Source organism: Clostridium cellulovorans 743B, assembly GCF_000145275.1.
In the GTDB taxonomy this organism is placed as follows: domain Bacteria; phylum Bacillota; class Clostridia; order Clostridiales; family Clostridiaceae; genus Clostridium_K; species Clostridium_K cellulovorans.
In genome coordinates, this window is record NC_014393.1 from 2479874 (window position 1) to 2595216 (window position 115343).

107 protein-coding genes, 2 riboswitches and 2 other annotated features (2 of these 111 running past the window's edge) are annotated in these 115343 nt (G+C 30.0%); of the genes, 24 read left to right on the forward strand and 83 right to left on the reverse strand.

Going from position 1 to position 115343, the window contains the following annotated elements; all coding sequences use genetic code 11:
• The 9 genes from secD to ruvA form a co-directional block, all read right to left on the reverse strand.
• Window positions 1–471, reverse strand: partial view of a protein translocase subunit SecD gene (gene secD, locus CLOCEL_RS10420; RefSeq protein ID WP_010076963.1) — the 5' end (the start) only. Its footprint begins 810 nt before the window's first position; only the first 471 of its 1281 coding nucleotides appear in the window; the start codon lies at window positions 469–471; its stop codon lies beyond the left edge, outside the window.
• A 114-nt stretch (window positions 472–585) separates the two neighbouring features.
• The gene (gene scfB, locus CLOCEL_RS10425; RefSeq protein WP_010076962.1) at window positions 586–1950 is read right to left on the reverse strand and encodes a thioether cross-link-forming SCIFF peptide maturase; all 1365 of its coding nucleotides are present in this window, start codon (window positions 1948–1950) and stop codon (window positions 586–588) included.
• A 236-nt stretch (window positions 1951–2186) separates the two neighbouring features.
• Window positions 2187–2324: a six-cysteine ranthipeptide SCIFF gene (gene scfA / locus CLOCEL_RS10430; protein ID WP_010076961.1), complete on the reverse strand. Its 138-nt coding sequence runs from the start codon at window positions 2322–2324 to the stop codon at window positions 2187–2189.
• Between the two features lie 66 nt (window positions 2325–2390).
• On the reverse strand, window positions 2391–2759 hold the full coding sequence (locus CLOCEL_RS10435; protein WP_010076960.1) for a TIGR04086 family membrane protein: 369 nt from the start codon (window positions 2757–2759) through the stop codon (window positions 2391–2393).
• Between the two features lie 86 nt (window positions 2760–2845).
• Window positions 2846–3145: a preprotein translocase subunit YajC gene (gene yajC / locus CLOCEL_RS10440; protein ID WP_010076959.1), complete on the reverse strand. Its 300-nt coding sequence runs from the start codon at window positions 3143–3145 to the stop codon at window positions 2846–2848.
• A gap of 141 nt (window positions 3146–3286) precedes the next feature.
• Entirely contained in the window at window positions 3287–4423 is a 1137-nt protein-coding gene (tgt, locus tag CLOCEL_RS10445) for a tRNA guanosine(34) transglycosylase Tgt (protein WP_010076958.1), read from the reverse strand.
• 19 nt (window positions 4424–4442) lie between these two features.
• Complete coding sequence (gene queA / locus CLOCEL_RS10450) at window positions 4443–5468, reverse strand: tRNA preQ1(34) S-adenosylmethionine ribosyltransferase-isomerase QueA (RefSeq protein ID WP_010076957.1); 1026 nt, start codon at window positions 5466–5468, stop codon at window positions 4443–4445.
• 15 nt (window positions 5469–5483) lie between these two features.
• Complete coding sequence (ruvB, locus tag CLOCEL_RS10455; protein WP_010076956.1) at window positions 5484–6512, reverse strand: Holliday junction branch migration DNA helicase RuvB; 1029 nt, start codon at window positions 6510–6512, stop codon at window positions 5484–5486.
• Window positions 6513–6548: 36 nt separating this feature from the next.
• Window positions 6549–7133 (reverse strand): Holliday junction branch migration protein RuvA, encoded by a 585-nt coding sequence (gene ruvA, locus CLOCEL_RS10460; protein ID WP_010076955.1) that lies wholly within the window; start codon window positions 7131–7133, stop codon window positions 6549–6551.
• A 215-nt stretch (window positions 7134–7348) separates the two neighbouring features.
• Here ruvA and CLOCEL_RS10465 point away from each other — a divergent pair, with 215 nt between their 5' ends.
• Entirely contained in the window at window positions 7349–9208 is a 1860-nt protein-coding gene (locus tag CLOCEL_RS10465; protein WP_010076954.1) for a S8 family peptidase, read from the forward strand.
• 265 nt (window positions 9209–9473) lie between these two features.
• Here the strand turns inward: CLOCEL_RS10465 and CLOCEL_RS10470 are convergent, their stop codons facing one another.
• Complete coding sequence (locus CLOCEL_RS10470) at window positions 9474–10154, reverse strand: phosphatase PAP2 family protein (protein WP_010076953.1); 681 nt, start codon at window positions 10152–10154, stop codon at window positions 9474–9476.
• A gap of 278 nt (window positions 10155–10432) precedes the next feature.
• Between CLOCEL_RS10470 and CLOCEL_RS10475 the strand changes: the two genes are divergently transcribed.
• Window positions 10433–11014 (forward strand): tetratricopeptide repeat protein, encoded by a 582-nt coding sequence (locus CLOCEL_RS10475; protein WP_010076952.1) that lies wholly within the window; start codon window positions 10433–10435, stop codon window positions 11012–11014.
• A gap of 79 nt (window positions 11015–11093) precedes the next feature.
• Here the strand turns inward: CLOCEL_RS10475 and CLOCEL_RS10480 are convergent, their stop codons facing one another.
• The 3 genes from CLOCEL_RS10480 to CLOCEL_RS10490 form a co-directional block, all read right to left on the reverse strand.
• The gene (locus tag CLOCEL_RS10480) at window positions 11094–12452 is read right to left on the reverse strand and encodes a PFL family protein (RefSeq protein ID WP_010076951.1); all 1359 of its coding nucleotides are present in this window, start codon (window positions 12450–12452) and stop codon (window positions 11094–11096) included.
• 21 nt (window positions 12453–12473) lie between these two features.
• A complete protein-coding gene (locus CLOCEL_RS10485) occupies window positions 12474–12743 on the reverse strand; it encodes an ACT domain-containing protein (RefSeq protein ID WP_010076950.1) in 270 nt (89 codons plus the stop codon).
• A gap of 220 nt (window positions 12744–12963) precedes the next feature.
• Window positions 12964–13059, reverse strand: a riboswitch (glycine riboswitch).
• Between the two features lie 245 nt (window positions 13060–13304).
• The gene (locus CLOCEL_RS10490) at window positions 13305–14438 is read right to left on the reverse strand and encodes a YibE/F family protein (RefSeq protein ID WP_010076949.1); all 1134 of its coding nucleotides are present in this window, start codon (window positions 14436–14438) and stop codon (window positions 13305–13307) included.
• Window positions 14439–14613: 175 nt separating this feature from the next.
• On the opposite strand from CLOCEL_RS10490, the gene CLOCEL_RS10495 reads away from it, so the two are divergent.
• Window positions 14614–15591 carry an alpha/beta hydrolase gene (locus tag CLOCEL_RS10495; RefSeq protein WP_010076948.1) on the forward strand — a complete coding sequence of 326 codons (978 nt, stop codon included), beginning with the start codon at window positions 14614–14616 and terminating at the stop codon, window positions 15589–15591.
• Window positions 15592–16213: 622 nt separating this feature from the next.
• The gene (locus CLOCEL_RS10500) at window positions 16214–17470 is read left to right on the forward strand and encodes an ammonium transporter family protein (protein ID WP_010076947.1); all 1257 of its coding nucleotides are present in this window, start codon (window positions 16214–16216) and stop codon (window positions 17468–17470) included.
• 128 nt (window positions 17471–17598) lie between these two features.
• Here the strand turns inward: CLOCEL_RS10500 and eutH are convergent, their stop codons facing one another.
• The 7 genes from eutH to CLOCEL_RS10535 all read right to left on the reverse strand — a co-directional run bounded on the left by eutH (window position 17599) and on the right by CLOCEL_RS10535 (window position 26473).
• On the reverse strand, window positions 17599–18690 hold the full coding sequence (eutH, locus tag CLOCEL_RS10505) for an ethanolamine utilization protein EutH (RefSeq protein ID WP_010076946.1): 1092 nt from the start codon (window positions 18688–18690) through the stop codon (window positions 17599–17601).
• 227 nt (window positions 18691–18917) lie between these two features.
• The gene (locus CLOCEL_RS10510; RefSeq protein WP_010076945.1) at window positions 18918–20108 is read right to left on the reverse strand and encodes a M50 family metallopeptidase; all 1191 of its coding nucleotides are present in this window, start codon (window positions 20106–20108) and stop codon (window positions 18918–18920) included.
• Window positions 20109–20114: 6 nt separating this feature from the next.
• The gene (locus CLOCEL_RS10515; protein ID WP_013291719.1) at window positions 20115–21431 is read right to left on the reverse strand and encodes a radical SAM/SPASM domain-containing protein; all 1317 of its coding nucleotides are present in this window, start codon (window positions 21429–21431) and stop codon (window positions 20115–20117) included.
• Between the two features lie 70 nt (window positions 21432–21501).
• Window positions 21502–22443: an IS982 family transposase gene (locus CLOCEL_RS10520; RefSeq protein WP_010077629.1), complete on the reverse strand. Its 942-nt coding sequence runs from the start codon at window positions 22441–22443 to the stop codon at window positions 21502–21504.
• A 387-nt stretch (window positions 22444–22830) separates the two neighbouring features.
• The gene (locus CLOCEL_RS10525; RefSeq protein WP_010076943.1) at window positions 22831–23067 is read right to left on the reverse strand and encodes a hypothetical protein; all 237 of its coding nucleotides are present in this window, start codon (window positions 23065–23067) and stop codon (window positions 22831–22833) included.
• Between the two features lie 434 nt (window positions 23068–23501).
• Window positions 23502–23744, reverse strand: coding sequence for a hypothetical protein (locus CLOCEL_RS10530; protein WP_010076942.1), 243 nt, complete (start codon window positions 23742–23744; stop codon window positions 23502–23504).
• 353 nt (window positions 23745–24097) lie between these two features.
• Window positions 24098–26473 (reverse strand): transglycosylase domain-containing protein, encoded by a 2376-nt coding sequence (locus tag CLOCEL_RS10535; protein ID WP_010076941.1) that lies wholly within the window; start codon window positions 26471–26473, stop codon window positions 24098–24100.
• A 142-nt stretch (window positions 26474–26615) separates the two neighbouring features.
• Between CLOCEL_RS10535 and yunB the strand changes: the two genes are divergently transcribed.
• Window positions 26616–27320: a sporulation protein YunB gene (yunB, locus tag CLOCEL_RS10540; protein ID WP_010076940.1), complete on the forward strand. Its 705-nt coding sequence runs from the start codon at window positions 26616–26618 to the stop codon at window positions 27318–27320.
• A gap of 172 nt (window positions 27321–27492) precedes the next feature.
• On the opposite strand, the gene hpt is transcribed toward yunB, so the two are convergent.
• Window positions 27493–28020: a hypoxanthine phosphoribosyltransferase gene (gene hpt, locus CLOCEL_RS10545; RefSeq protein WP_010076939.1), complete on the reverse strand. Its 528-nt coding sequence runs from the start codon at window positions 28018–28020 to the stop codon at window positions 27493–27495.
• 92 nt (window positions 28021–28112) lie between these two features.
• On the opposite strand from hpt, the gene hflX reads away from it, so the two are divergent.
• Complete coding sequence (hflX, locus tag CLOCEL_RS10550; RefSeq protein ID WP_010076938.1) at window positions 28113–29912, forward strand: GTPase HflX; 1800 nt, start codon at window positions 28113–28115, stop codon at window positions 29910–29912.
• Between the two features lie 15 nt (window positions 29913–29927).
• Here hflX and CLOCEL_RS10555 read toward each other — a convergent pair whose 3' ends face one another.
• From CLOCEL_RS10555 to spoIIAA, 7 genes are all read right to left on the reverse strand, one after another.
• Window positions 29928–30494, reverse strand: coding sequence for a stage V sporulation protein AE (locus tag CLOCEL_RS10555; RefSeq protein ID WP_010076937.1), 567 nt, complete (start codon window positions 30492–30494; stop codon window positions 29928–29930).
• 4 nt (window positions 30495–30498) lie between these two features.
• Window positions 30499–30855, reverse strand: coding sequence for a stage V sporulation protein AE (gene spoVAE, locus CLOCEL_RS10560; RefSeq protein WP_029169278.1), 357 nt, complete (start codon window positions 30853–30855; stop codon window positions 30499–30501).
• Window positions 30856–30857: 2 nt separating this feature from the next.
• Entirely contained in the window at window positions 30858–31883 is a 1026-nt protein-coding gene (spoVAD, locus tag CLOCEL_RS10565; RefSeq protein ID WP_010076935.1) for a stage V sporulation protein AD, read from the reverse strand.
• 11 nt (window positions 31884–31894) lie between these two features.
• Window positions 31895–32344 carry a stage V sporulation protein AC gene (gene spoVAC, locus CLOCEL_RS10570; protein ID WP_010076934.1) on the reverse strand — a complete coding sequence of 150 codons (450 nt, stop codon included), beginning with the start codon at window positions 32342–32344 and terminating at the stop codon, window positions 31895–31897.
• Window positions 32345–32432: 88 nt separating this feature from the next.
• A complete protein-coding gene (gene sigF, locus CLOCEL_RS10575) occupies window positions 32433–33230 on the reverse strand; it encodes an RNA polymerase sporulation sigma factor SigF (RefSeq protein WP_010076933.1) in 798 nt (265 codons plus the stop codon).
• A gap of 13 nt (window positions 33231–33243) precedes the next feature.
• Entirely contained in the window at window positions 33244–33675 is a 432-nt protein-coding gene (gene spoIIAB / locus CLOCEL_RS10580) for an anti-sigma F factor (RefSeq protein ID WP_010076932.1), read from the reverse strand.
• A gap of 16 nt (window positions 33676–33691) precedes the next feature.
• Window positions 33692–34075, reverse strand: coding sequence for an anti-sigma F factor antagonist (gene spoIIAA, locus CLOCEL_RS10585; RefSeq protein ID WP_010076931.1), 384 nt, complete (start codon window positions 34073–34075; stop codon window positions 33692–33694).
• 216 nt (window positions 34076–34291) lie between these two features.
• Here spoIIAA and speE point away from each other — a divergent pair, with 216 nt between their 5' ends.
• Window positions 34292–35122: a polyamine aminopropyltransferase gene (gene speE, locus CLOCEL_RS10590; RefSeq protein ID WP_010076930.1), complete on the forward strand. Its 831-nt coding sequence runs from the start codon at window positions 34292–34294 to the stop codon at window positions 35120–35122.
• 166 nt (window positions 35123–35288) lie between these two features.
• Here the strand turns inward: speE and CLOCEL_RS10595 are convergent, their stop codons facing one another.
• Window positions 35289–37022 carry an Eco57I restriction-modification methylase domain-containing protein gene (locus tag CLOCEL_RS10595; RefSeq protein ID WP_010076929.1) on the reverse strand — a complete coding sequence of 578 codons (1734 nt, stop codon included), beginning with the start codon at window positions 37020–37022 and terminating at the stop codon, window positions 35289–35291.
• 74 nt (window positions 37023–37096) lie between these two features.
• Between CLOCEL_RS10595 and pdaA the strand changes: the two genes are divergently transcribed.
• A complete protein-coding gene (pdaA, locus tag CLOCEL_RS10600) occupies window positions 37097–38086 on the forward strand; it encodes a delta-lactam-biosynthetic de-N-acetylase (protein WP_010076928.1) in 990 nt (329 codons plus the stop codon).
• A 128-nt stretch (window positions 38087–38214) separates the two neighbouring features.
• Here the strand turns inward: pdaA and CLOCEL_RS10605 are convergent, their stop codons facing one another.
• The 9 genes from CLOCEL_RS10605 to CLOCEL_RS10645 form a co-directional block, all read right to left on the reverse strand.
• A complete protein-coding gene (locus CLOCEL_RS10605; protein ID WP_013291720.1) occupies window positions 38215–38859 on the reverse strand; it encodes a cyclodeaminase/cyclohydrolase family protein in 645 nt (214 codons plus the stop codon).
• A gap of 84 nt (window positions 38860–38943) precedes the next feature.
• Window positions 38944–39504, reverse strand: a complete 561-nt coding sequence (locus CLOCEL_RS10610; protein ID WP_010076925.1) for a nitroreductase family protein — start codon at window positions 39502–39504, stop codon at window positions 38944–38946.
• A 54-nt stretch (window positions 39505–39558) separates the two neighbouring features.
• On the reverse strand, window positions 39559–41118 hold the full coding sequence (gene murJ, locus CLOCEL_RS10615; RefSeq protein ID WP_010076924.1) for a murein biosynthesis integral membrane protein MurJ: 1560 nt from the start codon (window positions 41116–41118) through the stop codon (window positions 39559–39561).
• A gap of 19 nt (window positions 41119–41137) precedes the next feature.
• Entirely contained in the window at window positions 41138–41974 is an 837-nt protein-coding gene (rfbD, locus tag CLOCEL_RS10620) for a dTDP-4-dehydrorhamnose reductase (RefSeq protein WP_010076923.1), read from the reverse strand.
• Between the two features lie 131 nt (window positions 41975–42105).
• Window positions 42106–42822 carry a WecB/TagA/CpsF family glycosyltransferase gene (locus CLOCEL_RS10625; RefSeq protein WP_010076922.1) on the reverse strand — a complete coding sequence of 239 codons (717 nt, stop codon included), beginning with the start codon at window positions 42820–42822 and terminating at the stop codon, window positions 42106–42108.
• 69 nt (window positions 42823–42891) lie between these two features.
• Window positions 42892–44106, reverse strand: a complete 1215-nt coding sequence (locus CLOCEL_RS10630) for an O-antigen ligase family protein (protein WP_010076921.1) — start codon at window positions 44104–44106, stop codon at window positions 42892–42894.
• A gap of 282 nt (window positions 44107–44388) precedes the next feature.
• On the reverse strand, window positions 44389–45282 hold the full coding sequence (gene galU, locus CLOCEL_RS10635) for a UTP--glucose-1-phosphate uridylyltransferase GalU (protein ID WP_010076920.1): 894 nt from the start codon (window positions 45280–45282) through the stop codon (window positions 44389–44391).
• Window positions 45283–45294: 12 nt separating this feature from the next.
• Window positions 45295–46368, reverse strand: coding sequence for a tetratricopeptide repeat protein (locus CLOCEL_RS10640; RefSeq protein ID WP_010076919.1), 1074 nt, complete (start codon window positions 46366–46368; stop codon window positions 45295–45297).
• Window positions 46369–46508: 140 nt separating this feature from the next.
• Window positions 46509–48239 (reverse strand): phospho-sugar mutase, encoded by a 1731-nt coding sequence (locus CLOCEL_RS10645; protein ID WP_010076918.1) that lies wholly within the window; start codon window positions 48237–48239, stop codon window positions 46509–46511.
• A gap of 242 nt (window positions 48240–48481) precedes the next feature.
• Here CLOCEL_RS10645 and CLOCEL_RS10650 point away from each other — a divergent pair, with 242 nt between their 5' ends.
• Entirely contained in the window at window positions 48482–49972 is a 1491-nt protein-coding gene (locus tag CLOCEL_RS10650; protein ID WP_029169275.1) for an aminotransferase class I/II-fold pyridoxal phosphate-dependent enzyme, read from the forward strand.
• Between the two features lie 35 nt (window positions 49973–50007).
• Here the strand turns inward: CLOCEL_RS10650 and CLOCEL_RS10655 are convergent, their stop codons facing one another.
• The 5 genes from CLOCEL_RS10655 to CLOCEL_RS10675 form a co-directional block, all read right to left on the reverse strand.
• Complete coding sequence (locus CLOCEL_RS10655) at window positions 50008–52941, reverse strand: insulinase family protein (protein WP_010076916.1); 2934 nt, start codon at window positions 52939–52941, stop codon at window positions 50008–50010.
• A 215-nt stretch (window positions 52942–53156) separates the two neighbouring features.
• On the reverse strand, window positions 53157–54050 hold the full coding sequence (locus CLOCEL_RS10660) for a tetratricopeptide repeat protein (RefSeq protein WP_010076915.1): 894 nt from the start codon (window positions 54048–54050) through the stop codon (window positions 53157–53159).
• Between the two features lie 28 nt (window positions 54051–54078).
• Window positions 54079–54522, reverse strand: a complete 444-nt coding sequence (locus CLOCEL_RS10665) for a 2-thiouracil desulfurase family protein (protein ID WP_013291721.1) — start codon at window positions 54520–54522, stop codon at window positions 54079–54081.
• Window positions 54519–56873, reverse strand: a complete 2355-nt coding sequence (locus CLOCEL_RS10670; protein WP_013291722.1) for an endonuclease MutS2 — start codon at window positions 56871–56873, stop codon at window positions 54519–54521. Before CLOCEL_RS10670 ends, CLOCEL_RS10665 begins: the two co-directional genes overlap by 4 nt.
• Window positions 56874–56875: 2 nt before the next feature.
• On the reverse strand, window positions 56876–59221 hold the full coding sequence (locus CLOCEL_RS10675) for a U32 family peptidase (protein ID WP_010076912.1): 2346 nt from the start codon (window positions 59219–59221) through the stop codon (window positions 56876–56878).
• 304 nt (window positions 59222–59525) lie between these two features.
• On the opposite strand from CLOCEL_RS10675, the gene CLOCEL_RS10680 reads away from it, so the two are divergent.
• A complete protein-coding gene (locus CLOCEL_RS10680) occupies window positions 59526–60305 on the forward strand; it encodes a polysaccharide deacetylase family protein (protein WP_242655246.1) in 780 nt (259 codons plus the stop codon).
• 203 nt (window positions 60306–60508) lie between these two features.
• On the opposite strand, the gene CLOCEL_RS10685 is transcribed toward CLOCEL_RS10680, so the two are convergent.
• From CLOCEL_RS10685 to CLOCEL_RS10705, 5 genes are all read right to left on the reverse strand, one after another.
• Window positions 60509–60796, reverse strand: a complete 288-nt coding sequence (locus tag CLOCEL_RS10685) for a DUF2325 domain-containing protein (RefSeq protein WP_010076910.1) — start codon at window positions 60794–60796, stop codon at window positions 60509–60511.
• Window positions 60797–60867: 71 nt separating this feature from the next.
• Entirely contained in the window at window positions 60868–61278 is a 411-nt protein-coding gene (locus CLOCEL_RS10690) for a flavodoxin (protein ID WP_010076909.1), read from the reverse strand.
• An 18-nt stretch (window positions 61279–61296) separates the two neighbouring features.
• On the reverse strand, window positions 61297–61872 hold the full coding sequence (locus CLOCEL_RS10695) for a DUF3793 family protein (protein ID WP_010076908.1): 576 nt from the start codon (window positions 61870–61872) through the stop codon (window positions 61297–61299).
• 205 nt (window positions 61873–62077) lie between these two features.
• Window positions 62078–62455, reverse strand: a complete 378-nt coding sequence (locus tag CLOCEL_RS10700; protein WP_013291723.1) for a metal-dependent transcriptional regulator — start codon at window positions 62453–62455, stop codon at window positions 62078–62080.
• Between the two features lie 132 nt (window positions 62456–62587).
• The gene (locus CLOCEL_RS10705) at window positions 62588–64201 is read right to left on the reverse strand and encodes a helix-turn-helix domain-containing protein (RefSeq protein ID WP_198283752.1); all 1614 of its coding nucleotides are present in this window, start codon (window positions 64199–64201) and stop codon (window positions 62588–62590) included.
• A gap of 341 nt (window positions 64202–64542) precedes the next feature.
• On the opposite strand from CLOCEL_RS10705, the gene CLOCEL_RS10710 reads away from it, so the two are divergent.
• Together CLOCEL_RS10710 and CLOCEL_RS23100 are read left to right on the forward strand one after the other, a co-directional pair.
• Entirely contained in the window at window positions 64543–65730 is a 1188-nt protein-coding gene (locus CLOCEL_RS10710; protein WP_010076905.1) for an aminotransferase-like domain-containing protein, read from the forward strand.
• Between the two features lie 51 nt (window positions 65731–65781).
• Window positions 65782–65934 carry a hypothetical protein gene (locus CLOCEL_RS23100; protein ID WP_010076904.1) on the forward strand — a complete coding sequence of 51 codons (153 nt, stop codon included), beginning with the start codon at window positions 65782–65784 and terminating at the stop codon, window positions 65932–65934.
• A 13-nt stretch (window positions 65935–65947) separates the two neighbouring features.
• Here CLOCEL_RS23100 and CLOCEL_RS10715 read toward each other — a convergent pair whose 3' ends face one another.
• The 9 genes from CLOCEL_RS10715 to CLOCEL_RS10750 all read right to left on the reverse strand — a co-directional run bounded on the left by CLOCEL_RS10715 (window position 65948) and on the right by CLOCEL_RS10750 (window position 73557).
• Window positions 65948–66820: a GNAT family N-acetyltransferase gene (locus tag CLOCEL_RS10715; RefSeq protein ID WP_010076903.1), complete on the reverse strand. Its 873-nt coding sequence runs from the start codon at window positions 66818–66820 to the stop codon at window positions 65948–65950.
• A 357-nt stretch (window positions 66821–67177) separates the two neighbouring features.
• The gene (locus tag CLOCEL_RS10720; RefSeq protein ID WP_010076902.1) at window positions 67178–68020 is read right to left on the reverse strand and encodes a ComEC/Rec2 family competence protein; all 843 of its coding nucleotides are present in this window, start codon (window positions 68018–68020) and stop codon (window positions 67178–67180) included.
• Between the two features lie 299 nt (window positions 68021–68319).
• Entirely contained in the window at window positions 68320–68694 is a 375-nt protein-coding gene (speD, locus tag CLOCEL_RS10725) for an adenosylmethionine decarboxylase (RefSeq protein ID WP_010076901.1), read from the reverse strand.
• A 95-nt stretch (window positions 68695–68789) separates the two neighbouring features.
• Entirely contained in the window at window positions 68790–69650 is an 861-nt protein-coding gene (locus tag CLOCEL_RS10730; protein ID WP_010076900.1) for a 4-hydroxy-3-methylbut-2-enyl diphosphate reductase, read from the reverse strand.
• Window positions 69651–69658: 8 nt separating this feature from the next.
• On the reverse strand, window positions 69659–70306 hold the full coding sequence (gene cmk, locus CLOCEL_RS10735) for a (d)CMP kinase (RefSeq protein ID WP_010076899.1): 648 nt from the start codon (window positions 70304–70306) through the stop codon (window positions 69659–69661).
• A gap of 10 nt (window positions 70307–70316) precedes the next feature.
• Window positions 70317–71537, reverse strand: coding sequence for a BaiN/RdsA family NAD(P)/FAD-dependent oxidoreductase (locus tag CLOCEL_RS10740; protein ID WP_010076898.1), 1221 nt, complete (start codon window positions 71535–71537; stop codon window positions 70317–70319).
• A 142-nt stretch (window positions 71538–71679) separates the two neighbouring features.
• On the reverse strand, window positions 71680–72555 hold the full coding sequence (locus tag CLOCEL_RS10745; RefSeq protein WP_010076897.1) for a MurR/RpiR family transcriptional regulator: 876 nt from the start codon (window positions 72553–72555) through the stop codon (window positions 71680–71682).
• 25 nt (window positions 72556–72580) lie between these two features.
• The gene (locus CLOCEL_RS22280) at window positions 72581–72745 is read right to left on the reverse strand and encodes a YpmA family protein (RefSeq protein ID WP_010076896.1); all 165 of its coding nucleotides are present in this window, start codon (window positions 72743–72745) and stop codon (window positions 72581–72583) included.
• Window positions 72746–72849: 104 nt separating this feature from the next.
• Window positions 72850–73557 carry a pseudouridine synthase gene (locus CLOCEL_RS10750; protein ID WP_010076895.1) on the reverse strand — a complete coding sequence of 236 codons (708 nt, stop codon included), beginning with the start codon at window positions 73555–73557 and terminating at the stop codon, window positions 72850–72852.
• Window positions 73558–73705: 148 nt separating this feature from the next.
• Between CLOCEL_RS10750 and CLOCEL_RS10755 the strand changes: the two genes are divergently transcribed.
• A complete protein-coding gene (locus CLOCEL_RS10755; RefSeq protein WP_010076894.1) occupies window positions 73706–73981 on the forward strand; it encodes a hypothetical protein in 276 nt (91 codons plus the stop codon).
• 12 nt (window positions 73982–73993) lie between these two features.
• Window positions 73994–74581: a flavin reductase family protein gene (locus tag CLOCEL_RS10760; protein WP_010076893.1), complete on the forward strand. Its 588-nt coding sequence runs from the start codon at window positions 73994–73996 to the stop codon at window positions 74579–74581.
• 106 nt (window positions 74582–74687) lie between these two features.
• Here CLOCEL_RS10760 and argF read toward each other — a convergent pair whose 3' ends face one another.
• The 7 genes from argF to CLOCEL_RS10800 form a co-directional block, all read right to left on the reverse strand.
• Window positions 74688–75620: an ornithine carbamoyltransferase gene (gene argF / locus CLOCEL_RS10765; RefSeq protein WP_010076892.1), complete on the reverse strand. Its 933-nt coding sequence runs from the start codon at window positions 75618–75620 to the stop codon at window positions 74688–74690.
• A 21-nt stretch (window positions 75621–75641) separates the two neighbouring features.
• Complete coding sequence (argB, locus tag CLOCEL_RS10770; RefSeq protein ID WP_013291725.1) at window positions 75642–76496, reverse strand: acetylglutamate kinase; 855 nt, start codon at window positions 76494–76496, stop codon at window positions 75642–75644.
• A 295-nt stretch (window positions 76497–76791) separates the two neighbouring features.
• Window positions 76792–76971 (reverse strand): DUF1540 domain-containing protein, encoded by a 180-nt coding sequence (locus CLOCEL_RS10775; RefSeq protein ID WP_010076889.1) that lies wholly within the window; start codon window positions 76969–76971, stop codon window positions 76792–76794.
• Between the two features lie 82 nt (window positions 76972–77053).
• Window positions 77054–77977, reverse strand: a complete 924-nt coding sequence (locus CLOCEL_RS10780; RefSeq protein WP_010076888.1) for a homoserine O-succinyltransferase — start codon at window positions 77975–77977, stop codon at window positions 77054–77056.
• An 84-nt stretch (window positions 77978–78061) separates the two neighbouring features.
• Window positions 78062–78165, reverse strand: a riboswitch (SAM riboswitch).
• Between the two features lie 64 nt (window positions 78166–78229).
• Window positions 78230–78670: a DUF2752 domain-containing protein gene (locus CLOCEL_RS23675; protein ID WP_341271457.1), complete on the reverse strand. Its 441-nt coding sequence runs from the start codon at window positions 78668–78670 to the stop codon at window positions 78230–78232.
• A 149-nt stretch (window positions 78671–78819) separates the two neighbouring features.
• Entirely contained in the window at window positions 78820–82035 is a 3216-nt protein-coding gene (locus CLOCEL_RS10795; RefSeq protein ID WP_341271461.1) for a ligand-binding sensor domain-containing protein, read from the reverse strand.
• A 103-nt stretch (window positions 82036–82138) separates the two neighbouring features.
• Window positions 82139–83080, reverse strand: coding sequence for an IS982-like element ISClce1 family transposase (locus CLOCEL_RS10800; RefSeq protein WP_010076700.1), 942 nt, complete (start codon window positions 83078–83080; stop codon window positions 82139–82141).
• 328 nt (window positions 83081–83408) lie between these two features.
• On the opposite strand from CLOCEL_RS10800, the gene CLOCEL_RS10805 reads away from it, so the two are divergent.
• A complete protein-coding gene (locus CLOCEL_RS10805) occupies window positions 83409–83783 on the forward strand; it encodes a Zn-finger containing protein (protein ID WP_010076884.1) in 375 nt (124 codons plus the stop codon).
• Between the two features lie 57 nt (window positions 83784–83840).
• Here the strand turns inward: CLOCEL_RS10805 and leuA are convergent, their stop codons facing one another.
• A complete protein-coding gene (leuA, locus tag CLOCEL_RS10810; RefSeq protein WP_010076883.1) occupies window positions 83841–85496 on the reverse strand; it encodes a 2-isopropylmalate synthase in 1656 nt (551 codons plus the stop codon).
• 776 nt (window positions 85497–86272) lie between these two features.
• Between leuA and CLOCEL_RS10815 the strand changes: the two genes are divergently transcribed.
• Complete coding sequence (locus CLOCEL_RS10815; RefSeq protein WP_010076882.1) at window positions 86273–87331, forward strand: ComEC/Rec2 family competence protein; 1059 nt, start codon at window positions 86273–86275, stop codon at window positions 87329–87331.
• 71 nt (window positions 87332–87402) lie between these two features.
• Here CLOCEL_RS10815 and pheT read toward each other — a convergent pair whose 3' ends face one another.
• The 8 genes from pheT to trpD form a co-directional block, all read right to left on the reverse strand.
• Window positions 87403–89781: a phenylalanine--tRNA ligase subunit beta gene (gene pheT, locus CLOCEL_RS10820; protein ID WP_010076881.1), complete on the reverse strand. Its 2379-nt coding sequence runs from the start codon at window positions 89779–89781 to the stop codon at window positions 87403–87405.
• 18 nt (window positions 89782–89799) lie between these two features.
• Window positions 89800–90822 carry a phenylalanine--tRNA ligase subunit alpha gene (pheS, locus tag CLOCEL_RS10825; protein ID WP_010076880.1) on the reverse strand — a complete coding sequence of 341 codons (1023 nt, stop codon included), beginning with the start codon at window positions 90820–90822 and terminating at the stop codon, window positions 89800–89802.
• A gap of 252 nt (window positions 90823–91074) precedes the next feature.
• Window positions 91075–91289 (reverse strand) — a binding site (T-box leader).
• A 207-nt stretch (window positions 91290–91496) separates the two neighbouring features.
• Window positions 91497–93602, reverse strand: a complete 2106-nt coding sequence (locus CLOCEL_RS10830; protein WP_010076879.1) for an anthranilate synthase component I — start codon at window positions 93600–93602, stop codon at window positions 91497–91499.
• A 2-nt stretch (window positions 93603–93604) separates the two neighbouring features.
• Window positions 93605–94375 carry a tryptophan synthase subunit alpha gene (gene trpA / locus CLOCEL_RS10835; RefSeq protein WP_010076878.1) on the reverse strand — a complete coding sequence of 257 codons (771 nt, stop codon included), beginning with the start codon at window positions 94373–94375 and terminating at the stop codon, window positions 93605–93607.
• Window positions 94368–95570 carry a tryptophan synthase subunit beta gene (gene trpB / locus CLOCEL_RS10840; protein ID WP_010076877.1) on the reverse strand — a complete coding sequence of 401 codons (1203 nt, stop codon included), beginning with the start codon at window positions 95568–95570 and terminating at the stop codon, window positions 94368–94370. Before trpB ends, trpA begins: the two co-directional genes overlap by 8 nt.
• Window positions 95560–96180, reverse strand: coding sequence for a phosphoribosylanthranilate isomerase (locus CLOCEL_RS10845; protein WP_010076876.1), 621 nt, complete (start codon window positions 96178–96180; stop codon window positions 95560–95562). Before CLOCEL_RS10845 ends, trpB begins: the two co-directional genes overlap by 11 nt.
• A complete protein-coding gene (gene trpC / locus CLOCEL_RS10850; protein WP_010076875.1) occupies window positions 96173–96949 on the reverse strand; it encodes an indole-3-glycerol phosphate synthase TrpC in 777 nt (258 codons plus the stop codon). Before trpC ends, CLOCEL_RS10845 begins: the two co-directional genes overlap by 8 nt.
• Entirely contained in the window at window positions 96942–97958 is a 1017-nt protein-coding gene (gene trpD / locus CLOCEL_RS10855) for an anthranilate phosphoribosyltransferase (protein WP_010076874.1), read from the reverse strand. The genes trpC and trpD overlap by 8 nt, the downstream gene beginning before the upstream one ends.
• A gap of 55 nt (window positions 97959–98013) precedes the next feature.
• Window positions 98014–98264 (reverse strand) — a binding site (T-box leader).
• 175 nt (window positions 98265–98439) lie between these two features.
• Here trpD and nadA point away from each other — a divergent pair.
• From nadA to CLOCEL_RS10890, 7 genes are all read left to right on the forward strand, one after another.
• Window positions 98440–99348: a quinolinate synthase NadA gene (gene nadA, locus CLOCEL_RS10860; protein ID WP_010076873.1), complete on the forward strand. Its 909-nt coding sequence runs from the start codon at window positions 98440–98442 to the stop codon at window positions 99346–99348.
• A gap of 7 nt (window positions 99349–99355) precedes the next feature.
• Window positions 99356–100663, forward strand: a complete 1308-nt coding sequence (locus CLOCEL_RS10865) for an L-aspartate oxidase (RefSeq protein ID WP_010076872.1) — start codon at window positions 99356–99358, stop codon at window positions 100661–100663.
• On the forward strand, window positions 100644–101483 hold the full coding sequence (nadC, locus tag CLOCEL_RS10870) for a carboxylating nicotinate-nucleotide diphosphorylase (RefSeq protein WP_010076871.1): 840 nt from the start codon (window positions 100644–100646) through the stop codon (window positions 101481–101483). The genes CLOCEL_RS10865 and nadC overlap by 20 nt, the downstream gene beginning before the upstream one ends.
• Before the next feature lie 131 nt (window positions 101484–101614).
• Window positions 101615–102277: a HEAT repeat domain-containing protein gene (locus CLOCEL_RS10875; protein WP_010076870.1), complete on the forward strand. Its 663-nt coding sequence runs from the start codon at window positions 101615–101617 to the stop codon at window positions 102275–102277.
• 3 nt (window positions 102278–102280) lie between these two features.
• Window positions 102281–102925 carry a YigZ family protein gene (locus CLOCEL_RS10880; RefSeq protein WP_010076869.1) on the forward strand — a complete coding sequence of 215 codons (645 nt, stop codon included), beginning with the start codon at window positions 102281–102283 and terminating at the stop codon, window positions 102923–102925.
• 107 nt (window positions 102926–103032) lie between these two features.
• Entirely contained in the window at window positions 103033–103746 is a 714-nt protein-coding gene (locus CLOCEL_RS10885) for an N-acetylmuramoyl-L-alanine amidase (protein ID WP_010076868.1), read from the forward strand.
• Window positions 103747–103863: 117 nt separating this feature from the next.
• Window positions 103864–104421 carry a nucleoside-triphosphatase gene (locus CLOCEL_RS10890; protein ID WP_010076867.1) on the forward strand — a complete coding sequence of 186 codons (558 nt, stop codon included), beginning with the start codon at window positions 103864–103866 and terminating at the stop codon, window positions 104419–104421.
• Window positions 104422–105164: 743 nt separating this feature from the next.
• Here the strand turns inward: CLOCEL_RS10890 and CLOCEL_RS10895 are convergent.
• The 3 genes from CLOCEL_RS10895 to CLOCEL_RS10905 all read right to left on the reverse strand — a co-directional run bounded on the left by CLOCEL_RS10895 (window position 105165) and on the right by CLOCEL_RS10905 (window position 108919).
• Window positions 105165–105902: a YebC/PmpR family DNA-binding transcriptional regulator gene (locus CLOCEL_RS10895; RefSeq protein ID WP_010076866.1), complete on the reverse strand. Its 738-nt coding sequence runs from the start codon at window positions 105900–105902 to the stop codon at window positions 105165–105167.
• Between the two features lie 286 nt (window positions 105903–106188).
• The gene (locus CLOCEL_RS10900; protein ID WP_010076865.1) at window positions 106189–106905 is read right to left on the reverse strand and encodes a 4'-phosphopantetheinyl transferase family protein; all 717 of its coding nucleotides are present in this window, start codon (window positions 106903–106905) and stop codon (window positions 106189–106191) included.
• A 151-nt stretch (window positions 106906–107056) separates the two neighbouring features.
• Window positions 107057–108919: a methyl-accepting chemotaxis protein gene (locus CLOCEL_RS10905; protein ID WP_010076864.1), complete on the reverse strand. Its 1863-nt coding sequence runs from the start codon at window positions 108917–108919 to the stop codon at window positions 107057–107059.
• 523 nt (window positions 108920–109442) lie between these two features.
• On the opposite strand from CLOCEL_RS10905, the gene CLOCEL_RS10910 reads away from it, so the two are divergent.
• Window positions 109443–110792, forward strand: coding sequence for a peptidoglycan-binding protein (locus CLOCEL_RS10910; RefSeq protein ID WP_010076863.1), 1350 nt, complete (start codon window positions 109443–109445; stop codon window positions 110790–110792).
• A gap of 100 nt (window positions 110793–110892) precedes the next feature.
• Here CLOCEL_RS10910 and CLOCEL_RS10915 read toward each other — a convergent pair whose 3' ends face one another.
• The 7 genes from CLOCEL_RS10915 to CLOCEL_RS10945 all read right to left on the reverse strand — a co-directional run.
• Window positions 110893–111543 (reverse strand): DedA family protein, encoded by a 651-nt coding sequence (locus CLOCEL_RS10915; RefSeq protein WP_010076862.1) that lies wholly within the window; start codon window positions 111541–111543, stop codon window positions 110893–110895.
• 70 nt (window positions 111544–111613) lie between these two features.
• Window positions 111614–112030 carry a ribosomal maturation YjgA family protein gene (locus CLOCEL_RS10920; RefSeq protein ID WP_010076861.1) on the reverse strand — a complete coding sequence of 139 codons (417 nt, stop codon included), beginning with the start codon at window positions 112028–112030 and terminating at the stop codon, window positions 111614–111616.
• A gap of 37 nt (window positions 112031–112067) precedes the next feature.
• Window positions 112068–112370: a Dabb family protein gene (locus CLOCEL_RS10925; RefSeq protein ID WP_010076860.1), complete on the reverse strand. Its 303-nt coding sequence runs from the start codon at window positions 112368–112370 to the stop codon at window positions 112068–112070.
• A gap of 274 nt (window positions 112371–112644) precedes the next feature.
• Entirely contained in the window at window positions 112645–113445 is an 801-nt protein-coding gene (locus tag CLOCEL_RS10930; RefSeq protein WP_010076859.1) for a TIGR00266 family protein, read from the reverse strand.
• 22 nt (window positions 113446–113467) lie between these two features.
• Window positions 113468–114403, reverse strand: a complete 936-nt coding sequence (locus tag CLOCEL_RS10935; RefSeq protein WP_010076858.1) for a DUF6263 family protein — start codon at window positions 114401–114403, stop codon at window positions 113468–113470.
• Window positions 114404–114544: 141 nt separating this feature from the next.
• The gene (locus CLOCEL_RS10940) at window positions 114545–115039 is read right to left on the reverse strand and encodes a GNAT family N-acetyltransferase (RefSeq protein WP_010076857.1); all 495 of its coding nucleotides are present in this window, start codon (window positions 115037–115039) and stop codon (window positions 114545–114547) included.
• 109 nt (window positions 115040–115148) lie between these two features.
• Window positions 115149–115343, reverse strand: partial view of an aminoglycoside 6-adenylyltransferase gene (locus CLOCEL_RS10945; protein WP_010076856.1) — the final stretch only. Its footprint extends 663 nt past the window's final position; only the last 195 of its 858 coding nucleotides appear in the window; its start codon lies beyond the right edge, outside the window; it ends in the stop codon at window positions 115149–115151.

Below are 115343 nucleotides of genomic sequence, written 5' to 3' on the forward strand. Positions count from 1 at the left end.
TTGATTATACTGAGGGTAAGCATCTTTTATGTCGCTTCCTGTTAAAATAACATTTCCTTCAGGATCTTTGAATGACAGATTTCCTGTTTTTGCTACAGTGTTAATTACTTCATTTGTATTGCTTTTTCCTGGGATTTCAATTCTAATTCTATTATCGCCTTCTTTAGCGATTGTAGTTTCACTTACTCCCATTTTGTTAATTCTAAGATCTAATAAACTTATAGTTCTGTTTAAGGTATCTTCATCTACATCAGAGTCTGTCTGCATAAGGATTGATACTCCACCTACAAGATCTAGACCTTTACCTATTCTATCACCAAATGATTTAATTTGGTATTCATAGGCCCCTCCTCCGAATGTTAAACCAAAGGCACCTACTAGTGCTACAATGATTGTTGCAATTGTTAGTGTGAAAAACTTTCCTGTACTTTTTTTTCTGTTTTTTTGTTTGCTTTTATTAAAGTTACTCACGGTATTCCTCCTCCGCAGGTTATTAAAAGGTTTTCATTCCTTAACTATTATATAATTTTAGATAATAAATGTCAATTCCCACCATGTTTTTAATTATTTCTACTTTTTAACAATTCAAATTTCGCTTTGTGCTTTCAAAGCTATAGCACATTCGATCCTTTTCTTTTGCATTTCACAACCAATTTCGTATGGAATGTGCATATCTCCGTTAAAATTAAAGTTATTAGCTTGACATCCGCCACTACAATAAAACCTTGCCCAACAATTTCTGCATGCAGGTTTATTATATATGTGTGCTTTTTTAAAGGTTTTTGCTAAATTTTTATCATAACTATCATCATAGATATTTCCTAATTTAAACTGCTCTTTTCCGATAAACTGATGGCATGGGTATACTTCTCCCTGAGGAGTTATTGCCACATATTCATGACCAGCGCCACAACCAGATATTCTTTTATAAACACAAGGGCCGCCTTGTAAGTTTATATTAAAATGATAGAATGTAAACTCTGAATCTTTATTTTTTTGCCTTTTTGTCATTTCATCAAAAAGTTTGTCATAGCTCTCCATTATTTTGGGTAAATCTTCTTTTGATATGGCAAGAGAATGTCCATCCTCTAAAACTACAGGTTCAATAGATATTTCTTTAAAACCTTCATTTACTAAGGCCATAATATCGTTAAAGAAATCTGGATTTTTCTTTGTAAAAGTTCCTCTAACATAGTATTGTTTACCTATTGTTCTTTTAGAAATCATATTTTTTATTTGAGGCAATATTTTTTCATAAGACCCTGTTCCATCAGCTCTTACGCGGACTTGGTCATTTATTTCTTTTCTACCATCTATCGAGAGAATAATGTTGCCCATTTCTTTATCTAAGAAATCTACTACCTCAGGTGTAAGCAAAGTTGAATTTGTTGTCATTGTAAATCTAATATTTTTTTTATGGTTTTCGCCAAGTTCCTTACCATATTGAACTACTTCTTTGATAACATCCATTGCCATTAAAGGCTCTCCACCAAATAGATCTACTTCTATATTCTTTCTAGGACCGCTTCTTTTTATTACATATTCTAAAGCTTTCTTTGCTGTATCTATTGACATTTTACCTTTATGTCCATGATATTCCCCTTCATCTGCAAAACAATACTTACATCTCAAGTTACAGTCATGTATTATATTAAGACAAAGTGCTTTTACATAATCTTCATCATCCATAGATGCATGTGCAATATCTTCATAATAATCTTTAGAATACAATTGCTCTTCTTCAATCAATTCTTTAATTTCTTCATATGCCTCACTAAGAGATTCTACATCATATTTTGAACTTAATTCTGATAGTAATTCTTCTTTAGATTTGAATGATTCATCATCTAACATATCATAAACTAGTTCATCAATGACATGGACAGCTCCACTGTTAACATCTAGAATAAAATAATTATCACCTTGTTTAAATTTATGAATTAAAGACATTTTTTCTCCTACTTTCTAAAAACTAATATAGAGTCTAATGCAAAAACTACTTTAAATGAAATTATAAGTCATTTTAATATTAAGTTTTAATTTTTGTAGACTTTTTATTAGAACTTATATAAATCATATCTTTGGTTCAAAATCAAAATAGCATATCAAGCTTATATGCTTTGATAAAATTGAAATACTTTTAATTAACAAATTAAAGCAGTAACAAATGTTACTGCTTTATCCTTTTAGTTTTCGCAAGCTAGATTTGCAACAGTACATGAAGTTTTGCAAGCAGATTGGCATGAGTTAGCACACTCTTTACAACCTGGTTTTTTTAAGCTGTTTTTAATGTTAGTTTTATTAATTGTCTTAATGTGTTTCATAATTACTTCCTCCAATCTTAAATGTTCCCATGTAATTATAACATAGCTTTTAAGCTAAATAAAGAGCTATATGTTCATACCTAACATACCTGATAAAAATCCAACTACTAAAGCCAAAAGAACTCTTAGTGCATCATTAATATTAAGTGCAAGATTTCTTCCGCCGATAGTTGCAACTATATAGAGTATTATCATATATAGTGCAGCAACTATTAATCCATGAAGCCATCCTTTTTCACCAGTTTTTTTAGCTGAATATATAGCACCGTAAACTATTGAAAGCAATGTCGTAATTAGGATAGCTGCAGAACGGATAGGAGCTCCTAATTCGGTAAATGTACTTATTATTGCTAAGAATAAAATAAGTAATAAAGTTAAAAAAAAGCTTCTAACAACTCCTTTACCACAGCTTGATAAAAGAATTCTATAATTCATAAAAACACCTCCTTGATTTACATAATCTGTATTATCTATGAAATAAAGAGATGTTTTATTACTGAAATAATTTTATAATTAATATATTATTTCTTTACTAATTCTGGTTTCTCTGAAGCTTCTTTAGAACTTATTTCTAATATAGCGCTTTTCAAGATTCTTATTCTTGTTTTTTCAGGACCAGATTGTATTATTAAGTTATCATTTTCAATAGTGATAACTTTTCCTACTATTCCACCTTTAGTGACGATTTCATCGTTAACTTTTAGATTGCCCATAAGGTCTTGAAATTGTTTTTTTCTTTTCTTTTCAGGTCTGATAAGTAAAAAGTAAAATATTGCAATCATAAATGCAAAATAAGCAATCGTTGGTATGTAACTAGCCATTTGTTATTCCTCCTTCTGTAAAAAATAATGTATATATGTTCTAATAATTAAATTGATACTGTTTAGTTTGTTATTAAAGTATCTTAATAATGATGATTATTAGAACTTATATATTTAAATTAATATATAACATGTTATATATTAACCTCTTCCGTTCCATTGTTCAAGTTTTTCTGCTTTAAAGTTATGGAAATTATCATTGTCAATTGCATTTCTTATATCTTCCATAAGTTTATTATAAAAATAAAGATTATGTAGTACGCAAAGTCTTAATGCAAGCATTTCTTTTGCTTTGAATAAATGTCTAATGTATGCTCTAGTATAGTTCTTACATGCAGGACACTGACAACCTTCATCAATTGGTTTTGAGTCTTTTTCATATTTTGCATTTAGAAGATTGATTTTCCCTTCCTTTGTAAACACATGTCCATGTCTTCCATTTCTAGCAGGGAGAACACAGTCAAAGAAGTCCACACCTCTTTCAACGGCTTCTAAGATATTGCTAGGAAGACCGACGCCCATTAAATAGATTGGTTTATCCTCTGGTAAATGAGGTACTACAGCATCAATAACCTTATACATTTCTTCATGTGATTCACCAACAGCAAGACCTCCAATAGCATAACCATCTAAATTCATTTTAGTAATAGTTTTCGCATGTTCTATTCGAATATCTTCATAAGTACCACCTTGATTAATACCAAATAAAAGTTGGTCCTTATTGATAGTTTCAGGTAAACTATTTAACCTATCCATTTCTGTTTTGCATCTTTCAAGCCATCTTGTAGTTCTGGCAACTGAATCAATTACATATTCTCTTGTGGAAGGGTTTGGAATGCATTCATCAAATGCCATAGCTATTGTAGAAGCTAAATTATTTTGAATTTGCATACTTTCTTCTGGTCCCATAAATATTTTCTTTCCATCAATATGAGAACTGAAATGAACTCCTTCTTCTTTTATTTTTCTCATGCCAGCAAGAGAAAATACTTGAAATCCACCAGAGTCTGTTAAAATTGGTCTATCCCAATTCATAAATTTATGGAGTCCACCCATATCACGAACAATATTGTCACCAGGTCTTAGATGTAAGTGATATGTATTGGAAAGTTCTACTTGACAACCAATTTCTTTAAGATCCATACTTGATACGGCACCCTTGATTGCCGCCAGTGTTCCTACATTCATAAATACAGGGGTTTGTATTGTACCGTGAACTGTTTTGAACTCTCCTCTTCGTGCATTTTTTTCTTTCTTTAATAGCTTATACTCTGCCATTTTGTCACCTCGTATAGAATTATCTAATAAACATTGCATCTCCAAATGAGAAAAATCTATATTGTTCTTTTACTGCTAACTCATATGCATTAATTATGTTTTCTCTTGAACTTAAAGCACTAACAAGCATTAACAGAGTAGATTCTGGTAAATGAAAGTTAGTAATAAGTGCGTCGACTACTTTATACTGATAGCCAGGATATATAAATATATCTGTCCATCCATCTTTAGCAATAACCTTACCATCTTTTTCAGCTACAGTCTCCAAAGTTCTTACTGAAGTTGTTCCAACGCAGATAATTCTACCACCATTAGCTTTAGTAGAATTTATTATATTAGATGTTTCTTCAGATACATTAAAATACTCTGAATGCATAAAATGCTCTTCAATTTTATCAACTTTAACTGGTCTAAATGTTCCAAGACCTACATGTAGGGTTAAATAAGCTATTTTTATCCCTTTAGCTTCTATTTTGCTTAGTAGTTCTTTTGTAAAATGAAGACCAGCAGTAGGCGCTGCTGCAGAACCATTATTCTTTGAATAAACTGTTTGATATTTTTCCTTATCATCAAGTTTTTCGGTTATATATGGTGGAAGTGGCATTTCTCCAAGGCTATCCAACACCTCTTCAAATATTCCATCGTAGAAAAATTTAATGATACGACTACCTTCATCACTGATATCAACGACTTCTGCTTTTAGTATGCCATCACCAAAAGAAAAACGTGATCCTATTTTAGCCCTTTTTCCTGGCTTTACTAAGGCTTGCCACGTATCTTTTTCAATTCTTTTTAAAAGTAAAAATTCCATCTTACCATGAGTATCTTCTTTTTCTCCTATTAAACGAGCCGGAAGTACCCTTGTATCATTCAATACCAAACAATCACCTGTATGTAATTCATCAATGATATCTTTAAATATCTTATGTTCAGTTTCGCCTGAAATTTTATCTAAAAGTAGCAACCTGCATAAATCTCTTTCCTCACTAGGATGTTGAGCTATAAGTTCTTCAGGTAAATCATAGTAGTAATCTTTTACGTCCATAGTTACACGTCCTAACTAATTAAATCTTAATTGTTCATTTTTTTCTTTTTCATTAATAGGTATGTTTAAATGCCTATAGGCTTTCTCTGTTGCGGTTCTACCTCTAGGAGTTCTTAAGATAAATCCTTTTTGAAGAAGATATGGCTCATAAACATCTTCTAATGTACCTAATTCTTCTCCTATAAAATATGATAAAGTCTCAATTCCTACCGGTCCGCCTTTAAAATTAATTATAATTGCTGATAAAATTTTATTGTCGATTGTATCAAAACCTTCAGTATCTATATCAAGAAGCTTCAGTGCTTCACGAGTAGATGAGAGATTTGCAATTCCATTTGATTTAACATCACAGTAATCTCTAACTCTTTTTAAAAGTCTGTTTGCTATTCTTGGAGTTCCACGTGAGCGTTTAGCGAGTTCCATTGCTGCTTCTTCATCTATAGGCAAATCAAGTATTGATGATGATCTTGATATAATTTCTTTTAAATCAGATTCATCATAATATTCCATTGGGCACATTACTCCAAAGCGATCCCTTAGAGGAGCTGTTAGCAGTCCAATTCTTGTGGTGGCACCAATCAAAGTGAATTTAGGTAAGTCTATTCTTATGGATTTCGCTGATGCACCTTTTCCGATAACGATATCTAAAGCATAGTCCTCCATGGCAGGGTAAAGAATTTCTTCAACAGCTCTATTCATCCTGTGGATTTCATCAATAAATAAAACATCATTATCTTTTAGTCCAGTTAATATTGCTGCTAAATCCCCTGCTCTTTCTATAGCAGGCCCAGAGGTTATTTTTAATGTTCCACCCATTTCATTAGCGATAATCGTTGCAAGGGTAGTTTTTCCAAGACCTGGAGGGCCGTATAAAAGAACATGATCTAAAGGTTCGTGACGTCTTTGGGCTGCTTCTATGAATATTGAGAGCTTTTCTTTAACTTTATATTGACCAATGTATTCTTTCAAATTTTGAGGTCTTAAACTAAGTTCGTTGTCTCCAAAACTCTCAAAATTTTCACCAGAAACAATTCTCTCATCCATTATTATCACCCCTATATTAAAAAATAGTTAAAAAGTTTACTTCATAAGAAGCTGCAGACAGGACTTTATTATTTCCTCGATGGACATATTATGGTTAACATTAGCTATAGCTTTTTCAGCTTCTTTTTCACCATAACCTAAAGCAATAAGTGCCTCTAGGGCTTCATCTACATATACATTCGTGATTATATTTTCACTAGTATGACTTAAAGGAACTTCTTTAGACAATTTATCTTTTAGTTCTAAGATTATTCTTTGAGCAGTCTTTTTACCAATTCCCGGTGCCTTTGTGATGAAATTTTCGTCACTAGTAGCGATAGCATATTTTAAATTATTAACTGTTCCTATTGATAAAAGTGACAACGCTGCTTTTGTTCCAACACCATTAATGTTTAAAAGCATAGTAAATAATTCTAATTCTTCTTGCGTAGCAAAACCATAAAGTCCAATAAAATCTTCTCTTACAATTTGTTTTAAATAAATGAAAACTTCTTTATCTATAGAAGGAAGAGCTGCGATTGTACCTCCACTGGTAAAAATCTTATAACCAATTCCATTGTTTTCTATGATTAAATAATCTTTTTTTATGCCCTTATATATTCCTTTTATATATTCATACATTGCTTTAGACACCTCTACAAATAAAATACTATAACTACTTTATCATTAAAGTAGGAATTGTTCAACATTGGAGGATAAATAATGATTTTTATCAAGTAAAAATATTTATACAGTTATTTAATTTATACATAATATTAATCAAAATGATTTTTCTATCATCAAATTATTTAATATAAAATATAAATAATATAAGGAAAGGATATGGGGAGTTTATGATGACAACTTTTCGGAAATGTAATTTATATTATGATCCAGAAGCCTTAGACTTCCTCGTTGAGTACGGAGGAGATTTTAAAGGTCAAATTGATAAAGTTAATTATGCGTGTGGAGAGATAATTACTGAAAGCATAGGAATAATTTATGTTTATTTAAAAGATGTGAATAGACTCTTGAAGGATGTACCAGCTATCAATTTTATCGAGGTACGAAGAGTTTTTGTTTTACAAGATATTTCTCCAACTTCCGTGGACAATATAAACAGCATCAAAATTAACCCCTATCTCGACTTAAGTGGTAACGGAGTAGTGATTGGAATTGTAGACACAGGAATTGACTATTTAAATCAGGAATTTGTAAGAGAAGATGGAACATCAAGAATAATTAACATTTGGGATCAAAGTATTGTAAGAGACAATACTAATGCTAGTAATGTATATATAGGTTCAGTTTATTCAAATGAACAGATAAATGCTGCTATTGTAGCAGCTAATAATAAACAAGATCCTTATAGTATTGTACCCTCAAAGGATGAAATCGGACATGGAACAAGAATGGCTGGTATTATAGGAGCTCGGGGATACACTGGTGAGTTTCAAGGAATTGCTCATGATAGTGAGTTTGTAGTTGTTAAATTAAGAGAATCTCCAAATTATCGGAGAAGGCTTGAAAAAAATGGAGTAAATATAGTTCCAACATATAATGGTTCAGAAGTTATTGCAGCATTAGAATATTTAAGAACGATGTACTCCAATCTTAAAAGGCCTATGGTTATATATTTGGGAGTTGGAAGTACAGAAGGTAGCCATGATGGAACAAATTTCTTCTCTAGGTATGTATCTTCTTTAGGCAGTATAAGAGGATTGTGTGCTGTAGTAGGAACTGGGAATGAAGGAGCATCACAAGGTCATGTATCCGGATTTCTCAAAGGTGTTGGAGATATGAAAGCAGTAGAGTTAAGCATTCCAGTTGAAATAAAGACATTTACAATGTATATTTGGGTACAAAAACCTAATAGAGCATCTCTAAATGTTATTTCACCAACTGGCGAAGAATCAAAGGTTATTCAATCAAAATCTGACAAAGAATATTTAGTTAAATTCATCTTCGTTAATACAAATATGAGTGTAAGATACTATACTCCGGAATATTATACTGGACATGAGCTTATTCGTATTGAGTTTACAGATATCAAACCTGGGATATGGACACTTCAGCTTATAGGTGTTTATGTGACAAATGGAAGATTTGACATATGGTTGCCTCCTAGTGAAACCTTGCCTCCGAATACAGTGTTTTTAAACCCAGATCCATATAATACCTTGACGATGCCTTCAGATGCTATTAATGTTGTAACGCCAGCTTTCTCAGGATTAGATAATAGTGTTATAGCTACTTCAGGTAAAGGATTTAACACTAATGGGTTAATAAATCCTGATATTATTACTGTTGGTGTTGACGTTTTAACTACTAATGTTGGAGGTGGCAAAACTACTGTTTCTGGAAGTTCTGTAGCCACAGCGATAGTTGTAGGCGCATGTGCACTTTTGTTAGAATGGGGTATCGTAGATGGAAATGATACAACTATGTATACAAAAAAAGTTAGAAGCTACTTAATGTATGGAGCAGCTAGAAATGAAGTTCAAACATATCCTAATAGAGAAAGTGGTTATGGTGAGTTAGATCTACTAGGGACCTTCAATATTATTAGTAAGTCATCTAGATATATAGTTGATACTTTGGATAAGGATGTATTAATATCAGAATGTAAGACACGAAAAGTAAAATATTATAAATTTATTGAGTTTTCAGCAAACACTATTTTTTTTAGGATCCCTAAACACTTCTATAAGAAATAAAGTATGTTTTTAAAGAAATAAAGTTTTAGCACATTTGAAGTTTAAAAATATATTCCTAGAGTATATTATTTCTGATATGAAAATAGGAATTTAAAATATGCAATAAAGAAGGAGGTGCATTTAGTGCGTATCTATGCACCTTTAAACACCTCCTTGTAGAGCAAACTAAATAATTTGTATTATTAACTAAAAATATGATCACTCTAAAAGTTAAAGAAGATCTTCTTGGTAAGAAAAAAGGAAACTGATAGTAGTCCCCTTTTCTCTATGAATTAACCTTATTTTCCTTTTCATGTTTTTGATTAACAAAGTTTATTATAGTTTCCGTTATTGTGGTTCTATAAATTATAAAATAAATTATTATTCCTATCAATGCTCCAAAAAAAACATCTATTATTGAATGTTGTTTTATAAATACAGTAGATATAGATATTGCTACCATTAAAATAAAAGAAATAGAATTGAAAAAACGATTGTTTTTAAGTGGTTCACTATTAGCTAGAGAACAATATATGCCTATAGATATTATTACATGAAGGCTAGGATTAACATTTGTTGGAGTATCTATATAATATAAATAATGAATTAGTTTTGAAAATAGATCACTACCTAATAAAGTTGTTGCTCTTAAGTTTTGGCAGTTGGGAAATACTACATATATAAACATAGCTATTAGCATTCCACTTACTAAAAAGGTTATAAGCTTATAAAAATCTTCCTTTGATTTAATACCTAAATATATAATAGCAAATGCTATATATAAGTACCAAGTTATATAAGGTATTACCATTTCTTTTACAAAGGGAATATAAGAATCTATACTCGAATACATCTCATATTGTGGTGAAATATATTTTTCGCATAAGCTAAATAAAAATCCTACAATTGCATAAGCAATTATTGCAAGAAAGTGTTTATATTTGTGAAAAAATTCCTTGTCCAACATGTGAATAATCCTCCAGTAATGAATATAAAAATATCTCTAATTTGCTTTTCATAACATTATATCATATTTATTCAATTTGGGAATTATTACATAAAAGTTTTATATTTACTAAAGGATAATTACTTTATTGTTCTTTGCTCATATGTTGAAATAATTTTGAACTTTATATAAGTCATTAAAAATAATAAATATAAATTTTTATATTATTCTAGTAGGCTTAATAAGTGCTTCAATATATAATAATATATGACATAATTTTTGAAAGGATGAAAATACATATGAAAATTCAATCTCATTTTGATAACTTATTTGATAAATATAATCAAGGAAAAATTGATAAGGTCTTAGAAATCTTGATACAAATTGATTTAGATAATAACCCTAAATCACCAGCAAGAACTTGGGCGTATAAAACTTTAGGTGAAATCTATTTTTTAAAAAACCAAGTAGACCTGGCACGAATAAATTTAGAGAAGGCTTATGAGAGCTATGAAGATAGCATTAGTTATATGGAATATATCTTTTTCCCAGAACTAGTAACCTTATTTTTATATTGCTTAAGAGTGGAAAATAATATTGAAAAGGAAGAAGAAATTATCAAAGAAACAGAGATTGATTTTTTAGCTTCTGAAGAACTGGGGGATTTTTATAAAAAGTACTATAAGATTTTGCTTGCAACTTCTATTGAGGAAAAACAAGAATTATTAAGAGATGCTTTAAACTTATTTAGGATTGATTCATCATATAAGTTGATTATCGAAGAATTCCTTGATGCTTATCATGAAAATATAAATGAAGGATATTTATATATACAAAGACTTCCTTACTATTACAATATGATTTCAGATGACGATTTTTAACAATGTTGGAGTTTAATTTTGTACAAAAATGGACCATGCGTTAAGTGATTAATGCATGGTCCATTTATAATGAAATAAATTAGTTTTTAAAGCTATGAACTGGGGCTGGAATTCTTCCACCACGTTTTATGAATAATTCACTAGACTTTTTATTTACTGGCATTATAGGAGCTGTACCTAAAAGACCACCAAATTCTACTTCTTCCCCTACCCCTTTACCGTAAACAGGGATTATTCTAACACCTGTAGTTTTATTGTTTATTACACCAATTGCTGCTTCATCAGCAATGATACCAGATATTGTTGCAGCTGGTGTATCACCAGGTATAGCAACCATATCAAGTCCTACAGAGCATACACAAGTCATCGCTTCTAACTTATCTAAAGATAAAGAGCCGTTTCTTACTGCTTCAATCATACCCTCATCTTCACTAACAGGTACAAATGCGCCACTTAAGCCACCAACGTGCTCTGCAGCCATAATTCCACCTTTTTTTACGGCATCATTAAGCATCGCAAGGGCTGCTGTAGTTCCATGACATCCGCAACTTTCAAGCCCCATCTCTTCGAAAATTCTTGCAACACTATCTCCAACTGCTGGAGTTGGTGCTAATGATAAATCTATTATATTAAAAGGAACTCCAAGTTTTTTTGAAGCTTCGTTAGCAATAAGTTGACCTACTCTAGTTATTTTAAATGCTGTCTTTTTAATAGTTTCAGCCATTACATCAAAAGATTCTTCTCTAACACTTTCAAGAGCACACTTTACAACACCAGGACCACTTATTCCTACACTTATTGAACAATCTGCTTCTCCAACTCCATAATATGAACCAGCCATAAATGGGTTATCTTCTACTGCATTAGCAAACACTACAAATTTAGCACAACCGATACTTACATTATCTCTTGTTAGATAAGCAGTTTTCTTTATTATTTCTCCTAAATCACGTACTGCATCCATATTTATACCTGATTTTGTACAACCAACATTAACTGAAGAGCAAACAAAATCTGTAGAAGCTAATGCTTCAGGTATTGAATCGATAAGTATTTTATCAGACTTAGAATATCCTTTTTGAACTAATGCAGAAAAACCACCTATAAAGTTTACTCCAACCGCTTTAGCAGCAGCATCTAATGTTTTGGCAAATTCCACATAGTTTGTATCATTGCTTGCACCTGCAACTAAAGATATTGGTGTAACAGATATACGTTTATTTATTATTGGAATACCGTATTTTGTTTCTAATTCTTCTCCAACCTTAACTAGGTCTTTTGCATAGGTTGTTATTTTTTTATATATTTTTTCTCTAGCTTTAGCTCCGTCACTATCAGCACAATCTAATAAATTTATGCCCATAGTTATAGTTCTAATATCAAGTTTTTCTTTTTCAATCATAGTGATTGTTTCCATTATATTTTGAGGTTTTATCATATTAATTACATCTCCTAGCTATTATAGTGTATGCATTGAATTAAATATATCTTCGTGTTGAAGTTTTATCTTAACTCCTAGAGTGTCACTTAACTGATCTAAATTTTCTTTTAATTTTGCAAAATCAATAGTCATATTTGCTAAGTCCACGAACATTATCATAGTAAAATAGTTTTGTAGTAGTGTTTGGTTTATATCTAAAATATTAACGTTGAATTGCTTTAAAATACCTGTAACTCCGTGAATTATTCCTACTTTATCTTCTCCGATTACTGTAACAAATGCTTTCATAATATCTCTCCTTAATAAAATTATAGTTTTAAGACTACCTAACTTATAGAGTTAATTTAGTGTAATTAATTCTTAATTGAAGTAAGGGTTGCTGTTATATATAGATTTTTAAACAAAAAAGGCTAGATAAGAAACCTAGCCTCTGATAACATGGATATAATTGGTTGCAGCAATATAAGCTGAGGCCTCAAATACGAACATTATAAGACACACAACACAATAGTTATCCCCTGTCCTTTTTACCTGAGAGTTTCACTGGACACAATGCCAGCTTTCCCCTTCGGTGCTCACAACGAGTCTCTCCAGAGGTTCGTCCAATAACGGTCTTAACAATAATCCCGCTATCTTCAACCGATGATTCTTCAATTGAATTATATTATACCACAAAAATATTAAATTATACAAATGATAATTTAATATTTTATTCTAATGTTCAGTTTTTTTGTTTTTTAGTGGAAAAATAAGGTTTGTTGTAAAAAATATATAGCTAAAGGCTTATAGCTGAAAGTAAAATATACAACTTAGTTATAATAAAATAATATAATATAGAGTATAAGTTTTTTATTTGGCTTTATCCATTAGAAATGTTGTAAGTATTGCTGTTATTGGCACTGTTAGGATAACCCCTATACAGCCAGCTAATCCTTGTACAATTTCAATACTCAAAACATCTAAGTTGAATAATTGACTTGAAGGCATACCAAATGAATATAGAAGGATTAGAAGATTAATAGAACCACCAGTAAAAGCTAATATCAGCGTATTAGACATAGTTCCGATAATATCTTTACCAATATTCATACCAGACATAAATAGACTTTTATGTGTCAACTTTGGATTAATTGTATGCAATTCATTAATAGCAGAGGATATAGAAATACCGATATCCATAACAGCTCCTAAGGATGCGATTATTATTCCCGCAAATAGAATACCTTTAACGTTCATAGAAGTATCTGATGATATGAGTATAAGTGTTTCAATTTCATCAGTATTCAAGGTGGAAAGGTTTGCTAAATTTCCAGCTAAATAAGCTATTATTCCAGCAAAAGTAACACCAAAAATTGTGCCAAGAATTGCACTTAAAGTCTTGATAGTATATCCATTTGATAAGACAAAAGTCATAAAAGTAGTAAGAATTACAACTAAAATGGCAGAAAGTATTGGTGAATAACCTTTTATTATCATAGGTAGAAACAGAAAGATAATACAAATTAGAGTGAAACATAGCCCAAGAATTGCCTTAACACCTTTTCTGCCACCAATTAACGTTAATAAAGCAAAAAATATAAAAACTAGTGCAATTGATACTGGTGCACGATAATAGCTATAAATTGATACTGGTGATGTTTGAGTCCCTGTTTTATCAACAGATACTATAACCTTCATACCAGGTTTAACTTTAACATTATATAGCCTACTTAAATTATTTGTTACTTCAAAAATTCCACCCTTGCCAGTACCCTCAAGAAGCTCAACAGAGATTTTTTGCTGACCAATGTATAAGTTAGATATTGTAGTATCTTCTGTTAAGGTTTCTTCTGTAACAGATAAAACCTTAGCTTTTACGTATTCAAGATTTGAATTATTCTTATAAGTATAATGATCTTTTACATTAAAAAAGTATAGAATAATAAAAAATATTAATAGTAAAATCACAGAGAGGATCATTTGAAATTTTTTATTTTTAATCATAGAAACACGCTCCTTAATTCCTACAGTTTATCATAAAAAATTACAATATTCTAGATAATATTCGTTAAGATTTTGTTGTTTTTAAAATAGAATTAAAATTATTATAAGTTGATATGTTGATAAATAGACAGTATAATAATATTTATTAATTGCTAATATGAGAGGAGCTCAATAGTTGAGAAAATTCATAGTTATTTTATGCATTTTATTTATAGTTGTAGCGGTTGTGCTTGCATTTTCAGCAAACTATTTTTTAAAATTTGCACTACTTAGTAAAAATTACTCTGATAGTAATAGAGAAAATAAAATAGAAAATGAGCTTAATTCAGAAGTCACTGAAGAGTCAGTGTTTAATACTAGTGGGACTAAAGTAGAAAGCCAAAACTGGTTTGATGTCCAAAACTCTAAGGAACTTACCATAGAATCTCATGATGGGTTAAAATTAGTTGGATATTTTGTACCATCAAAGGTAGAAACTAATAAATTAGTTGTACTAGCTCATGGATATACAAGTAAAGCAAAGGAAATGAGTGCCTTTGCAGAGTATTATTATTCACAAGGATTTAATGTTTTTGCTCCTGATGACAGAGGACATGGAAAAAGTGAAGGTAAATATATTGGAATGGGTATTGCGGATGCCCCTGATTATATTGCTTGGATGAGACTTCTTATTAATCAGTTAGGTGAAGATACTGAGATAGTATTACATGGTGTTTCAATGGGCGGGGCTACTGTCATGACTCTAAGTGGAAACAGCGATTTACCGAAGAATGTAAAGGCTATTATAGAGGATTGTGGTTATACTTCTGTTAAAGAAGAGTTTAAGTACCAACTAAAACAAATGTTTAACCTACCATCTTTTCCAATAATAAATGTTACAAGTGTTTATAGTAAAATTAGAATTGGATATAACTTTAATGAAGACAGTGCAATAAAGCAAGTTAAAAAATCAACTACTCCAATTTTCTTTATACATGGAGATAAGGATGATTTTGTTCCTTTTAATATGGTTCAAAAATTATTTGATGCTGCTGAATGTGAGAAAGAGTTATGGACGGTGCCTGAAGCTGGACATGCTACTTCATATTATTTAAACAAGGAAGAATATGAAAAAAGAATATATAATTTTTATAGTAAATATTTAAGTAAATAGAAATTAAGGGACTGAGGTCTATCCAATGTCATTAAGTTAACAACTCAAAATAAGATAAGCCCAAAAGAGTAAGGTGTAAAAAGGTGCCTTGCTCTTTTTTTATATAAAACATTTGATAAATACATAGAGATTTGCGGTGTAGCCATTTAAAAAATAAACAATTTAGGAGATTAATGAAATAGCAAATTGCTAAAAAATATATAAAACAAACTTACATCTATAAAGTGCTTTTAGAGTATTTTCAATATGGTTGTAATCTTGATTACAAAATATATCTAATATATTTTCCCACTATAAGGGATACAAGCTTTAGACTAAACTACATGTTTCATTAGTGAAGAACAAAAGTTAAGTTGTAGAAACAACATAAAGACATTAACTTTATAATGAATTTACAATGGCAATTATTTATATGTCAATTATTTATAGTATTTATGATTAAAATAATACTTAAAACAAAATTAATTGTGAAAATATCACTATGTAAACGTTTTTAAATGACAAAAATCAAAAAAAGGACTTCCATTGTTGATCAAAAAGTGTTAATATCATTTTTGTTGGGTTTTTGTAAAATTATTGTATATACCTTACAAAAATAAAAAATGATGGGGTGATTTTAATTATGTCAGAGTTATCTACAAAAAAAGGAGTAAAACTTACTCCTAAAAGCAATGTAAACAAAGGATTACTAATGTTCTTATTGGTACTCTTTATAGGGGGCGCACTTGTTTTAATTCCAAGTATTAATCATAATGTTGCAGCAGGAATTTCAGCTATTAATTTAGATGGGGAAAGTGTACAAGCGAATGGAGCTCAATTTAGTACAATTTTCGATACTCTAAAGTATGAAAGATCTATTCATATCCTAGCTATGTTATTGGTTGGATTTGGTTTTTTAATGGTTTTCATTAGAAAACATGGATATAGTTCTATTACTGCAACGTTTCTTGTAGTAAGCATTGCTATACCAATGTATGTAATAATAAAAAGTTTTGGTGGAGAAAGCTTTAGTAAAGAAACTATAAATATTGATACACTCCTTTTCGCTGAATTTGCAGCCGCAAGCTTACTAATAGCTATTGGAGCTCCTCTTGGACGTTTAAAAATGGATCAATACATTATAATGGGATTACTATTTGTTCCAACCTACATATTTAATGAATGGTTACTTCTTGAAAGTGGTATGTTTAAAGGATTCTTAGATACTGGAGGTTCTATTGTTATCCATGCATTCGGAGCATATTTTGGATTAGGAGTAGTAACAAACACTCTTTCAAAATTTAAAGATGATGATGTTTGTGAAGCTAATTCTAACTCAAATCAATTTTGTCTTCTTGGAAGTATGATATTATGGCTTTTCTGGCCATCTTTTACCAGTGCAATTGTTGCTCCAGACAGGGTTGTATTAACGGCAATAAATACAATTTTTGCTCTTTGTGGCGCAACTTTAGCAACATACATATTTACAAAAATGATTAGAGGAAAAATACAAATAGAAGATATTGCAAATGCTGCACTTGCTGGTGGAGTTGCTATAGGTTCTACTTGTGATGTGACTACTCCAGGTTATGCTATGCTTATTGGAATTGCTGCTGGTGCATTAAGTGTAATTGGCTATAGCATTATTGCACCAAAACTTCAAAACCTTATAAAAGGAACAGATACTTGTGGAATTAATAATTTACACGGTATGCCTGGAATCCTCGGAGGAATAGTAGCAATATTCATTACTGGAGAAGCTAGTATTCAATTATTAGGTATTGCTGTTACCTTATGTGTAGCCTTTGTTGGCGGAAAAATTACAGGTATAGTTATAAATTTATTTGGCAAAAAAGAAATTCCATATAGTGATGAGGATGAATTTTTTGTAGAACAATAGTAAAAATATTTGAAAATTTAGAAACAGGATGAAATAGTTTGTACAAGAAAAGTTAAAGAAAGCAACTCTTTACTTAATATATTAGTGAAGAGTTGCTTTTTATAATATCAAAATTATTAGTATAAAAATTAGAGTTCTAAAGAAATCTTACCTTGTTCATGCTCATATAACCAATTAGCTAGAACAATACTGGTTATACCCGCTACAAGCTTAGATAAAATGAATGCTCCTATCATTTTGGGAGCTATCCCTGATACGAATCCAAATTGGCCACCAAACACAAAAGCACCACTGACACTGAAAGCTGTACAAATTATCTTTCCTTTAGGATTCATTTCCTTGTATGTTCCAAATATCAACAAATTACTAGCTAAATTACCTAAAAGTCCTGATATAGATGCTGAGTTGATTCCAAACCTATCCCCTATTCTTTTAAAACTATCTTTAAAAATATGATTTATTAGTGCTAGCATAGGATAAGCCCCTGCTAAAACAAATGATATTTTACTAACGATTGTTATAGATTCAGAGAGTGGTGCCATATTATAAATGACTTTTACTCCAAATATAGAATCAATTCCTTGAAATAACAATCCAATGATACTAAAACTCATTATAAGCTTTCCAAAGATATTAAAGCATTTCATCAAGAAACCTGGTGTTTTTATCAAACCTATTACGAGTAGAATGATAAAAATATATATAGGTAAAAGATTCCAAAATAATGTAATTAATTGTATTTTAAGCCACATACCTGCTATAAAGCAGCCTATTGGTATAGTTATTATTCCAACTATAACACCCTTGGAAAAATAAGATTCATCCTCCTTAGAGAGCATTCCTAAAGCAACAGGTATGGAAAAACTAATAGTTGAACCTAATGTTGATGCTATAATAATACCAGAAAAGGTTCCCATCTCTTCCGTTAAGGCTAGTTTAGTTGCCATTTGATATCCTCCCATATCTACTGCTAAAAAAGTTGCAGGAAATATTGATGGATCTAAGTTAAGTTCTTTACAAATAGGAACAATCATTGTTATTAGAAAATTCGAAACCAATGGAGCTAAAGAATATATACCTACCATACCAATGCCCAATGGTCCCATAGTTTTTATTCCTTCCTCAAATTTCAAACCAAGTTTTAAAGGACTTCCTAAAATATAATCGATTCCTCCTATAATGAAAAAAGAACCTACTATATATAATATAAGTTTATCCATAGATTTTCTCCTTTGTATAAGTAAATTACAAGTGATTATACACCAATTGATATTTTATACTATTTCCTTCAATGTTAAAAGAAAAAATTAATTTCTTTATTTAATGATATAGGCTATCCCCCATAACCCTTTTGAAGATACTTTCAAAGGTTTTCGGAGGTTGTACAAAAAATAAAATCCTCTTAAGTTTAATTTTCAATTAAACTTAAGAGGATTTTATAACTGCTCTATGCAGTTTTTTTTGAACCATTTCTCTTTACAAATATTTTTTGAAGCATAATCCTTGTTAATATCATTAATATTAGGATATACACATATTTAGGTTTAGATAATGCTTCGAGAATATCGTGATTTCTACGGTAACTTTCAATTACCATTGAGAACATCCAATAAAGTTGGGATATTAGAAATCCACCAATGAATAATGTTGTAGCAACAAAATATATTGCAAATATTCCTGAAAATTTATTCTTTTTTCTTGTTATCCATTTTTTAAATTGAACAAAAGATTCTTTTCTTAAATTTGGAGTCTTTAATAACGTACTCATGATGAAATAACCATCTAACGGCAGTAAAGGCGAAAGATTTGAAGTTACTAAGCCAATGTTTAATACTGCAGTTATTGTTAAAACGTTCTTTAAGTCTCCTTGAAAAAATAATCCTAATATAGAGCAAAACGAAGCAATAACCATATTCATGTAAATGCCAGCGCTCCATACAATTATTCTTTTTTTCTCACTAATAGTATATAGCCCTGGTATTTTAAGATAAACCATAGGTGTAAAACCAAGATATAATGCCCCTATAAGCTCCTTAGGCTTTAAATTAAATTTGCTCGCAATAATAGCGTGTGAAAGTTCATGAAAAAGTATAGAAGCTGCGTAGATGAGAAATGATAGTATAAAACTTATAAAATATGAATTAGATATAGAATAGGTTTCTGCATTAATTAATGCTTTATAGTTAAATATAAGTAATAATATACCTGCAAAGATAATAAATGTAGTAATAAAAGCAATTGTAATAAAAAAGTTTTTTTTCAACTTTGAAATGAAAGTATTTATTCCGGATAAAGGTATTTTGAACAATGTAAAAGATAATTTTTCAAGTTCTTGTTTTGTTACTATTGATGAATCTTTATTATTAACTACTAAGTCAGCTTTACATAAAATTAAATAAAACTTTGCTACATCCATTTTGATGTATTTGTCATTTTTCAAAACTTCTTGAATTTCTTGTATTGAATGAGTACCGTCGAAATATTCAATACAACTCATTATTTCATTAATCATTTTCCCAGGAACCTGAATAAATTTATCTCTTTCAATGCTTCCAACACAATACATATCCTGTTTTTTACTTTGAAACAGCTTCCATGATGAAATATCTGACATTACCTTTGGATATATATCATTCATATAAGTTTACCTACCTTGAGCTAATTTTTCTCTATCTTTTTGCTTTTCTTGAAGTTTTATTATGTGTAAGATAACTTTTTCAATCATTCTCTTTTGTAAATCACAAATAGATTTACTCAGCACATCTATTGAGCCAGTTTCTTTATAGTATTGACCTACACAACCTGAGCATACTTTTCTAGCAAAACATTTATTGCATGGGTCTACAATATTTTTATTTCTATTTGCGAATTGATTTTTTATCTTAATAAAATTTTCTGAAGAAAAAAGGTTTTCATCCATTACATTACCCATTAGCATTTCTTCATTATCAGTGAAAGTAAAACATGGGTATACGGAACCATCGATTGATACTGCATAGTATCCTAATCCAGCAGGACACATATGGTCTATTCCCTTTATTCTCATTTTTAATGTATCAATAATTTTCTTTACTAAAGGATAATCATAATAATTTTCTTCTTCAAAACTTGCAAAAATCTCATCAACAGACTTAAGAAATTCATCATAATTATCTAGTAAAAAATCTTCATCTTTTCCGGCAGCTGGAACTACATGAGCCATTGTACCAAAGTTATCAATTATATATCTTACTACATCCATTACAGAAATACTTTGATTGATATGATTTATATTATAAGTTGCCTGTATAGATGCAGGTTCATTGAGCTCTTCTTTCAATAATCTTATATTTTTTTCTACAACTTCTGATGCACCAGTTCCATCTTTAAACATTCTCATGGAATTATTAACATCACTATTTCCGTCCAAACTTACCGTGAGACTTACATTGTGCTTTTTCATTAAACTGATGAATTCATCATCTATTAATACTCCATTAGTAACAGCACCGATGGCAGGTTTTTTTGAAATTTCACCTTTCTCAAATTTTTCATCCACATATTCGCATATGAATTTAACTACTTCCATATTTAATAGTGGTTCTCCACCAAAAAGCTGAATTCCTTTAACATTATCATAGAAATTTAAAAATCTATCTAAAGATATTTTTGCAATTTCTTTTGTCATATAACCTTTTTCAGATTCATAACAACCACCATTGGCATAACAATATTTACATGCAAGATTACAATCATTACTAATATTTAATACAAGCTTCTCTATATATTTTTCACCACTAGAAATCTTTATATTTTCTTCAGAATCTTTAGATTTCTTTTCAATGCTTTTAATAAGTGCATTAACTTTATCTATATCCATATTGTATTTTTGAGAAAGTTCTTTAACACTTAGACCATTGATTGAATCTAATAAAATAGATTTAGTTAAGTTAACCTGTTGTGCTAGCAGATAAGTTTTCATTAAAAGGATATTTATACCATGATTTTAGGCAGTCCTATCCTATTGTCTCATATACTGTTTTTGGAAATTATTATCCGAATACTAATTCTTTAATCTTTGATATTTCTATACCTATATTAAAAAATTTATTTATAAAATAGCAAAGATTATGAGCTAATATTTTATTTGATATTCTTGTGGCAAATCCCCAAGTTGATTTTGTAAGAACCCTCTGCATATTTAATTGCTCGGAGAGCTGAGAAAAAGTAGTTTCTACTCTACGACGAGCCTTGAATATCAACTGCCTAAAAGGTTTTAAAAGTTTAGTTTTACTATTGTTACGATTTATTGTTAAAAGACGAATGTACCTTGTTTCTTTTAATTGCGAAGCAACTTTTTGACCTATATATCCTTTATCACCTATTAGTATATCAATCTCTGAATTAGCTGTGAGTTCCCAGACGACATCTCTGTCATCAATATTTGCTGCTGTTACAGTAAAATCTGTGATATAGCCATCGAGGGCTACTAAAGCATGTAATTTGAATCCATAATATGTTTCTTTTTTCGAAGCGCATCGCCCGTAGGCAGCCTCCGGCTTAAAAGCTTTATGGAAATGAGCTCTCCCAAACTTACACACAGGAATTGGCATACTATCTGCAATTCTCATTCGGTCATATTGATAGTTAAGAAATTTCGTTAACTCTTTACGAATTTCATCAATGACTCGAAATAATGACTTTCTAACTCTATGAAACCTCGGCCTACTACAAAAGTTGGGAAATAAGTCTCGTAGGTTTTTAGAGCAAAATCCAAACCATGCTTTTTCAGAGTCAATGGTTAAGAGTTCACCTACTAAAGAAATCGTAATTATTTCGCTATCAGTCATTACTGATTTAGCGATGTTACGACGATTTTTAATAAATGTTGGAGTTACTTTTTGGTAAAAGTCATCAATTATAACATAAGTGACAACAATAAAATCTTTTAAGTCATTTATTGTTATGGTAGAATCTTTATTAAACTCTGGCATATAGGTTAGCCTCCTATCATTAGATTAGTGGTGTTTTTTAATGATAGGTTAGCAAATATGCTGGAGTTTTTCTATTTGTAAGTATTGCCAGCGTATTTAACTAGCACAACGGGTTAAGTTATTAATTTTAAAAAACTTCATTGTTTCTGGAAGAAAAGCAACTACATGTGTATTATCTTCAATAAAATGTATATCCATAGTTCATCTCCTAAAAAAGATAGTGAGTAGTGAAACTACTCACTATAATAATCAAACAAAACGTTATGTATTGTGAAAAAATTAAAGATTAAAAGTAAATGTTTACTTTTAAAAAACCTTTACAATATGTACAAAATGGTAACGTCTTGCAGCCAAAAGTTAAATTATTAAAATAGCAATTATTCAGTATTATTTCGCTAATAGATCTGTTGCTATTGGAGTAGTTGCCACTAAACCAGATGTTGGAACAGGTTCCATTGCCACTAAACCAGATGTTGGAACAGGATCCATTGCTACTAATCCTGATAATCTAGGAACTTTAGTTATTGATAAAATAGATGGTGTAACAGTTTCTTCTAGAAGCATTATTTCTTCTACGTCTACCTCATCAAAGATAATTTCTTCTTGGATTTTTTGATTCTTCATTTTTTAGCCCTCCTAAATATTTTTTATAATACTATAAGATAATACATATGGCTTGTACGTAATCAATATATACTGTTTTATATTGAAGATATATTTATATTTAATGTTTTTTACATATTAATACAAATGTAAAGCCTACAAATTTAAGTATAAGAGTTATGTATAAACCAGTTGTATAAAATAGTATTATCAATATAAATAATACCACTTAATACATTAAAATGTAATACAAATAACATATAATTTACAAATTATATAGTTTTTTTACATATTATCAGAAAACTATTAATAGCTTTGCAATTACCTCAATAAGGTGGTTGTGCAATAATTCTAAAGAAATAAACCAAGGTGTAAATCTTATACACCTTGGTTTATTATATTAAAAATTACAGATAGTCATTTTAAATGATTTATAAGTATTTAAGAATCAGTTGTTAATTTAAAACAGAAATTGAGTTCTGAATAGATTCTATTACATCTAATAAAGTTTTACTTTGTTTTACCTCACTAATTGCTGAATCTAAAGATACTCCCAGTTTTTCTTCAACGTCGATAATTAGATTGACTAAACCATATGTATCAATTTTAATTTTTTCATCAATGCTAGGTTCTTTAGTAAGTCCCTGAGCTTTTAATAGGTTACTGTAACTTTCGAAAATTGCATCATTGACTCTCATAATGATCACTCCTAATCCTTTAGTACTTCAGTATTTAAAAATTGAAAGATATATTAATTATACAGTAACCATATTGTGGAAAAAAGTGTTTCGTGTAAATGATTTCAAGAAATTAATATACAATATTAGTATTAATCAGATACTTAATTACTTAATTCGCCAAATCTAATAAGTGAAAAGCGATAGATGTAAAAAATACCTGCTTATTTTTGTAGTAATTTACCGAATAGTCTTATTAAAACTTATAATATTAAATGTTAAGAGTTATAACAAGAGAAAAAACAGGTTTTAAAATAAAAATCTTAAAGCCTGTTTTTTCTTATATATAATTAAAATAAGGTTAAGCATCAGTACTACTGAGTTGTATTAGGTTTTGTAGAGGGAGTGTTATTTCCATTAGTGTTTCCAACAGGAGTATTACCACCAGTGTTATTACTTGGTGTCTGTGTTGGTGTTTGTGTTTGTGCCTGCGCTGGTGTTTGTGTCTGCGCTGGTGTTTGTGTTGGTTTAGTATTTTTAGTTGGAGTATTATCTTTTTTTGGTTCAACTTTTGCATGAGCATTAGTATATGCGGTTGGTTGAGTTCCAGGAATAAAATATTCAGTATATGAATCCCCTGCTGCTTTACATAAATCGTTAGCTAGAAGTCCTGTCTTTTTGCATATTTCTGATTGAACCAGTCCTGAAGGTGGGGTTAAATCTTTAATTTCTTTATCTTTAACAAGATACTCCATTATTAATCGCCATGCGTTTCCTACAGCATTACTGCTGCTGAAACCTGGTATTTCTGTCATAGTGTCATTTCCAACCCAAACGGCTCCAGAATAATAAGGTGTTAATCCTGCAAACCAAAGATTCATGTAATTTTCCGTAGAACCTGTTTTACCAGCAGTAGGCATACCATTAGTTAATCTTGCAAAAGAACCTGTTGCGAAAATTGGATTATTAACTGGTTCCTTAAGCAATAAATATGTTAAATATGCTGTCTCTGGTGAAAATACCCTTTCAGTAATTTTCTGAGCTTCTAAGATAGTAACACCATTACTATCTGTAACTTTGCTATAGTATAGTGGTCTTGTATAATTTCCATTGTTTGCAAATACATTATAAGCAGCTGCCATATTAAGGGTATTAGTACCTTCTGTTAACCCACCTAAAGCTAATGTAGAGTAAGCTTTATCTGCGTCAACAACTCCTAGATGCAATTTCGTAGCGTAGTCAAAGGAAGTGTCAACACCGATTAGATCTAAAGTTCTAAGTGCGACTATATTACTAGAGGCAGCTACTGCAGTTCTTATGGAGATTGAACCCAAATAATTGCCAGCGGCATTTTTAGGAATTACATTACCATAATCCATTTTTTTTAGTGTTGCTTCGTCAATTGGTGTATCCTCTCCTATTGATGCCAATGTTATTTTCTTTTGCTCTATTGCTGGAGCATAAACTGTTAGAGGTTTAATTGAAGAACCTACTTGCTTTTTAAAGGTTTCAAAGTCAGCTGCTCTATTATATGTTTGGCTAGCTGCAACTTTTCTTCCTCCGATCATTATTTTTACTTGATTTGTTTCATTATCAATAAATACAGCTGAAGATTGTGGCTGAGTAAGACCATTGGCATCAACCCCTGATTCTAAACTACGGAATGAGCTATCTTCATTAATTATTCCTTGTGCTGTATCTTGAGCTGCCTTATTCATAGTAGAATATATAGTAAGTCCACCGCCATTTACAAGATCTTCCACATCTTTATCACTATAACTATATTTGGCTTTCAAATCTTCTTTAACTTGTTTAAGCATTGGAATTGTGAAGAATCCATAGTCAAGGTTTGAAGCGTAGGCAATAGTACCTCGATTAAATGGAATATTTTCACCATGTGTTGCAATTTCAGCTATTGCAGTATCATAATCTCCTTGAGATATCTTCTTATTCTTTAACATTTGTTTTAATACTAGTTTTGTTCTAGAGACATATACTGATGGATTTGCAATATTTTCATCATAAAAAGGATAATAAATGCTAGGTGCTTGAACAGTTCCTGCAATGAATGCGCTTTCAAGTAAGGTTAATTGATTTATATTATCCTTGTTAAAGTATAACTTTGCTGCTGCGCCAACACCGTTAGCAGGTCCACCACAAGAAACAGCATTCATATACGCTTCTAAAATTTCATCCTTTGAAAGATTTTTTTCTAAATCCCAAGCTAAATACATTTCTTGGAATTTTCTTTCAAAATTTAATCTATCAGTTAAAGATGATTCTAAAAACATTCTTTGTTTTATTAGTTGTTGAGTTAAGGTAGAACCACCTTGCATTACTCCCTGACCAGTAAGTTTACTTTTTACACTTGCTAAGGAAGCACCAATAAGTCTTTTGAAATCTAAACCATGATGATTATAAAATCTCTCGTCTTCAATGGAAGTAAAGGCATCTTTAAGATATTGAGGAGCATCACTTATAGAAATTATTTTTCTATTGGAGCTACCAGCGTAATCAATAACTTGACCAGTATCATCTAATATTTTAGACGGTTCATTTAACTGTGTTATGTAGCCTATATCTAACTTTGGTGCAGTTTTAACAGCAGCTACGGCAAAGCCAATTCCAATTAATATCACGATAAATCCTGCTGCGATTAATAAAAGAAAAAAGCTTTTAATTACTTTGAAGATCGTTATTTTCCTACGCTTCTTTTTGTTTTTTCCATTATTCATGCTTCTTTGTGTCATTTGATATCCTCCTCGATATAAACAAAGTAGGCGTAATTTTTTTCAATAAACTATTTCTATTATAACACAGAATTATCCTTTATTTTAATTCATATATATAATTATTATTATTTACAGATAAAACCTATGTTTTAAGAAAGGAGTGTTTGAGATAAATTACAAGTTAAGAAATTTTATAAGAAAAATAACTATAAATGGACCAAGGAGAAAGAAAAATTATAAGAACTTTTTCCTAATAATAATTATAGTCATAGTTGTTGTATTTTTATACCAGATGTTTTCAATTTTTGATAACATAGTCGTACCTAATATGCTCTCAGTAGCGGAATATGAAATGAAGACAAAAACTGTTGATGTTATTAATGAAGTTATATTAGAAGAGTGTTCAGAAAGTTTTAAATATGATGAGGTTATTAATATTGATAAGGATAAAAATGATAATATAGTTATGTTAAAGGCTGATACTATAAAGCTTAATAAAATAGCAGTATCTGTTTCTTTAAAGGCGCAAGACAAGATAAAAGAACTTGGAGCTATTGGAGTATCTGTTCCGCTTGGATATGTAACTCAAAATAGTTTTGTATCAAATTATGGACCTAATATTAAAATTAAAATGAAACCAATTGGTAGTGTTGAAACAAAATATATATCTGAATTCGAATCAGCAGGAATCAATCAAACAAGGCATAAAATTTATGTAGAAACAGTATCAAATATTCAAGTTATATTGCTTTCTTCTCATAAAGAAATTGAAGTTAAACATATCATTCCTATATCAGAGACAATAATAGTTGGGAAAATACCAGATACATCTATAGATTTAAACTTAAATAAAGACATAAATTAGATTTTATTAAGATTTATTAAAATTAACTTTAAGATATTTCGTTGTCAGATCTATCTGAAGAATTTATATGGTTATCAAAGAGTCCATAATTATATAGGAATTTACTTAGAAATCATATAAAAGAATGCCTCGATTAGTAAATATATTTATACAATCGAGGCATTTTCATTTTCTATTTTTCTTCCCAATTAAAAACATAAGGAACGTTTCTATAGTAATCCCCATAGTTTAATCCATAACCAACAACGAATACATCTGGGATTTCAAAACATATATAATCTGCAGTTAAGCTTACCTTTCTTCTTTCTGGTTTATCTAAAAGAACGCAAGTTTTAACTGATAAGGCTCCTTTATCTTTTACATATTTGGTTACAAAATCCATAGTATAACCAGTATCTATAATATCATCTACTATCAGTACATCACAGCCTTCTATGTTATCAGGAATATCGTTTACTACTTTAACGCTACCAGAACTAGTTTCGCTATGTCCATAGCTTGAGGTTGTCATAAAACCGATTTTTGCATTAGTGTCAATGGCCCTTACCAAATCTGCTGCAAAAATAAAGCTTCCTCTAAGTAATGATAATACATAAAGATTTTTATCTTTATAATCTTTTTCAATAATTTTTCCTACTTCTTTTATCCTTTTTTCTATTTGTTCTTCTGAAATTAATATATTTCTTTTCTTATTATCCATGTTAACCTCCAGCCATTGATATTTACAACGATAGAATCATAGTATAAAATTATATCTAAATTGTCAAGTAGCTTGAATTGGAGGTTATATGTATGATTAATGGCAACATAGAGGGAGTTAAGAATAGCTTTCTCGCAGAACTTGAGGATTTGTATAAGTTAAAGGCTTACAAAGATCAAATTGCAACAGTGGAAATGGTGAATACAATTGTTAATGTTACAAAAGCAATAAATAGAGAAGTAAGTATTGCTATTGATAGAAAAGGTAATGTAATTGATGTTTCTATTGGTGATAGCGCCACAGTAAACCTGCCTATGATAGATTTAAAGGAGAAACGACTTTGTGGTGTTAAGGTTTTACATACACACCCAAGTGGAAATTCTAACTTATCTGTAGTAGACACATCGGCTCTTTTAAAGCTTAAACTTGATGCAATGATAGCTGTTGGGGTTACTGAAGACGGTATTACCGATGTAACTTTAGGTTTTTGTGCATTAAAGAATGAGATATTAGTTTATGATAAAGTTGGTCCTATGTCCTTGGAAGATTCTCTTAACTTTAACTACTTAGAGAAAGTAAATTATGTTGAAAGTTTTTTAAAAAATTCTTCTGTAACAGAAAATGAAGAAGAAGAAGAAATTGCTATTGTTGTAGGTGTAGATAATGAGGAGAGTTTAGATGAGCTAGAAGAACTAGCAAATGCTTGTAATGTAAAAGTTGTATATAAAGTTCTACAAAAGAAAAATAAAATAGATAACTTATATTACATAGGAAGTGGAAAAGCCGAGGAATTAGCACTTATTAAACAAGTAAAAGGTGCAAATCTTATAATTTTTGATGATGAATTAAGCGGAATTCAAGTAAAAAATCTAGAAGAAGTCACTGGTACAAAGGTTATTGATAGGACTATATTGATATTAGAGATATTCGCTAGACGTGCTAAAAGTAGAGAAGCTAAAATTCAAGTTGAGTTGGCGCAACTTAAATATAGATCTGCCAGACTAATTGCTCATGGTATTACAATGTCTAGAACTGGAGGTGGAATTGGAACTAGAGGCCCTGGTGAAAAAAAGCTTGAAATCGATAGAAGAAGGATAAAAGATGATATTCATGATTTAAGAATGGAATTAGAAAAGATAAGAAAGAATAGAGCTGTTCAAAGGGAAAAAAGGTCTAAATCTAATGTTCCTAAAATATCTTTAGTTGGATATACTAATGCAGGAAAATCTACATTAAGGAATGCTTTAGCTGAGTATGCGTTAGTAGAACAAGGAAAGCAAAAGGATAAAGTTTTTGAAGCAGATATGCTTTTTGCAACATTAGATGTTACAACAAGAGCCATACTGCTTAGAGATAAGCGTGTAGCTGCTTTAACAGATACCGTTGGATTCATAAGAAAGTTATCTCACGATTTAGTAGAAGCGTTTAAATCTACTCTTGAGGAAGTAATTTTTGCTGATTTACTACTTCACGTTGTAGATAGTTCAAGTGATATAATTTTTGAACAAATTGAAGCTACTCATGCAGTTTTAAAAGAACTGAATGCTTTTGATAAGCCTATAATTTTAGTGTTGAATAAGGTTGATAAAGAAAATGCCCATACCGTTGCTGAGATAAAGGAAAAATACAAAGAATTTCAGGTAATCCCTATCAGTGCTAAGAATGGAACTAATTTTGATGGTTTAATGGAAATGATAGTTGAATTTCTTCCAAATCCTATGAAGAAGGTTGAGTTTTTGATACCATATAGTGATGGTGATGTAGGTGCTTATCTACATAGAAATGCAATAATTGAGGAAGAAGATTATTTAGATAATGGAACCAAAGTAATAGCCACTGTTGATATAGAAACATATAATAAGTTCAATAAATTTATAGTAAATGAATTCTAGAAATAAGGCACCTGCTTAATAAGCTGGTGTCTTACTCAAATTATTTATGATATTATTTATTGCTATAGTGAGAACTGCACTATTATTATTTTCAAATTTCCCTTTCATTTTACCAACATCACCAATTCCTATTATGTACGGTTTTTCTTTTAGCATATATAGAAAGTTATGAGTATCTCCATATAGAATCTTTGAGTTTTGAACAACGCCCTCCTTATTAACAGCATATGGGACAATATCCCCATTTCTATCTACTGAGCAATCTACTTCTGTTCCAGAGCAATTATCACAATTTGAAGCTACAGCAATTATACCAATAATTTCTATATATTCATTTAGTAGTAATTCCATCATGGTTTTTTCACCTAATCCATATCCTCTTTTTCCTTTATCATCTACCATAACAAGAACTGGATTTCCTAAAGCACTTTTTATCATCTCAATAAGCAGTTCTGGATTTAAAATACTTGGAGTTCCTGCTGACAAAGATATACAACGTCCATGTATAGCTTTTGCAGCTTTTTCAACCTCTATTTTTGCATGGGAATCTCCATCAGTTATAATTATCACTTGTTTTTTCACATAATCACTCCTTAGTTTTAGGATTAAAAAGTATAGCCATTAAGTATCCAAAAACTATTGCAGCAGTGATTCCTCCTGCTGTACCTTTAATGCCGCCTGTAAATGCACCAAGAAGTCCTATCTCATCAACCTCTTTTATAGCAGCTTTTGATAATGCATAACCAAAGCCAGGAAGTGGAACTGTTGCTCCTGCTTTGCCAACCTCTACTGCATAATCGTAAAGATTAAAGGCACCTAAAATAGCACCAATAACGACAAAGGAAACTAGAATTCTAGCTGGTGTGAGTTTTGTTTTATCCATAAGTATTTGTGCGATTACACACCATATTCCACCAAATATAAATGCACTAACATAATTCATAATCATTTTGACTCACCACCTTCTATTGCTACAGCATGTGCAATTCCAGGAATAGTTTCTCCTTGTAGTGTTGATGTTGGACTGAGGAGTGCACCAGTTGATACCAAAAGAACTCTTTTTAATTGTTTGCTTAAAAGTCTTTTGAAAATATAGCCACTAAATACTACTGCAGAGCAACCACATCCACTACCACCAGCTAAAGTATCTTGTGTATTTTGATCAAAAATTTCTGCCCCACAATCAATATATCTTTTACCAATATCATATCCACATTCTAATAGCAATTGGTTTGTAATATTTCTACCGTATATGCCTAGGTCGCCAGTTGCAATGATGTCATAATCTTTTGGAGAACGACCAGTATCTATAAAATGCTGTTTAATTGTATCAACAGCAGCTGGAGCCATAGCAGCTCCCATATTATTAGCATCTACTATCCCATAATCTTTTACTTTCCCAGTAGTAACATAGCTTACATAAGGGTATTGAGTATCTTCACTTTTTTGAAGAAGCATAGAACCACTTCCTGTAACAGTCCATTGTGCTGTGGGATTTCTTTGACTTCCATATTCAAGGGGAAATCTAAATTGTCTTTCAGCAGAACTAAAATGAGAAGATGTAGTTGCAATCACATTATTAGCAAAACCGCCTTCTACCATTAAGGAAGCAAGACTTAATGATTCTGTCATTGTAGAACAAGCTCCGTATAGCCCAAAGAAAGGTATATTAAGCTTTCTAACGGCAAAGCTGGTAGCTGTTAGTTGATTTAATAAATCTCCTCCAAATAAATAATCAATATCTTCTTCACTGAGCCTAGCTTTTTTTATTGTTTCAGTTACAGCTTTATACATTATACTTGATTCGGCTTTTTCATAACTATCAGTACCGTTTAAATCATCTTGAAGTACTATATCAAAATATTCGTTCAGTGGTCCTTCCCCTTCTTTTTTACCAACAACGGAAGTAGTAGTAATAATTCTAGGTCTAGTATCTAACTTTATAGTTTGTTTTCCTATGTGTATTCCCATTATATCCGCTCCTATTTAATAAAATAATATCCAAGACCAACAATTACTGAGGTGGTAATTCCATAAACTAAAACTGGACCAGCAATAGTGAACATTTTTGCGGCAACGCCAAATACAAATCCTTCCTTTTTAAATTCCATAGCAGGTGCTACAATGGAATTGGCGAAGCCAGTTATTGGAACAACTGATCCAGCTCCAGCTTTTGAAGCTAATTTATCATAGACACCCAGGCCTGTAAATAATGCTCCAATGAAGACCATAATTATAGCAGTTATTGCACTTGTATTCTCTTTGGAAATATCTAAGGATATGCATATTTCATTAATAAATTGTCCTACTGTACAAATTGCTCCTCCAACGATAAAGGCAAAAAAACAATTCTGAATTATCTTTGGTTTTGGAGTATTTTGCTCTGAAATTTTATCGAATTTTGCCTTAAGCTTTCTTTCTTTTGCATCCATATACTAACAACTCCTTATTTATGTTTTTACTTTATTATTTCTGTAAAGTGTAGTTTTTACTCATTTTTGCAATAAAAAAAGACGGAGATTATCCGTCTAAAGTTATTTTCATAAGTTTTAAAACTTTTTTTTCGATTCTGGAGACTTGTACTTGGCTTATTCCCAGCATTTTTGCTACTTGAATTTGAGTTTTGTCCTTAAAATACCTCAATAAAATTATTTGCCTTGACTTTGTATCAAGCTTTAATAGAGCATCTTTTAGTGCTAGCTTATCAATCATATCCTTATCATCTTCACCTGTTTCACTTATTTTATCTATAAGTAGCACTGGTGAACCATCATCTTGATGGATTACATCATATAGATATTGGAGACTTCCAGAAGATTCTGTAGCCATAATTATATCGTCTTTGCTTATCCCTGAATATTTCGATAGTTCTTCAATTGTTGGTTCTCTATTAAGTATATTAGTAAGATTTTCTCTATCATAATGTAATTTTTTAGCAGTTGCTTTTATGCTTCTACTAATTTTAATAATTCCATCATCCCTTAAAAAGCGTTTAATTTCACCCATAATCATTGGAACTGCATAAGTTGAAAATTTAACATTGAAGTCTGTATTAAAGTTATTTACTGCTTTAATTAATCCCATACAGCCGATTTGGAAAATATCATCATATTCATAACCTCGATTTAAAAATTTCTTGCTTATTGCAGCTACTAGTGGCATGTTTTTCTTGATCAAATCATTAAGGGCTTCGTTATCGCCACCTTGAGCTAGTTTTATAAGTTCCACGTTATCTGTATAATCGTTGATAGAATTATTTTGTTTTGAGGATTCATTTTCAAGGTTAAAACTATTACTCGTGTTAATCCCTCCTCTCATATTAAAAGCACTTCTATGACTCTAGAGAAGTGAATAATTTTTTCATTCTGATTGTAGTACCTAATGATCTTTCTGAAAATATTTCTAATGAGTCCATGAAAGTTTCCATAACTGTAAAACCCATGCCAGAACGTTCAAGTTCTGGTCGAGAGGTGTATAGTGGTTGTCTAGCCATATTTATATCTTCTATACCTACACCAGTATCTTTTATCTCAATGGTCAATTCATTATCGTTAATTTCACAGCGTATTTCTACTAAGCCCTCAGTATTTTCATAGCCATGAATTATAGCATTCGTAACCCCTTCAGATACAGCAGTTTTTATATCTGCAATTTCCTCTATGGTTGGATCAAGCTGAGCAGCAAAGGATGCGACAGCTACTCTTGCGAAGCTTTCATTTTCTGATTTGCTTAAAAATTCAACCTTCATTTCATTATGTCCCATTGTATATCCCCCTTATTTATAAGCTTTTTAGAGCTTCATCTACGTCTTTTGATAATCCTACAATTTTAAAAAGTCCTGAAAGATCAAAGATTCTTTTTATATTAGCATTAACATTAGTTATAATAACCTTGCCATTTTTCCTTTCAAGTTTTTTATATCTACCGATTACAGCTCCTATACCAGAACTATCCATAAATGAAATACCGTTAAAATCCATTATAAGATTAACATAATTTTCATTATCTAGTTTATCATCGATTTTAGCTCGTACTTCTTCTGAACTGTGATGATCTAATTCGCCTACCAATGTAGCTATCAAAGTTTTATCTATAGTTTTTATTAAAGGTTTTTCTGGAGTAGCTACTAAAGCTTTATCTGTATCTTGAAAATATATTAACATAAACAATCCCCCTTATAAAATACTTCAATTGTTGTCATACTATTCCTTTTTAATTAATTCTACAATTGTAATTAATTTCCTTCAACTTCCATACACTATTTTTTATTATACCCATGAGTGAAAATTTTATTCAGCTATTTAAAAAAGTTGTATTAATAATGAATGGCTGTTATAATTTATTATTGTCGATAATTTAATTATAGGAGGTTTTTCATAATGGACATGTGGATTTCGGAAGCGCAGATCCCAAATGCAGCTATGACCTATAAAATCAAAGAAACTTTAGTAAGAAGACAAACGGAATTTCAAGATTTAGCAATAGTTGATTCTTATGAACTTGGAAGGATGTTAGTACTTGATGGTATAGTTCAAACTACAATAAAGGATGAATTTGTTTATCATGAAATGATTAGCCATATCCCATTATATACTCATTCAAGTCCCAAAAAAGTTCTAGTTGTAGGTGGCGGTGATGGCGGCGCAATAAGAGAAATATTAAAACATCCAACTGTAGAAAAAGCAGTACTTTGTGAGATAGATGGTGCAGTTATCGAGGAATGTAAAAAGCATCTTAAAGAGATTTCTTGTGCTTTAGATGATCCAAGATGCGAAGTATTCGTTGGAGATGGAATTAAATATGTACACGAGCATAAGAATGAATTTGACGTTATAATAGTTGACTCTACAGATCCTTTTGGTGCTGCTGAAGGTCTTTTTGGCGGAAGTTTTTATAAGGAAATATATCAATGTTTGACAGAAGACGGTATATTTATTGCTCAAACAGAAACGCCATTTTATTTACCTGAAGTAGTTAAATCTGTATTTAATGATGCTAGAGACGTATTCCCTGTAACAAAGTTATTTATGGCACATATTCCTACATATCCAGGTGGTTACTGGAGTTTTACTGTTGGATCTAAAAAATATGATCCTGAAAATCCTGATTTTTCTGGCAAAGTAGATATTGATGGTTTAAAATACTATACTAAGAAGATTCATAGTGCTGCATTTACATTACCAAAATATGTAGAAGATTTATTAAAATAGTATAAAATAAAACAAGCTATATAGCATACTTTATATAGCTTGTTTTATTTATTAATGAGGATGTTAAGACATTCTATTTAAGGATAAATCCAGGATAAGAGATTACTAAGCTGTTCAAAAACTAATTGCATAGTAATATATATAATTTTCAAAATCAAAATAGTAATTATATATTTTTAATAATATCTATTTCATCAGAAGTAAATCCAAAGAAATCATATAAGTCTGCACTACTATTAATAGCATCTATTGGAATTTCAAGCTTCAACAGATTGCTAGGATAATATTCATAAAGCTTATCTCCGAGCTTTTTACCAAAGGTTTTAAAGTAGAATTCATAGATATCGCTATTTAAAAGCTTCATAATATACTCATATGTAACAGACACATGATCTCTTAGAACTAAAGCGTATACATCAGCGCTAAAATAGCTACCACTACTTAATGCAAATCGGTTATTAACACTCTTGTAAGGATAGATTATTTTTTCTTGACTAAATATTTCTGGCTTTCTGCCCCATTGCAATTGAAACCATTTTCTTATTCCATTTTTACATTCTCTTCTTTCTTCTAATTTATATTTCATTTGATTAATAAAGCTTATACAATTAGGAAAGTCGGATTCATTATTTATTAAATCTGAATAAATAATATATTTATCTGTATTTGTAACTGAAGCTTTTTCTATATTAGAGCTCTTAATCCAAGGCATTAAAAGCTCTTCTTCTAAATGATAGTTAGCTATATCTTCTTTTGTTACTATAAATGCTTTGTCACATCCAGTAATAATTCCTTGATAGCTTATACAAATATCATCTAAAGTAGTTGAACATTTTGCTTTTATTTTTTCAATTATGGATCTTTGTTTCTGATCTATAAGGATCCAGCCTTTATCATCAAGAAGGGTTTTATTTATGTAAAAAATATTCAATTTATTGTTTTCATAGCTATCTTTGCTAAAAAGTTCTTCTAAAAATTCTTTTTTACAGCAATTTTGAGGCTTGATAACTTCAATATTTCTTTGGTATTGATAATTAGCTTGTTCTTTAGATAAAAAGATAATTACTGGATCCACATTAGCATTACTAAATGGTCTTATTCCATAGAAATCTACTATTTTTAAAATATCAAAGTTAACTTTTAACATTCGTCTTAATATTGACCCACTAGGAGATTCTAAAAAATACCTTGAAGTTATAAAAGTTAACTTTCCAGAATCCTCTAAGTGATTTAATGCTTCTTGAAAAAAACAATAGGATATATCACCTTTATCTGAATAAATAGATTTAAACTTAAGTTTCAAAGCTTTAGAATATTCTTTATTTATATCTTTGTGACCTATATAAGGAGGATTGCCTATAAAAACATCATAGTCATCTTTATCACAAGTTAAAAAATCTTCATTGTACAAGTTTCTAAATATTACTCCATGTTCTTTAAACAGATCAATAGTAAGAAGTTTTAAAGCAAAAGAATCTATATCATAACCAAATAGATTATTTTTCAAAATATGAGCCTTAATATCTGTTATCTCCATAGAATTTTTACAATTAATTTCATTTATATTCTCTTCAAATATATTTAAAAGATGATTATATAAGGGTATTAATATATTACCAGTACCACAAGCTAAATCACAAATCTTTAAATAAGGATTACTTATTATTTCCTCTTTAGTAATAGTATTATTTATCATATAATTAGATATATTAATAGGTGTGTATACTACACCTTTCACAGTTTTTCTATCATGAAAATTTTTGTAGAAAAACTCACTTATTTTTGATGAAATTTCAAACTTTAAGACAAAATTAGTAAGAGCTAAATTTTTAAAATCAATATCTTTTTTAGAAATTATAATCTTATAAAGCTCTTCAATATCATTTGTAAACATATTCATGGTAATGTCTCCAATTTTATTACTTTAAAATAATTTAGTTATTAATTATAGCATCTTAGGGGAGGTCTAGCAATATGAAATATAAGTCTATTGGAATTTTGATGACTATTGCAACGATGTCAAGTTTAATTGGTTGTTCAGTTCAGAAGGTATCAGTAGAATACGAAGATAATGCAATCGAAAGTAAAGAAGTTTTTAACAATAATCTAGAATATGCCGAAAAGGAATTAGTGGAATTAGAAGAGAAAAAAAATATTGAAAAAGCAAAACAAGAAGAGTTAGAAAGGCTTAAAGCTATAACCAAGAATGTAGAAACGGAAATTAAAGATTCTTTAAATGATAATACTAGTGAGGTTTCTTCAGGTGGCTTGGATAATAAAAAATATGGCTGGGGTCTTAAGCGAGGTGTAAATGGTGCTTTGCCTGATGCGGGACCTGGTAGAAGTGAACTATTATCAAAGTATCACGGGTATTATTTAGGAAACATTAATGAAAAAGTTATATATTTAACTTTTGACAATGGTTATGAAAACGGTAACACCCATATGATTTTAGATATTCTTAAAAAGAATAATGTAAAAGCAGCTTTTTTTGTTACAACGCCCTATATAGATGAAAATCCAGATATAATAAAAAGAATGTTTGATGAAGGTCATGTAGTTGGAAATCATAGTACGACTCACCCTTCTATGCCTTCACTTAATAGTATTGATGCTTTCAGGAAAGAACTAGATGGATGTTCAAACGCCTATAAAAATATAACAAATACAGATATGGAAAGTTTTTTTAGGCCTCCTATGGGTGAATTCAGTGTTCAATCCTTAAGCTATACTAAAGAGCTAGGATATAAGTCTATTTTCTGGAGTTTTGCTTATAAAGATTGGGATGTTAAGAACCAACCAAATCCTAGTGAGGCTAAAGAAACAATATATAAAAATATCCACAATGGAGAGATAATGTTATTACATTCTGTATCCAAGACAAATACAGAAATTTTAGATGAAGTGATTAAAACAATTACTTCTAGAGGATATGAATTTAAAACATTAAGAGATTTACCATAGGCGAAATGAAAATATTCGTTTTATCATTGAAAAAGGCTATCTCAAAATGCATGCACATGCGTTTCAGATAGCCTTTATATATATGTTTCAATAAAGAAACTACTTTAATTCAACTACGATATATAAATTTATATATCTATATTTATCTTATTTAAAGATAATTTTAAAATACTATTTTTCTTCTCTTCATTAAGAGATAAAATTTGCTTTAGCTTTTCATTAATTTCTTTTACAAAGACCTCATTCTTAACCCCTTTAAGGTTTATTTTAATATTTATAACGCTACATTGAATAGCACTATATAAATTTAAAATACCTACAGCAGCATCGCTGATTACATTAGGATTTCCATAATTAGCGCTGTCTTCTAAATAATCATATAGCTTTAATGACTTTTCACAAAGTGCCATTGGGGTAGCTATAGCTCTTAGATATCCCTCTTGTATTTTTTCGCTTCTAAATTCTTTTTCTTCAGTAGTATCTTTAGGCAATTTGTATGATTCCATAAGTTTCAAAAAATCATCTGCATCCCTTTGGATATCATCTAGAAAGCTTTCTTGAAGGACGGTAAGTTCGTTAAAATTAGTTAATAATTTTGTTTTTATAGTTTCATCATAATTATTAAATATTTTCTTATCGATAGTTAAGTTATATACCATAAGTGCTAGTGCACTAGCTATAGCGCAGTTTAACGCAGCTACTCCCCCACCACCTGGTGTTGGACTTTCAGAACTTAATTTTTCTATAAATTTTTCGATTGTATTTCTCTTCATGTCATTTCCCCCTTATGTTAAAGAAACATCAAAATTTATACTTTGATATTTTTTAAAAACTGCTGACAAAGGTCAGCAGTTTTTCTAACTCATTACTAAGTTTTTGCGTGAATACTCATTTTCCCAATTATTTAGATATATATGTGAATCAACTGGTTTCATAGGATAATGATTTTTAGCTTCTTCTGTTACTCCTATAGGGGTAATTGCTATAACCTTATATTCCTTTGGTATTCCTAAAATGTTTTTAATTTTGTTTTCATCAAAAGAAGCTATCCAACAAGTTCCATAGCCTTCATTGGTGGCAGCTAATATAAAATGCTCCATTGCAATAGCTGCATCTACCAAGTAGAAATCTTTTCCGTTTATCTGACCTGATTCACTTGGATTGCCTACGACAATAGCAGTGATAGGTGCATCAGTAATTGCTCTTTGCGCATCTTCGGTGTCATTATTTATAGTTTCACCTAATTTTTCTCTTATACGTTGGTCATCTACAATTATAAACTTATATGAGGTATTATTTTTCCAAGATGGAGAGAGCATTGCAGCATTTATCATTTTTCCAATACTTTCTTCTCTAACTTGATCTGTTTTGAATTTTTTTATGCTAGTTCTAGTTTCTAACACTTTATAGAAATCCATATAATCACACTCCTTTAGTTTTAGTATGAGTAAATTGGATTTTTATATTCTAATTTATGAAATGGATTTAGATCCTCTATTAAAAATCATTTTAATATATGTTAAAAACTCTTTTTCTTTCAGTATATATAGTAATAATCCATATATTGAAGCACCAATTAAAGCAGAGACTATAACAGAAATTAGACTTCCTGATATAGTGTGCTCAAAATGCTTAATAATTATATTATTTAAAATATAAACTGTAAGTCCCATTAAAGCACTTGATGCTGTTATTTTGATAAAGCTTATAAAAAGTCTTCTAAAGTCAAGGCCATTAGTTTTTCTGCTAAGAGTTAACATTAATATTACTGTAGCAAAAAATGTAGCAAGAGAGTTAGCTAATGCAAGACCTCTAATTCCTAAATTGCCAATTGCAAAATAACAAAAGACTATGTTCAAAAGAATATTTAAACCAGCATTATACATAGGTAATTTCGATTCATTTAATGAAAAGAATCCCCTATTTAAAACATCTCTCATTCCATAGATAACCATTGTAGGGATATAGAAAAGTAATGCTGATGAAGTCATTAAAACTTCCATATCTCCAAAAGAGCCTCTTTTAAGATACAAAGTAATAAGTGGCTCTCTTAGAACTAACAAACCTATAGCACCAGGTATCATTAAAAGAAATATTAGGTTAACTCCACGGACAATCTCACTCTTAAACTCAATATAATTCTTTCGCGCGATATGCCTTGCTAGTGTTGGATATATAACCATACTAATCGCTTGAGCAAATATTTCATAAACTAGCATATTAAGCTTATTAGCATAGTCAAGTGAAGAAATTGAGCCATATTCTAAAGAACCTGCAAAACCTCTAACTATGAAGACATTTATTTGAACAAGTGAAGAACATATAATTATAGGAATCATAGATCTTCCAAGTCTTTTTATATTTTCGTCTTTAAAGTTAAAAACTAATTGATACTTGTATCCTAGCTTTTTAAAGGTTGGAATATTCACCAAAAGCATTGATAAAAAACCTAAAACTGTGGCAACACCAAACCCATTTAATCCAAAGGTATCAATAAAAAATACTAGATAGAAAATATATATTGCATTTGAAAAAATGGGCATTGACGAAGGTACAATAAATTCATCATGACTTTGCAATACAGAAGTAATTATACTTTGAGCTCCAACGAATAATAGTGATAAAAACATTATTCGAACTAAAAGTATTGCTTGATTATATATCTCAATATCTGCTTTAAAAGATGAAGCAAATATTGAGACAATAGCTCCAGCCCCAATTTCACCAAGCAGAACTACTAAGAGCGTAAAGAATAATGTTATATTTATTGTATTGTTTATAAATCTATTACGCTCTTTTATGTCTTTTGCTTCTTTTATATTTGTATGGATTGGTAGTAATGCTGCAGTAATGCCATAGCTAATACTAATAAATAGCATTGTAGTACCAATAGAAAATGAATATATGTCATTTAAGTAACTTAATCCAAAACTTTTAGCGATAAGAGAATCGCGAATGAGTCCTAAGAGCTTTGATGCAGTTATAAGTATCATTATAGCCAAAGAACCATTAAGTAGCTTACTTTTTTTCATATGTAGCTTACTTCTCATTCTATAAAGTAGCTAGATATTCTTTTAGTGATTCTTTCCAGTCCCTTGTTATATCACCAGTTGTCAATTCTAAAGAATAATTTCTTAAAACAGAGTACTTAGGTCTTTTTGCCGGTCTTGGGAATTCTTCAGTTGTACAAGGTACTAACTTAACATCCATATTTTTAAGTCTAAATATTTCTTGTGCAAAATCGAACCATGAGCACATTCCTTTACATGTTGCATGGAATGTTCCATAATTTTTATTCTTAATTAAATCTCTAATAACATTAGCTAAATCAACAGTGCTAGTTGGAGATCCAACTTGATCAGAAACTACTTTTACCTCATTTCCAGATTCACCAAGTTTTATCATAGTTTTAACAAAATTATTTCCATCACCATAAAGCCAAGCAGTTCTTACAACATAATGTCTTGGATTTAGAGATTTTACAAGTTCTTCGCCTTGAAGTTTTGTTTCTCCATATACAGTTTGAGGATTTGTTCTATCAAATTCAGTTAAAGGTGCATTTCCTTCACCGTCAAAAACATAGTCTGTAGATACTTGAACAATCTCTGCTCCTATAGCAAAAGCAGCTGCAGCAAGATTTTTTGGACCAATTGTGTTTATTCTATAAGCATTCTCAACATCTTCTTCACACTTATCAACAGCAGTGTGAGCGGCACAGTTTATAACAACATCTGGTCTTTTTTCGATCATTATATTAAAAACTTCATCTACTTTAGTGATATCTAAATTATCAACATCTGTTAATATTAATTCTACGTTCTCATTCCTATATTGTTTTGTTAATTCTCTTCCTAATTGTCCATTAGCTCCAGTGATTAAAATTCTCATATTATTTTCTCCTTTTATTATTATTCAAGAAATTGCATTAATAATTAACAACTACCTTTTACTAAAGAATAGAAATATTCTTTAGTTTTAGTTGTAGTAGAAAATTAAGATTTTTACTATGCAAATTTCTATTATTTTCTATTTGATATGACAGCTTTAATTATAAATTTGGGAATAACACCAAGTCGTTTAATTCTAAAGGGTTCTTTAGATACTCTATATAACCATTCTAAACCTAATGAAATCATCCATTTAGGTGCACGTTTTAGATTGCCTGCAATGATGTCAAAGCTTCCACCTACACCCATGAATATTTTACAAGGTAGAATATCCATATACTTTATTATAAATCGTTCTTGCCTAGGTGCCCCCATAGCAACAAATATCGCTTCTGCATTCGAAGCCTTTATATTTTCTATTATATCATTACAATTATTTAAATCAAAAAATCCATTATGATAACCTGCAACAATCAGTGTGGGATATTTTTTCTTAAGTTTAGCTACTGCTTTAGTTACTGTGTCTTCAGTAGCTCCAAGAAGATATACTGATTTGTTTTTAGTTTCAAATTCGCGAAGTATTTTATCTAAAACTTCAATTCCAGGGATTTTACCTTCTACTGGCACTTTTGTAAGTCTGGCGGAAATAACTATCCCTATACCATCAGGAATAATTATTGAATTTTTATCAGTAAAATTATTAAAAAGCTCTTCTTCCTTTAAACCACTCGTTAGAACTTCAGGATTTCCCGAGATTATATGAGTTTTATTCTCGCTAACCATAACCTCATGAATCAAATGATCCATAGATTTACTATATATCTTATAACCTAATAAGTCACTAGCCATTTGTTTCAGTCCCTTCACTATTACTAAAAAATGAGCAGGTAATATATTGAAATATTACTTGCTCAAATATTATGCATTTTTATTAAGTCTTTCAATAACATAAACTATTCCTAAAAACAAGTAAAAATAGTTCATAATTTGAGGAAGTACCATTACATTATCAAACATATTAATAACAAAATAAGCTGTAATGAAGGATATCAATATTCCACCCATTAAATCTTTGTAGTAACCTGATAACTTATTATGAACTGTAAAAATCTTTTTTAATATAAAGAATGCACCTACAACATATGTAACGAAACCTACAATTCCAAGTTCAGATAACATTTTTAAATATACATTATGGGTATGATAAATTTGCTCACCTGGATCATATTGAGGATATCTAGCAACATAACTTTTATGGACTGCTTCATAATTGCCAGCGCCTACTCCTAAGATCGGATGTTCTTTAAAACATTTTAATGTCAAAGTCCAAATTTTTATTCTTCCAGAATTAATATTAGGATCTACAAATTGTGTTAATCTTAAGCGAATAGTACTAATTGAAAGGGCTATAATTCCCCCAATCCCAAGAGGAATTAAAAATTTCCAACTATAGTATATGCACAAAATTAGAATTCCTAATACTAAAGCTAACCAACTATTTCTTGAAAAAGTTAATACAATATTTACTACTAGAAGCAATAGCTCTACAGCATAAAAAATTTTCCATTTTTTTTTCTTTTCATTAACCATAATAAAGAACAGTGGGAAAAATAAAAGAACTGCATATCCAGCAAGAGTATTAGGATGACCTACATTTCCTTCTATTCTTGCAATATCTCCTGTGTGAAATATTAATCCCCAACCTGTTATGTACTGAATAATTCCATATGTAAATTCGATAAAAGCAGGAATATAGATTAACTTAATTAAGTTGTCTAAAGATTTCTTACTTTTGATTTCAAACCTAACGATAAAAAATATTCCTAGAGCTACTATAAATCTCATAGAATCTTTTAAAACTAATATAAGGTCAGTAGAATAACTTATGGAAATAAGCATAAAACCTAGTAAAACTAATAGTGTTATCGAGAGTTTATCAGTGAAAAATTCTTTTAAATTTTTTATAAATTGAATTTTCTTATCTTTAGACTTTAAGTTTATTGCTAGATATATAATCATTAATATTAGCATAAAAAACTCTGTAAAAAGTGTTTTTCTATTGATAGCTGATGGAAATAGAGGAAAAATAGTTAGATATATTCCAAATAGCATCATAAACCAGTTTGTATTCATGTACTCACCTAATTTCTATTATTTAGTCAAAATTCTTCGTTTATTTTATCATATATAACATTCCTTTGTCCACATAGTATTGAATTAATGAGGTTGCTTGATTTATTAAAGTTGTTTTTGTTAAAGATATGCAATGGAAACTAGTAGCTTAAAGGATAATTTTATCAATGTGAGATTTAGGATTGTAAGTAACGATGTTATACCCAATTTAAATTTTATGGTTCAATATCAACTAACAAGCAAAATAATGCCCACTATAAATGTTATAGTAGGCATATAAACTTAATCATGTAGTTTCTCCATAAACTCACTATTGTTTTTTAAGTTAATTAAATATTGCAAAAATTCGCCTCCTAAATCCTCACGTTTAAGTGCAAATTCCACTGTTGCTTGAAGAAAACCTAGTTTGTCTCCAACATCATATCTACGTCCTTTAAATTCAAAGGCATACATTGCTTCTTCCATCATTAAGGTTCTTAATGCGTCCGTTAATTGAATTTCGCCACCCTTTCCAGGAGATGTATTCTCTAAAATATCAAAGATTCTAGGCGTTATTATGTATCTACCAAGAATTGCAATATTAGATGGCGCTTCATCAGGAGATGGTTTTTCTACTAAATCTTTAACTTTAAATACGCCATCTTCTATAGGTTTACCATTTACAATTCCATATTTGCTGACATCCTTTTCATCTACTCTTTGTACACCTAATACAGTTGTCTTATATTCGTTAAAGCAGTTTACTAATTGTTTTAAGCAAGGTTCTTTATTGTCCACAACATCATCACCTAGCATTACGGCAAATGGTTCGTTACCAACAAAGGTTTTTGCACAAGCAATTGCATGGCCAAGCCCTCTTGGCTCTTTCTGTCTTATATAATAAATATTAGCCATATTTGATATGCTATCTACAAGTTGCAAAAGTTCATTTTTTCCAGTGTTCTCAAGTTGCTTTTCAAGTTCAACTGATTTATCAAAATGATCTTCAATTGCTCTTTTATTTCTTCCAGTAATAATTAAAATTTCTTCTATACCAGATGCTACTGCTTCTTCAATAATATACTGAATTGTTGGCTTATCAACTATTGGAAGCATTTCTTTTGGCTGAGCTTTTGTTGCTGGTAAAAATCTTGTTCCAAGTCCAGCAGCAGGTATAATAGCTTTTTTTACTTTCATATGTTTTCCTCCCTAGATATTGTTTGTTAGTATGTCTTTTAGTTGTTGAACTATCTCATCATCAGGTTTCAATTTTTCAGCGATGCTTAGATGAAGTTTTGCTTGCTTTAAATCTTCAATATTAATATAGCACATAATTAAATTTGTACATATTTCAATAGCTTTAGTAGCTTCAAAAGCTTTTCTTAAATATTGTATTGCCTTCTCATAATCTCCAATAGCAGCATAATTTATTCCAAGTTCATTTACCACTTCAATTAATTGATTATCTAAAGCAAAAGCTTGTTGGAGGTATTCTAAAGCAAGAGAGTTTTGGTTTAAAATCCTATAGGCAATAGCTATATAGTAAAGTAATATAGGATCGTCACCAAATGGTGATGCTAGTGGCAATAATAATTCTAATGCACCTTTAGGATCCTCATATAGAATTTCTTTTCCACGTTCATAACTTCTAATGTCTTTTAAAACACTTCTTAATTCGGAAGTTTCTTTTGTTAAAGTACCACCTACTTTAAAATAGTTATTTATACAGTAAAGGGCTTTTGTAAAATCACCCTGTTCTTTCAAAATTAATGCCTCATAATAATAAGGTTCTGGAAAATTATCTATTTTATATGCTTTTTCAATGACTAAAAGTATATCCTCTATGTAAATAGAATTATTAAGCCTTAATTCCTCTGCTAAAAGAAAAAACTTCTTATAATTTTCTTCAGAGGGATCTATTTCTAGTAAGCCTTTTAAAAATAAGTAAGCATCATCATAATTATTATTTGTAATTTCACTTGCAATTAACCCTTTTATATAATCTATAAATTTAGCATTTGTAAAAATAATATCTTTGTAGACTATATTAAACTTAAAGTCTGGATCAGCTCCGATAACATAAAAAAACCCTTCTATAAAAAAGCCTAATGGAATTCTTTCTGAATTTCCACTCATAACTAATGAATTCATTTTTTCAGCTCTTAAAGGAAAGTAAATTTGTTCATTCGTGGGAATTTTAAATAAAGTTTCTACTCTTTCAGGTTTTAACTCTAAAAACATAACAGTTGCTAGTTTTTCTTTGAAAAAATTTTTTATATCCATATTTTCTCCTAAAGTGTAAAAAGTATCATCTATATAGATATATGAATTCTTATGATAACCATAAGAATTCATATTTTTCTAATAAAGAATTTTCATCACAAGTATATATTAACTAAAATTTTATAGAATGTATTAGTAGTCTATACCATTGCTTTATTAATTATAGCCATAATGTTTTCTTTAAAGTCTTCCATCTTTATTTTTGAATCTTCAAAAGATTTACCTACAACAGAAAGATAAACTTTCATTTTTGGCTCAGTACCTGAAGGTCTCACAACAAACCAAGAATCATCTGATAAAATGTATTTTAAAACATTTGATTTTGGAAGGTCTATAGTTTTATCAGCTTTATTTTCAAGATTTGTTTCTATTCCTTTCTTATAATCAAATGCAGTTTTAATTGCAACATTATTAACCTCTGTTAATGGGTTTTCTCTTAAATAATCTAAAGATTTTTGAATTTTTTCTTGACCTTCTTTTCCTTGAAGTTCAATTGAGATAAGTTCTTCTTTATAGTATCCAAACTCTTTGCTTAACTGAATAAATGCTTCATAAAGACTAAGTCCTTTATTTTTATAGTATAATGTCATTTCACATATAAGCATTGCAGTAACAACAGCATCTTTATCTCTAGCATATGTTCCAGCAAGTGCTCCATAACTTTCTTCAAATCCAAATAAGAAAGTATTTGAGTTTGTTTCTTCAAATTCTTTGATTTTTTCTCCGATATATTTGAAGCCTGTAAGAACATCAATTAATGTTACTCCGTAGTGGTCACAAATTTTTGTTGCAAGTTCGCTAGTAACAATAGTTTTTATAACTGCTGGATTTTGTGGTAATTTCTTTAGATCTATAAGTGATGTAATTATGTAATGAGTTAAAAGAACTCCTGTTTGATTTCCTGATAATACTTGATAATTGCCTTCTGAATCTTTAACAACTGCACCAATTCTATCAGCATCTGGGTCAGTTCCAAAAATTATATCTGGCTTTATTTCTTTAGCCATTTCTAACGCAATTTCAAATACTTGAGGATTCTCTGGGTTTGGATATGGTGCTGTTGGGAAATTACCGTCAGGTAACTCTTGTTCCTTTACTACATGAAGGCTTTCATACCCAAGTTCCTGTAGAACTTTTCTCACAGGTAAATTTCCGGTACCGTGTATTGGTGTATAGATTATTTCTAAATCTTTACCATGTTCGCGCACAAGCTCTTCTCTGATAGTTTGAGCTTTTACATTGTTTATAAAAGCAGTATCTACAGCTTCACCAATAATGTTTAGAAGACCTTGCTTTTTAGCTTCTTCTATATCCATTGTTTTAGTATCATTGAAAATATCTACTTTTGTTATTTCATCTAAGATTACCATAGCGTTATAATCAGTTACTTGGCCACCGTCTTCTCCATAAACCTTATATCCATTATATTGTTTAGGATTATGTGATGCAGTAATAACTATACCACCGCTAGATTTTAACTCTCTAACAGCAAATGATAGCATTGGTGTTGGTCTTAAGGATTCAAATAGATTTACCTTAATGCCATTTGCACATAATACGCAAGCAGCACTTTCCGCAAACTCTTTTGACATATTTCTTGAGTCATAGGCAATAGTGACAGATGCATTATCTTTGTAGTTTGCCACTAAATAGTTTGCGAAACCTTGTGTTGCTTTTGCGACAGTATAAACGTTCATTCTATTGCTTCCAGCACCGATTACCCCTCTTAAGCCTCCTGTGCCAAATTCTAGATCCTTGTAAAATCTGTCTTCAATCTCTTTTTCATCTTTAATCGCGTTTAATTCTTCCTTAGTCTCTAAGTCTAGGTTTTCAGCATTTAACCAGCTCAAATATTTTTCCTTATAATTCATAATAACCTCCTGCAAAATAACTAAATTGTATTATATCTTTTGTAACGTTTATTAGACCCTATTAATACTATACATAATTTTTCGTCAAGATACAACGATTTCGATAATAAAAATTGGAATAAAATTGGAAAAATAAAATATTATTTATTTTATTTTTTAAAATTATTGAATTGTAAAATATATTACTCTATAATAAATATGTTTGTTTTTATTTAGAATTTAAGAAAGAGGTGCATTTCAAGGTGTATAAAATGAATCAAAATGAAACTCCGCTATTTGATGCTCTAATGGAGTATGTAAATAGAGAAACGATACCTTTTCATGTTCCAGGTCATAAGAAAGGTTATGGTATTGATGAGGAATTTAAAAAGTTTATTGGTGAAAATCCTTTTAAGATAGATGTAACGGTATTTAAACTTGTTGATTCTCTACATCATCCAACAGGACCTATTAAAAAAGCACAAGAACTAGCTGCAGACGCATATGGAGCAGACTCAACCTTTTTCTCAATTCACGGCACCTCAGGAGCGATTCAAGCTATGATTATGTCCGTGGTGAGCGATGGTGATAAAATTCTAATTCCTAGAAATGTTCACAAATCAGTAACTGCTGGGATTATTTTAAGTGGAGCTATACCTGTTTATATGCAACCAGAATTTGATAAAAAGTTGGGTATAGCGCATGGGGTAACTCCTGAGACGGTTAAAAAGACATTAGAAGCTAATCCTGATGCAAAATCAGTTTTAATTATAAATCCGACTTACTATGGTGTAGCTACAGATTTAAAAAGTATTGCTGATATAGTACATAGCTATAATATTCCTTTAATTGTTGATGAAGCTCATGGACCACATTTATTATTTAACGAAAAGCTTCCACTATCAGCATTAGAAGCTGGAGCGGATATTTGTGCACAAAGTACTCATAAAATTATTGGGTCTTTAACTCAAGGTTCTCTTCTTCATGTGAAATCTAAACTTGTAGATACTAATAGAGTTAAGCAAATGCTTAATGTACTACAAACTACGTCTCCATCATATATATTGATGGCGTCATTAGATACTGCAAGAAGACAAATTGCAATTAATGGTAAAGAACTGTTAGACAATGCTATAGAACTTGCAAATTATGCACGTTCAGAAATAAATAGAATTGATGGTTTTTATTGTTTTGGTGAAGAAGTACTAGGTAAACCAGGTGCTTATGGTTTTGATCCAACAAAGATTACTATTTCTTGTAGGGAATTAGGCATAACTGGATACGAGTTGGACATGATGTTATCAGAAAAATATCATATACAAATGGAACTTTCTGATTTTTATAATACTCTTGCTGTTGGATCTTTTGGAGATACAAAGGAAAATATTGATGCACTTATTGCTGCTCTTAAAGAGATAAGTAGTGAATATCATGGTAACTCACAAGGCTTAGGAGACTTTTTAGACATTCCGTCTGTACCAGAACAAATACAAATTCCAAGAGAAGCTTTTAATTCCGTTAAAACTCCTGTTCTTTTAAAAAATAGTATAGGTATGATAAGTGGAGAATTCTTAATGGCTTATCCTCCTGGTATTCCTATCTTATGTCCAGGAGAAAAAATAACTGAAGAAATAATCAGTTATGTTAGTCAATTAAAAGCTACAGGTTTATATGTTCAAGGAACTGAGGATCCTAATGTAGAATATATAAAGGTTGTTAAGGAAGAAGATGCGGTTTATATAAATGTAGAATAAAGAAAAGCTGTTCATCGAGAGATGAACAGCTTTTTTTAGTTGTTAGATAAAAGACTTCTAGTAGAATTAAAGAGATCTTTAGAATTTTCAATCTTATCTTCATTACCTATTACACAAAGATTATTATCGTCCATTGCTTTTTTAATTACATCTGCAAGAAGACGAATATCTTCTTCTGTTGTCTTAATTACCTCTTCTCTTTCTTTTGCTACTTGTTCATTAGTAATTTTTCTGAAGTAGTTTGCTATAGCATTCTCTCCTTTTTGTTGAGGAGTTACTGCTGAATCTAAATCTGATATAGTACCAATAATGTATTTTACCATTGTACGTTCATCAGCAGAAAAGTTTTCTAAATACTTATATGTGTCATTATATATATCTATTGTTTCTTTCAAATTAGGATCTCTATAAGATACAAGATAGAAGTTCCCACTTCTTTGGACTCCAGCAAAACCCCCATAAGCCCCCCCCATAACTCTGACTTTATTCCATAGGTAGTCTAAGCTTATTATTGATTTTAGAACAAGCATTTTGCCACTGTATTTTAACCCTAATTCTCCTAAGTTTGCTGCTTTTGCAACATATTGTACTTTTCCAGACGTTACAAATCCTTCATTTTCAGATTTTAAATTATCAAAAGAATAATTATTTTTAACAAATTTATTTTCACCAAGAGAATCATAAATAACATTAATATTATTTTCTAAAGCAGAGTATTCTTCTCCACTTCCAATTAAAGTAACAATTAAATTATCCTTATTAAATATTTCTTTAGAAAGTTTTACTAAATTATTTTTTATAGTATCAAATTTATCGTCATAATTTCTTTGAAGATCTACTAAGAAATCATAGAAATAAATTCCTGAAAGTTCCTCAAGATATTTATTATTTTTTGATACATAGGCTAAAGCTCTACCAGCAGCGACATTGTGTCCTCGGCTAATAAGAGTAGATTCTACTCTTGATTCTAGCTCATCTATGATGATCTTAATTCTATTTTTATCCTCAAACTTACTATCAAATATAACTTGTTTCATTAACGACATCAGACACTGCATATTTGAGTTAACAGCTTTTCCTTTTACTGCAAAGTAAGGATAAAAATCATCTGAATTGTCTATATAGAAATAAGCTGAAGAGGAAGCTTCAATTCCTCCAGTGTAAATATCTATTTCTTGAGATAAGGTCTCATACCCTTTTGAATTAGTATCAACCTTTCCAAGAAGTCTTGATAAAATTGTTAAATATGGGATTAACTTCTCGTCAATATTACCAGCATTAAAGTTTAGAGAAACATAAGCAATTTTATTGGTATTGACGTTTGAATGAAGTGCTTTTATACCCTTAATGTCTTTTTCTTCTAGAGGAGCTGTTTCAGGTTTAGAATTTAAATCATTTATTGTAAGCATAGGAATGGTTTCTAAAGCTTCCTTGCTATCCCTTGAATTCTGTCTTTCTTCTAAAGCTGCTGTATTTTTAATAATAGCATCGATTTGATCCTTTGATAAAGAGTTCTTATACTCTGTTAATTTAGCTTTAATCTCATTATTTTTCTTTTCACCTAACCCTTTTTCAGGAGTAAGAACTAACAATGAGCTGTGGTTATTATCGAGAAAAATTTCTTTAATTATTTTTTCAAAATAATCAGTGGTTAGCGCCGATTTTATATTCTCTAATGATTCTTCAAATCTTAAGTTCTGAATAGGATCATATCCGTATAACCAACTGTCTAAGGCATCCATATTATATATAAGCCCTTTTGGATAGTTTCTAAAATTATTTTCCCTAAGTTCAAACTCTTTTCTATTAATAGATGCTTCTATAGCTTTTTTATCAATACCTTCTTTAACTAACCTTTCAAGTGTTTCATAAACAACTTTTTTAAATAAATCCTTTTTATCTAAATCGGAATTTTTTACTATTATGCTCATATATGGCTGAAGACAGCTACTATCATAATAGCCATAAACATCTTTTCCTAAGTTATTATCTATAAGAGCCTTTTTTAATGGTGCCCCTTGTGCCTCAAGTAGTAAATGTTCCAATATATCCATTGCTAATATTTTTTCGCTTTCTTTAGCATTGGCTACTACGTAATTAAGACTCAAATATGTCTTTTCGGAGTCTTTATCATTATTACTGATTGGGTATTTATCTATAACTTCTTGCATTGAATTAAAGGCTTTTTGTACAGGAATAGATGATTCAATATCTTGTTTTTGATAGTTTTTAAGATAGTTTTCATTTATAAATTTTAAATTTTCTAAAATATCTAACTTACCATATAAAAATATATAGCTGTTTGATGGATGGTAGTATCTTTTATGAAAGTCTAAAAAGTCCTCTTGAGATAAGTCGGTAATTTTTTCTGGATCACCACCAGATTCGAAACCATAGGTAGTATCAGGAAAAAGTGTTTGTGATATTTTTCTATAAAGTACCGAATCAGGTGATGAAAAAGCACCTTTCATTTCATTATAAACTACGCCTTTATATTCTAAATCATCATTTGGAGTTTTTAATTCATAATGCCAACCTTCTTGCATCATTATATAAGAATCTTCATATATTTTAGGGTTTAATACTGCGTCTAAGTAAACATCCATTAAATTATTAAAGTCTTTATTATTCTTACTTGCAATTGGGTAAAGCGTTTTATCGCTAAAGGTCATGGCATTTAAAAAAGTATTTAATGAACCTTTAGCAAGTTCTACAAAAGGTTCTTTTACAGGAAATTTTTTTGAACCACAAAGGACACTGTGTTCTAATATATGTGCTACACCTGTACTATCTTGTGGTGGAGTTCTAAAAGCAATTGAAAAAGATTTATTTTCATCATCGCAGTCAATGAACAATAATTTTGCACCACTTTGTTCATGAATAAATATATTTGCAGTACTGTTTATTTCATTTACCTTTTGGACTTCTTCCAACCTAAAGCCACTGTAAACATTATTAACACAAAGCATATAGTATCTCCTCCATTTTATATAATGTTATTTAAGTGAATATATGAATAATTATGTAGATTAAAGTATCTTAGAGACTTATGTTAATTATAAGATCAAAGTTTCTTATCTCTTTAGTATTCCATAAATAGCTAAATATATTATAACTTTATGAGTAAATAATATAACTTAGTACCATTGTAATTAATTATATAAGCTATGAAAAATTGATAGTTTTAAAGAAAATAATCTAATACTTCTTTTAACTCTATATCATTTTTCATATACTCTTTAAAATCTGGATATAGGTTTATAGCAATTTTTAAATCATTAATAGAATCTTGGTAGTTTTTTAAGTAAGCATAAAAGCATGCTCTATTGTAATATAGGTATCCTTCTTCCTCGTTATTTTTAATTCCTTCAGAAATTATTTTAATTGCATCTTCATACTGATTTTTTTCCTTAAAAATAACTGATAGGTTTAAATAAGAAAAACCGTAATAAGGATTATCTTCTATAGAAGCTTTGTAGAGATTAATAGCTTCACAAGTATTACCAAGCTTTTTTTTAAGTACTGCTTTATTGAATAAAGCCATATAATGTTCAGGATCTATATTTAGAGCTTTTTCGATATACATTAGAGAGATATCTAGATTCCCTTTCTCATCATATATAGAAGAAAGATTTACATAAGACCAAAAATCATTAGGATCTAGTGATAAGACTTTATTATAACATTCAATGGCTTTATCTGCATTTTTAATATCATCATAGACGCCAGCTAAATAGAAGTAGGCTCTATTATAATTAGCATTTAATTTTATGGCTTTTTCGTAGTTTTCAATTGCTTTGTCAAAGTTCTTATTGTTGTCATATATCATTCCTAAGCCGTAGTAACCCCTAGAATCTGTATTGTCTAGTTTTATAACTTCTTCAAATTTTTCTTTTGCTTTATCAAAATCATAAATTTCATCATAGAGTAAAGCTAAATCAAGAATTAATTCAATATCTTTTTTTCCTTCTTCACTGTTATATGCTTTTTCGTAAAACTCAAAGGCTTTTTCTATATTTCGATTGCTATAGAAACTTCTGCCTATAGTCCGATAGTTATCCTTCATAATTTTATTCATTTTTATACCCTCAATATTTTGTCAATATCTAATAATCGTCTTCTGAAAACACTTCGATACCATTGATTTTGAAAAGCTCAGCAGTAATGCCAATACCGTCAATTAATTTATCGGTAAATGTCCCATCATATATTTTATTTGTACCACATGAAGGACTTTTGCTTTTTAATATAGCTTTATTTATTTTGTATTTCTTTGTAATTTCCAGAGCCTCATAGGCCCCTTTTATAAAGTCACGGGTTACATCATCGCCTTCTTTTGTAAGGACCTGAGCTTTACCCTCTAGAACATCCTGTGCACTTCCTCCAACTATTTCTGCAGGACATCTGGGCGTTTTTAGGCCTCCTAGTTCCTCAGGACACACTAATATTACTTCTTCTTCTTCCATTAACTTTCTAATTCTAGGATTAAGATTATTACCACCATTATACTTGCAGTTTATACCACATAGACAAGCACTTACTGTAATCATATTAATTCCACCACTGTAGCACCAGTACCGCCTTCATTATAATTTCCAAGTCTAAAACTTTTTACATGATGATGCTTTTTTAACATTTCACATATAGCATTTCTCAAAGTTCCAGTTCCTTTTCCATGAATAATTGTTACTTCGCCAAGTCCAGCCATAAAAGCATCATCTAGGTATTTATCTACCATATACCTTCCTTCTTCCCCATCCACACCTCTTATATCAATTGAGGATGATACTGATTTCAGATTTAACTTCATTTCTCTCTTTTTAACTTTTTTCTGTTCCTTGGTATCTTTTGGTGATCTAAGTTCTGATAACTTTATAGATATCTTCATTATACCAGCTTGAACTTGAACTTCACCTTTGTTATCAACTTTTCCAATAACGATAGCCTTTTGATTTAGAGAAGGTATGAAAACTTCTTCACCTTCAGTTACTGTTGTCAATGCTTCGCCGTCAAGTGTTTTATTCTTTAAATTTGTCTCTGCTTCTTCAAGTTTATTTTTTAATTTTAATCTTTGTTCTTCTAATTTTTGTCTAGCCCCTGCTCCATAGCCAAGCTTTTCTAGTTCTCTCATGTCTCTTAAAATATTGTCTGCTTCTTCTTTAGCTTCTTTTAGAAGTTTTCTTGCTTCCCTTTTTCCTTCTTCAATAGCTTTTTCTCTTGATAATGAAATGCTATTAAATTTCTCTTCATATTTTTCTTTATATTTTTTTGCTTCTATAGTTAAAAGTTCATGTTCTCTTCTGTATTCTTCTGCTTTTATACTTTTTTCTTGAAGAGTTTGTATTAAATCTTCAAATTCTAAGGTTTCTCTGGCTATATTTTCTTTTGCATTAGTTATTATATAATCAGGTAATCCAAGCCTTCTAGATATTTCGAAGGCATTTGATTTTCCCGGTATACCTATAAGCAATCTATATGTAGGTTTTAAAGTTTCAACGTCAAATTCAACAGAAGCATTTTCTACATTTTCTGTTTTTAAAGCATATCCTTTTAACTCACTGTAGTGTGTAGTGGCAACTAGTTTAACTTTATTCATTCTTAAGTTTTCAAGAATTGAAATTGCTAAAGCTGCACCTTCTGTAGGGTCAGTACCAGCTCCTAACTCGTCAAATAAAGCTAATGAATGTTCATCAGCATTTTCAATAATAGATACAATATTTGTCATGTGACTAGAAAAGGTTGATAAACTTTGCTCAATACTTTGTTCATCGCCAATATCTGCAAAAATCTCTTTAAAGAATCCTACTGTAGAATTTTCTCTTGCAGGAATTAAAAGTCCAGATAAGGCCATTAATTCTATCAAACCTAAGGTTTTTAATGTAACAGTTTTACCGCCAGTATTAGGTCCTGTTATAACAAGCGATGTAAATTCTCTACCTAACTTTATATCTGAAGGAACTACAATTTTTCTATCTAAAAGGGGATGTCTTGCTTCAATTAAATCAACATTTCCATCTTTATTTATTTTAGGTATAGTACATCCTAAATCATTAGCATATTTTGCTTTAGCAAATATAAAGTCTAATTCAGTGACAATTAATGAATTGTTTTCAATAACATTAATATCATCATATACCTTATTCGACAATTCTTGAAGAATTCTATCAATTTCAGCTTTTTCTTTCAAAAGTAGTTCTTTAATCTCATTATTTAAATTTACTAATGCAATTGGTTCAATGAATAATGTTGAGCCTGTAGAACTTTGATCATGTACTAATCCTTGAACGGATCCTTTATGCTCTGCTTTTACAGGAAGAACATATCTATCACCTCTAATGGTGTAGAAGTTTTCTTGAAGCACATTTGAGTATTGCCTTACCATCGAACTTACTTTTTCTTTAACTGAGTTATTCTTCTCCTTAAGAGATCTTCTGATGTTATATAAAGTAGTACTTGCTTTATCACTGATTTCATCTTCACTAATTATCGCATTAAAAATAGCATCCTCTAAATTTTTAACAGGTACTATTCCCTGACATATATCTTCAAGAACATTGGAAGAAATATCTGATTCTTTTGTATCTATGTATCCCTTAAATCTTCTTGCGATTCTCATAACATTTGAGATTCTTACAAGTTGAACAGCCATTAGTGTGCCACCTTTTGAAGCAAGGTTAATGGCATCTCTTATGTCGTAAGCTCCATCAAAGGGAGCGGTACCTTTTTTCATTAGAAGATTAAGTGCTTCTTCTGTTTCTTTAAGATGCTCTAGAACTTCATATATATTATCATATGGTTCTAAAGATTCTATTAAATCTTTTGCTGCAGTTGTATTGGTATAACCTTTAACTTTATCTTTAACTTTATTAAATTCTAATACTCTTAAAACCCTTTTGTTCAAATTTATTCAACCCCTCTTTTATAGTGCCCTTTAGTGTAGTTGCCTTTTTGTTCAAAGTAGCTACTATTATTATTGCTAAAGGCAGTTATTATATCTTTTACTTCTTCAAAATTTTCATCAATAAAATCTAATCTAATAGAATCTATTTTAGAATTATTTATATCGCTGATAACTTCACATAAGTTAATAGCTACACTATTATAAATATGACTTCTACAAAATTTGTCAGTTTTTATTATAAAGTCTGCATTTTTTCTATCTTTTAAAAGAAATTTAGAATTTTCGCATGGCATTGAACAACTATTATTGCAAGATTTCCCTCCAAAGGTACTACCGATAGGGCAATATTCTGATACCATCATTTCGACTTTACCATAGCCAAGAATTTGACATCCAATAGGAGCGTTCTTAATTAATTCATTTAGTTCATTTTTATTTAGTTCTACACTAACACAACTTCCTATAATATAAGAACTAAAGAAATCTAGAGCATATTTGTTAAAAACATTAAGTTTATAATCACCGATAATATCAGTTTTATCGTGGTATCTTGAAATAATACCCAAGTTTGAAGTGATTATCCCTTGGATATTTGGTAATAACTCATCAATAGTTTTACATATATAGTCAAATTCTTCTTTAATGATATTAGGAATTTTAATAAAAGTTTTATTTTTTATAACGTGATCCTTTGATAAGTTACTTCTTCTATTAAATAAATCTATGGCAATTGAAGAAACATTTGCTTCAATTGCGCCTTCAAGTTGATCGTTTGTATTGACTACAGCCAAGAGCCTTGGCATAGTTATATTTTTCTTAGGCTCCCTATTTAAATCTAGATTGAGTTTTATATTATTGCTCCTAATTTTTACCATATCTTCTTCTATTATTTTTAGGAGTTCTCGTCTAATACTATTTAACGAACTTATAGGTAGAAAACCTTCTTCATAGCAAGAAAAATTTATTTCTGAAAATTCAAAGGCTGTATTACCTGTTTTGGATAGATTATCAATTATTTTTCCTTTATCTAAAGGTTTTTTTATAGCTTCTTTCACTATTTCACCATATACAGTATACAGTTTATTCCTGAATTTTGTAGAAAATTCAATTGCTTCATTAAGTTTAAATTTAATGGTTCCCTCTAATTTATGTTTGTTTCTAAAAGGATCCATATATTGTTCTTTAAGAGTTTTCATTAGATATATGTCATTTGTTTTATAAATAGGCTCACCTTTTTTAAAATTTCCTTGTTTTAAAGTTATTTTATCACCAATAACAGCACTGGAAATATCACGCCCATCCTTTAAAATTGATGAGACTACAAAACCATCCTCATTTACTCTTACTCCATCGCCTATATTCAAAGCTTCTGTAAGCATGATATCAGTTTTATTTATAGCCTTTCCAATAAAAATCCCTGTGTTTTTAGGAAAGTTAAAAGCCATCATATCTTTACCAACGTTACCAAATAGGTAACCTTTGGAAAATCCTTCTCTATTAAATAATTGTGTTAGTTTTTTCATTTCAGTTTTTGTATCGAACTTTTTGCCGTTATAGACGGTATCGATAGCATTCCTATATGTAGTTACTACACCGGCAACATATTCAGGTTTTTTCATGCGTCCTTCAATCTTCAAAGACGAAGTACCACTATCTATAATTTCTTTTATATTTTCAATAAAATTCATATCCTTTGGGCTTAGGATAAAGCCTCTTTTTTCTTCTTGGCTATTAGTATTTATAATAGAGTATGGAAGTCTACAACTTTGAGCACATCTTCCTCTGTTTCCACTTCTTCCGCCAATCATTGAACTCATTAGGCATTGACCAGAATAACAAACACATAAAGCACCATGGACAAATATTTCAGTCTCTATATTTAGGTCTTTTGAAATATACTTAATCTCAGGTAGAGACAACTCTCTAGATAACACTATTCTTTTAAATCCATAATCATTTAAAAATTTTACACCTTCAGCATTATGTGCTGTTAATTGAGTTGATGCATGAATTTCTAAGTTTGGGTAGTTTTTTCGAACTAGATATGCCAGACCTAAATCTTGTAATAATACAGCGTCTACTCCAGAATTATGTAGGAACCCTATATATTCCAAAGCTTCCAAAATCTCATTATCCTTTTGAAGTGTATTTACAGTGACATATAATTTAACATTGTATAGATGACAATAGTCAATAGCTTTTTTTAAAGTTTCGTTATCAAAGTTGGAAGCATAAGCTCTTGCAGAGAACTTATTTCCGCCAAGATAAACGGCATCGGCACCACATTGTACTGCTGCAATTAAACTTTCCTGACTTCCGGCTGGTGCCAGTAACTCGATTTTCTTCATTTGTCCATCTCCTTAAAAGTACTATCCTTAATTATACAGAATAATAGAGAAAAAATAAAGTTTTCAAAATTTTGAGATCAAATGCCTTTTAAAGTTTTATTTAAAGAGTCTGTTACTAGCAGTAAAACTCAATATATACATTGATATAGAGGTTAATAAATTCAAGGTTTTAGTTCTATATAGGAGGAGTTTAGACATTGAATCTCAGTATATAAGTTCTATCAATGATTTTATATAAATATATATTACTAAATTAATAGACAAGAGGTTCATTGTGTTCAAATTTATATTTTCTCTTTATTTTATGTTATTTTATATGTTTATAACCAATAATGTATCTCCTCATAAGCTAGAAGAGAGTTTAAGAGTTTTAGAACAACATCAAAGTACTCATCGATTGCCAACATATATACGTTCAGAAAGAAGTAGTATTCTTATACGTAAACTTCCTAAAAGTGCCTTATTTGATAAAGTTGTTTATCTTACTTTTGATGATGGTCCTTCAAATAATACTGTTAGGGTATTGGACATATTAAAACAATATGATGTAAAAGCTACTTTTTTTGTTAATTATCAAGAAGATTATGAAGCTATATATAAAAGAATTTATTTAGAAGGTCATGCTATTGGAAATCATACTTATTCTCACGATTATAATTTAATTTATCAAAGTCCTACAGCTTTTTTGGAGGATTATGATAAATTAAATAAATATCTATATTCGCTTATTGGGGTTACTCCAGACATTATGAGGTTTCCAGGTGGGTCAAATAATTCAATAGGAGGAGTAGGTTTCATGTCACAACTATCAAAAGAAGTAATGAATAGAGGAATAGAGTATACAGATTGGAATTCTTTGTCGGGAGATGCAGAGACGATACAGTTAGTTTCAAAAGAGCAATTAGCCCTAAAGGTAGAAACTACAGCAATTGGAGAAGATAAGGTAATAGTTCTTATGCATGATGCTAGTGCAAAAAATACGACACCTGATGCATTACCTACAATTATTGAGTATTTTAAAGCACAAGGATATGTATTTTCTTCATTATCAAAGGATGAATTTACTGTTCATTTTCTTCAGTAATTTAAAATAATATCTTCCTATTTTATATATTACTTAAAATGGGAAGATATTATTTACAAGATATGTACCACGATTTATTATGTTAAACAACCAAGCATATTGAAAATGCAGATTATATTTTCTAGAAACTCACTCTCCTTAAAAAAAGCAAGTAAGTGTTTTATAAACTTTTCATTTAAATACTAAGTTAATAAAAAGTAGTATTAACTTACAATAAAGTGATCGCTTAAGATACTCTTTAACGCAGTTGAACTTGCACTATGACAACGTGCAATGGAGAGATTTTTCTTTGATGCCTCTTTAAGGGCACTATTAATCATCTTATGTGAGACTGTACTTGTGAATAAAACCAATAAGTCAGGATTTCCAATTTGTCCTTTAAGATTGCCAGGCATTTGTGTAAATACTTTTGCCTTACATTGATATTCTTTGCATATTTGCTTGTATTCACTAATCATTCTATCATTTCCACCTATTATAACAACGCTCATAAAACTCCTCCATCCATATTTTATTATGAATAATTCACTCCTTAGCTATTTGCTAAGAAGTGAATTAATATTTACATTTTTGAAAATAAGTTACCAAACTCTTCACAAGTAGTTAGATCTTCTGGTTCTCCATTAATAATTAAACCCTCATTAAATAAGATTCCACCTACATTTGTAACACGTTCTTCCCAATTTCTCATCCATTCACCATCACCCCAGCCGTAAGAACCAAAAAGAGCTATTTTTTTTGATGACAGTTTATCTTCAATGCTTTTAAAAAATGGTTCAAATTCACTTTCCTCTAATTCTTCCGCACCCATAGATGGGCAACCGAATGCGATTTTATCATATTGATCAATCTGAGCTTTATCAAAATCTGATATGTAAAATAAATCTGCTTCCTTTATACCTTTGGCTATACTTTTTGCCATTGTCTCTGTGTTACCTGTTCCACTCCAATAAATTACTGCAATTTTATTCATAAAATACCTCCTATATGATTAAGCAACATTAATTAGTTGCAATATTGATGTACCGCTACAAATTTTTTCATAATATTTAGTTCTGCATAAAGTATATTGATTAAATAAGTCCTTTGCTTTAGAAGTGCTAGTATACACCTTCCAATAACCACAATATTTATATCCCTTCCCCTTATTTTCAATAAACCCAATAACATCTTCATAGGGATATCCTAAAAATAAACCTATTTCATGAGGGAAGTTCATATTAACAATTCTTTTCTTTAAACAATCAAGAGTATCTTTTATAGTTTTTTCAGTGTTGTATCCAAGCTGTTTAAGAAAAGAAAAATGTTTTGGTGAATTTAATTCTGAAGATAGAAGTGGTTCATTATATACTAATATTAATGCTCGGCTATCATATTGATTCAAAATATAAAAAAAAATCCCCTTATCATTCAATATTTGGTTATATTTATTAATTGTCTTCTCAATATTTGAAGCATATGCTTTATTGCAGATGAGTAAGCTTCCAGATTTTATGCCTGCTAATGTAGGGGCACAATAAAAAGCCAGTAGCTTATCAAAAGAATCTAAATTTGGTACAATACACATTTTTACCTCCGGAAAATAAAATGCCAAGGTTAGCTATTGCTAACCCAGTTTGAAAAAAATTATCTAAAGAATAGTTGATAATTTTTTATCTTAAGCACTGGTATATAATATATTAATCATATAGTTAGCAACTGCTAACTATATGATTAATATAGCATATCCTCCATATTTTTGTCAACATAAATAAAAGCAGAATAATCTGCTTTTATTTACTACCATTAAATTCAACAAAGTCTTTAATTTTATCAAAAGTTTCTTGACTGATTATATGTTCAATACGGCAAGCATCTTCACTAGCTAATTTTTCTTCTAAGTTTAGTGTTAACATTAAGTATTTAGTTATATAATTATGACGTTCATAAACCTCTAAAGCTTTTTTTCTACCTTTTTCAGTAAATAAAATATTACCGTCTGAACCCATTTCAATCAGTTCTTCTTCTCTTAATATTCCCATGGCTCTACTTATACTTGGTTTTGAATATCCCAGTTCATTAGCTATATCAATTGATCTTACAGAGCCTTTTCTATTTTGTAAAATCAATATTGTTTCTAGATAATCTTCTCCAGATTGATGAATTTTCATAATACCTCCCTATACTTACAACATTTTAAAGAAAGTAATGTATTATATTGTAACATAGGAATATATAAAGAACAAGTTCATTACAAGTATGAAAATTATATAACTTGTATTTAATTAAATAGATTTATAACTTTAACAAGGAACCTTTAACATATGCATTATTCTTAAAGCAATCTCTAAGTTTAATCTGTTCTCCTCATTTTTTATATCCATCCCTGTGATTTCATTAATTCTATTAATTCTATACAAAATAGTATTATAATGAGTAAATAGAACTTTTGCAATTTTATTTAAGTTTCCGTTGCATTGGAAATATACTTCTAGGGTTTTAACTAGCTCTGTAGATTTCTTTTTATCATGATCAACTAGCTTCTTAATTGTATTATTATAAAAAAGCTCTAATTCATTATTTAAGCCATCATGACAAAGTAAAGTATATACACCTAATTTATCATAAAAAATCATTGATTTTTTATTAAGTCTGTTACCTATTCCAATTGAATTTTTTGCTTCTTCATAACTACAACGTACATTTTCTAGTCCTTCATAACATCTACCTACACCAATTTTATAATCCAGGGTTTGGAAATTTTCTATCAAAGTATTTTCTAATGATTTACAAAAATCCTCAATTTGATTTTTTATATCTTCTGATTGGTTAAAGGATAAAATAAAATACACACTTTGACAGTCATTTGCAACAAGTCCGATTATTCCTTTTTTTCTTATTAAGTTTTCAACATAATAAAAAAGCTTAGGTATAAGTTGTTTTTTTGTGCTATATAAAGATTGATTTTTTTCTAAAGTTATTGAAAATGCAATAAAACTATTGTCTCTATCAAGATGAAATTCATTGGTAATTTCTAGAGCTTTTTCTCTTGTTTTTAAATCCTTTGATAAAAGATTATCTAAAAAATTTTTTTTATGACTATTTTCAATTTCTAAAACAGAAACTTTTTTTACCAATTCATTTTGAATAGGAACTAAAATATTATTGATAATTGAAAAATCCAAGGAGTCTAAAGGAGATTCAAAACTCCATATAAATAAATGGCCATATGAAATATTGTTGATTACAATAGCTTTAACATATTTGTTTACATACGCATCATCTATAAACTCAGCACTCTTTTGAAACAACGTGTTTGAATTATCGGTAATATGTGTAGAGTTATAAGTTCTAGCACTTTTTAATAAAGTATCCTCAAATTTCTTCTCAATAAAATGAAAATTACTAATTTCACTTTTGGGAATTTCGAGGCTTATTAATATAGGTTTCTCGATAATTTGTGCTAGCACATCGACTATTTTTTCAATATTTGCACCATTTAACATTAAGTCCATAAGTTTATCATATATTTTTTGAAAATTATATGTAAGTTTAGATTGCAAATTAAATATTTCTGAAACTATACTTGAAAAAGATGTCGTAGGCACTATATTTATAAGTGGAATATTTAAGCCATTTGCCAAATTTACTATTTCGTCAATAGCTATATGATCATATTCGGATTTTTTAATACCTATACCTGCAACCTTTTTCATTGAACAAGCAGTGATAAATTCTTTAGCTGAACTTAAGGCTAAAGTATTAGAAGTAATAAGTAAGAAAGTCCCTTCAGTTATTTCACTAATGGTTTTGTAATCTGATACCATTTTTACATTATAAACAATATTATTTAACCCTCCAGAACCAGCAGCTAATATTGATTTATCCATAGAACAGATGTTTAATACATCTGACATAATTAATCGATTGATTTTCATAGTTATTTCTTCTCCTCTCGATATATAGTTGTAGCTATTTTACAGAGACTTTAACGAAATGTTATTAATTCATATTTTTTATAGTATAACAGGGATTGTTAATAAATTCAATAAATTATTGATAAATAAATAATAAATATACAGAAAAACATAACAAATGTTCAAAGAATGGGTTGTTTCATTATCAATTATGCATAAAGGCTTCGTTTCCTATGTGTTCGCAATGCTTAAAGAATATATAAAATATAAACAAATTTTATATTTTTCAATATATGTCATTTATCGTTGGCTTTTATATTATAAACTAAGAGGTGAATTTCATGGAAATAAAATATTCAAAAATTGCTAATAGCCTAAAAGCTTCTGAAATTAGAGAAATTCTCAAACTTTCAGAAATGCCACAAATCATATCTTTTGCCGGAGGAATGCCTGCTTCAGAGACTTTTCCAATAAAGGAATTGGCTAAAATTTCAAAAAAAGTCATTGAAGAAGATGGTAATATAGCTCTCCAATATACCGCAACTGAAGGTTATACGCCTCTTAGAGAAACTATTGCTAAAGAAAGAATGACTAAATTAGGTGTAAAAACCTCTGCAGAAGAAATATTGATTATTAGTGGTTCACAACAAGGACTAGATTTGATAGGAAGATTATTAATTGATGAAAATGATACTGTTATTTGCGAGAATCCTAGCTATCTTGGAGCACTAAATGCTTTTAGACTTAATAATCCCAATTTGATTGGAATACCCATGGACAAGGATGGGATGATAATAGAAGAACTAGAAAAAGTACTGGCAACTGATACAACAGTAAAATTAATCTATACTATACCAGATTTTCAGAATCCTACAGGTGTTACAATGTCTTTAGAAAGGCGAAAACGATTAGCAGAATTAGCTACAAAATATAAGGTAATTGTGGCTGAAGATAGTCCTTATGGAGAATTAAATTTTAATAAAAGAACTCTTCCATCAATAAAAAGCTTTGACAGAGACGGTTATGTAATATTTATAGGTACTTTTTCAAAAATATTATGTCCTGGTAATAGGATTGCTTGGATGTGTGCTAAAAAAGAAATCTTGGAAAAACTTACTCAGATGAAACAAGCTGTAGATTTACAAAGTAGTACCTTATCTCAAAGAATTATCTATTTTTATATTAACAAGTATGATATAGAAGCTCACATTGAAAATATTAATACTCTGTATTTAAAAAGAAGAGATGTGATGATTAATGCAATTGAGAGTTTCTTTCCCAAAGATGTAGGAATAACTCGTCCTAGTGGTGGTCTTTTTATATGGGTAGAGCTTAAACAAGAAATTGATACAGCAGAACTATTAAAGAAAGCTTTGACTCTAAATGTGGCATTTGTTCCAGGTAAAGCGTTTTTTGTAGATGCAGATAAGAGAAATTTTCTTAGACTTAATTATTCAAGTATGAATGAACTAAAGATTGAAGAAGGAATAAAAAGAATTAGCAAATTATTAACAAAATATTATAATTGATAAATAAAAATCACTTACTCCGACAATAATAAAAAAAAGGAGGTAGTGAATATGTACGATGCAAAATTTGAAAACAAAGAAAAGGATCCTCTAAAATATTCATGTTTAGCTGAAAAAGGTTATTTTAAAGGTCTAAAATCCGATAGTTGTTTAAATGCCTATAGACCTTCATTTTCTGCAAATTACGAAATAAAAATGAATTAGAAGGATAGCTATGCTATCCTTCATAACTGTAAATTCGATATATTTGTATATCTCTAAAGCCCAATCTATAATATAATTTTTGAGCTGCATAGTTTTCATAATCAACCTTTAAATAAAGTTTTGGATGTCCGTAGTGTTTTGCTAGTTTGATTAGATAGTTTAGCAGGATTGTTCCATAGCCAAGTTTTCTGTATTTTTCAACTAAACCAAAATTTACAATAGATAATTTATTACTTTCTTTAATGATTTGACCATATCCAATATATTGACCATTATATAATAAGAAAATAGAGCCTTCATTTAAGTAATATTCTTGATTCTCATCAAAAATAATATCTTCGACCTTTAAAGCAATTCTATTAGAACTCTTGAATATTTCATTTTGTAGACCACAACGTATTTCTTCGTCTTTGTATTTTGTAAAAGTTTTAAATTCTATTTTGTCAGATGTAAAATTTGAAACTTCATAATTTTCTAAAGAAAGTTCCATAACTATAATACCTTCGTGCCTTATAAAGTTTAATTTATCAAGAATCCTAGTGTTATATGAAGTTTCTACGCATTCGTAAATTATATTACTTTTATTATTATTTAAAATACATTTTAAAAGTTCTTGATAACCCTTGTATCCATACTCTTCTTTTACATACATTGACTGGATTTTTATGTTTTTAAAACTATCTTGAGTTATCCAGATAAATCCTATGTACTCTTTTTCATTTTTCAATAAGTGAACTTTTCTTTTCAATAAAATTTTTCTAAAAATATTACTTTCTTTATAAAATTCTACTACATCTTTATTTAATTCGTTAAATTCTTCCTTTTTTAGACTTAATTCGCTTAATGAAGGTAGATTTTCATTAGATATATATTCACTAGTATACATTTTCATTCCCCAATATTTTCATATATTCATAATATAAATATAACATAGAAATGCTCCTTTTCCAATAAACCATGTCTAATAATACTTTATGAAGTTAAAGCATTTCTTATTACTGAATACTCTTTATTTTCTTTAGTGATATATAAGTTAAATTATTGAAACTTCATAAAAACTCTGTAGCTATATTGAGAAATCAATATAACCAATGAGGACCCTTTATTGAAATATATAGTAAATACATAGTGAATATATGGTAAATATGAAGTGAATTTTAATTTTTAGAGTTATATGATTTAATGTTAAAAATCTAGAATATTTCTATAAACATTAAAGAAATACCCTAGATTTATAATTAGATTAATATGGAGTAGTAAAATTAATATTGAAACCGTCACATGTAGCTATTATAGTTCCATTTAGGTCAGTTCTATATACAGTTATCCCATAATTTTCAAGTTTTGCTAGTGTTTCATCTGCTGGATGATTATATGAATTTCCTTCTCCAACAGATATTATTGCATATTTAGGATTTACAGCTTTGAGGAAACTTTTTGAGGTTGAACTAGTACTACCATGATGTCCAATTTTTATTACATCAGCACTTACATCTAATTGCTTAGCTAGTATTTCACCTTCAGATAAGGTTTCAGCGTCTCCCATGAAAATAAAAGACTTATTTCCATAAGTTAACTTTGTAACAATAGAATAATTATTTGTATCAGAGTATTTACTACTATTTGGTGCTAAAAACTGTAGAGTAGCATTTCCAATAGTTATTTTACTTCCAACAGATGGTACTGTTATCTTTAACCCTTTATTTGAAAGAGCTGTAACCATATTTGTGTAAACAGCTGAAGAGGCAGTGATTTTAGGTGCATAAAAAGTTCCTACCGAAAAACTATTAATTATTTTAGCTATATTTCCAATATGATCAGCATGTGGGTGAGTAACAATTATATAATTAAGTTTAGTTATTCCTTGGGTTTTAAGATAGTTATAGGTACTATTATCGTTCTCTCCTGCATCGATTAGTATATTATTGCTACCTGTTTGTATTAAAATACTATCACCTTGTCCAACATCGATATAATGAATTTTTATACCACTAACTGAACTAGTTGTCGCAGCTGTTACTGGTGGTACACTCAATAACATAACGAATACTAGTAGTAAGTTTAAAAAATTATTAAGTTTTTTCATATGTAATCCTCCTTTAATTTATATTTTAATAAGCATATCACATTTATGTTAACTAATAATTAAAAGTTGAAGTATTTAACTTAAAATAGATAACTATACTTGTTAAAGTATTATAATTTCACGTATAAGAATGCAATATATAATTTAGTGGTTAAAGATAGATAAGTAAAAAAAGCATTTATTTATAGTTACCTATAGATAAATGCTTTTTTCTATATTTATAATACTATTAAGTATCCATATTTGTTTCAATAAAAGAAACATGAGATATCGATATTATTCTTTAAAGAATAATATTTTTATATTGCTTTTACTTCAACTGGTTCTTCGAATATTCCACGTTTAACTTCAGTAGCAGTCATATTTTTTGCCTTAAACAACTCAGTCATATAATTACAAGCATCCCATGGATTGATTCTGTCTCCACAGGTAAATACATCTACTGCTGCATAACCAAGCTCAGGCCAGGTATGTATGGTCAAGTGGGATTCGGAGATTATAACTACTCCACTTACTCCTTGAGGGCTAAATTTATGAAAGGCGACTTCTCTCACTTCAGCTCCAGATTTAAGAGCTGAATCAACCATAATTTTTTCAATTGCGTTTTTATCATTTAATATATCTTCATCGCATCCATATATTTCTGCTAATATGTGACGTCCTAAAGTATTCATGAATATAACCTCCTTCTGTTGTATAACATATAAATTTTATCAAATGTATGGAAAAAGTCAATGTTTACTGCACAAAAATATAATTTTATTTAAAATTATTCGGCTTTTTCGGCTAATTTGATTTTATCAACAACTTGATTTATTATCCAATCTGGAGTTGAAGCTCCCGCTGTAATTCCTATGATTCTAATATCAGTATTCTTAAGAAAATCTATAGAAAGTTCGGTTTCATTTTCAATTAAAAGTGTATTGTTACAGTTCTCTTTGCATATTTCAAATAATTTTGTTGTATTTGAACTATGTTTACCACCTATAACTATCATTAAGTCTACTTTCTTTGAGAGGACCATAGCATTTTTTTGTCTAACTTCTGTAGCACTGCATATAGTGTTTAACGCAACTAACTCTTTTGAAGTTTTTATCAATATGCTTAATACTTTTTGCCAATTTTCTTGTTTTTCAGTAGTTTGAGAAACAACACAAAGTTTCTTTGGGATTTCAGCTGTTTCTAAGTCTGATCCATCTTTTGTAATTATTGCTTCATTTGAACACCAACCATTTATACCTACAACTTCAGGATGATTTTTGTCACCTACTATTAGGATTGAATATCCTTGATTGTGGTAATCATGAACTTTTTTGTGTATGTTAGTAACGTATGGACATGTAGCATCAACTATATTTAGATTTTTTGAATTAAGTAAATCCATGACTGCTTTAGAAACTCCATGTGATCTAATAATAATGGTATCTGATTCATTTAAAGAATCTATTTTTGAAAGTTCTATAGAAAAAACATTAGATTCTTCTAATTTAGATACTACATCATTATTATGAATTATTGGACCCAAAGTATACATTTTTTCTTGGATATTTTTGTTAGAAGCTGTATCAACTGCTCTTTTAACACCAAAACAAAAGCCAGAATTTTTCGCAATTATAATTTCTCTTTTCATAAAATCACCTAATTAAGTAACCCGGAGATTTTTTTTACTACTTCATCAATCGTCATAGAAGAAGTATCAATTTCCATAGCATCATCAGCTTTAGTCAATGGATTTATCTCTCTGTGGGTATCAATATAATCTCTTTTTTCTATCTCTTCTAAGATATTATTAAAATCAACTTCTATGCCTTTTTCAATAAGTTCTTTACATCTCCTTTTAGCTCTTTCTTCGGCTTTAGCTGTGAGAAAAAATTTATATTTAGCGTCTTTTAGAACCACTGTTCCTATATCTCTTCCATCCATTATTACTTCATATTTTTGAGACATCTTTTGTTGAAAAGAAACTAATTTTTCTCTCACTTCTTTTACTGCAGCATAATTTGAAACGTTATTACTTATTTCAGGGTATGTAAGTTCATCAGTAATATCAGTTCCATTTACAATAAGTCTATCACCTTCAAAGTGCATTTCTAAATTATCAATAAGATCTATTAACTTTGAAACTTCATCATAGCTAATACCAGCTTTAATAGCATAATATGTCACAGCCCTATACATAGCGCCAGTATTAATATACATCAAGTTATTTTCTTTTGCTATAATCTTTGCTATAGTGCTTTTTCCAGATCCTGCTGGACCATCTATTGCTATACTTCTATTTATCATTTAATCACCTTTATTTTCCTATATTTTTACCAGCTAAAAAGCCTGTTGATAAAGCTATTTGTAGGTTGAATCCTCCTGTATTTGCATCAACATCGATGATTTCACCGCAAAAGTATAAATTTTCAACGATTTTTGATTTCATAGTAGAAGGGTCGATATCTTTGGTATTTATTCCTCCTGCTGTTATTATCGCTTCAGCAATTGGTCTTGTTCCACTAATTTCTAAAGTGAAATTTTGAAGAAGATGTACTAAATTAAGTCTTTCTTCTTTTGTAATAGAATTTACTTTTTTATCTGGTGGTATATTACATAGTCTAATTATTATATCTATCAGTTTTTTAGGCAGTAATTCATCTAAAGAGTTTTTAAAATCTTTATTTTGGTATGTCAAAAAATCTTTTTGTATCCTTTTATCTAGCTCATCTTTTGAAAGTGCTGGTTTTAAATTAATAACTGCTTTTAGATTTTTTCTGCCATGTATAAGGCGGCTTGCAGTTAAAACAATAGGACCAGATATTCCAAAGTGAGTAAATAACATTTCTCCAAAGGATTTATAAATTGCTTTTTTCCCATCTAATATTTTAAGTTCTACATTCTTGAGAGATAAACCTTGTAATTCACGGACAATATCTTCCTTTGTAGTTATTGGTACTAATGCAGGAAATATTTCTGTTATAGAATGGCCTAACTTTTGGGAAAAAATATGTCCTTCACCATTTGACCCTGTTTGAGGATATGACATTCCACCTGTAGCGAAAATATAATAATCAGCTTTTAGCTTAGAATTATCTTCTAAAATGACATTGTCTATTGTACCTTTAGCTATTCCTATGTCTTTAACTTTTCTATTTAACATAACTAATACACCAGAGTCATTTAGATTTTTTTCTAAGACTGCTATAATATCAGAAGATTTATCTGATACGGGAAAAACCCTCTCCCCTCTTTCTATTTTCAATGGTACTCCTTTATTTTCAAAGTAATCCATAACATCTTTATTGGACAGACTATAAAGTGCTGAATATAAAAAATATGGATTACCAGGTATATTAGGAAAAAAGTCTTCTATATCTTTAGCATTAGTTATATTACATCTACCTTTTCCAGTAATAAATAATTTTTTCCCAAGCTTTTCATTTTTCTCTATTAGTGTAACCTTATGTTGTTTTGCAGCTTCAATTGCTGCCATCATTCCTGATGGTCCTCCACCGATTACAATTACGTTTGCCAATTTCTCACCTTCCTTAAGTTAACTAGTTCTTATATATAAACTTATCTTTTGTGTAAAATTTAAAAGGTAATTAGATTAACTATGTATCTTAGCGTTTATGAACCTTTACGACATTAAAAAGAAATGTCAAGCCATGACATTTCTAGATGCTATCTTTATGAGAATATACATTAAATTCTGCCCATATTTCTTCTAGATTAGTAAAAACTTTTGAAATTTTTTCTTTTTCTCTAAGACCAACTGCAATTATAAGCGCATTTATAACACTGAGTGGTGCCACAAGTGAATCAACAAATGAAGCCATATTACTTTGAGCAATAAGGGCATAATCAGCACTTGCTGCTAGTGGTGACAATAAACTATCAGTTATAGCTACAACTTTCGTACCCCTAGATCTTGCAAAGTTCAAAGCATCTATAGTTCTCGCAGCGTATCGTGGAAAGCCTATACCCAATAATAAATCATCTTCGTTAATATCTATCATCTGTTCAAATAGATCAGAAATACCATAGGTAACTACATGAACGTTGTCCAGTAAAAGGTTTAGATAAAACCCAAGGAATTCTGCAACTGCTGTAGAACTTCGCAATCCTACAATATATATTTTTTTTGCTTGAAAAATCATATTTACAACATCATCAAAAGTCTTTATATCGATCTTCTCAAGAGTAACCCTGATGTTCTCCATATCAGCCTTAAGAACCCCTCTAAGAGCACTTTCAGAGGAAGGATAATGATTTGTAAGTTCAATCCTTTGAACAGTAGTTAGTTTATTTTTTATTAATTCTTGTAAAGATTTTTGAAGCTTTGGATAACCAGTATATCCAAGTTCAATTGCAAATCTAACAACTGTTGATTCACTAACTCCAACGCTGAGTCCGAGCTTTGATGCTGTCATAAAGGCAGCTTTATCATAATGTTTCAATATATATTCTGCTATTAGCTTTTGACCTTTACTGAGCCTTGGATATCTTAATTGAATATTCTTCATTAAATCCTGTTTGTCTGTATCTATCATTGAATCGACCTCATAAATTTGATTTTTATTTTTCCTTATAGAGAGTTATGACTTGCTTATCGTTATTAAGTGATAACCCAAAAACAACATTCAAATCCTTTAAATTTTTATTCAGAAAATCAATAACCTTATACATATCGTCATATGTTTCAAATTCTTTACTTGATATTAAGGTTAATTTATCGTCCATGATTAAGCCTCCTAGTACTTTTAATGAATTCATCTAGTTTATTTGCACTAGATTTAGTAATTATAATATTCTAATTGCAAAAGTAATAAATTATAAAATAAATTCTATAAATTTTGTAGATAGTCAATTTCTTCTTTTGTCAAAAATCTATATTTTCCTTGAGGTATATCTTTTAACTTAATATCACCTATGGCTATTCTTTTTAAAGCTATAACTGAGTGACCAATAGAATCACACATCTTTCTTATTTGCCTATTTTTACCTTCATAGATTTGAATTTTTAAAGAAGCTTTATTATAATCAAGTTTTTCAATTTTAACCTTTGCTGGTGCAGTTATATATCCACCTATGTCTATACCAGTTTCGAGTTTTTTAATTTCTTCTATTGTTGGTATACCATTTACCGTTACTAAGTAAGTTTTATAAACTTCTTTACTTGGATGCATTAAATTATTATATATGTCACCATCGTTTGTAAGAAGTAACAACCCAGAACTATCATAATCTAGTCTACCAATTGGATAAATCCTCTCTTTAACGTCTATAAGGTCTATTACATTTTTTCTACCTTTTTCATCTTTTACAGATGATATATATTTTACTGGTTTATTTAGGGCTATGTATACTTTTTGCGCTTCTGGGTAAATTATTACATTATTTACTTTAATTATATCATTTTCTTCTTCTACTTTATAACCTAATTCTGTTATAATAGTATTGTTGACAGAGACTTTACCTTGTAAAATTAATTCTTCACATTTTCTACGTGAAGCAACTCCACATTTAGCCATATATTTTTGTAGTCGTTCCATTAAACATCACCTTTATAATAAATTAGAACTATTAATATTGTAAACATATCCTTAGAATTTTACAATATTTTATTTTACATTCTTCAATGATATCGTATTCAATAAAGAAAATGATGCAATATAATCAGTGAAAGGAATGGTGATTTAATTGAAATTACTGGAATTAAAAAATGAATTTGATATGATCGACATAGATACACTTACAGTTACTATTACAGTTGAGAAAATAGATATGAAAAATGAAGCTATTAATGAGGGACATTTAAAACTTATGAAAAACTTAATTAGTAAGGAATACTTAAAAAAAGATTATTTTATAAATTTTGATCATAAAATTATTGAAATTGAAGATGAAAATAGTCCCAAAATCAGTGCATATGTGGTAGAATCTATAGCTAGGGTGTATAAATTAATTGACATTTAAAGGAGTTTAATAATGGCTAAAAAGGTATTTAAAGGTAGTGCTATGCTAAATCCAGTTCCATCAGTATTGATTACATCAAAAGATGCTGATGATAAAGTAAATGTATTTACTGTTGGATGGATTGGAATTGCGTGCACTCATCCACCTATGATTTCTGTAGCAATAAGACCTGAAAGGTTATCTTATGAAAATATAAAAGATACTAAGCAATTTGTAGTGAATCTTCCTACAAAGGATATGGTTAAAATTGTGGATTACTGTGGAGTGAGAAGTGGTAGAAAAATTGATAAAATTAAGCATTTCAATTTAGAATTAGAAGAAGGAATAAGCATTGCTGTACCATCATTAAAAAAGGCTCCTGTAGCCTTAGAATGTGAAGTTAAGAATATTATTCCTCTTGGTAGTCATGATCTTTTTCTTGCAGAAATTAAAACTGCCAAAGTTGAAGAAGATTTAATAGACGATAATGGTAAAATACATTTTGAGAAGGCTAACTTAATTTCATATTCTCATGGTGAATATTATGGTTTGAATAGCAAAGCTATAGGTAGTTTTGGATTTTCAGTGACTAAAAAAGCTAAAAGGAAAGAAAAAAAATAAACTAATATTGAGCAATTTAATGATAAAAAATAAGTTCAAGCTTTTATTCAAATATACAAAAAATAATCTCAAAGCTTTATAACTCTAAAGCTTTGAGATTAAAATACTAGTTATTTTTTCCCATTAATTTTACTAATACAGCCTTTTGAACATGCAATCTATTCTCTGATTCTTCGAAAATCTCTTCTTGATGTTCTTCAAAAATTTCAGTAGTAATCTCTTCATCCTTATGAGCTGGAAGGCAATGTAACACCATAGCATCAATTTTTGCAAAGCTCATAAGTTGTTTATTAACTTGATAGCTTTTGAAAATTTCCTTTCGAAGATTCTTCTCTGTTTCTTGTCCCATGCTAGTCCAAACATCTGTTATAACCACATCAGCATCTTTAACAGCCTCTTCCGGAGAATTTGTAATAGTAAGAGTACCTAAGGAGTCCTTTTCAACAAGCCTAGCAGCTTCTATGATTTTTTCTTTAGTTTCATATCCTTTTGGTGTTGCAATGCTGAAATCCATATCGACTTTAAGACAACCAATCATTAAGGTGTTCGCCATATTGTGTCCATCACCAACAAAAGCAACTTTTAGGCCTTTAAATTTTCTCTTATTTTCTTTTATTGTCAATAAATCCGCAAGAACTTGACATGGATGCTCTTCATCAGTAAGCCCATTTATTATAGGAATTCTCGAAGCAGCAGCTAGTTCCTCAACTTCTCTTTGGTCAAAGGTTCTTATCATGATTCCATCTAAATAACGAGCAAGTACCCTACCTGTATCTTCAATAGCTTCTCCCCTGCTCATTTGAATATCACTAGAGTTTAAAAATAAAGCAAATCCACCTAATTGATACATACCTACTTCAAAGGAAACTCTTGTTCTTGTAGAATGTTTCCTAAAAATCATTCCTAATGTTTTACCTTTTAAATAGTGATGTTCTATTCCATGTTTTGTTTCATATTTTAATTGTTCACTTAAATCTATAATTTCAAGGATTTCTTCTTTTGAAAGATCCTTTAATGTCAATAAATCCTTTGCCTTCATTTTTTAGCCTCCCCTTCGCCATTAGTATATCATTGTACCTATGCCTTCATCAGAAAATAATTCTATTAATATAGAATGAGGAGTTCTTCCATCCAATATATGAACTCTACGAACACCATTTCTAACGCTTTCAACACAACTTTCTATTTTAGGAATCATGCCCCCACTTATTATTTTGTCCTCCATAAGAAGTGGAACTTCACCAACTTTTAACTTAGAAATCAATGTATTTTCATCTTTAGGATCCATCATTAGTCCAGGAACATCAGTTAAAAGTATTAACTTTTCAGCTTTAAGTGCTGAGGCTATTTTTGCTGCTGCAACATCACCATTGATATTATAAGTTTTACCATCTTCACCAACACCAACTGTTGCTATAACAGCCATATATCCATTTTTTAAAGAGTTATCTATGATTTCTGTATTTATTTGTTTAACTTCTCCTACATAGCCTAAATCTTCTTCACTTTTAACTTTTTCAGTTATTATCATGTTTCCATCTATTCCGCATAGTCCAATAGCTTTCCCACCGTTAGAATTTATACGGAAGACTAAATCTTTATTTACCTTTCCAGCTAAAACCATTTGTACTATATCAATTGTTTCTTCATCAGTATATCTCAAGCCGTTAATAAATTTAGGTTCCTTACCAACTTTATTTAGCATATGATTTATTTCTGGACCACCACCGTGAACAAGTACTACGTTGATACCAACACAACTCATTAGTATTAAATCATTGATTACAGCATCTTTAAGCATTTCGCTTTTCATAGCATTGCCACCATATTTAATAACTACAGTTTTCCCATAGTAATCTTTTATATACGGAAGTGCTTCTATCAAGGTATATGCTTTATCTGCAGTTGTCTTCATTTTATTTTGCCTCCTTCATAGTAAAAACCTATTATCAATATACTTTTGATAATAGGTTATATCCAATTCAAATATATATTGAATCTATTTGAGCAAAGAAATTATTCAATGCGTTAATTGTTAAATTATCCTGTATTTATATTGTAGCATATAAAAAATGCATTGTATATATATACAATGCATTTTATTATTATTCATATCGCAAGTTAAAAACACTCAATTTTAGCAATTTATTAAATGTCGTTGCTAAGAATAAATATAAAAAGTCATTCATTTTATATTTAGCTATCACCCATTACATTTTTTCAAAGCTTCCACAATCAGTACATTCTACTGTATTTGCTGTAGCCTCGTGTTTAACAACATTAATTCTTTCAAGTTCACAGTAATTATCTCTTGAATGGAATTTACATTCATTTACAATACAACCTATACTGTTATTATGTCCATTTGATAATCTAATTTTATTATCCATGATACACACCTCCTAAAAAAGTTTACATTATATTATTTGCTCAAAACAAAAATATATGTGTAGATTTTAGAAGCTATTTTGGTTACTTTTTATCTCTTTTGAGATTGTAAGGCGTTTCTTGATATACATAATAGTTTATCCAATTATTATAAATCATACTTCCTGTTGAGCGCCAAGTAACTTTAATACCTTTTTCAGGATCATCATCAACAAAATAATTAAATGGAGTTTCGATTTTTAGCCCTGCATTTATATCTCTGAAGTATTCTAAACTTAATGTTTCAGCATCATATTCAGGATGACCTGTTATGAATACCTTTCTTTTTGATTTATCAGTAATTAGAAGTGGACCTGCTTCTTTTGAATAAGCTAAAGTTTCTAAATCTCTTACTTCTTTTATATCCTCTATACTATTACCAGTATGCCTAGAATGTGGTGCATAAAATACATCATCAAGGCCTCTCATTAATGGCGAATTTTTATCTAAATTTTCGTGTTCAAATATACCAAACATTTTTTTCTCTAATGGTTTTTTATCAATTCCATAATAATAATATAAGGCTGCTTGTGCTCCCCAACAGATAAATAGCGATGATTGTACATTAGCTTCAGCATAATCGAAAATTCGTGTTAGTTCATTCCAGTATTGTACATCTTCAAATTCCATATTTTCTACTGGAGCTCCGGATACAATTAAAGCATCAAAGCTTTTATCCTTTATTTCTTCAAAAGTTGTATAAAAAGTATCCAAATGAGATTTTGGAGTGTGTTTACTTGTATAATCTGAAGTTTGCAAGAACGTAACATTTATTTGAATAAGGGAATTGCTTAACAATCTTAATATTTGAGTTTCAGTTACAATTTTTGTTGGCATTAAATTTAAAAAGAGAATTTCTAAGGGGCGAATCTGCTGACTTTGAGCTCGTTCGTGATTCATTACAAAAATATTTTCATTTATAAGTGTAGCAGTAGCTGGTAAATCTTTTGGTAAAATAACTGGACACATATTAACTCCTCCTCAACGAATAGCATAAAAAAACTCTATTACATTGGAGTAATAGAGGAAATTGTCACATAATGACTATAAAACACCTCATCTCCCAGACGCTTGTCCGCAGGAATTAGCACCTTGCACTCATTTGCAGGTTGCCGAGGCTTCACAGGGCCTAATCCCTCCACCTCTCTTGATGACGTTGATAAATGTAATTAAAAAAAATTATACAATAAAAAACATACTTTGTAAACAAAAGCTTTATAATTAAGGTTTAAGAAATAAAAAAAATTCGATATTTCTAAGGATCCAATAAAGTATTAGTAATGTTAACCCAAGCCAGTAGAAGCTTGGATATCTAGGTAATAAAAAAAGTTTTTTATTAAATGAAAGAGCTAATAACTCTAAATATTTAAGGAATCCAAATATAACTATAAGCATAGTTGCTACATTTGATTTTAAGCAATTTAATATATCACCACGAAATAATGCTAAGATACTACGTGTCATACCGCATCCTGGACATAATAGTGAGGTTTTTTCATAAAATGTACATTGGGGTAATAATTTTACAACAGAAAATATGTAGTATCTTAAAAGATAAAAAATAAAAATAGATATAATAGGCAAAACAAGTAACGATATTCTTAGTATAGCTATTTTGTTAGGAGTTAGATTATTTATATTTTTGTGCATAATAGTCTCCATTCTTAAACTTTTGTATATTTAATTATAACAAACTTTCGATTCAAATAGAAAAATTTTAGTGACATAAACATAATATAAATTCTTTTAAAAAAACATTCCTCACTATAAATTATTTAGAGTGAGGAATGTTTTTATGAATAATAATTAGATTATAAGATTTTATTATTAGTTTTGTTTTGTCTTACAGGTAAAGATATAATAAAATCGCTACCTTTACCTTCTTCACTTATTAAGTCAATAGTTCCATTATGAAGTTCAACAAGTGATTTTACAAGACTTAAGCCAATACCACTGCCTTTTTTATTAGACTCACTATTATTAACTTGTCCAAATCTTTCAAAAATAATATCATGATTTTTAGGTGCTATTCCAATCCCATTATCTTTAATAGAAATTCGAACCTTTGTATCATCATCAAGTATTGTTACCCATATGGAGCCATTTTTATTAGAGTATTTTGTTGCATTGGAAAGTAGATTAACAATGCATCTTTCTATTTGAGTTCTATCACATTCAATTAATTTTTCCTCTATATCAGGGTCTATTATAAGGTCAATATTATTAGATTCTATATAATCCTTCATGGATAAAGCAACTTCTTCTACAAGGTAAACAATATCAACTTCAGAAATAGTAAGCTTATAATCACCATTCTCTATTTTTGATGCATCAATTAGGTCATTTATTACTTTTAGCAATCTTAAAGAATTCCTACTCATAATATCAACATATTTATTCAAGTTAGGTTTTTCTATATATTTTTCACCTTCATTTAGGTTTGAGATAAGTTGCAATGTTGATAAGATTACATTTAATGGTGTTCTTAATTCGTGGGATAAGTTTATGAAATAATTATTTTTGCTTCTCTCATATTTAATCAATTTATCATATAGAGTTTTATTTTCTTTTAACTTATTATTTAATAAAATAGTCCTTTGATTTATTATTCCCTCTAAAATTTTAACACGATTCCATATAAAATATATAACCATTATAGCAGTAGTTATATATATAAGATGTGCCCACCAAGTGTTCCAAGGGGCAGTACTTATTTTTACTGGTATAGAAATAGGTTCACTCCACTGTCCTAAATTATTTCTGCCCTTTACTAAAAATCGATATTCTCCACTTTGAACATTAGTATATCTAGCATAACCATTTCCAGTTACATAGTTCCATTCAGAGTCAACTCCTTCAAGTAAGTAAGCGAATTGGTTTTTAGAAGAATTTATAAAGTAAGGCAAGAAAAATTCTATTCTAAAGTGATTCTGTTTAAAGTTCAATGAAGATAACTTATCGATTGGAAATGGTTCGTCGTAAATTGATACACCTTTAATAACGACATTTTGATTTAGTAGTTTCTTTTCCTCTATCTTTTCAGGAAAAAAACTATTAAATCCATTGATTCCCCCAAAAAACATTTCACCATTACTACTTTTATAGTATGAATAATTATTGAATTCATTACTTTGTAATCCATCATAAACATTAAAATTAGTGAATGTTTTTTCACTTACATCATATTTAGACAGCCCCCCATCAGTACTAACCCAAGGATTTCCTTTGGTATCTAATAAAACACCATATAAATAATTGTTACTTAATCCATCTTCTTCAAAAAATCTAGTGAAACTCTCTTCTAATATAGAAAATTTATTAAGCCCATGAGTAGTGGCAATCCATAAGTTACCATTGTTATCTCCAGTAACATCCTTAATATTATTTGATGATATGGTCTTAGCATCATTAGGAGATTGCGTATAGGAAGTCATAACTTCTGAAGTTCTATCAAATTTGACTAGACCACCATTTAAACCTAACCCAATCCATAATGTTCTATTTTCATCTTCATAAATACTTGATATATTTTGTTCAAGTATGTTGTTTTTTGTCATTATATCACTATAGTGTTTAAATTGTTTAGTAACTTTATCGTAAGAGTCTAGTCCATTTGCTGTTCCAATCCATATTATACCTTCTCTATCTTGATAAATGGTATTTACGGCATCAGATACTAGCGTGTTAATATCAGTACCTTCATTAAAACGAATAAAACTGTCAGTAGATTTGTTATATAAATTTAGTCCTTTCCAAGTAGCTATCCAAATGTCTCCTTGTTTATCTCCATATACGTTGATGATTGTATCATCACTTAGACTATCTGTACTTTCACTATTTCTATAATGTTTTACATCTCCAGTACTAAGATTCATGGCATTTAATCCATCTTTAAAAGTTCCAAGCCACAATATCCCATTATTATCTTTATATATTCCGCGAATCATATCATCACTTAAACTATTTTCTTTAGTAGGATCCTTCTTATAATAATTAAACATAGGTTCTGGATTAAAAATACTTATCCCTTTATTTGTTCCTGCCCATATCATTCCAGTCCTATCTTTAATAATATAATTTACTTGATTATAAACAAGGCTTTTTAAGTCATAGTATTTATTTACATAAGCAATTAATTTATCATTAAGTTTGTTATATTTAAATAGACCATCATTTGTTCCAATCCATATGTTATTATAGTCATCTTCTTTTATATCATTTACATGTTTAAAAGCGATTTGATTATTACCTTCAAAACCTTGAGAATAATTCGTTAACTTATTAGCTTTTTTGTCGAATTTAAACAATCCGTTATCAAAGGTACCAATCCATAAATTTTTATCATTATCCTCAAATAGAGATGTTATGAATTTATCCTTCATTATTCCATCTACATCGAAAGCATAGTTGCATTGAGTAATTTGGTTGTCAATTAAATTCATTTTGTTTAACCCTTTTTCTGTACCAATCCATAGGATACCTTCAGAATCTTGAAACAAGCTAGTTATACAATTATTAGTTATACTATATATATTGCTTTCTACATGACTGAACCTAACAAATGAATCTGTAGATTTATCATATTTATTTAGTCCTTCTTCTGTACCAATCCAAATATTATTATCTCCATCCTCAAGAATTGTCAATATACCATCTGAGGAGATGCTTGAAGAATCTTCTTTAGAATATGTATAACGGACTATAGAACCATTTGCCGGATTAAGCTTATTTACACCTTTACCAGTCCCAATCCAAATATAACCATCAGAATCTTCCAGAACTGCTCCTATATAGTTTCCACTAATACTATTTTCATCATTTAGTTTGTATTTATAAACTTTAAATTCTTGTCCATCATATACATTTAATCCATCGTCAGTTGCAAGCCATATGTATCCTTTCTTATCTTGACACATACAATTTATTGAGGTTTGAGATAACCCATCTTCTAAGGTAATATTTTTAAATTGAATAGTTTTTTCATCAGCTTTAACAACATAATTATTAAATAATAGAATAATAATAATTAACCTGTTGTGCTAACAGATAAGTTTTCATTAATAGGATATTTATTCCATATATTTGAGCAGACTTCTCCTAATGAAGATGTCGCCAAATCCTTAGGAATTATTATCCAAATATTAATGTCTTAATCTTTGCTGTATCTATACCTATATTTAAGATTTTATTTATAAAATAACAAAGATTATGAGCTAATATTTTATTTACTATTCTTGTAGCAAAGCCCCAAGTTGACTTTGCAAGAACCCTCTGTATATTCAATTGCTCGGAGAGCTGAGAAAAAGTGGTTTCTATTCTACGACGAGCCTTGAATATGAGTTGCCTAAGTGGTTTTAAAAGTTTAATTTTACTGTTATTACGACTTATGGTTAGAAGATTAATATCCATTATCTCTTTTAATTGCGAAGCAATCTTTTGACCTATATAGCCTTTATCGCCTATTAGTGTATTAACAACTGAATTATCTATAAGTTCCCAGACTGCGTCTCTATCATCAATGTTTGCAGCAGTAATAGAGAAGTCTGTGATATAGCCATCTAAAGCAACTAATGCATGTAATTTGAAGCCGTAATATGTCTCTTTTTTCGAAGCGCATCGCCCGTAGGCAGCCTTCGGCTTAAATGACTTATGAAAGTGAGCTCTACCAAATTTACACACAGGAATAGGCATACTATCTACAATTCTTATTCGATCATATTGATAGTTAAGAAATTTCATAAATTCCTTACGTATTGCATCTGTGACTCGAAATAAGGATTTTCTTACTCTATGAAATCTTGTTCTACTACAAAAATTAGGGAACAGATCTCGTAAGTTTTTAGAACAAAACCCAAACCAAGCTTTTTCAGAGTCAATGGTTAAGAGTTCGCCTACTAAAGATAAAGTAATGATTTCGCTATCAGACATTACTGACTTATCAATATTGCGACGGTTCATAATAAATGCTGGAGTTACCTTTTGGTAAAAATCATCAATTATAACATAAGTGACAACAATAAAATCTTTTAAGTTGTTTATTGTTATGATAAAATCTTTATTAAACTCTGGCATATAAGTTAGCCTCCTATCATTAGATTAGTCGTGTTTTTTAATGATAGGTTAGCAAATATGCTGGAGTTTTTCTATTTGTAAGTATTGCCAACGTATTTAACTAGCACAACGAGTTAATTAACATAAAAGTATTAAAGCTTTTTAATTTGCTTAACAATATTTTTTTCCTCCAAAGTTATTATGTAGATTTATTTCATACTATTTATTATACCAATCAAATAAATACAATAAAACAATATGTAGATTTTTTTCTCGTATTTTCTTGTATTTTGTAAATGTTAGTATTATAATATAATCTAATTTTAAAGAATTATGTCGGAGGGGTATGATGAGAAAAATTTCTTCATATTTTAAAGGTTCATATGGAATGGATAAGTTATCAAAATATCTTCTGTATCTTGGGGGCTTTCTTCTTATTTTCAAAGGGAGTTGGCTAATCGGATTATTTTCTATTGGTTTTAGCTTATATAGAGTAACCTCTAAAAATAAGTACAAAAGGTATCAAGAACTTCAAAGTTTTGAAATTGCACTTCATAATTTAAAAGGAAAAGCTTATAAATTAAGACACAAGTTCAATTCTTTAAGGGAATATAAAATTTTTAAATGTCCTAACTGTGCGCAAAAATTAAGGGTTCCAAGGAACAAAGGAAATATCACTGTCACATGTAAGAAATGTAAAACGGAATTTAAAGAAAGAACATAAAAAATACTTTAGTGATAAGATTCACTAAAGTATTTTTTATCAATTTATAGGACTAGTTTATTTCATTGATCTGTTTATAGCACTGATGAATGCATTTAATGAAGCTGTATTAATGTTCTCAGATATACCTACACCATAATGTTTTTTGCCATTACTTTCAATTTGTATATAGCATACAGCTCTTGAACGAGAACCACCTTCTAAATCATGCTCATAGTAAGAGATAAATTTACACTTAGCTATATTGGTTTCTTGTATTGCGTTAAAGAATGCATCTAAAGGTCCGTTTCCTTTTCCTCTGATTTGTTTCTCTTCATTATTAATATTCAATGTTGCAATGATATTTACCATGTCATCTGCCTCATCTGTTGATTCAATTTTGTACCCTTTCAAATTGAATTTATCATTTAGTTGTAGATATTCTTCTTTAAATAAATCAAATATTTCAGCTGAGGATAATTCTTTACCTAGTGAATCGGATTTATCTTGAACCATAGCACCAAACTCTGGATGCATATTTTTAGGAAGCATAAAACCAAAGACATTTTCCATTATAAAAGCAGCGCCACCTTTTCCAGATTGACTATTTATTCTTATAATTTCTTCGTATTCACGGCCTACATCGTGAGGGTCGATTGGTAAATATGGTACTTCCCAATATTCAGATTTTTTAGTTTCCATTGCTTGAAAGCCTTTTCTGATAGCATCTTGATGAGAACCAGAAAAAGCAGCGTAAACTAATTTCCCAACATAAGGATGTCTATCGTGGACAGATTGTTTTGTGCAAGCTTCGTATATTTCAACTACTGTGTTAAGTTCTGTTAAATCGAGCTTAGGATCTATCCCTTGTGAGTATAAATTCATAGCTACAGTTATAAGATCTAGATTTCCTGTTCTTTCTCCGTTACCAAATAGAGTTCCTTCAACTCTGTCAGCACCAGCTAATAAGCCAAGTTCTGTTGCTGCAGTAGAAGTTCCCCTATCATTATGAGTATGAAGACTTATAATGATTGCTTCTCTATTTTTGAAATTATTGCACATCCATTCAATCTGATCAGCATAAACATTTGGCGTTGACATTTCAACTGTAGAAGGTAAATTTATTATTGCTTTATTTTCTTTTGTAGGTTGCCATACTTCAAGAACTTTTTCACAAATTTCTAATGCATAAGGAAGTTCAGTTCCAGTAAAACTTTCTGGAGAATATTCAAAAGTGAAATCTGTTTCCTTATACTTTGCTTTATACTCGTTAAGTAATTTTGCCCCATGAACAGCTATATCAATTATTTCTTCTTTAGACTTATTAAATACAACTTCTCTTTGAAGAGTAGAAGTAGAATTATAAAGATGAATTATTGCTTTTTTTGCCCCTTTTAAACTTTCAAAAGTTTTTTCTATTAAATGATCTCTTGCTTGAGTTAAAACTTGCAAGGTTACATCATCTGGAATTAAATTTTCATCAATTAATCTTCTTACAAAGGCGTATTCTGTGTTAGATGATGATGGAAATCCAACCTCTATTTCCTTAAATCCTAACTTTACCAAAAGTTTGAACATAGCAATTTTTTCTTCTACATTCATTGGTGTTGGAAGTGATTGGTTACCATCTCTTAAGTCTACACTACACCAAATAGGAGCCTTCTCAATTTCATTGTTAGGCCACATACGATTTTCAAGTTTAACTTTTTCATATTTCTTATACTTACGATACATTTTTTTGCCCCCTTTGTTTACTAAAAATTTCGAAATTGTAAAAGCATTTCTAAATTTTATAAAAAATAAAAACCCCGTCTCTAACAAAGAGACGAGGTTAACCCGCGGTACCACTCTAATTGACTTACATAAGTCCAACTTTAAGTTGCATACTAGTAAAAATTTCAATCAAATTAGATTGTTAAAAACTGTTTTTTATAACTGAAAATATATGAATTTAACAACTAATTTAAAGATATCTTTAAATAAAATTCAACATATGCAACATTCCTATAACGTGGAATAAACGTTCTGCCCTAAATACTTATGTATCTTCAGGTGAAAACTTCCAGATGAGTTCAAGATTCGAAAAATACCGCATCGCAGCAACCACGGTTCTCTTAAAATTTCAACATTCCCTACTATTTCTGTTCATAGTCTTTATATATTTATAAAATTTATATTTATTATTATATACTTATATTTATTAAATGTAAACACTTTACATGTTACTTTCTATTTAATATATAAATACATTTTTATTTTATAATCATATTTATTTAATTTATTATAAGTGTATAATGTAGATACATCAATATAAATGTTAAAAAGTATAAAATAACAATACAGATACAAAAATTTATATTGTTTTATCAACTGTATATAGGGTTAATGGTGAAACATCATTGAAATTTATATATGGAAAGTTGATTATAAAATCTATACTGATACATAGTTGCAGTGAAAACGTAAATTGCAAAGAAAATTTTTAACATTTTTTATAAGGAGAAAGATTAATGGCAAAAAGAAGAAAACGAAAATCCACTAAAAATCCTGTTTTACCAGTATTATTATTGATATTGGGAATATTAATTATAAGTGGCTTACTAGGATTAGAAAATGCCACTACGGACATGCCAAAAGCCACCAACATTATATCTAAAATTTTTACTTCTGATACAGCTTCAAAGGATAAAGTAAGTACTAATGTAAATAAAGATAAAGAAGATAAAAACACTTCAGATAATAGTACTAACGGTATTGAAGATGAAGAAAAAAAGCAAGTTATTACTCCACTAACAACATCACTAAAATTGCATTTCATTGATGTTGGTCAAGCTGATAGTATTCTATTAGAACAAAATGGAGAATTTATGCTAATTGATGGAGGGAATAAAGATGATTCTTCTATTGTAGTTGAATATTTAAAAAATTCAGGAGTAAAAGAGTTAAAGTATGTAATCGCAACTCATATCCATGAAGATCATATTGGAGGTTTACCAACAGTTTTAAAAAGCTTTCCAGTAAAGAATTTTTATATTGGAAAAAGAACTGCTACAACAAGTATTTATAAAAATTTAGTATCTACAGCGAAAAACTTGAAATTGACATTTACAGAACCTAAGGTTGGAGAAAAATTTAATTTAGGCGGAGCCGAAATAACTATAGTTTCTCCAAATAGTAGTGGGTATGAAGATTTGAATAATGATTCAATAGTTGTAAGAGTTGTCTATGGAAATAATTCATTTTTATTAACTGGTGATGCAGAAGATGAATCTGAAGCTGAAATGTTGAAAAGTGGACAAACTATTAAAGCTGATCTCCTTAAAATTGGACATCATGGTAGCCCTTCTTCAACAACAGCCGCTTTTTTAAAGGCTGTAAATCCTAAGTATGCAGTAATATCTGTTGGTAAAGATAATTCGTACAAGCATCCTGCAAAAGCTACTATGAATAGATTAAAAGCAGCTTCAATACCTGTATATAGGACTGACGAATCTGGAACCATTGTTGCAACTTCAGACGGAAATAATATAACTTTTGATAAAGGATTAGGTTCATATAATGGTAGATAAGAATCAATAGTAAAGATATGATAAATGCTAGAGACAGCTGATCAATTTCAGTATCTCTAGCATTATTAATTTTATCTTAGTTCTGCACCTAGTTTATGCTCTAAAGTCTTTAAAATCTTTTGATGAGTTTTATTAACTTCTTCATCAGTTAAAGTTTTGTTTGCAAGTCTGTATACTAGTGAATAAGCAACACTCTTTTTACCTTCAGGAATTTGCTTTCCTTTATATACGTCGAAGAGTTTGACTTCTTCAATCATATTTGCGCCTTGTTTCTTGATTATTTCATCAATTTCTTGCACAAGTATATTTTCATCTACAAGGATAGCTAAATCTCTAGTAACAGCTGGATACTTAGGTAATGGTTTGTATTTCTTTTCATCAGAAGCGTTTTTATAAAGAACATCTAAATATAATTCAGCTATATAGCATCTTTCGTCAACCTTCCAATTTTCGTTTACCATTGGATGAACTTCTCCGAATACTCCGGCAAATTCTCTTCCTACCATAAGTTTAGCAGTTTTGCCTGGATGAAAAGTAGGATTTTCTGTTTCTCTTTCATAGGAAACCTTTTTAATTCCTAAAGTTTCAAGAACATTTTCCACAACACCTTTTAAATCTAGATAATCAACATTACCATAAAGTCCGATAGTCAAAGTTCTAACTTCTGTTGGAAGTTCATATGGATCCTCTGATTTTATATATACTTTACCTATTTCAAATAATCTTGCTTCTTCATTATTTCTTGAGTAGTTTCTTGCTAAGTTACCCATCATAGAAGGTAATGAAGTAGTTCTCATTAACTTGTAATCTTCACCAAGAGGATTTTTAATTGTAACAGCATTTCTTAAGGAGCTGTCTTTTGCTATATTAACTTTATCAAAATCCTTTTCTCCAAAAAATGAATAGCTTATTGATTCATATAAACCACTGCCTAGTAGTGTATCTGTGATTAAATCATCTGTTATTTGCTTTACAGTTTTTCCGCTTCTTTCAGATACAACTTTTGGTACAGTAGAAACTACATTATTGTATCCATAGATTCTTACGATTTCTTCTGCGATATCTTCTTTTATGTTTAAGTCTATCCTGAACGTTGGAACTGTTACTTTTAAAGTATTATCTACTATTTCAGTAGATAAATCTAGTCTATCAAGACAAGATTTCATCTCTTCTTTTGTAATATTAAGTCCTAAGAACTTATTAACCCACTGACTGTCAATTTCGATAATATGAGGCTTTACAGGATTTTCATAAAGGTCTATAATGCCTTCCATTATTTCACCAGCACCAAGCTCTTCAATAAGATTTAAAGCTCTGTTCATAGCTAACTCTGGAAGATTTGGATCTAAATCTTTTTCAAATCTCGAAGAACTTTCAGTTCTGAGGCCTAAGTTTTTAGAAGAAACTCTTATATTTTTGCCATCAAAGTTTGCTGATTCAAAGAACACTGTTGTTGTATCATCTTTTATCTCTGAATTTAAGCCACCCATGATTCCGGCCAGAGCTATAGCACCTTCACCGTCCCTAATTGTTAAAATATCTGAAGTTAGAGTTCTTTCAATTTCATCTAAAGTTGAGAATTTTTCATCATTTGAAGCTCTATCAACAATTATTGAATTACCTCTAATATCTCTTGCATCAAAAGCGTGCATTGGTTGACCAAGCTCAAGCATTACAAAGTTAGTTATATCAACTATGTTATTTATAGGACGTACCCCTGCTTCTTCAAGTCTTTCTTGCATCCATGCTGGAGAAGGCTGAATTTTTACATTCTTAACTCCTTTTGATATGTATCTTCTGCAAAGAGGATCTTGTATTGTTACTTTTAATAAATCTGTTATGTTCTCTGCTGAAGTTGTTTTATAAGTAAAGTTAGGCATTTTATACTTAGTGTTTATTGTAGCAGCTGTTTCTCTTGCCATACCAAGTATACTTAAGCAATCTGGCCTATTTGAAGTAATTTCAAAGTCTAAAACAGCTTTGCCCATAGATAAAACAGTTTTTATATCTTCTCCTATTGGAGTGCTTTCTGGAAGAATCATAAGTCCATGACAAGTGCCTTCTTCTGCTAAGCCGAGCTCTTCTTCAGAACAGAACATTCCGTTAGATAATATACCTCTAAGTTTACCTTTTTTAATTTTATGACCACCAGCAAGAACTGATCCGTGTAATGCAACAGGAACTATATCTTGTTCCTTCATATTTGTTGCAGCAGTAACTATTTGTATAGGTTCTTCTGCATTTATATCTACTTGACATACAGATAATTTCTCTGCATCAGGATGCGCTTCAATCTTTATAAGTTTTCCTGTAACAACATTTTTAATTTCATCCCCAGAAACCTCAACAGTTTCAAGTTTTGAACCAGATAAAGTCAATCTGTCTCCAAGTTCCTTTGGTGATATATCAAAATCAACATAATCTTTAAGCCATTTAACTGGTACTAACATTTTCTATCATCCTTTCTTCTACTTGAATTGTTTTAAGAATCTCATATCGCTTTCATAAAGCAATCGTATATCATCTAGACCGTATTTTTGCATAACCATTCTATCTAATCCAAACCCAAAGGCAAATCCGCTGTATTCATTAGGGTCTATACCACAATTTCTAAGAACATCAGGATGAACCATTCCACAGCCTAAAATTTCTATCCAGCCTTCACCTTTACATACATTACAGCCTTCACCGCCACATACAAAGCAAGTTGCATCCATTTCAGCAGATGGTTCTGTGAATGGGAAATGATGAGGTCTGAATTTTGTTTTCATATTTTCACCAAACATCTTTTTAACAAAAAGCTCTAAAGTTCCTTTTAAATCTGCAAAGGTTATTCCTTTATCTACAACTAATCCTTCAACTTGGTAGAAAATTGGAGAATGTGTTGCATCTAAATCGTCTGAACGGTACACTTTACCAGGTGAAATCATTTTTATTGGTGGATCATATTTTTCCATAGTTCTTATTTGAACTGGAGAAGTTTGTGTTCTTAATACGATTTTGTCATTTATGTAGAAAGTGTCTTGTTCTCCTCTTGCAGGATGGTCTGCAGGTATGTTTAAAGCTTCAAAATTATAATAATCTTTTTCAACTTCTGGACCTTCTTCAATAGTAAAGCCCATTTCAAGGAAAATCTCTTCTATTTTATTTAATGTTAAAGTTAAAGGATTCTTGCTACCAACAGTTTGTTTTTTTCCAGGCATAGAAATATCAATTATTTCGTTATTTAACTTATCTAAAGTTTCTTTTTCTCTTATTGAAATTTGAGCTTTTTCAATAAGTTCTTCGATTGATGACTTAACTTCATTTACTAGTTTACCTATAATCGGTCTTTCCTCAGGGGATACAGAACCCATACCTCTTAAAATGGAGGTAAATTCACTTTTCTTTCCTAAATATTTTACCCTAAGGGCTTCTAATTGCTCCTTTGAAGCTACTTTTTCTAGTTCTTCAATTGCAATGGATTTAATTTCTTCTAATTTATTTTTCATAAGAAATCTCCTTTCCTTAATATACAATATATATTTGTAGTTTAACTAATCATTAAATAAAAATAAATATTTCTAATATTATAGATACCCGCAACTAAGATTTTAATTATTTAAAAAATCTTCAACTTTATTTCAAAGTGAAAAATCTAATAAATAATATAAATTTAAGTTACGTAAACCTATTATAAATAATTAGAATAAACTATATAAAGCTTTAACATACATATACAAAAAATAAAAAAACCTATGCTATTTAGGGACGAAATTTCCGTGGTACCACCCTAATTAACATAAAGTTTATGTTCTCTCATATACGTAACGGTGTTTCTCCGCCTGTAATTACTGTTAGTTCATTACAGGTGCTCCAGAGTGAACTTCAAAATAATCGCTTATAAGAAGACTTGCAGCTGGTAATCTTCTCTCTCTAAATAATTGATTAAATTTACTCTCTCTATCTTAGCATCTTTTATTTATTATACAGAAAAGTATTTATTTTTTCAACTTTTTTTTACAAGTTTATATGTAATATAACTACTTTATAGCTTTAAAAGAAAATAAAATCACCACTACCTAGCATCTCTAAGCAGTGATGACTTTAATATATCTTATTCAAAAGCAGATAAAAGGTTCTTTTTAAAAATGTTAGTTTTAACTTAGAAAATTAAAGTCGTACATTAATTAAGCAAATACTCAAAAGTATCTTTTAATAGGCTCATACCGGAACTATTTTCTAAAGTCATAATACTTTCAGGATGGAACTGTACCCCTAATATCTTTAAGTCCTTGTGCATAACTCCCATTAGTATACCTTCTTCATCTTCGCAAATATTAATCAATTCATTTCCAATGTTTTTACCGTAGATTGAGTGGTATAAACCTACTGAGAACTCATCCTTTAGTGAAGGCCAAGGTGCTTTCTCATTTTTCTTAACTTTCATTTTTTTTCCATGTCTTGGATTAGCTAAATAATCTAAGCTGCCACCAAAATATTCTACAATTCCTTGTAATCCTAAGCATACTCCAAAAACAGGTATGTTTTTGCTTAAAGCAATATCGATGGATTCATTTAATTTAAACTCACTTGGTGTTCCCGGGCCTGGTGATAAAAGGAGTAGATCAAAGTTTTCCTCTTTAAGCTTTCTTCTAGCCTCGTCCCCTCTAAAGGTTGTTACATCATAACCTAAAGCTTTTACATAGTTTCCTAAGGTATGAACAAAGGAATCTTCATGATCAATCATAAGGATTCGTTTGTTTTTAACTGCAACTTTTTCTTCTACCTTAACTTCAATAGGTTTTTGAACCTCTAAACTTTTTAACATAGCTGCAGCTTTTGTCTTTGTCTCTTCTTCTTCATCTACTTCATCGGAACTAATTAGCAATGTTGCACCAGCTCTAATTTCTACTTTATTGTCTATATATCTTACAGTTCTAATGGTTATACCAGTATTAAAATCTCCATTGAATTTTAAGTAACCAATTGCACCACCGTACCAATTTCTTCTATCAGCTTCTTCATTTTCTATCCATTCAATCGCTCTTTTCTTTGGGGCTCCTGTTAAAGTTACTGCCCACATATGAGTTAGAAAAGCATCAATAGAATCAAACCCAGGCTTTAACATACCTTCTACATGGTCAACTGTGTGAAATAAATGAGAGTATTTTTCAATAGTTCTTCTACTGACAACTCTAACGCTACCTTCAACACATACTCTGCTCTTATCGTTTCTATCGACATCTGTACACATTGTAAGTTCGTCTTCGTCTTTTTTAGAGTTAAGAAGTTTTTTTATTTGTTCACTATCCTCTATAGAATCCATTCCTCTTTTAATAGTTCCACTTATAGGACATGTCTCAACTTTATTATTTTCAACCCTAACAAACATCTCAGGAGAAGATCCTATTAGATATTCTCCACCTAGATTTATGAAAAAGTTATAGGGACTAGGATTTATCTCTTTTAAATTATTATAAATTTCTTTAGGTTTAAGGACAGTTTCTTTAACAACAGAGTATGAGGGAACTACTTCAAATAAATCTCCCCTTCTAAATGACTCTTTTGCTTTTACTACAAGCTTTCCATAGTCGCCAGGTTTATAGGTTTCTTCATTTAAAACCTTTGAACATTTCTGAGCCTTAGGTGCAAATTCTTCTTTATTAGTTGTTGAAATATCTCCAAGGGATATTTCGTAATTTATAACATATCCCTTAGCAAGTTTATTGTCTTTAACATATATTCTTTCTGGCACATATAAAACTAAATCCTCTGAATTCTCTCTTGATTTTTTTAGTTTTATATCATCTTCAAATTGGAATACAAGGTCATAGCCAAAAGCACCATAAAAACCGAGCCATGGATCATCACATTTGAATCCATTAATTATCGCTCTGATTACTGTGAATATAGTGTTCTTTTTACTACGTTCTTCTTCTGTATACACGTTTGTATCTTTTTTAATTGTGAAAGATATACTCTCTCTTGTAACGTCTAGCTCAACAGCTTCTATATCCTTTAGAAATCCATGGATTATTTTTAATAGTGAAATTCCACCAGAATTTAAAGCATTTATTACACCATTGAGGCCAGAAGCTCTAACTTCTATGAAAGGGTCTACAGCAGCAGTTTCCCATCTTGAATATCTATCTGGAAATTCGTAGTTTGAGGAAAATAAAGCCCCTTTTTTTCCATTAATCTCTTCAGCTAAAAAGCTTAAGTTTTCTTGAAAAATTTCTTTAGTGTAAGCTTTGATTATTGGTTTTTCCTTTTCTACAATAGCACTCATAATTATACCCTAAAACCTTCCATTAAATCTTCTAGTCCTTTATAGTCATTTGCTCTAAGAAGCTTAATTATTTTAGTTCCTACGATAACTCCATCACAACTATCGATGATTCCAGCTATGTCTTCCTTCGAACTGATTCCAAAGCCTGCTGCAATAGGAAGAGAAGAATGTGATTTAATTTCTTTAAGAGCTTTTCTTAATGACTCCTTGTCTAAATCCTTTTCTCCTGTTACACCAAGAGATGTTACAACATATAGGAAACCACCACCAACTTCACATAAACTATTAATTCTTTCTATTGGCGTTGTTGGTGAGAAAAATGGGATGTAGTCTATGCCATAATTCTTTACGTAATCTGAAATTAGTGGGAATTCTTCTAACGGTAGATCTGGAATTATTACTCCTTCGACACCTACTCTTCTAGCTTCTTTGAAGAAGTTTTCAAAACCATACTTATAGAATGGATTTAGATATCCCATAAGCAATAGCGGAATATCTGAAACCTTTCTAATTTTTTCTACCAAAGCTAAAACATCAGCTAAAGTAGTTCCATTTTTCAAGGATTTGATTCCACTTTCTTGAATTACAACTCCATCAGTTACTGGATCTGAAAAAGGTACGCCAAGTTCTATTAATGTTGCACCGGCCTTTTCTAAAAACAATACATCTTCATAAGTTTTTTCAAGAGATTCTTCACCCACCATAACATATGCTACAAAGAACTTTTGATTTTTTGCAAGTCTATTTTCTAAACGTTCCTTTAAATTACTCATTATTTTGACCTCCTAAGATTTCACTAACTCTTTCAACATCCTTATCGCCTCTTCCAGAAAGACAAACAACTAAAATTTCATCTTTCTTCATTGTCTTTGCTTTTTTTACTGCATAAGCTACAGCATGAGCCGATTCTAAAGCTGGAATTATTCCTTCGATTTTTGAAAGAAGTTGGAAAGCTTCTAAAGCTTCATCATCGTTTATTGGATAATATTGAGCTCTTTTAGCATCAAAAAGATAGCAATGTTCAGGGCCAACTCCTGGATAATCAAGGCCAGCAGAAATTGAATAAGGTTCAATAACTTGACCATTCTCATCTTGGATAAGATACATTAATGCACCATGTAGTATTCCTTTTTCACCTTTAGAAATAGTTGCAGCATGCTCTTCTGTATCAATGCCCATACCACCAGCTTCAGCACCTATAAGTTCAACATCTGTATCTTCAATGAAAGGATAGAACATTCCCATTGCATTACTTCCACCACCAACGCAAGCTACTATGGCATCTGGAAGTCTTCCTTCTGCTTCTAAAATTTGTTTCTTTGTTTCTTTTCCAATCACACTTTGGAAATCTCTAACCATCTTTGGATATGGGTGTGGTCCTAAAACAGAACCTAAGATATAGTTAGTATCCTCAACATTTGATGCCCAATATCTAAAAGCTTCATTACAAGCATCTTTAAGTGTTTTATTTCCACTATGAACTGGAATTACTTCTGTTCCAAGAAGTCTCATTCTAAATACATTTAATGCTTGTCTTTTTACATCTTCAGCTCCCATGAATACTTTACACTCTAAATTAAACATAGCAGCTACAGTTGCAGTTGCAACACCGTGTTGCCCTGCACCAGTTTCAGCAACAATTCTCTTTTTACCCATTCTCATTGCTAAAAGTGCTTGACCTAAACAATTGTTTATTTTGTGAGAACCAGTATGATTTAAATCTTCTCTCTTTAAATAAATCTTTGGTCCACCACAATATTCTGTTAATCTTTCACAATAGTATAATGGTGTCTCACGGCCAGAATAATCTTTTAAATATTTGTCTAATTCAGCAATAAAGCTTGGATCTTCCATTGCTTCATTATAGCATTGTTCAAGTTGTCTTAATGGTTCAACAAAGGTTTCACCAAGAAACTTCCCACCAAATATATCAAAATGTCCTCTTTCGTCTGGTAAATTATAACTCATAGTTATGCCCCCTAATTATTTTCATAAATTCTTTAATTTTTTCTTTGTTTTTTACTCCTTCAACCTCTAAGCTAGAAGATACATCAATCATATATGGATTTGCTGTATTTATTGCAGAGATTACATTGCTTGAGTTTATCCCTCCAGCTAAAATAATTCTTTCTTTTTCAGCCTTTGATAGTTTAGATAGTAGTTCCCAGTGAAAACTGTTCCCATTTCCCCCTCTAAGTGCACCTTTACCCTCAAGAAGAACATAGGGTACTTCATAGGATAAAGCATTCTTAATTTCTTCAAAGGTTTCAACATTAAAAGATTTAATTATTTTATATGGAAGCTTCTTTATAAATGAATTATCTTCATCTCCATGAAGCTGAACAATAGTCAATCCTCCATCTTCATAAAACTCCTTTATTGTATCTATGGATTGATTCATAAATACGCCAACCTTCTCAATATCATTTCCTATATTAGTAGTGATTTCTGTAAGAAGTTTTTTATCAATTCTTCTTTTTGATTCACAAAGTATAAAACCAAGAGCATCTGCCCCAAGAGATTTAGTATACTTCGCAATTTCAATATCTCTTATTCCACATACTTTTACCTTAGACATCTGTTAGCTCCTTAAAAGTTTCTTTTAAGGATTTGGAAGTAACAAAAGTTTCTCCTATAAGCATTCCGCGAACATTATTTTCTTTTAATGCTTTAACATCTTCTTTTGTTTTAATACCACTTTCAGAAATGATTAATCTATCATCTACAAAGTATTTCGAAAGGTTAAGGGTATTATTTATTGAAACTTCGAAAGTCTTAAGATTTCTATTATTTACACCTATAATATCTGGGTTTAATTTAAAGGCTCTTAACAGTTCTTCTTCATCATGAACTTCCATTAATACTTCAAGATTAAATGAATGAGCGTAATCTAGAAGTTCTTTTGCTTCATCATCATTTAAAGCACTAAGGATTAGTAAAATTACATCACCACCATAGATTTTACATAAATCGATTTGAATTTTATCAATAAAGAAATCCTTATTTAGTATTGGAATATTTACGATTTCACGAACTTTCTTTAAGTCATTATAGCTACCTTTAAAATAATTTTCCTCAGTTAGTACAGATATTCCTTTAGCGCCACTTTCCATATAAGTTTTGGCAACTTCTTCAACTTGTAAGTTTATATTTAAATCCCCCTTAGAAGGTGAAGCTCTTTTAATTTCAGAAATAATTCCCATGGCACTGCTTTCTATTAATGCCTTTCTTAAGGAAATACTAGGCTTATCTTTCAATTTTAGTGCTTCATTGTGAAGAGTTTCTCTATCTAACTTTTCTAAATCTTCTCGCTTTTTTTCTATAATTACTTGTAAAATATTAGGCATACTTTCTACTCCCCTCAACTAGTTCATTTAGTTTTTCTAATGCTTTTCCTTGGTCTATAACTTCTTTTGCAAGATTTATACCTTCTTCAATTGTTTTAACAGTCTTATTGGCTAAAAAACCTAAAGCTGCATTAAATAAAATTATATCTCTCTTTGGACCATGTTCTTTTCCTTGCAGAATATCAATGGTAATTTGTTTGTTTTTTATTGGTTCTCCACCTTCGATATCTTTTAAAGTTATTTTATTTAGTCCAACACTTTCAGGCGTTATTGTTTTCAGTTCAATATTATCTTCTTCAACTATTGCTATATAGGTTTCTCCTGTTAATGTTCCTTCGTCTAGATGATTGTTTCCATTTACCACAATACCTGTTCTTCCTAAAGATTGCATTGCCCTAGCCATTGGTTCAACTAAATCTTTGCTATATATTCCAAGTAATTGTCTGTCGATTTTATATGGATTAGCTAAAGGTCCAAGAATATTAAAAATTGTTGGTATCTTTAAAGCTCTTCTTACCTTCATTATTTGAGCTAACTTTGGATGAACATTTGGAGCAAATAAAAATACTATTCCTATTTCATCCATTAACTGTTCAATTGCTTCTTTTGATAAATTTAAATTTACTCCTAAAGATTCAAGTAAGTCAGCAGAACCACTTTTAGAAGAAATTGATCTATTACCGTGTTTAGCCATTTTTACCCCACCAGCAGCTAACACAAAACTATTTGTTGTTGATATATTAAAGGAAAAACTTCTGTCTCCTCCAGTACCACAGTTATCAAATAAACCACGCTTATTATCAAGCGGCATTGCATTTTCAATCATACCTTCAGCCATACCAGCGATTTCTTCATAGCTTTCTCCCTTGGTTCTAAGAGCTAGAAGCAAACCAGCAATCTCTATATCTGAAACTTCCCCATTAAAAATTTCATTTATAGCCTCATAAGCTTCTTTCTTTGTTAAATTCTCCCCATTTGACACTTTTAGTAAGTATTCCTTAAATTCCATTGTTTTGCCCCCTTTTTATTTACAAAAATAAAAAGCCCTCTACAAGAAATATCTTGTAGAGGGCGTATTATCGCGTTGCCACCTCTATTAACATGCATTACCTAAAAAAGTAGGTAAAACTTGTCATCTCATTTTCAGATACATAATATATATCCTATCCCTATAACGTGGGAATACGTATTGCATACTATTATTTCAGCTCTCACTCGTAAGTCCATTCACTAGAAAAGATATCATAAGTTCACACCAACCACTTACTCTCTGAAGACACATTTTAAAGCTACTACTCTTACTCATAGTTTTTTTTATTAACTTTAAATATATTCTATTACCATTTGTTTTTGCTGTCAACAGAATTTTTTCATATTTTACACTTTTTACGTTTAATTAACCTAAAAGTTGAACTTGCATTTTGCAAGTGATATACTTATACTACTGTATATACAGATGTATAAGTATAAGTGAAAGCGGTGTAAACATCATGAATGAATTTACAAAAAAGATTCTTAAGCTTAAAGAAGAAAAGAACGCTGTTATATTAGCGCACTACTATCAAAGACCTGAAATACAAGAGATTGCAGATTATGTTGGAGATTCCTTCTACTTAAGTAAGATTGCAAAAGAATGTAAAGAAACTACAGTTATTTTCTGTGGCGTACGTTTCATGGCAGAAAGTGCAAAAATTCTTTCACCTAATAAAACAATCATACTTCCTGCTCTTGATGCTGGTTGTCCTATGGCTGATATGGCTGAAGAAAATGCTGTTAAAGAGCTTAAGGCTAAACATCCAAAAGCAGCAGTAGTTTGCTATATAAATTCATCTACAGAGGTAAAAGCATTGTGCGATGTAATTGTGACATCTTCAAATGCTGAAAAGATAATTAGTAATATTCCTAATGAAGAGATTCTTTTCCTTCCAGATAAAAATCTTGGAGAATATTTATCAGAAAAATTTACAGATAAGAAGTTTATTCTTTGGCCTGGTTTCTGTATAACACATAGAAAAGTAAATAAAACTTTACTAGAGGATTTCAAAAAGACTTTACCAGAAGCTAAAATATTATCACATCCAGAATGTGAAAAAGAAATAAGAGATTTATCCGATTTTATTGGAAGTACTGGTGAAATAATAAGCTATGCCAAAAACGATCCTTGTGAAAGTTTTATTATTGTAACTGAACAAGGAGTATTCCACAAACTACAAAAGGACAACCCTAATAAGAAGTTTTATTCTCCAGGGGCAACAATGACTTGTATGAATATGAAAAAAACTACATTAGAAGATGTATATGAAAGCTTACAAAGTTCTAAAAATGAAATTTATCTTGACGAAGAAATAAGATTAAAGGCACTAGCTTCTTTAGAAGCAATGCATAAATTAGCAAGGTGATGATATTATGAATTATGATGTGTTGATTGTGGGTACTGGAGTAGCGGGTTTATATTCTGCTTTAAACTTAGATAGTAATCTTAATATTTTAATGATAACAAAAGGTAAAATTACGGAAGCCAATAGTTATTTAGCTCAAGGTGGGATTTCTACAGTTAGAAGTAAAGATGATATAACTTGTTTTATAGAGGATACTTTAAAAGCAGGTGGCTATGAAAATGATATTAAAGCACTATCAATACTAGCAAAAGAATCAAGATACAATATAAAGACTCTTCTTGATATGAAGGTTCCTTTTGATAAAAATAATATGGGACTCTCCTATACTAGGGAAGGTGCTCATTCTACTAATAGAATTGTTCATTGCAAAGATGCAACTGGAAAAGCAGTGATGGATACTTTAATATCAGAAGTAAAAAAGCGAGATAATATAACTGTGCTTGAAGATACTTATTGTGCTGATCTTATAATAAGAGATAATTGTTGTTATGGAGCAGTAGCAATAAAAAACTCTGAAAGTTTCAATATATATGCTAAAGTTATCATTTTAGCTACTGGTGGTATAGGCGGTATCTTCAAAAACACCACTAACGCCCCTACTGTTACTGGTGACGGAATAGCTATGGCTTTAAAAAATAATATTGAAGTGAAAGATTTAAATTATGTTCAATTCCATCCAACTGGTTTTTATCAGAAGGAGACCTCTATAGAAGAAACATCTAGACAAGTTTTCTTAATTTCAGAATCCTTAAGAGGTGAAGGTGGAAAACTATATAATAGCCAAGGGAAACGCTTTGTTAAAGAATTGTTGCCAAGAGATGTTGTTACGGAAGCTATTCTTCAAGAAACAAAAAAAACAGGCGTACCATTTGTATATCTAGATATGACAGAACTTGATGGTGAGTATCTAAAATCTAGGTTCCCTACTATTTATGAAGAATGTTTGAAAAATAATATAGATATAACAAAGGATTTAATCCCTGTAGCTCCAGTGCAACATTATTTTATGGGCGGAATCAAGGTTGATACTAACAGTAAAAGCTCATTAGATAATCTTTACTGTGTTGGTGAGACGAGCTGTACAGGAATACATGGAAAGAACAGATTAGCGAGTAACTCCCTTTTAGAGGCTTTAGTTTTTTCAAGAAGAGCAGCGCTTAAAATAAATTCTGATATATTAAATACTCAGTTATTAACCCCAGAAGTTACAGAAACTTTTGATTTTAAAACAGTAGAAAATGCTAATAGAAGTATGTTGATTAACGAATTTAAACACAGGTTAAGGGGGAATTATAGTGAATCAATTAGTTGTTGATGATATTATATTAAATGCACTTAAAGAAGATATACCAAACACTGATATAAGCTGTGAAGGTATAATAAGCAAGGAAAGCTTAGCAGAAGTTGATTTGCTGGCAAAAGAAGAAGGCATATTGGCTGGTTTGGATATTTTTAAAAGAGTATTCATTCTTTTAGGTGATGTAGAGGTTGAATTTTATAAAAAAGATGGAGATACAGTTGTCTTTGGTGATAAAATTGGTAAACTTAGAGGAAATACTAGAAATATTCTAATGGGTGAAAGAACAGCTCTTAATCTCCTACAAAGACTTTGTGGTATTGCTACACTTACAAGTCTTTATGTAGAAGCAGTTTCAGGAACTAAGGCTAAAGTTCTGGATACTAGGAAAACAACCCCTAACCTAAGAGTTTTAGAGAAGTATGCTGTTACTGTTGGTGGTGGATATAACCACAGGTTCAATCTTTCTGATGGTGTTCTTTTGAAAGATAATCATATAGAAGCAGCTGGCGGAGTTAAAAAATCTGTTGAATTAGCAAAAAAAGCTAGTCCATTTGTTCGCAAAATTGAAGTTGAGGTTGAATCCCTTGAAATGGTCAATGAAGCATTAGAAGCTGGTGCTGACATAATTATGCTTGATAATATGGGCCTAGATACTATAAAAAAAGCTGTTTCCTTGATAGCTGACAAAGCTATTATTGAAGTTTCTGGTAATGTATCACTTGATAATATTGGACTTCTTGCTAAGACTGGTGTTGATTACATCTCCATTGGTAAGCTAACCCATTCAGCAAAAATTTTAGATTTATCTATGAAGAATTTAAAAAACATAAGCTAGTTATTAGCTTATGTTTTTTCTTATCTTACTAGAAATTACAAGATATTAATGATAATATAAACTAAATAGTTATGTGTATATAAATCACATATACTTTTATAGCCTACTGACAATATTTATGAGGTATATTCATGGACAAAAAGAATTTAATACAATTTTCTTGGAAGGATTTCGAGAATTATACAAGTGAAGAAATCAGTTATTTTCTTTATTTAGAAGGAAAATCTATTGAATGTATAAGCAAGCTTCGGGGAATAGCCCTTAATGATATAAAAAATCATATAATACAAGGTAAAATTAAGTATAGATTTTTAGCTAAAGCAAAAAATTCTAAAGAATTGATAGAGTTTATAGCTAACGCAGGAAAAGATGATAAAAAGTTTTTTTTAGAGAATATCGATTCTATAACAAGAACTGATATAGTAAATTATATTTTAGAAAACTATACAGAGTTATATCATAAAGAAAAAGAAACTGCTATATGGATTTTAGGTGAACTTAAAGCAAAGGAAGGTATCGGAATTCTTACAAAAGCAGCTGTCCATAAATTTGTTAATGTAAGAAGAATGGCAGTTTCAGCTTTAGGAAAACTGCAAGACCCAAATGGTGAGCCTGCTTTACTGAGAGCTCTTGATGATGAAAATTCTCAGGTTGTATCCTATGCTATAAAAGCATTAAGTAAACTTAATAGTGTGAAAGCAAAAGAAAAAGTTTATCAGTTAATTGAAAGAACTAACAATAATGCAGTGTTAAAAGCTGCTGAAGAATATCTTAAGGAAACTAAGGGGGAATAATTTATGTACTATACAATATTAAATTATGGTGAAGATAGATTTGAAGAAAAAAGATCTGAGTTCATAGGATATGCGAAAAGAGTTGAGACTGAGGATGAGGCAAAGGCTTTTGTGACGGAAATAAAACTTATGCACAAACAAGCTACTCATAATACTTATGCTTATATTATCGGTGAAAATATGGGAATTCAGAGATATAGTGATGATGGTGAACCACAAGGTACTGCAGGGATTCCTATTCTTGAAGTTATAAAAAAGAAAGGCGTTACAAATATAGCTGTAGTAGTAACAAGATATTTTGGTGGTGTCTTACTTGGCGCTGGTGGACTTGTAAGAGCATATTCAAAAGGTGCGGCTATAGCAATTGATGCTGGAAATATTGTAGAAAAAGTAAAAGGTATTCCCCTACATATAATTATAAGCTATGAATTGCTCGGAAAAATTCAGTATTTATGTAGTGAAAATAGTTGGCATATAGAAGATACACTTTATACAGATCAAGTTGAACTTATAATCTATGCTGAAACACATCTAGTTCAAGTAATGAAAGATAAAGTTACTGAAGCTACTAATGGTAAAGGTATATTCAAAGAAGAAAAGGATCAATACTATTTTAAAAAAGAAGGACGACTTTATATTGAAAGCTAAATCCCCTACTTTCCCTATAAAAAGCCAGTAACATAGTGAGAAAAAGTACATATTATAGTATAAAAGGCTGTAAAAAGTCTTTAAAGATTTATAGGGAGGCTTTGATTATGGCTAGATTATGCTTTGACTATGGTCATGGTGGAATAGATCCAGGTGCTGTATATAATGGCAGATGTGAAAGTGATGACGCCTTAAGCTTAGGAACTGAAATTGCTAACAGATTAAGAACTAGCGGAGTTATTGTAGATGAAACAAGAACAAGTGATATTATCCTATCTTTAGCACAAAGAAGTGAATATGAAAATAGAAATAGTTATGATTATTTTATTTCTTTCCATAGAAACGCATTTAGCCCAGAAGTAGCTTTTGGAGCCGAAACCTATATATATACAAACCCAGGCCAAGCTGCTACTGAAATGGCTGAAAAAATTCAAAATTCCATGGTCTCTGTTGGTTTTAAAAACCGTGGTGTTAAAACAGCAGATTTTTATGTATTAAGAGAAACAGTAGCTCCTGCTCTTTTAATTGAAGTGGGTTTTATCGACAATTCCAATGACAATAGAATATTTGATAGCAAAAGAAATGAACTAATCTTAGCAATAACAAACGCTATTTTATCACAATTAGGAATAAAAGCTCAATCAAGTGAAGTTACCCTAGAAAACCCAAAAACAATTCAGCCAATAACCATTTCTAAAAATGATCAAAAAATATATAGAGTTGTGTCTGGGTCCTATACTAATAGATTAAATGCAGAAAAGCAAGTTCAAAAGCTTAAAGCTTCTGGTTTTGAAGCGGTAATTATGGTATATGACAATTAGACTAAGTATATTAAAATTATCAGTGGTAATTTATCTATTAAATTTATAATAGATATATTGCCATTATTTAAGTTTATATAAGAATTTCATACTTTAAATTATTTTAAGGAGAATGATATGGGAAATATAATACTGCTTTCTGGTGAACCTAGAATTGGAAAAACCACAGCATTAAAAAAAATTATCCACAGTATCGGAAAAGAAAATTGTATTGGATTTTATACAGAAGAAATTCGAGGCAAGTTTGATAGAAGTGGCTTTCAGTGTGTTAGTTTAGATGGAACTAGAAAAAAAATAGCTGACGTTAATTTAGATACTAATGTTAGAATGGGCAGGTATGGAATAGATATAGAAGGTTTTGAGAACTTCGCAATACCTATTTTGAATAATTCTTATACTTCAAACAAAATTACTATTATTGACGAAATAGGTCCTATACAATTTTTATCAACAAAATTTAAACAAGAAATTTCTAACATTTTAACTAGCTCTACTTGTGTTATAGGTACAATTTTTTATAATAATCATCCCGATATAGATAAAATAAAAAGGATTCCAGGAGTTAAAATTTATTATATGGCAATTGAAAATAGAACCACTATTTTAGAAACTGTTCTTCAGGAAATACAACAAGTTGTACATAGTTCATCTTTAAGCAAAGAGGCAAGCATCTGATTACTTGTCTCTTCTATAGTTAACATATACTTACGTGTATGGCCATATAACAATACTTTAACATAATACCATCTATTTTTAGTATCCTATTTGAAATTTTTACTTCAATCATACCATTCTTTTTTAGACTTTGTATAATGAAGTACAATAAAATTTAATGATTTCTTCAAAGGATATATTATCCAGTTTAAGTTCTTATCAAACCAGTACCCTTCATTGTTCCAGAAATAATCATTGCTATACCAAAAGTTATAATTTGAAATGTTACTTATTTCATTGGAATACTGCTAAATTAAGAGGTATAGTTTGTGATAACAATTGATTACGTTTATAAAGTTACGCTAAAAGCTTATATTTATCATTAAGAACTACAATCTTCACTTGCACTATAATTTTGATATAGTTTCAATGATAGAACTTATACAAAAGCTTTGAAGTAATGTTACTAAATAAAAAAATATAAATTTATAAGTATTTTGGTTATTATGCGTAATACGTAGAAGGTTCAGTTAGCAAACAATAATAGGTGTGATAAAAAATATCTTTATAGCTTTTAACAATATGAAAAATCACTCCAAATCATTGTTTTCAAACAACTTTCAAGAGTGATTTATGTATATCATTGTATATAGAATTGAATATTTGACATACATCATAATGAAACGAGTTTTTTGTATGTATATCTTAGCCAAGACTAATTTTTTATTGATTTTAATTCCTTATAAACCATTTAAAATTCAGTATTAGCCTTCAAATTCCTCAGGAAACTCTGCATTGTGGTATACATCTTGAACATCATCATCATCTTCAAGTCTGTCAACAAGTCTTTGTACAGTTTCAGCAGTAGCTAAATCTACTTCAACATAGTTGTCTGGAATCATAGTTATCTCTGCTGATGCGAATTCGAAACCAGCAGCTTCTAAAGCTTCTCTTACTGTTGAAAAGTCTTCCATTGCTGTGATAATCTCAAAAGCTTCTTCTTGTGCATCTACGTCTTCAGCACCAGCTTCTAATGCTGTCATCATTATTTCATCTTCATCCATATCTGCTGTTCTTTCGATGATTATTTGTCCTTTTTTAGCAAACATCCATGCGACACAGCCGGAAGCTCCTAAATTTCCACCATTTCTATCAAAAGCAACTCTTACATTTGATGCTGATCTGTTTTTATTATCTGTTAAAACATTTACAACAAAAGCAACACCATTTGGGCCATAGCCTTCATATACTATTTCTTCGTAGTTAACTCCTTCTAATTCCCCGGCCCCTTTTTTAACAGCTCTTGAGATAGTATCCGCTGGCATATTTGCAGCTTTTGCTTTAGCAATAACGTCTCTTAATTTTGCATTAGTATCTGGGTTAGATCCACCTTTAGCAGCAACCATTATTTCCTTACCCAGCTTTGTAAAAATCTTACCTCTCTTAGCATCCGCTTTACCTTTTTTTGCTTGTATATTATGCCATTTTGAATGTCCTGACATATGTTTACCCTCCTTAGATTATAGATCATAATAATGTCTAAAAATACATAGATTTTCTAATCATTAAAATAGTTATGTAATTTTCACTGTTTTATATTATATATAAGTTGCAATAATAACTCTACATTTGATTGATATTCAATAACCTAGAAGATAACTAGTTTTGGTGTAGAAACTTAATTGCAATATATATATTTACATTGGTTATAGTAAAATAAGCTTAATATTGAGTAAAATCAAGCCTTAACTATTATATCATACAGCTATAACCAATTCAATAAACCTACTACCCAATATGACAAGGATTACTTTCGTTACCAATAAAGAAATTTATTAGGTTTTGTATACTTAGCAATGTAACATTTTCATCAATAAGACTACCTTTTGAACACATCGTAAGTTTATAATCTTCATCAAGGTTTAGAGGTTTTAATGTCCAACCGTCAATTTTTTCAACATTGTCCTTAGTGGCTTCTACTGAATAGTTTAAAACTGAGAAAGAATTTAATGGTATACTAAGCCCTTTTCCAACTGCTTTTATGTAACTTTCTTTTGAAGTCCAAAGCTCGTAAAAAAGTTCTTTTCTATTCTCTTCTGGAACTTCTAAAAAAGCCTCAGCTTCTATATTAGAGAAGAAACGTTTTACTATGTCATAATCAAATTTAGATATTTTCTCTACATCTATTCCTACTTCGCTATCTCCAATAGCGCAAACAATCCAATCACCAGAGTGTGAAACATTAAACTGTACATTATCTAAAACTCTAATAAGTGGCTTACCATACTCATTGTAAATAAACTTTATTTCTTCATTATTTATCCTATATTCGGAAGCTATAAGATATCTTATAATAAGATCAGCAAATAATCCTCTTACACGATCCTCATATCTTAAAAATCTATTGATTCTTTCTTTTTTTTCTTTAGATACATATTTACAAAGTGTTGAGAATTCTTTTGAACCTATCTTTTCTTTTATATTAATTGCAAATACTCGAATCATGTATATCTCCTAATTTAACTAATAAATCTTTCAAATGAAATTTTACTTAAACAAGTAATTATATCATAGAAATTTATTCAAATCTATTGAAAAAAGCTGTGATATAAGTATGTTAGTCTTCTTTATATCACAGCAAGAGTTATATAATTATTTATCTAAATTTAAAAACTTCAATATCTTTCTTTAATCTTTGTGATAACTTGTTTAAAGTTTCAGCCACCGTAGCTACTTCTTGCATGCTTTCAGTATTTTCCTCCATAGATGCAGAAACTTCTTCTGTAGCAGCTGCAGTTTGCTGAGCAGAAGCTGAAAGATTTTCCATAGAACTCACAATTAAGTCTTTCTTTTCAATCATATCTTTGTCTAAAATATTTATTTTGCCTACCCAATCAATTAATGAATCTAGTGAATTTGATATTTTTGTAAAGGCATCTTTAGCTGTGTCTACTATTACATTTTGAGTAGTTGCGATGTTTTTTGAAATTTTTATAGCATTTACAGCGTTATCTGAATGATGTTGAATATTTTGTATAAGTTCTCTTATAGTATTACTTGCTGTAGCAGATTCTTCTGCTAATTTCCTTATTTCATCTGCAACAACTGAAAAACCTTTGCCGGCTTCCCCTGCCCTTGCTGCTTCTATAGAAGCATTTAAAGCAAGAAGATTTGTTTGTTCCGCAATACTTGTTATTGCATTTACTATTACATTAATTTGTTTTGCACTAGAATCAACTTCTACAACTGCTTCATTAACTTTACTTACAGCTTCATCATTTTCATTTGCTTTTGTAGCAACCTCAATAATTGATGACATTCCACTTCCACTTAAAGAATTACATTCTATTATTTCTTTTTCCATTTCCTCAATAGCACTGGTTAAATTATTTATGCTTTCAGCTAAGGTTGAAGCTTTGTCATAACCATTTTGTGTATCATGAGCTTGGTTAGTAGACGTATTAGAAATCTCATAAACTGCGTGAGATACTTGATTTGTAATGGTCGTCATCTCGTTTGCAGAAAAAGATAATGTATCAGAAGACTCAGAAACCTTTAAAGCAGCATCACTTATATCGTTGAATAATACAGATAAATTGCTTGTCATATCATTAACCGCTTTAGCAAGCAGTGAAGTTTCATCTTTTGATTTAACTTCTGATTTTATAGTAAAATCTCCACCAGCTACAGATTGTAATTCCTTTGAAACTTGCACAATTGGATTCACAAGCTTTTTCGCAAATATAATAGATATAGAACCAGCTATTAAAGCTATAATTATACCTATAACAGATACAACTGTTAAAACTTTATTTACTGTAGAGTCTAAGACTGTCAAGCTCACAGCACCAACTATCCTCCAATTAGTATCTGCAATAGTTGCATAAAATCCAACTTTATCTTCACCTTGGTAATTGTATTCTACATATCCATTATCAGTTGTCGAATAAGCTTTTTGCTTAATTGCTTCTGTAGAAAGCTCTGTACCAATTTTTTCTTTAGTAGAATGGTAAATTAGTATCTTATTTTCATCTGTGAGCATATAATATGCTCCATTACCTAAATCTAAATTTTTAACGATTTTACCAATTGTATCTAAGCTAATATCAATTGCTGCTACATCTAAAAATTCACCTTTATCATTATATACAGCTTTTGCGACTGTAACATAATCTTTATTATCTAAATCAAACCATTTAGTTTCTTTAGAGTCTTTTATAGCCTTATAATTGCTATTAGTTTTGTCTAACAGATAAATTTTATCGATTCCTTCATATTTGTCGTTAATTTTATCCAGGGTTGACTTATCTACTGTATTTAGTGAACTGAGAATTTCATCATAACTTTTACAGAAACGTTCCATAGTATATTTAGCGATTTTTAAATTACTTTGAGCACTTGTCATTATTTGCTTTTTTAATTCTACTGAAAAATTAGATATACTTACAATAAGAAGAAGTACCATTGGTATAATTAATATGCTCGCAGATAAAGTTAGTATTTTTGTTTTAATTTTCACTTAAATCATCCCTTCTGATTGTTATATTAATTAAGTTTAGTATAGTTCTACATTGATTTATAGAATTTAGCTAGTGAAAAAGAGTATTCTATAAAGATTCAATAAGAACTACAAAATATTTATCGAGATGTTCTTCATAATTAATAATAATGTTTTCTATGGCTCGCATGCCAAAGTATGTAATAGTTAGTATTTCAACGTTTTACTATAGTTTCACAAATTATATTATATATTTGTTTTACGGTTCTAGAATTTTTAAACATAAATTATATTTATCTTTATTATGTAAAATTGAAGTTTAGGGATATTATATCATTTTATTACAGAAAACACTACATTCAATCTAAAAATTTACCATTTTAATCGACATTCTCCTAAGTATGTAATTATATTTTCGTAAAATAATCGAGAGCAATTGTGTATTATATGCAATCTAGTAAAGGTTTGTTGCATATTAAGCACTTTTTATATATAAAATCATATTAATATAAAGTAAGCTATTATTTAGAGAGGAACTTTTAAAATGGCAATAGGATCATTGCAAGTTAGAGTTTTAAGGGGTAACGTTGAGGCGCCTGTTGATAATGCAAAAATAGTAGTGAGTCAACACACAAGTGAAGGAACTAGACAAACAGAACAACAATTAATTACTGATTCCTCAGGACTTTCAGGGATTGTTGAATTAGACGCACCAGAAAAAGAATTTTCTCAAACTCCATCAAATACAAGACCTTATAGTACTTGTGATATAAGGGTTTCAGCAGAAGGATATGAAGATTTTGAAATCAAGGGTACTCAAATACTACCAGATACTCTTTCTCTACAAGATGTTAGGCTTAGATCAACAAATCAACGTAGACAAAATGAAGAGCAAACAGATGAGGATATAATTGTAATACCAGAAGCCGTATTATTTGGAGATTATCCTGTAAAAATACCTGAGGATCCTGTAAAGCCTCTTCCTAGTCCAACAGGAGGAGTAGTTCTTCAAAAGCCTGTTGTACCACAGTATATAGTTGTACATTTAGGAGCACCAAATGATACTTCAGTACCAAATGTAACAGTGAACTTTGCTGATTATATCAAAAACGTATGCTCAAGTGAAATATACGCAACATGGCCAGAAACAGCAATTAGGGCTAATATATACTGTATTACCTCTTTTGCATTAAATAGAATATATACAGAATGGTATAGAAACCAAGGTAAAAATTTCCAGGTAACAAATCATACAGCCTATGATCAAGCTTTTTTCTATGGAAGAAATATCTATGCTAATATAAGTAGGTTAGTTGACGAATTATTTACAACCTATGTTCAACGTCAAGGGCAAAAGCAACCTCTATTAACTCAATACGTAGATGGTGTAAGAGTAGTAAGAGATGGTTGGTTCTCACAATGGGGAAGTAAGTATTTAGCTGATAGCGGCAAGTTTCCATATGAGATCCTTACACATTATTATGGAACAGATATAAACTTGGTTAGAGCTGAAAAAGTAGTTGGAATTCCTCAATCTTTCCCTGGTTATGCATTGCGAATTGGCTCATCTGGGCAACCAGTTAGAACTGTTCAAACTTTTTTAAATCGGATCGCAGTTAATTTTCCTGCAATACCAAAATTAGCGGTTACTGGAGTTTACGATGCAAAAACCGCAACGTCAGTTAAAAAGTTCCAAGAGGTATTCAAATTATCTCAAAGTGGGATTGTAGACTATGCAACATGGTTTGCTATATCTAGACTATATGTAGCAGTAACAAAAATTGCAGAACTGAGAGAAGAAGATTTAAGAGCTTCATTAAATGGCCTATTCGTTCCTCCAATTGTAGGAGATTATGATGGTTATCTTCCAGTAATAGATTACCCAACAAATTAACCTGTTAGTTTTTTATGTAAATAATTTTCTTTAAAAATATTTTTCACATAAAAAGGGTACTCGATTGAGTCCCCTTTTTATAAAATCAAATATCATATTTTTAAACAGTAGCCTTGCTTGCTCTTTTTTCTTTAATATAAGCTATTACTCCTGGTATTACAGAAATAACAATAATAGCAATTAGTACATACGAAAAGTGTTCTTTAATAAAAGGTAAATCCCCAAAAACGTAACCTCCAACTAAGAACAAGCCAACCCATAATAATCCACCAAGTAGATTATAAGTTATAAATTTTGAATAACTCATTTCACCTATTCCTGCAACGAAAGGAACGAAGGTTCTTATTATTGGTATGAATCTACCTATTACAATAGTCATGGAGCCATGTTTTTCATAAAAAGCATTAGCTTTATGTATATATTCTTTGTTTATAAGTGGAATCTTCTCTTTTTCTAATATTTTGGTTCCTATTTTTTCTCCGATGTGATAGTTCACAGTATCTCCAATTACAGCTGCTAAGTAGAAAACTATAAATAAAGTAACGATATTAAGAGAACCTGATGCTGAAAGAGCGGCTGTAGCAAAGATCAATGAATCTCCTGGCAAAAATGGAGTAATTACAAGTCCTGTTTCACAAAAAACTATTAAGAACATAAGTGCATAAGTCCATACACCATAGTTCTGTACTATCTCATTTAAATGTTTATCTAGATGAAGTATTATATCAATAAAAGTTTGAATTAAGCTCATTTCTTCCTCCTTAATGCTGATAAAATTGTCTTTTATATGTTTATTATAAATTATAAAGATTAAAAAAAGATTAAAATCTATTAATCTTTTTTGATTTTCTTAAAACTATAAAAAATATAGATTCCAAAAGAAAACCTAGACTAATACCTAAAATATAGGCAATCAAATCACTCCACAAAAAACCAACGCCCAAAACAAGTCGACCAATTGAAGTCTTCCTTATAGAATCTATAAAAACTCCCTGATATAGTTGGCTAAGTTCAATACCATAGCAGAATAGAATAGCAAATATTGCGATTATCCACATATTCTTAGAGGGGAATAAAAATCCCAAACCGATAAAAATCATTAATGCCCATAAAGCATCTCCTAAATATATATTAAGTATATTAGGAAATAACTCAGGGAACTTTCTTGTAAATAATCCTAAAGCTATTATAGATACTAAGAATATAAAGTATATATATCTATTCCGTTTATAAATCATTATTTTTCATCCTAACCTAATTTATGAGGATTGTTGTCTATGCTGTGTAGTCTACAACAACTCTTTCTATGTTAACATTTCTTACATATCCAGCAACTCTTATATGTTCAGGATGGTTTTGGTATGTATTTAAATCATCTTCATTCTCAAATTCAGAATATAAGACTACGTCAGATGCTTGAGCAGAATCATTAAAATTAATTCCCACTTCTATTGTTTTTATTTTATTAATTACATTCTTTAATGATTCAAGATCTTCCTTTATTTTAGTAGCAATTTCTTGTTTATTCTTCCCTTCATAAGTATCTTTTAATTTCCACATTACAATATGTTTAATCATAATTTTATTTCTCCTATCTATTGTTCATTTGTATTACCTTTGAATAATTATTCTTATTATATAATAACATAAAAGAATATATATTGAAAAAAAATAAAGTAATTTAATACAGTGTATTTTAAAAATAAAAAAAGAAACCTTAAAGTCAGTAGCACTTCAAGAGTTCCTTTTAATCACAACTATTCATTTATGAAACGTATATAAACATCGTAGTCATCATTTTTCTTCAGTCGTAGAAAGAAATATTTTTTATTTATATTTTTTACAAGTTAAACTATCTATCTCCACCTAAAATATTACCTAAAATTCCAAGGGCACTGCCCTCGTCTTTTCTATGCCCTCCAAGGTGTGGTGCTGCAGCAAATACTCGTTCAGCTAGTCTGCTAAATGGTAAACTTTGAATCCAAACAGTACCAGGGCCTGTTAATGTGGCGAAAAATACTCCTTCGCCGCCAAATAAAGTATTTTTTACGCCACCAACAAATTGAATGTCGTAATGAACCTCTTGAGTCATTGCAACTAAACATCCAGTGTCAACTCTTAAAGTTTCTCCCGGCATTAAATCTTTCTTTATAATAGCTCCACAGGCATGAATAAAAGCTACCCCATCCCCTTCTAGTTTTTCGAGAATAAAGCCTTCACCACCAAAAAATCCTACACTAAGTTTTTTTCTAAAGTCAATTCCAATGGATACTCCTTTAGCTGCACATAAGAAAGCATCCTTTTGGCATATTATTCTACCACCTAATAGGCTTAAATCCATAGGTATTATCTTTCCAGGATAAGGTGCTGCAAAATATACCTTCTCTTTTATATTACCTAAGTTTGTAAAGGCAGTCATAAACAAGCTTTCTCCTGTAAGAACTCTTTTACCAGCATAGAATAGCTTATCCTTAAAGGTGCTACTTGGATTTTGGTTTGATCCATCTCCAAATATAGTTTCCATTTGTATACTAGGATCCATCATCATCATAGCACCAGCTTCTGCTACTACAGTTTCTTTTGGATCAAGTTCAATCTCTACATATTGGATATCGTCACCAGTAATTTTGTAGTCAATTTCATGAGAATTCATTCTTCCATCTCCTTTTTATATACTAATTTAGTTTTTGTGATGTATAATTAGTTTTGCTTTCTATATCCATTGGAATAGAAATACCTTTTCCTTGCATTGTCACATCACCAGTGCCTGATAATGTCTGTATTATATCTCCACTTTGTAAGAAACCATTAGACTTACTTACTTTTAATGTTTTAGTTTCTTTACCAGTTCCATTATAATTCATATTGATGCCTACCGTTTGAAGAGACTTTATTATATCATTTGCACTTAGCTCAGAATTTACATCAATAGTAACTAAATCATCTTTTATTTCTTTTAATGTCATAGCGCTGTTAATTTTCATAGGTACAGCAGCATTTAATACTGTTTCTTTTGTCCAAGAGTCCCCAACTTTAACTTCTTTTCCAGGATAAATATCCATAGATTGATTTAGTGAATCCTTTATAGCGTCGTTACCTACTGTTTGGTTTAGAAAATGAGTCAAAACTCCCTTTTGATTTTCGTCGATATCTTTAATGTTGGAAACTATAGCTTCTAATATTTCATTAACTCCATCGATATTTAATATTTTTCCTTCTCTGCTGATTTTAAATGAAAATTCTTTTCCAATAATAGATTTTAAAGCTAAGTTTTGAGGTGTGGAATTATCCATATCTTTGGTTGAATCAAAATCAAGAGTTGCACCAACAGCATTTTGCTTTTCTATTAATGAATCGTACTTAACATTAATAGTAGTAATTCCATCCTCTGCAACATCAATAATATTATAAATATATACTATTGTAGTGTTTCCACTCATATTAATGCCTTGTTGCCCTAATTTTATTGATATATTTTGTTCTATCTGCTGGGTTACTTTATAAGAGTCACCTTCTTTTACATTTAACTGGATAAGTGAATTACTCTTACATCCACTTAACAAAGATATCATCAGCATCATAATTATAAGTAAATAAGCTGTTTTTTTCATTTTCATTCTCCTTTTAGATTTCATAGTAATTTTTTCAATAACTAAATTAGTTATACATTTTGATAAGACGTTTTTATACTAGTTAAATATCTATTGTAGATTTTATGCACTGGTGCAAGATTCTATGAAAAAGGTAGCGACTTAAAGTTTCTTTTCAAAACAAAAGAATTCACCCTTTCTAAATTTAACAATGCCTCTTTTTTCATAACCATTATTCTCATATAATCTACATGCTATGCTATTTTTAGTAAATGAGTCTAAACGTATTGAATCATATGCCTCTTCTTTTCCTCGCTTTTCAGCATACTGGATAAGTTTTGTAGCAATTCCCATACCTTGATATTTTGGATCAACACAAACTCGATGAATAATCAAATTATTATCACTAGTAGTATTCCATGAAATTGATTCATATTCTCTATCTTGATAATTATTTAAAACAGCAAAGCCAGTAATTTTATTATCAGATATACATACATATAGATTTTCCCCTTGAATATCTTCTTGTATTACAATTTCATTAGGATAAATATCATCCCATTGATATATGCCATTCTGTTCCATGTTCTTAATAGAATCTCTAATTATCCTCATTATTTCTTGAATTTCTGCTAAATTTCCTTTTCTAAATTCCATACTAATAAGCCCTCTTTCTATTCATCTATAAGTTTAGTAGTCAATAAACTTAATTATGGAATAACCTATATAAAAAGATTCTACTGATTATATTCCAATTACATAAGTTTTAAGCCATCATTTGCATTCTCTTAAGGTATTCTATTACATTTTCTGCTTCTTCTTTGGAATATTCAAAGTTGAAATGTGTTGATACAGTGATAGCAAGTTCGTGGAAAAACTCACATATCTTGAGCAACTTGTCCCAAATTTCTTTATACTCTCCATTAGGGAATAAGTTTGTGAATCTGTCCATATCACTATC

What these genes read in the sequence shown, in the direction of transcription:
- trpA (WP_010076878.1), bottom strand. Translation starts at nt 94,375, where the DNA reads ATGAGTAATTTAAAGGAACGTTTAGAAAATAGACTTGCAAAAAATCAA.
- CLOCEL_RS10780 (WP_010076888.1), bottom strand. Translation starts at nt 77,977, where the DNA reads ATGTGTCCAGTTATTTTACCAAAAGATTTACCAGCTACTGCTACACTT.
- spoVAC (WP_010076934.1), bottom strand. Translation starts at nt 32,344, where the DNA reads ATGGATGCAAAAGAAAGAAAGCTTAAGGCAAAATTCGATAAAATTTCA.
- CLOCEL_RS10920 (WP_010076861.1), bottom strand. Translation starts at nt 112,030, where the DNA reads ATGATTTATAAACGGAATAGATATATATACTTTATATTCTTAGTATCT.
- hpt (WP_010076939.1), bottom strand. Translation starts at nt 28,020, where the DNA reads ATGGATAATAAGAAAAGAAATATATTAATTTCAGAAGAACAAATAGAA.
- murJ (WP_010076924.1), bottom strand. Translation starts at nt 41,118, where the DNA reads ATGAAAAAAAGTAAGCTACTTAATGGTTCTTTGGCTATAATGATACTT.
- CLOCEL_RS23675 (WP_341271457.1), bottom strand. Translation starts at nt 78,670, where the DNA reads ATGGAGACTATTATGCACAAAAATATAAATAATCTAACTCCTAACAAA.
- hflX (WP_010076938.1), top strand. Translation starts at nt 28,113, where the DNA reads ATGATTAATGGCAACATAGAGGGAGTTAAGAATAGCTTTCTCGCAGAA.
- CLOCEL_RS10805 (WP_010076884.1), top strand. Translation starts at nt 83,409, where the DNA reads ATGAGAAAAATTTCTTCATATTTTAAAGGTTCATATGGAATGGATAAG.
- CLOCEL_RS22280 (WP_010076896.1), bottom strand. Translation starts at nt 72,745, where the DNA reads ATGGACGATAAATTAACCTTAATATCAAGTAAAGAATTTGAAACATAT.
- CLOCEL_RS23100 (WP_010076904.1), top strand. Translation starts at nt 65,782, where the DNA reads ATGTACGATGCAAAATTTGAAAACAAAGAAAAGGATCCTCTAAAATAT.
- CLOCEL_RS10830 (WP_010076879.1), bottom strand. Translation starts at nt 93,602, where the DNA reads ATGAGTGCTATTGTAGAAAAGGAAAAACCAATAATCAAAGCTTACACT.
- trpC (WP_010076875.1), bottom strand. Translation starts at nt 96,949, where the DNA reads ATGCCTAATATTTTACAAGTAATTATAGAAAAAAAGCGAGAAGATTTA.
- spoVAE (WP_029169278.1), bottom strand. Translation starts at nt 30,855, where the DNA reads ATGAATTATGTTAGTGCATTTATATTTGGTGGAATATGGTGTGTAATC.
- CLOCEL_RS10910 (WP_010076863.1), top strand. Translation starts at nt 109,443, where the DNA reads ATGGCAATAGGATCATTGCAAGTTAGAGTTTTAAGGGGTAACGTTGAG.
- yajC (WP_010076959.1), bottom strand. Translation starts at nt 3,145, where the DNA reads ATGGCTAGTTACATACCAACGATTGCTTATTTTGCATTTATGATTGCA.
- CLOCEL_RS10705 (WP_198283752.1), bottom strand. Translation starts at nt 64,201, where the DNA reads ATGTCAGATGTATTAAACATCTGTTCTATGGATAAATCAATATTAGCT.
- CLOCEL_RS10865 (WP_010076872.1), top strand. Translation starts at nt 99,356, where the DNA reads ATGAATTATGATGTGTTGATTGTGGGTACTGGAGTAGCGGGTTTATAT.
- CLOCEL_RS10875 (WP_010076870.1), top strand. Translation starts at nt 101,615, where the DNA reads ATGGACAAAAAGAATTTAATACAATTTTCTTGGAAGGATTTCGAGAAT.
- argB (WP_013291725.1), bottom strand. Translation starts at nt 76,496, where the DNA reads ATGAAGACAACTGCAGATAAAGCATATACCTTGATAGAAGCACTTCCG.
- spoIIAB (WP_010076932.1), bottom strand. Translation starts at nt 33,675, where the DNA reads ATGGGACATAATGAAATGAAGGTTGAATTTTTAAGCAAATCAGAAAAT.
- CLOCEL_RS10845 (WP_010076876.1), bottom strand. Translation starts at nt 96,180, where the DNA reads ATGTCTAAGGTAAAAGTATGTGGAATAAGAGATATTGAAATTGCGAAG.
- CLOCEL_RS10940 (WP_010076857.1), bottom strand. Translation starts at nt 115,039, where the DNA reads ATGGAATTTAGAAAAGGAAATTTAGCAGAAATTCAAGAAATAATGAGG.
- ruvA (WP_010076955.1), bottom strand. Translation starts at nt 7,133, where the DNA reads ATGTATGAATATATAAAAGGAATATATAAGGGCATAAAAAAAGATTAT.
- CLOCEL_RS10665 (WP_013291721.1), bottom strand. Translation starts at nt 54,522, where the DNA reads ATGATTACAGTAAGTGCTTGTCTATGTGGTATAAACTGCAAGTATAAT.
- CLOCEL_RS10800 (WP_010076700.1), bottom strand. Translation starts at nt 83,080, where the DNA reads ATGCCAGAGTTTAATAAAGATTTTATCATAACAATAAACAACTTAAAA.
- CLOCEL_RS10695 (WP_010076908.1), bottom strand. Translation starts at nt 61,872, where the DNA reads ATGTGTATTGTACCAAATTTAGATTCTTTTGATAAGCTACTGGCTTTT.
- CLOCEL_RS10485 (WP_010076950.1), bottom strand. Translation starts at nt 12,743, where the DNA reads ATGAAAGCATTTGTTACAGTAATCGGAGAAGATAAAGTAGGAATAATT.
- leuA (WP_010076883.1), bottom strand. Translation starts at nt 85,496, where the DNA reads ATGTATCGTAAGTATAAGAAATATGAAAAAGTTAAACTTGAAAATCGT.
- CLOCEL_RS10710 (WP_010076905.1), top strand. Translation starts at nt 64,543, where the DNA reads ATGGAAATAAAATATTCAAAAATTGCTAATAGCCTAAAAGCTTCTGAA.
- CLOCEL_RS10775 (WP_010076889.1), bottom strand. Translation starts at nt 76,971, where the DNA reads ATGGATAATAAAATTAGATTATCAAATGGACATAATAACAGTATAGGT.
- CLOCEL_RS10730 (WP_010076900.1), bottom strand. Translation starts at nt 69,650, where the DNA reads ATGAAAAGAGAAATTATAATTGCGAAAAATTCTGGCTTTTGTTTTGGT.
- tgt (WP_010076958.1), bottom strand. Translation starts at nt 4,423, where the DNA reads ATGGCAGAGTATAAGCTATTAAAGAAAGAAAAAAATGCACGAAGAGGA.
- CLOCEL_RS10685 (WP_010076910.1), bottom strand. Translation starts at nt 60,796, where the DNA reads ATGAGCGTTGTTATAATAGGTGGAAATGATAGAATGATTAGTGAATAC.
- CLOCEL_RS10480 (WP_010076951.1), bottom strand. Translation starts at nt 12,452, where the DNA reads ATGATAAAACCTCAAAATATAATGGAAACAATCACTATGATTGAAAAA.
- argF (WP_010076892.1), bottom strand. Translation starts at nt 75,620, where the DNA reads ATGAAGGCAAAGGATTTATTGACATTAAAGGATCTTTCAAAAGAAGAA.
- CLOCEL_RS10530 (WP_010076942.1), bottom strand. Translation starts at nt 23,744, where the DNA reads ATGAGAGTCAATGATGCAATTTTCGAAAGTTACAGTAACCTATTAAAA.
- CLOCEL_RS10700 (WP_013291723.1), bottom strand. Translation starts at nt 62,455, where the DNA reads ATGAAAATTCATCAATCTGGAGAAGATTATCTAGAAACAATATTGATT.
- CLOCEL_RS10900 (WP_010076865.1), bottom strand. Translation starts at nt 106,905, where the DNA reads ATGATTCGAGTATTTGCAATTAATATAAAAGAAAAGATAGGTTCAAAA.
- CLOCEL_RS10880 (WP_010076869.1), top strand. Translation starts at nt 102,281, where the DNA reads ATGTACTATACAATATTAAATTATGGTGAAGATAGATTTGAAGAAAAA.
- rfbD (WP_010076923.1), bottom strand. Translation starts at nt 41,974, where the DNA reads ATGAGAATTTTAATCACTGGAGCTAATGGACAATTAGGAAGAGAATTA.
- CLOCEL_RS10490 (WP_010076949.1), bottom strand. Translation starts at nt 14,438, where the DNA reads ATGATTAAAAATAAAAAATTTCAAATGATCCTCTCTGTGATTTTACTA.
- CLOCEL_RS10500 (WP_010076947.1), top strand. Translation starts at nt 16,214, where the DNA reads ATGTCAGAGTTATCTACAAAAAAAGGAGTAAAACTTACTCCTAAAAGC.
- CLOCEL_RS10435 (WP_010076960.1), bottom strand. Translation starts at nt 2,759, where the DNA reads ATGAATTATAGAATTCTTTTATCAAGCTGTGGTAAAGGAGTTGTTAGA.
- CLOCEL_RS10535 (WP_010076941.1), bottom strand. Translation starts at nt 26,473, where the DNA reads ATGACACAAAGAAGCATGAATAATGGAAAAAACAAAAAGAAGCGTAGG.
- CLOCEL_RS10630 (WP_010076921.1), bottom strand. Translation starts at nt 44,106, where the DNA reads ATGAATACAAACTGGTTTATGATGCTATTTGGAATATATCTAACTATT.
- CLOCEL_RS10610 (WP_010076925.1), bottom strand. Translation starts at nt 39,504, where the DNA reads ATGGATTTCTATAAAGTGTTAGAAACTAGAACTAGCATAAAAAAATTC.
- eutH (WP_010076946.1), bottom strand. Translation starts at nt 18,690, where the DNA reads ATGGATAAACTTATATTATATATAGTAGGTTCTTTTTTCATTATAGGA.
- ruvB (WP_010076956.1), bottom strand. Translation starts at nt 6,512, where the DNA reads ATGGATGAGAGAATTGTTTCTGGTGAAAATTTTGAGAGTTTTGGAGAC.
- pdaA (WP_010076928.1), top strand. Translation starts at nt 37,097, where the DNA reads ATGAAATATAAGTCTATTGGAATTTTGATGACTATTGCAACGATGTCA.
- CLOCEL_RS10510 (WP_010076945.1), bottom strand. Translation starts at nt 20,108, where the DNA reads ATGAATGATATATATCCAAAGGTAATGTCAGATATTTCATCATGGAAG.
- CLOCEL_RS10515 (WP_013291719.1), bottom strand. Translation starts at nt 21,431, where the DNA reads ATGAAAACTTATCTGCTAGCACAACAGGTTAACTTAACTAAATCTATT.
- CLOCEL_RS10660 (WP_010076915.1), bottom strand. Translation starts at nt 54,050, where the DNA reads ATGAATAAAATTATGAAGGATAACTATCGGACTATAGGCAGAAGTTTC.
- CLOCEL_RS10935 (WP_010076858.1), bottom strand. Translation starts at nt 114,403, where the DNA reads ATGAAAAAAACAGCTTATTTACTTATAATTATGATGCTGATGATATCT.
- queA (WP_010076957.1), bottom strand. Translation starts at nt 5,468, where the DNA reads ATGGACGTAAAAGATTACTACTATGATTTACCTGAAGAACTTATAGCT.
- CLOCEL_RS10925 (WP_010076860.1), bottom strand. Translation starts at nt 112,370, where the DNA reads ATGATTAAACATATTGTAATGTGGAAATTAAAAGATACTTATGAAGGG.
- CLOCEL_RS10525 (WP_010076943.1), bottom strand. Translation starts at nt 23,067, where the DNA reads ATGAAGAATCAAAAAATCCAAGAAGAAATTATCTTTGATGAGGTAGAC.
- CLOCEL_RS10720 (WP_010076902.1), bottom strand. Translation starts at nt 68,020, where the DNA reads ATGAAAAAACTTAATAATTTTTTAAACTTACTACTAGTATTCGTTATG.
- CLOCEL_RS10640 (WP_010076919.1), bottom strand. Translation starts at nt 46,368, where the DNA reads ATGGATATAAAAAATTTTTTCAAAGAAAAACTAGCAACTGTTATGTTT.
- scfB (WP_010076962.1), bottom strand. Translation starts at nt 1,950, where the DNA reads ATGTCTTTAATTCATAAATTTAAACAAGGTGATAATTATTTTATTCTA.
- CLOCEL_RS10815 (WP_010076882.1), top strand. Translation starts at nt 86,273, where the DNA reads ATGGCAAAAAGAAGAAAACGAAAATCCACTAAAAATCCTGTTTTACCA.
- CLOCEL_RS10885 (WP_010076868.1), top strand. Translation starts at nt 103,033, where the DNA reads ATGGCTAGATTATGCTTTGACTATGGTCATGGTGGAATAGATCCAGGT.
- CLOCEL_RS10475 (WP_010076952.1), top strand. Translation starts at nt 10,433, where the DNA reads ATGAAAATTCAATCTCATTTTGATAACTTATTTGATAAATATAATCAA.
- CLOCEL_RS10680 (WP_242655246.1), top strand. Translation starts at nt 59,526, where the DNA reads ATGTTATTTTATATGTTTATAACCAATAATGTATCTCCTCATAAGCTA.
- trpB (WP_010076877.1), bottom strand. Translation starts at nt 95,570, where the DNA reads ATGAGTTATAATTTACCAGACGAAAGAGGACATTTTGATATATTTGGT.
- cmk (WP_010076899.1), bottom strand. Translation starts at nt 70,306, where the DNA reads ATGATAAATAGAAGTATAGCAATAGATGGTCCAGCAGGATCTGGAAAA.
- CLOCEL_RS10595 (WP_010076929.1), bottom strand. Translation starts at nt 37,022, where the DNA reads ATGAATATGTTTACAAATGATATTGAAGAGCTTTATAAGATTATAATT.
- CLOCEL_RS10465 (WP_010076954.1), top strand. Translation starts at nt 7,349, where the DNA reads ATGACAACTTTTCGGAAATGTAATTTATATTATGATCCAGAAGCCTTA.
- CLOCEL_RS10605 (WP_013291720.1), bottom strand. Translation starts at nt 38,859, where the DNA reads ATGAAGAGAAATACAATCGAAAAATTTATAGAAAAATTAAGTTCTGAA.
- CLOCEL_RS10655 (WP_010076916.1), bottom strand. Translation starts at nt 52,941, where the DNA reads ATGCTTTGTGTTAATAATGTTTACAGTGGCTTTAGGTTGGAAGAAGTC.
- spoIIAA (WP_010076931.1), bottom strand. Translation starts at nt 34,075, where the DNA reads ATGTTAATATATTTTCAAGATACAGATAAAGCTTTAGTAGCTACTCCA.
- speD (WP_010076901.1), bottom strand. Translation starts at nt 68,694, where the DNA reads ATGAATACTTTAGGACGTCACATATTAGCAGAAATATATGGATGCGAT.
- CLOCEL_RS10750 (WP_010076895.1), bottom strand. Translation starts at nt 73,557, where the DNA reads ATGGAACGACTACAAAAATATATGGCTAAATGTGGAGTTGCTTCACGT.
- galU (WP_010076920.1), bottom strand. Translation starts at nt 45,282, where the DNA reads ATGAAAGTAAAAAAAGCTATTATACCTGCTGCTGGACTTGGAACAAGA.
- CLOCEL_RS10625 (WP_010076922.1), bottom strand. Translation starts at nt 42,822, where the DNA reads ATGGCTAGTGACTTATTAGGTTATAAGATATATAGTAAATCTATGGAT.
- CLOCEL_RS10470 (WP_010076953.1), bottom strand. Translation starts at nt 10,154, where the DNA reads ATGTTGGACAAGGAATTTTTTCACAAATATAAACACTTTCTTGCAATA.
- CLOCEL_RS10715 (WP_010076903.1), bottom strand. Translation starts at nt 66,820, where the DNA reads ATGTATACTAGTGAATATATATCTAATGAAAATCTACCTTCATTAAGC.
- CLOCEL_RS10930 (WP_010076859.1), bottom strand. Translation starts at nt 113,445, where the DNA reads ATGAATTCTCATGAAATTGACTACAAAATTACTGGTGACGATATCCAA.
- speE (WP_010076930.1), top strand. Translation starts at nt 34,292, where the DNA reads ATGGACATGTGGATTTCGGAAGCGCAGATCCCAAATGCAGCTATGACC.
- CLOCEL_RS10760 (WP_010076893.1), top strand. Translation starts at nt 73,994, where the DNA reads ATGGCTAAAAAGGTATTTAAAGGTAGTGCTATGCTAAATCCAGTTCCA.
- scfA (WP_010076961.1), bottom strand. Translation starts at nt 2,324, where the DNA reads ATGAAACACATTAAGACAATTAATAAAACTAACATTAAAAACAGCTTA.
- trpD (WP_010076874.1), bottom strand. Translation starts at nt 97,958, where the DNA reads ATGGAATTTAAGGAATACTTACTAAAAGTGTCAAATGGGGAGAATTTA.
- CLOCEL_RS10915 (WP_010076862.1), bottom strand. Translation starts at nt 111,543, where the DNA reads ATGAGCTTAATTCAAACTTTTATTGATATAATACTTCATCTAGATAAA.
- CLOCEL_RS10890 (WP_010076867.1), top strand. Translation starts at nt 103,864, where the DNA reads ATGGGAAATATAATACTGCTTTCTGGTGAACCTAGAATTGGAAAAACC.
- CLOCEL_RS10520 (WP_010077629.1), bottom strand. Translation starts at nt 22,443, where the DNA reads ATGCCAGAGTTTAATAAAGATTCTACCATAACAATAAATGACTTAAAA.
- sigF (WP_010076933.1), bottom strand. Translation starts at nt 33,230, where the DNA reads ATGAGAGGAGGGATTAACACGAGTAATAGTTTTAACCTTGAAAATGAA.
- CLOCEL_RS10690 (WP_010076909.1), bottom strand. Translation starts at nt 61,278, where the DNA reads ATGAATAAAATTGCAGTAATTTATTGGAGTGGAACAGGTAACACAGAG.
- CLOCEL_RS10645 (WP_010076918.1), bottom strand. Translation starts at nt 48,239, where the DNA reads ATGAATTATAAGGAAAAATATTTGAGCTGGTTAAATGCTGAAAACCTA.
- pheS (WP_010076880.1), bottom strand. Translation starts at nt 90,822, where the DNA reads ATGAAAAATAAATTAGAAGAAATTAAATCCATTGCAATTGAAGAACTA.
- CLOCEL_RS10895 (WP_010076866.1), bottom strand. Translation starts at nt 105,902, where the DNA reads ATGTCAGGACATTCAAAATGGCATAATATACAAGCAAAAAAAGGTAAA.
- CLOCEL_RS10745 (WP_010076897.1), bottom strand. Translation starts at nt 72,555, where the DNA reads ATGATAGATACAGACAAACAGGATTTAATGAAGAATATTCAATTAAGA.
- spoVAD (WP_010076935.1), bottom strand. Translation starts at nt 31,883, where the DNA reads ATGGGAATACACATAGGAAAACAAACTATAAAGTTAGATACTAGACCT.
- nadA (WP_010076873.1), top strand. Translation starts at nt 98,440, where the DNA reads ATGAATGAATTTACAAAAAAGATTCTTAAGCTTAAAGAAGAAAAGAAC.
- CLOCEL_RS10675 (WP_010076912.1), bottom strand. Translation starts at nt 59,221, where the DNA reads ATGAAGAAAATCGAGTTACTGGCACCAGCCGGAAGTCAGGAAAGTTTA.
- pheT (WP_010076881.1), bottom strand. Translation starts at nt 89,781, where the DNA reads ATGTTAGTACCAGTTAAATGGCTTAAAGATTATGTTGATTTTGATATA.